This window comes from Chryseobacterium limigenitum (assembly GCF_900114875.1).
GTDB classification, from domain to species: domain Bacteria; phylum Bacteroidota; class Bacteroidia; order Flavobacteriales; family Weeksellaceae; genus Chryseobacterium; species Chryseobacterium limigenitum.
Genome location: NZ_FPKW01000002.1, coordinates 173014 through 288356, shown reverse-complemented (window position 1 = coordinate 288356; position 115343 = coordinate 173014). Strand labels below are relative to the sequence as shown.

General features: G+C 34.7%; 118 protein-coding genes, 3 tRNA genes and 1 riboswitch (2 of these 122 only partly in view). Of the genes, 37 read left to right on the top strand and 84 right to left on the bottom strand.

Translation table 11 applies throughout. The features are described 5' to 3' along the window. The 3 genes from BT156_RS04065 to BT156_RS04055 all read right to left on the bottom strand — a co-directional run. Window positions 1–499, bottom strand: the 5' portion of a protein-coding gene (locus BT156_RS04065) for a M48 family metalloprotease (protein WP_072407429.1). It extends 314 nt beyond the left edge of the window; the window shows 499 of its 813 coding nt (coding positions 1–499); its start codon is at window positions 497–499; its stop codon lies beyond the left edge, outside the window. Window positions 500–606: 107 nt separating this feature from the next. Then, the gene (locus BT156_RS04060) at window positions 607–1416 is read right to left on the bottom strand and encodes a ferritin-like domain-containing protein (protein ID WP_072407427.1); all 810 of its coding nucleotides are present in this window, start codon (window positions 1414–1416) and stop codon (window positions 607–609) included. Between the two features lie 26 nt (window positions 1417–1442). Next, window positions 1443–2159 (bottom strand): ferritin-like domain-containing protein, encoded by a 717-nt coding sequence (locus BT156_RS04055; protein ID WP_072407425.1) that lies wholly within the window; start codon window positions 2157–2159, stop codon window positions 1443–1445. 207 nt (window positions 2160–2366) lie between these two features. On the opposite strand from BT156_RS04055, the gene recJ reads away from it, so the two are divergent. The 6 genes from recJ to BT156_RS04025 all read left to right on the top strand — a co-directional run bounded on the left by recJ (window position 2367) and on the right by BT156_RS04025 (window position 9033). Next, a complete protein-coding gene (gene recJ / locus BT156_RS04050; RefSeq protein ID WP_072407423.1) occupies window positions 2367–4079 on the top strand; it encodes a single-stranded-DNA-specific exonuclease RecJ in 1713 nt (570 codons plus the stop codon). Window positions 4080–4109: 30 nt separating this feature from the next. After that, window positions 4110–4475 carry a four helix bundle protein gene (locus BT156_RS04045; RefSeq protein WP_072407421.1) on the top strand — a complete coding sequence of 122 codons (366 nt, stop codon included), beginning with the start codon at window positions 4110–4112 and terminating at the stop codon, window positions 4473–4475. A gap of 27 nt (window positions 4476–4502) precedes the next feature. Next, on the top strand, window positions 4503–5087 hold the full coding sequence (gene nadD / locus BT156_RS04040) for a nicotinate (nicotinamide) nucleotide adenylyltransferase (RefSeq protein WP_066752785.1): 585 nt from the start codon (window positions 4503–4505) through the stop codon (window positions 5085–5087). Window positions 5088–5170: 83 nt separating this feature from the next. Then, the gene (locus BT156_RS04035; RefSeq protein ID WP_072407419.1) at window positions 5171–5509 is read left to right on the top strand and encodes a DUF3817 domain-containing protein; all 339 of its coding nucleotides are present in this window, start codon (window positions 5171–5173) and stop codon (window positions 5507–5509) included. 242 nt (window positions 5510–5751) lie between these two features. Beyond that, complete coding sequence (locus BT156_RS04030; RefSeq protein ID WP_072407417.1) at window positions 5752–8064, top strand: TonB-dependent receptor domain-containing protein; 2313 nt, start codon at window positions 5752–5754, stop codon at window positions 8062–8064. 78 nt (window positions 8065–8142) lie between these two features. Further along, the gene (locus BT156_RS04025; protein ID WP_072407415.1) at window positions 8143–9033 is read left to right on the top strand and encodes an alpha/beta hydrolase; all 891 of its coding nucleotides are present in this window, start codon (window positions 8143–8145) and stop codon (window positions 9031–9033) included. 14 nt (window positions 9034–9047) lie between these two features. Here BT156_RS04025 and BT156_RS04020 read toward each other — a convergent pair whose 3' ends face one another. The 11 genes from BT156_RS04020 to BT156_RS03970 all read right to left on the bottom strand — a co-directional run bounded on the left by BT156_RS04020 (window position 9048) and on the right by BT156_RS03970 (window position 20039). After that, window positions 9048–10805 carry a discoidin domain-containing protein gene (locus BT156_RS04020; RefSeq protein WP_072407413.1) on the bottom strand — a complete coding sequence of 586 codons (1758 nt, stop codon included), beginning with the start codon at window positions 10803–10805 and terminating at the stop codon, window positions 9048–9050. Window positions 10806–10864: 59 nt separating this feature from the next. Continuing rightward, window positions 10865–11890 carry a hypothetical protein gene (locus BT156_RS04015; RefSeq protein ID WP_072407411.1) on the bottom strand — a complete coding sequence of 342 codons (1026 nt, stop codon included), beginning with the start codon at window positions 11888–11890 and terminating at the stop codon, window positions 10865–10867. Further along, complete coding sequence (locus BT156_RS04010) at window positions 11887–13476, bottom strand: NAD(P)/FAD-dependent oxidoreductase (protein ID WP_083582281.1); 1590 nt, start codon at window positions 13474–13476, stop codon at window positions 11887–11889. The genes BT156_RS04015 and BT156_RS04010 overlap by 4 nt, the downstream gene beginning before the upstream one ends. After that, the gene (locus BT156_RS04005; protein ID WP_072407408.1) at window positions 13451–14965 is read right to left on the bottom strand and encodes a polyamine aminopropyltransferase; all 1515 of its coding nucleotides are present in this window, start codon (window positions 14963–14965) and stop codon (window positions 13451–13453) included. The genes BT156_RS04010 and BT156_RS04005 overlap by 26 nt, the downstream gene beginning before the upstream one ends. Next, window positions 14958–15173 carry a DUF350 domain-containing protein gene (locus tag BT156_RS04000; RefSeq protein WP_072407406.1) on the bottom strand — a complete coding sequence of 72 codons (216 nt, stop codon included), beginning with the start codon at window positions 15171–15173 and terminating at the stop codon, window positions 14958–14960. Before BT156_RS04000 ends, BT156_RS04005 begins: the two co-directional genes overlap by 8 nt. A 12-nt stretch (window positions 15174–15185) precedes the next feature. Further along, the gene (locus BT156_RS03995; protein ID WP_083582280.1) at window positions 15186–15380 is read right to left on the bottom strand and encodes a hypothetical protein; all 195 of its coding nucleotides are present in this window, start codon (window positions 15378–15380) and stop codon (window positions 15186–15188) included. A 3-nt stretch (window positions 15381–15383) separates the two neighbouring features. Continuing rightward, window positions 15384–16844 carry a DUF4178 domain-containing protein gene (locus BT156_RS03990; protein ID WP_072407404.1) on the bottom strand — a complete coding sequence of 487 codons (1461 nt, stop codon included), beginning with the start codon at window positions 16842–16844 and terminating at the stop codon, window positions 15384–15386. A 3-nt stretch (window positions 16845–16847) separates the two neighbouring features. Further along, window positions 16848–17207 carry an S-adenosylmethionine decarboxylase family protein gene (locus tag BT156_RS03985; RefSeq protein ID WP_072407402.1) on the bottom strand — a complete coding sequence of 120 codons (360 nt, stop codon included), beginning with the start codon at window positions 17205–17207 and terminating at the stop codon, window positions 16848–16850. A 24-nt stretch (window positions 17208–17231) separates the two neighbouring features. Next, entirely contained in the window at window positions 17232–18155 is a 924-nt protein-coding gene (ctlX, locus tag BT156_RS03980) for a citrulline utilization hydrolase CtlX (RefSeq protein WP_072407400.1), read from the bottom strand. Window positions 18156–18216: 61 nt separating this feature from the next. After that, on the bottom strand, window positions 18217–19131 hold the full coding sequence (locus BT156_RS03975) for a dimethylarginine dimethylaminohydrolase family protein (protein ID WP_072407398.1): 915 nt from the start codon (window positions 19129–19131) through the stop codon (window positions 18217–18219). Window positions 19132–19661: 530 nt separating this feature from the next. After that, window positions 19662–20039, bottom strand: coding sequence for a winged helix-turn-helix transcriptional regulator (locus tag BT156_RS03970; protein WP_072407397.1), 378 nt, complete (start codon window positions 20037–20039; stop codon window positions 19662–19664). 123 nt (window positions 20040–20162) lie between these two features. On the opposite strand from BT156_RS03970, the gene BT156_RS03965 reads away from it, so the two are divergent. Both BT156_RS03965 and BT156_RS03960 read left to right on the top strand, forming a co-directional pair. After that, window positions 20163–20957: an SDR family oxidoreductase gene (locus BT156_RS03965; RefSeq protein ID WP_072407395.1), complete on the top strand. Its 795-nt coding sequence runs from the start codon at window positions 20163–20165 to the stop codon at window positions 20955–20957. Window positions 20958–21001: 44 nt separating this feature from the next. Then, window positions 21002–21499 (top strand): hypothetical protein, encoded by a 498-nt coding sequence (locus tag BT156_RS03960; protein ID WP_072407393.1) that lies wholly within the window; start codon window positions 21002–21004, stop codon window positions 21497–21499. Window positions 21500–21584: 85 nt separating this feature from the next. Here the strand turns inward: BT156_RS03960 and BT156_RS03955 are convergent, their stop codons facing one another. Together BT156_RS03955 and eno are read right to left on the bottom strand one after the other, a co-directional pair. Then, window positions 21585–22871 (bottom strand): citrate synthase, encoded by a 1287-nt coding sequence (locus BT156_RS03955; RefSeq protein ID WP_072407391.1) that lies wholly within the window; start codon window positions 22869–22871, stop codon window positions 21585–21587. Between the two features lie 83 nt (window positions 22872–22954). After that, complete coding sequence (eno, locus tag BT156_RS03950) at window positions 22955–24247, bottom strand: phosphopyruvate hydratase (protein ID WP_066752833.1); 1293 nt, start codon at window positions 24245–24247, stop codon at window positions 22955–22957. Between the two features lie 368 nt (window positions 24248–24615). Between eno and BT156_RS03945 the strand changes: the two genes are divergently transcribed. Further along, window positions 24616–25050, top strand: coding sequence for a hypothetical protein (locus BT156_RS03945; protein ID WP_072407389.1), 435 nt, complete (start codon window positions 24616–24618; stop codon window positions 25048–25050). Between the two features lie 56 nt (window positions 25051–25106). Here BT156_RS03945 and rplQ read toward each other — a convergent pair whose 3' ends face one another. The 29 genes from rplQ to BT156_RS03800 all read right to left on the bottom strand — a co-directional run bounded on the left by rplQ (window position 25107) and on the right by BT156_RS03800 (window position 39885). After that, window positions 25107–25631, bottom strand: coding sequence for a 50S ribosomal protein L17 (rplQ, locus tag BT156_RS03940; protein WP_072407387.1), 525 nt, complete (start codon window positions 25629–25631; stop codon window positions 25107–25109). A 6-nt stretch (window positions 25632–25637) separates the two neighbouring features. Next, the gene (locus tag BT156_RS03935; protein WP_072407385.1) at window positions 25638–26633 is read right to left on the bottom strand and encodes a DNA-directed RNA polymerase subunit alpha; all 996 of its coding nucleotides are present in this window, start codon (window positions 26631–26633) and stop codon (window positions 25638–25640) included. 33 nt (window positions 26634–26666) lie between these two features. Next, window positions 26667–27275 (bottom strand): 30S ribosomal protein S4, encoded by a 609-nt coding sequence (gene rpsD / locus BT156_RS03930; RefSeq protein WP_072407383.1) that lies wholly within the window; start codon window positions 27273–27275, stop codon window positions 26667–26669. A gap of 19 nt (window positions 27276–27294) precedes the next feature. After that, the gene (rpsK, locus tag BT156_RS03925; RefSeq protein WP_034702879.1) at window positions 27295–27684 is read right to left on the bottom strand and encodes a 30S ribosomal protein S11; all 390 of its coding nucleotides are present in this window, start codon (window positions 27682–27684) and stop codon (window positions 27295–27297) included. A 12-nt stretch (window positions 27685–27696) separates the two neighbouring features. After that, entirely contained in the window at window positions 27697–28074 is a 378-nt protein-coding gene (gene rpsM / locus BT156_RS03920) for a 30S ribosomal protein S13 (RefSeq protein ID WP_072407381.1), read from the bottom strand. A gap of 9 nt (window positions 28075–28083) precedes the next feature. Further along, entirely contained in the window at window positions 28084–28200 is a 117-nt protein-coding gene (gene rpmJ, locus BT156_RS03915; protein ID WP_007839480.1) for a 50S ribosomal protein L36, read from the bottom strand. A 63-nt stretch (window positions 28201–28263) separates the two neighbouring features. After that, on the bottom strand, window positions 28264–28479 hold the full coding sequence (infA, locus tag BT156_RS03910; protein ID WP_047401287.1) for a translation initiation factor IF-1: 216 nt from the start codon (window positions 28477–28479) through the stop codon (window positions 28264–28266). A 3-nt stretch (window positions 28480–28482) separates the two neighbouring features. Next, entirely contained in the window at window positions 28483–29862 is a 1380-nt protein-coding gene (gene secY / locus BT156_RS03905; protein ID WP_034702876.1) for a preprotein translocase subunit SecY, read from the bottom strand. A gap of 9 nt (window positions 29863–29871) precedes the next feature. Continuing rightward, window positions 29872–30321: a 50S ribosomal protein L15 gene (gene rplO / locus BT156_RS03900; protein ID WP_066752854.1), complete on the bottom strand. Its 450-nt coding sequence runs from the start codon at window positions 30319–30321 to the stop codon at window positions 29872–29874. A gap of 18 nt (window positions 30322–30339) precedes the next feature. Beyond that, window positions 30340–30516 carry a 50S ribosomal protein L30 gene (rpmD, locus tag BT156_RS03895; RefSeq protein WP_007839493.1) on the bottom strand — a complete coding sequence of 59 codons (177 nt, stop codon included), beginning with the start codon at window positions 30514–30516 and terminating at the stop codon, window positions 30340–30342. A 10-nt stretch (window positions 30517–30526) separates the two neighbouring features. Then, window positions 30527–31048 carry a 30S ribosomal protein S5 gene (gene rpsE / locus BT156_RS03890; protein WP_048510866.1) on the bottom strand — a complete coding sequence of 174 codons (522 nt, stop codon included), beginning with the start codon at window positions 31046–31048 and terminating at the stop codon, window positions 30527–30529. Window positions 31049–31067: 19 nt separating this feature from the next. Then, entirely contained in the window at window positions 31068–31421 is a 354-nt protein-coding gene (gene rplR / locus BT156_RS03885) for a 50S ribosomal protein L18 (RefSeq protein ID WP_072407379.1), read from the bottom strand. A gap of 15 nt (window positions 31422–31436) precedes the next feature. Next, window positions 31437–31982, bottom strand: a complete 546-nt coding sequence (gene rplF / locus BT156_RS03880) for a 50S ribosomal protein L6 (RefSeq protein ID WP_072407377.1) — start codon at window positions 31980–31982, stop codon at window positions 31437–31439. A gap of 17 nt (window positions 31983–31999) precedes the next feature. Further along, a complete protein-coding gene (gene rpsH / locus BT156_RS03875) occupies window positions 32000–32398 on the bottom strand; it encodes a 30S ribosomal protein S8 (RefSeq protein ID WP_072407375.1) in 399 nt (132 codons plus the stop codon). Between the two features lie 147 nt (window positions 32399–32545). Next, window positions 32546–32815, bottom strand: coding sequence for a 30S ribosomal protein S14 (gene rpsN, locus BT156_RS03870; RefSeq protein ID WP_034712998.1), 270 nt, complete (start codon window positions 32813–32815; stop codon window positions 32546–32548). A 3-nt stretch (window positions 32816–32818) separates the two neighbouring features. Next, window positions 32819–33370 (bottom strand): 50S ribosomal protein L5, encoded by a 552-nt coding sequence (gene rplE, locus BT156_RS03865; RefSeq protein WP_054512039.1) that lies wholly within the window; start codon window positions 33368–33370, stop codon window positions 32819–32821. A 13-nt stretch (window positions 33371–33383) separates the two neighbouring features. After that, window positions 33384–33710, bottom strand: coding sequence for a 50S ribosomal protein L24 (gene rplX / locus BT156_RS03860; RefSeq protein WP_072407373.1), 327 nt, complete (start codon window positions 33708–33710; stop codon window positions 33384–33386). A 22-nt stretch (window positions 33711–33732) separates the two neighbouring features. Then, complete coding sequence (gene rplN, locus BT156_RS03855) at window positions 33733–34101, bottom strand: 50S ribosomal protein L14 (protein ID WP_066752865.1); 369 nt, start codon at window positions 34099–34101, stop codon at window positions 33733–33735. A gap of 2 nt (window positions 34102–34103) precedes the next feature. After that, window positions 34104–34361 (bottom strand): 30S ribosomal protein S17, encoded by a 258-nt coding sequence (gene rpsQ / locus BT156_RS03850; protein WP_052186088.1) that lies wholly within the window; start codon window positions 34359–34361, stop codon window positions 34104–34106. Between the two features lie 11 nt (window positions 34362–34372). Then, window positions 34373–34561: a 50S ribosomal protein L29 gene (gene rpmC / locus BT156_RS03845; RefSeq protein ID WP_066752868.1), complete on the bottom strand. Its 189-nt coding sequence runs from the start codon at window positions 34559–34561 to the stop codon at window positions 34373–34375. Window positions 34562–34573: 12 nt separating this feature from the next. After that, window positions 34574–34999 carry a 50S ribosomal protein L16 gene (gene rplP, locus BT156_RS03840; RefSeq protein WP_066752872.1) on the bottom strand — a complete coding sequence of 142 codons (426 nt, stop codon included), beginning with the start codon at window positions 34997–34999 and terminating at the stop codon, window positions 34574–34576. 78 nt (window positions 35000–35077) lie between these two features. Then, window positions 35078–35815: a 30S ribosomal protein S3 gene (gene rpsC / locus BT156_RS03835; RefSeq protein ID WP_054512045.1), complete on the bottom strand. Its 738-nt coding sequence runs from the start codon at window positions 35813–35815 to the stop codon at window positions 35078–35080. A gap of 7 nt (window positions 35816–35822) precedes the next feature. Continuing rightward, complete coding sequence (gene rplV / locus BT156_RS03830; RefSeq protein ID WP_066752878.1) at window positions 35823–36221, bottom strand: 50S ribosomal protein L22; 399 nt, start codon at window positions 36219–36221, stop codon at window positions 35823–35825. A 2-nt stretch (window positions 36222–36223) separates the two neighbouring features. After that, window positions 36224–36502 (bottom strand): 30S ribosomal protein S19, encoded by a 279-nt coding sequence (gene rpsS, locus BT156_RS03825; protein WP_050378485.1) that lies wholly within the window; start codon window positions 36500–36502, stop codon window positions 36224–36226. A 2-nt stretch (window positions 36503–36504) separates the two neighbouring features. Continuing rightward, entirely contained in the window at window positions 36505–37326 is an 822-nt protein-coding gene (gene rplB / locus BT156_RS03820; protein ID WP_034702846.1) for a 50S ribosomal protein L2, read from the bottom strand. Between the two features lie 22 nt (window positions 37327–37348). Beyond that, window positions 37349–37639, bottom strand: a complete 291-nt coding sequence (gene rplW, locus BT156_RS03815) for a 50S ribosomal protein L23 (RefSeq protein ID WP_047442263.1) — start codon at window positions 37637–37639, stop codon at window positions 37349–37351. 3 nt (window positions 37640–37642) lie between these two features. Continuing rightward, window positions 37643–38272 (bottom strand): 50S ribosomal protein L4, encoded by a 630-nt coding sequence (gene rplD / locus BT156_RS03810; RefSeq protein WP_072407371.1) that lies wholly within the window; start codon window positions 38270–38272, stop codon window positions 37643–37645. Continuing rightward, the gene (gene rplC / locus BT156_RS03805) at window positions 38263–38889 is read right to left on the bottom strand and encodes a 50S ribosomal protein L3 (RefSeq protein ID WP_072407369.1); all 627 of its coding nucleotides are present in this window, start codon (window positions 38887–38889) and stop codon (window positions 38263–38265) included. The genes rplD and rplC overlap by 10 nt, the downstream gene beginning before the upstream one ends. A 231-nt stretch (window positions 38890–39120) precedes the next feature. Next, window positions 39121–39885, bottom strand: coding sequence for a DeoR/GlpR family DNA-binding transcription regulator (locus BT156_RS03800; RefSeq protein WP_072407367.1), 765 nt, complete (start codon window positions 39883–39885; stop codon window positions 39121–39123). Window positions 39886–40001: 116 nt separating this feature from the next. Between BT156_RS03800 and BT156_RS03795 the strand changes: the two genes are divergently transcribed. The 7 genes from BT156_RS03795 to BT156_RS03765 all read left to right on the top strand — a co-directional run bounded on the left by BT156_RS03795 (window position 40002) and on the right by BT156_RS03765 (window position 49179). Next, entirely contained in the window at window positions 40002–41597 is a 1596-nt protein-coding gene (locus BT156_RS03795) for a glycerol-3-phosphate dehydrogenase/oxidase (protein ID WP_072407366.1), read from the top strand. An 11-nt stretch (window positions 41598–41608) separates the two neighbouring features. After that, window positions 41609–43105 (top strand): glycerol kinase GlpK, encoded by a 1497-nt coding sequence (gene glpK, locus BT156_RS03790; protein WP_072407364.1) that lies wholly within the window; start codon window positions 41609–41611, stop codon window positions 43103–43105. 29 nt (window positions 43106–43134) lie between these two features. Further along, window positions 43135–43866: an MIP/aquaporin family protein gene (locus BT156_RS03785; RefSeq protein WP_072407361.1), complete on the top strand. Its 732-nt coding sequence runs from the start codon at window positions 43135–43137 to the stop codon at window positions 43864–43866. Window positions 43867–43883: 17 nt separating this feature from the next. Beyond that, the gene (locus BT156_RS03780) at window positions 43884–44687 is read left to right on the top strand and encodes a hypothetical protein (RefSeq protein ID WP_072407359.1); all 804 of its coding nucleotides are present in this window, start codon (window positions 43884–43886) and stop codon (window positions 44685–44687) included. Between the two features lie 355 nt (window positions 44688–45042). After that, window positions 45043–45456: a hypothetical protein gene (locus BT156_RS03775; protein ID WP_072407357.1), complete on the top strand. Its 414-nt coding sequence runs from the start codon at window positions 45043–45045 to the stop codon at window positions 45454–45456. Beyond that, window positions 45456–46433 carry a hypothetical protein gene (locus BT156_RS03770; protein WP_072407355.1) on the top strand — a complete coding sequence of 326 codons (978 nt, stop codon included), beginning with the start codon at window positions 45456–45458 and terminating at the stop codon, window positions 46431–46433. The genes BT156_RS03775 and BT156_RS03770 overlap by 1 nt, the downstream gene beginning before the upstream one ends. Window positions 46434–46461: 28 nt before the next feature. Beyond that, window positions 46462–49179 carry a hypothetical protein gene (locus tag BT156_RS03765; RefSeq protein WP_072407754.1) on the top strand — a complete coding sequence of 906 codons (2718 nt, stop codon included), beginning with the start codon at window positions 46462–46464 and terminating at the stop codon, window positions 49177–49179. Window positions 49180–49253: 74 nt separating this feature from the next. On the opposite strand, the gene BT156_RS03760 is transcribed toward BT156_RS03765, so the two are convergent. From BT156_RS03760 to BT156_RS03720, 9 genes are all read right to left on the bottom strand, one after another. After that, on the bottom strand, window positions 49254–51470 hold the full coding sequence (locus tag BT156_RS03760) for a zinc-dependent metalloprotease (protein ID WP_072407353.1): 2217 nt from the start codon (window positions 51468–51470) through the stop codon (window positions 49254–49256). A gap of 145 nt (window positions 51471–51615) precedes the next feature. Continuing rightward, on the bottom strand, window positions 51616–52113 hold the full coding sequence (locus BT156_RS03755) for a low affinity iron permease family protein (protein ID WP_072407351.1): 498 nt from the start codon (window positions 52111–52113) through the stop codon (window positions 51616–51618). 142 nt (window positions 52114–52255) lie between these two features. After that, a complete protein-coding gene (locus tag BT156_RS03750; protein ID WP_072407349.1) occupies window positions 52256–53110 on the bottom strand; it encodes a carbonic anhydrase family protein in 855 nt (284 codons plus the stop codon). 326 nt (window positions 53111–53436) lie between these two features. Beyond that, window positions 53437–53742, bottom strand: a complete 306-nt coding sequence (gene rpsJ, locus BT156_RS03745; RefSeq protein WP_002661363.1) for a 30S ribosomal protein S10 — start codon at window positions 53740–53742, stop codon at window positions 53437–53439. Window positions 53743–53759: 17 nt separating this feature from the next. Then, complete coding sequence (fusA, locus tag BT156_RS03740) at window positions 53760–55877, bottom strand: elongation factor G (protein ID WP_072407347.1); 2118 nt, start codon at window positions 55875–55877, stop codon at window positions 53760–53762. A 6-nt stretch (window positions 55878–55883) separates the two neighbouring features. Beyond that, window positions 55884–56360, bottom strand: coding sequence for a 30S ribosomal protein S7 (gene rpsG / locus BT156_RS03735; RefSeq protein WP_066752920.1), 477 nt, complete (start codon window positions 56358–56360; stop codon window positions 55884–55886). 23 nt (window positions 56361–56383) lie between these two features. Beyond that, window positions 56384–56797, bottom strand: a complete 414-nt coding sequence (rpsL, locus tag BT156_RS03730) for a 30S ribosomal protein S12 (RefSeq protein ID WP_072407345.1) — start codon at window positions 56795–56797, stop codon at window positions 56384–56386. A gap of 196 nt (window positions 56798–56993) precedes the next feature. After that, window positions 56994–58577: a hypothetical protein gene (locus BT156_RS03725; protein WP_072407343.1), complete on the bottom strand. Its 1584-nt coding sequence runs from the start codon at window positions 58575–58577 to the stop codon at window positions 56994–56996. Window positions 58578–58607: 30 nt separating this feature from the next. Beyond that, window positions 58608–59972, bottom strand: coding sequence for a hypothetical protein (locus tag BT156_RS03720; RefSeq protein ID WP_072407341.1), 1365 nt, complete (start codon window positions 59970–59972; stop codon window positions 58608–58610). A gap of 142 nt (window positions 59973–60114) precedes the next feature. Between BT156_RS03720 and BT156_RS03715 the strand changes: the two genes are divergently transcribed. From BT156_RS03715 to BT156_RS03705, 3 genes are all read left to right on the top strand, one after another. Then, a complete protein-coding gene (locus tag BT156_RS03715) occupies window positions 60115–60591 on the top strand; it encodes a Dps family protein (protein ID WP_072407339.1) in 477 nt (158 codons plus the stop codon). Between the two features lie 93 nt (window positions 60592–60684). Beyond that, window positions 60685–61863, top strand: a complete 1179-nt coding sequence (pncB, locus tag BT156_RS03710; protein ID WP_072407337.1) for a nicotinate phosphoribosyltransferase — start codon at window positions 60685–60687, stop codon at window positions 61861–61863. A gap of 4 nt (window positions 61864–61867) precedes the next feature. Continuing rightward, entirely contained in the window at window positions 61868–62338 is a 471-nt protein-coding gene (locus BT156_RS03705) for a YciI family protein (protein ID WP_072407335.1), read from the top strand. A 71-nt stretch (window positions 62339–62409) separates the two neighbouring features. On the opposite strand, the gene BT156_RS22635 is transcribed toward BT156_RS03705, so the two are convergent. Beyond that, window positions 62410–62580 carry a bacteriocin-like protein gene (locus tag BT156_RS22635; protein ID WP_435522177.1) on the bottom strand — a complete coding sequence of 57 codons (171 nt, stop codon included), beginning with the start codon at window positions 62578–62580 and terminating at the stop codon, window positions 62410–62412. 160 nt (window positions 62581–62740) lie between these two features. Between BT156_RS22635 and BT156_RS03700 the strand changes: the two genes are divergently transcribed. From BT156_RS03700 to BT156_RS03685, 4 genes are all read left to right on the top strand, one after another. Further along, window positions 62741–63496 carry a DUF5995 family protein gene (locus BT156_RS03700; RefSeq protein ID WP_072407333.1) on the top strand — a complete coding sequence of 252 codons (756 nt, stop codon included), beginning with the start codon at window positions 62741–62743 and terminating at the stop codon, window positions 63494–63496. 26 nt (window positions 63497–63522) lie between these two features. Next, complete coding sequence (locus BT156_RS03695; RefSeq protein WP_072407331.1) at window positions 63523–64152, top strand: hypothetical protein; 630 nt, start codon at window positions 63523–63525, stop codon at window positions 64150–64152. Between the two features lie 91 nt (window positions 64153–64243). Next, window positions 64244–65743: a DNA recombination protein RmuC gene (rmuC, locus tag BT156_RS03690; protein WP_394332852.1), complete on the top strand. Its 1500-nt coding sequence runs from the start codon at window positions 64244–64246 to the stop codon at window positions 65741–65743. 2 nt (window positions 65744–65745) lie between these two features. After that, window positions 65746–66510, top strand: coding sequence for a TrmH family RNA methyltransferase (locus BT156_RS03685; RefSeq protein ID WP_072407329.1), 765 nt, complete (start codon window positions 65746–65748; stop codon window positions 66508–66510). A 142-nt stretch (window positions 66511–66652) separates the two neighbouring features. Here the strand turns inward: BT156_RS03685 and BT156_RS03680 are convergent, their stop codons facing one another. Next, on the bottom strand, window positions 66653–66991 hold the full coding sequence (locus BT156_RS03680; protein ID WP_072407327.1) for a hypothetical protein: 339 nt from the start codon (window positions 66989–66991) through the stop codon (window positions 66653–66655). Between the two features lie 183 nt (window positions 66992–67174). On the opposite strand from BT156_RS03680, the gene BT156_RS03675 reads away from it, so the two are divergent. Next, window positions 67175–68338: a hypothetical protein gene (locus BT156_RS03675; RefSeq protein WP_072407326.1), complete on the top strand. Its 1164-nt coding sequence runs from the start codon at window positions 67175–67177 to the stop codon at window positions 68336–68338. A gap of 19 nt (window positions 68339–68357) precedes the next feature. Then, window positions 68358–68906: a hypothetical protein gene (locus tag BT156_RS03670; RefSeq protein WP_228429977.1), complete on the top strand. Its 549-nt coding sequence runs from the start codon at window positions 68358–68360 to the stop codon at window positions 68904–68906. Here BT156_RS03670 and BT156_RS03665 read toward each other — a convergent pair. Both BT156_RS03665 and trhO read right to left on the bottom strand, forming a co-directional pair. Then, the gene (locus BT156_RS03665; RefSeq protein ID WP_072407323.1) at window positions 68855–69430 is read right to left on the bottom strand and encodes a 5-formyltetrahydrofolate cyclo-ligase; all 576 of its coding nucleotides are present in this window, start codon (window positions 69428–69430) and stop codon (window positions 68855–68857) included. The genes BT156_RS03670 and BT156_RS03665 overlap by 52 nt on opposite strands. Before the next feature lie 5 nt (window positions 69431–69435). Beyond that, window positions 69436–70815 (bottom strand): oxygen-dependent tRNA uridine(34) hydroxylase TrhO, encoded by a 1380-nt coding sequence (gene trhO / locus BT156_RS03660; protein ID WP_072407321.1) that lies wholly within the window; start codon window positions 70813–70815, stop codon window positions 69436–69438. Between the two features lie 364 nt (window positions 70816–71179). Here trhO and BT156_RS03655 point away from each other — a divergent pair, with 364 nt between their 5' ends. Then, window positions 71180–72715, top strand: a complete 1536-nt coding sequence (locus tag BT156_RS03655) for a trypsin-like peptidase domain-containing protein (protein ID WP_072407315.1) — start codon at window positions 71180–71182, stop codon at window positions 72713–72715. A 69-nt stretch (window positions 72716–72784) separates the two neighbouring features. On the opposite strand, the gene BT156_RS03650 is transcribed toward BT156_RS03655, so the two are convergent. From BT156_RS03650 to BT156_RS03640, 3 genes are all read right to left on the bottom strand, one after another. Continuing rightward, window positions 72785–73240 (bottom strand): hypothetical protein, encoded by a 456-nt coding sequence (locus BT156_RS03650; RefSeq protein ID WP_072407313.1) that lies wholly within the window; start codon window positions 73238–73240, stop codon window positions 72785–72787. Beyond that, entirely contained in the window at window positions 73240–73620 is a 381-nt protein-coding gene (locus tag BT156_RS03645) for a RidA family protein (RefSeq protein WP_054512082.1), read from the bottom strand. Before BT156_RS03645 ends, BT156_RS03650 begins: the two co-directional genes overlap by 1 nt. 142 nt (window positions 73621–73762) lie before the next feature. Beyond that, the gene (locus tag BT156_RS03640; protein WP_072407750.1) at window positions 73763–76354 is read right to left on the bottom strand and encodes a putative LPS assembly protein LptD; all 2592 of its coding nucleotides are present in this window, start codon (window positions 76352–76354) and stop codon (window positions 73763–73765) included. A gap of 66 nt (window positions 76355–76420) precedes the next feature. Between BT156_RS03640 and BT156_RS03635 the strand changes: the two genes are divergently transcribed. The 8 genes from BT156_RS03635 to BT156_RS03600 all read left to right on the top strand — a co-directional run bounded on the left by BT156_RS03635 (window position 76421) and on the right by BT156_RS03600 (window position 81029). Continuing rightward, on the top strand, window positions 76421–77713 hold the full coding sequence (locus BT156_RS03635) for an N-acetylmuramoyl-L-alanine amidase family protein (protein WP_072407312.1): 1293 nt from the start codon (window positions 76421–76423) through the stop codon (window positions 77711–77713). Between the two features lie 56 nt (window positions 77714–77769). After that, a tRNA-Glu gene (locus BT156_RS03630) sits at window positions 77770–77841 on the top strand. Between the two features lie 216 nt (window positions 77842–78057). After that, window positions 78058–78378 (top strand): hypothetical protein, encoded by a 321-nt coding sequence (locus tag BT156_RS03625; protein WP_066752973.1) that lies wholly within the window; start codon window positions 78058–78060, stop codon window positions 78376–78378. Window positions 78379–78454: 76 nt separating this feature from the next. After that, window positions 78455–78709 carry a 30S ribosomal protein S20 gene (gene rpsT, locus BT156_RS03620; protein ID WP_066752975.1) on the top strand — a complete coding sequence of 85 codons (255 nt, stop codon included), beginning with the start codon at window positions 78455–78457 and terminating at the stop codon, window positions 78707–78709. Window positions 78710–78720: 11 nt separating this feature from the next. Beyond that, window positions 78721–78792, top strand: a tRNA-Glu gene (locus BT156_RS03615). A gap of 97 nt (window positions 78793–78889) precedes the next feature. Beyond that, a tRNA-Glu gene (locus BT156_RS03610) sits at window positions 78890–78961 on the top strand. Between the two features lie 129 nt (window positions 78962–79090). Further along, entirely contained in the window at window positions 79091–79747 is a 657-nt protein-coding gene (locus BT156_RS03605; RefSeq protein ID WP_072407311.1) for a FadR/GntR family transcriptional regulator, read from the top strand. Between the two features lie 70 nt (window positions 79748–79817). Next, window positions 79818–81029, top strand: a complete 1212-nt coding sequence (locus BT156_RS03600) for an MFS transporter (protein ID WP_072407310.1) — start codon at window positions 79818–79820, stop codon at window positions 81027–81029. Window positions 81030–81453: 424 nt separating this feature from the next. Here the strand turns inward: BT156_RS03600 and BT156_RS03595 are convergent, their stop codons facing one another. From BT156_RS03595 to BT156_RS03535, 13 genes are all read right to left on the bottom strand, one after another. Further along, window positions 81454–82395: a transporter gene (locus tag BT156_RS03595; RefSeq protein ID WP_072407309.1), complete on the bottom strand. Its 942-nt coding sequence runs from the start codon at window positions 82393–82395 to the stop codon at window positions 81454–81456. Window positions 82396–82397: 2 nt separating this feature from the next. After that, window positions 82398–83441 carry a cytochrome-c peroxidase gene (locus tag BT156_RS03590; protein ID WP_072407308.1) on the bottom strand — a complete coding sequence of 348 codons (1044 nt, stop codon included), beginning with the start codon at window positions 83439–83441 and terminating at the stop codon, window positions 82398–82400. After that, a complete protein-coding gene (locus BT156_RS03585) occupies window positions 83434–84261 on the bottom strand; it encodes an MbnP family protein (protein WP_072407748.1) in 828 nt (275 codons plus the stop codon). The genes BT156_RS03590 and BT156_RS03585 overlap by 8 nt, the downstream gene beginning before the upstream one ends. A gap of 252 nt (window positions 84262–84513) precedes the next feature. After that, on the bottom strand, window positions 84514–84882 hold the full coding sequence (locus BT156_RS03580; RefSeq protein ID WP_083582279.1) for a hypothetical protein: 369 nt from the start codon (window positions 84880–84882) through the stop codon (window positions 84514–84516). Window positions 84883–84885: 3 nt separating this feature from the next. Then, window positions 84886–85560 (bottom strand): superoxide dismutase, encoded by a 675-nt coding sequence (locus BT156_RS03575; protein WP_072407306.1) that lies wholly within the window; start codon window positions 85558–85560, stop codon window positions 84886–84888. A 122-nt stretch (window positions 85561–85682) separates the two neighbouring features. Continuing rightward, entirely contained in the window at window positions 85683–86366 is a 684-nt protein-coding gene (locus BT156_RS03570) for an SCO family protein (protein ID WP_072407305.1), read from the bottom strand. Beyond that, window positions 86353–86628, bottom strand: coding sequence for a YHS domain-containing protein (locus BT156_RS03565; RefSeq protein WP_072407304.1), 276 nt, complete (start codon window positions 86626–86628; stop codon window positions 86353–86355). The genes BT156_RS03570 and BT156_RS03565 overlap by 14 nt, the downstream gene beginning before the upstream one ends. Before the next feature lie 207 nt (window positions 86629–86835). Next, the gene (locus BT156_RS03560; protein ID WP_072407303.1) at window positions 86836–87198 is read right to left on the bottom strand and encodes a hypothetical protein; all 363 of its coding nucleotides are present in this window, start codon (window positions 87196–87198) and stop codon (window positions 86836–86838) included. Window positions 87199–87514: 316 nt separating this feature from the next. Beyond that, a complete protein-coding gene (locus BT156_RS03555) occupies window positions 87515–89467 on the bottom strand; it encodes a heavy metal translocating P-type ATPase (RefSeq protein WP_072407302.1) in 1953 nt (650 codons plus the stop codon). Between the two features lie 45 nt (window positions 89468–89512). After that, on the bottom strand, window positions 89513–89932 hold the full coding sequence (locus BT156_RS03550; protein ID WP_072407300.1) for a Fur family transcriptional regulator: 420 nt from the start codon (window positions 89930–89932) through the stop codon (window positions 89513–89515). A gap of 12 nt (window positions 89933–89944) precedes the next feature. Continuing rightward, window positions 89945–91168 (bottom strand): efflux RND transporter periplasmic adaptor subunit, encoded by a 1224-nt coding sequence (locus BT156_RS03545; protein ID WP_072407299.1) that lies wholly within the window; start codon window positions 91166–91168, stop codon window positions 89945–89947. A gap of 1 nt (window position 91169) precedes the next feature. Beyond that, window positions 91170–95534: a CusA/CzcA family heavy metal efflux RND transporter gene (locus tag BT156_RS03540; RefSeq protein ID WP_072407297.1), complete on the bottom strand. Its 4365-nt coding sequence runs from the start codon at window positions 95532–95534 to the stop codon at window positions 91170–91172. Window positions 95535–95778: 244 nt separating this feature from the next. Then, entirely contained in the window at window positions 95779–96102 is a 324-nt protein-coding gene (locus BT156_RS03535) for a DUF6660 family protein (protein WP_072407296.1), read from the bottom strand. 70 nt (window positions 96103–96172) lie between these two features. Between BT156_RS03535 and BT156_RS03530 the strand changes: the two genes are divergently transcribed. Next, complete coding sequence (locus BT156_RS03530) at window positions 96173–97531, top strand: glycosyltransferase family 39 protein (protein ID WP_139255400.1); 1359 nt, start codon at window positions 96173–96175, stop codon at window positions 97529–97531. A 66-nt stretch (window positions 97532–97597) separates the two neighbouring features. Beyond that, entirely contained in the window at window positions 97598–98818 is a 1221-nt protein-coding gene (locus tag BT156_RS03525; RefSeq protein ID WP_072407292.1) for a protein O-mannosyl-transferase family, read from the top strand. Between the two features lie 62 nt (window positions 98819–98880). Here the strand turns inward: BT156_RS03525 and BT156_RS03520 are convergent, their stop codons facing one another. Together BT156_RS03520 and BT156_RS03515 are read right to left on the bottom strand one after the other, a co-directional pair. Further along, window positions 98881–100374 (bottom strand): RagB/SusD family nutrient uptake outer membrane protein, encoded by a 1494-nt coding sequence (locus BT156_RS03520; protein ID WP_072407290.1) that lies wholly within the window; start codon window positions 100372–100374, stop codon window positions 98881–98883. Between the two features lie 18 nt (window positions 100375–100392). Continuing rightward, the gene (locus BT156_RS03515) at window positions 100393–103302 is read right to left on the bottom strand and encodes a SusC/RagA family TonB-linked outer membrane protein (protein WP_072407288.1); all 2910 of its coding nucleotides are present in this window, start codon (window positions 103300–103302) and stop codon (window positions 100393–100395) included. An 83-nt stretch (window positions 103303–103385) separates the two neighbouring features. Continuing rightward, window positions 103386–103482, bottom strand: a riboswitch (SAM riboswitch). Window positions 103483–103724: 242 nt separating this feature from the next. Here BT156_RS03515 and BT156_RS03510 point away from each other — a divergent pair. Then, window positions 103725–104132, top strand: a complete 408-nt coding sequence (locus BT156_RS03510; protein WP_072407286.1) for a type II 3-dehydroquinate dehydratase — start codon at window positions 103725–103727, stop codon at window positions 104130–104132. A 172-nt stretch (window positions 104133–104304) separates the two neighbouring features. Here BT156_RS03510 and pckA read toward each other — a convergent pair whose 3' ends face one another. From pckA to BT156_RS03470, 8 genes are all read right to left on the bottom strand, one after another. Beyond that, window positions 104305–105924 carry a phosphoenolpyruvate carboxykinase (ATP) gene (gene pckA / locus BT156_RS03505; protein ID WP_072407284.1) on the bottom strand — a complete coding sequence of 540 codons (1620 nt, stop codon included), beginning with the start codon at window positions 105922–105924 and terminating at the stop codon, window positions 104305–104307. Between the two features lie 127 nt (window positions 105925–106051). After that, window positions 106052–106957 carry a GYDIA family GHMP kinase gene (locus BT156_RS03500; RefSeq protein WP_072407282.1) on the bottom strand — a complete coding sequence of 302 codons (906 nt, stop codon included), beginning with the start codon at window positions 106955–106957 and terminating at the stop codon, window positions 106052–106054. Between the two features lie 10 nt (window positions 106958–106967). After that, window positions 106968–107843: an ACP S-malonyltransferase gene (gene fabD, locus BT156_RS03495; RefSeq protein ID WP_072407281.1), complete on the bottom strand. Its 876-nt coding sequence runs from the start codon at window positions 107841–107843 to the stop codon at window positions 106968–106970. 70 nt (window positions 107844–107913) lie between these two features. Further along, window positions 107914–109872 (bottom strand): LysM peptidoglycan-binding domain-containing protein, encoded by a 1959-nt coding sequence (locus tag BT156_RS03490; protein WP_072407279.1) that lies wholly within the window; start codon window positions 109870–109872, stop codon window positions 107914–107916. A 38-nt stretch (window positions 109873–109910) separates the two neighbouring features. After that, complete coding sequence (bshC, locus tag BT156_RS03485) at window positions 109911–111497, bottom strand: bacillithiol biosynthesis cysteine-adding enzyme BshC (protein ID WP_072407276.1); 1587 nt, start codon at window positions 111495–111497, stop codon at window positions 109911–109913. A 15-nt stretch (window positions 111498–111512) separates the two neighbouring features. Further along, the gene (locus BT156_RS03480) at window positions 111513–113450 is read right to left on the bottom strand and encodes a putative porin (RefSeq protein ID WP_072407274.1); all 1938 of its coding nucleotides are present in this window, start codon (window positions 113448–113450) and stop codon (window positions 111513–111515) included. A 137-nt stretch (window positions 113451–113587) separates the two neighbouring features. After that, window positions 113588–115018, bottom strand: coding sequence for a RagB/SusD family nutrient uptake outer membrane protein (locus tag BT156_RS03475; RefSeq protein WP_072407272.1), 1431 nt, complete (start codon window positions 115016–115018; stop codon window positions 113588–113590). Window positions 115019–115045: 27 nt separating this feature from the next. Next, window positions 115046–115343, bottom strand: the 3' portion of a protein-coding gene (locus BT156_RS03470) for a SusC/RagA family TonB-linked outer membrane protein (protein WP_072407270.1). Its footprint extends 2558 nt past the window's final position; only the last 298 of its 2856 coding nucleotides appear in the window; its start codon lies off the right edge, out of view — the gene reads right to left on this strand; its stop codon occupies window positions 115046–115048.

The following is a 115343-nucleotide window of genomic DNA, read 5'->3' as shown; positions in this document are numbered from 1 at the left end:
TCAATGTCGCGACAGAAGCTGAAGCCGAAGAAGCTGCATCCAATGCAGCAGCCTTTAAATAAGCAGATTTAATAGCATCCTTCGTATCTTGATTTTTAACATGACCAATTTCATGACCAATTACTGCAAGCAATTCATCATCTGTCATAATATCCATCAAAGAAGAAAAAACACGCACACTTCCGTCTGCACAAGCAAAGGCATTAATATCTTTTACTTTGTAGACTTTATAGTTAAGATTAAGACCATCCTGAGCCTTATGTTTACCGAAAAGTTTGTTCAGCCTTACCGTATAAGGATCTTTTGGTCCGGCAATAGCATTATTCTTATCCATATAATCTACTGATTCTTTGGATAATTTTATAGCATCCTCATTCGTGAAAGTAAGCGCTTTTGAACCTTTAGACACAACATCCACCGCTTTTCCAAGACTAATTTTCTGTGCATTGACAGCACCAATCGTGCCCAATAAAAACACACCGATGATAATTTTTTTCATAGTAATAATTTTTAAGTTTAGTCTGGCGAATATATCATTTTTTAAATGAAAAATCCTTTCCCAGAAAATTCTGAAAAAGGATTTTACACCTAATATTAAGAAATCACTTATACAATAAACAAAGATGCAATTGTAGTTGCGTCACTACCACTTAAAACTTCGTCATAAGCAGCAGAACCTGCAGCTGCGCCAAAAGCGTTTGCCGTATTGAATCCAGCTTGATTTGTATTACCTTCACCTGCATACACAGCATTGGTTGCAGCAGGCATGTTTCCACCATCTGCCAGTTCTATCCAGCCTTTATTAGCTCTCATTCTTCTTACCTGAGAAGCGTGTCTTGCCTCAACGGAATGGATCTGCAAAGCTGCCTGTAAAACGGCTTTGTTCGACATCACATTTCCAGCCTGTCCTTTATAAGCTCTAACTCCGGTATCTTCAAAAGCCTGAGCCAGAATAAGGAATTGATTATAATCACTAAAAGGAGCAAAAGCACCACCTACCGTAAAATCGAAAGTTGGTTTAACTCCAGGCGTTACCCCTAAAGAAGTCAATGTACTTTTCAAAAAGGCAACATGAGCAGATTCATGTTTTGAGATCTGCATAAATACAACTTTGTCCGCACTCGGAATAAGACCTGCGGTACCTAATCCTTTTGCATAATATTCATCTTCAAGATATTCTAAAGTTAAAGCCAGCTGTAAAGCGTCTGTTAACGGAGTTTTAAAATAAGTACCTGAAGTTGTTGTGGTTTCAGCTTTCGCCGAAGTTGCCATTAAAGTTCCCAATCCTAATGGTACAGCAGCAACAGCCGCTTTTTTACCGATTGAAGATATGTTCGTAAGAGTTTCTAATCTTGATGATTCTGTAGTGAAAAATTTATCGTTAGAAAGCTTATCTAGTAATTTAAGAATGTTCATAATTGTTGATTTTGAAGATGAATAATTTAGCTAATACCTCTTTCTTTCCAAGTAAATGGCGTTTTGATGAATCCTCCGGCCACACTTACAATTTCAGTTGGCTCTTTAGCAACATCCAACCCGTTTGCGTTGATCACATCATCCCCTGAAAAATCAGCAGAACCAGGATTGATCAGATTTCTGATAGCAGAAGCATGTCTTGCCTCAACAGAAACGATTTTTCCAGCAATGACTAAATAATCCGGATTTGTAATATATTTTCCCGCTCCGTTATAAGCAGCTACACCTGTATCTTCCAAGGCTTTTGCTGTAGCTAAAACTGAAGCTCTGCTACTGAAATTCACGTTTGGATACTGAAATTCCAAAGTTGGCAATACATTAGTTGTAGCTCCGCTGATGGCAGCTTTAAAGAAATCTCTGTGAATGACTTCATGATGATAAAGATCTGTAAAAAGTGTTTTTTCGGCATCAGAAATTCCTGAGTAGAAGTTGTTTACTACCTTGGTATAAAAATCTGCTTCCAGTTGTTCAAGTGCATACGCATAGTTTAAAACACCAACATCTCCTGTTCCGAGATCAAATTTATTGGCTGGATCCATATATTGATAATCAAACTCATTATCATCACATCCTACAAGGGCAAGGCCTGCCATAGCAATACCAAGACCCCCAAGTTTAAGAAAGTTTCGTCTTCCGGTATCCAAAGTGGCACCTTTGTTTGAAACACTGATCGTTTTTTTCATAATATTAATTTTTTAAGTGTTATAATGTTACTTACGAGGACAAATCTGTTTCGGTTTTCATTATTTCAAATTTTATTGAATTTTATTTTAAAAAGTTTCGACAAAACAACTAAAACACTGATAAACAAAAGATTATTAAATTTTACAGTATTTTTTTTATGATAACAATTCCTCGTTTTTAAAATAAATTTTCACTATTTTTGTGAAATGAGTCAAAAATGGATTTACAGGCCTGAACCCGATGAGGATATAGTGGATGGATTAAGTTCGTCACTTGGTTTTGGAACTTTCGAATCTAGACTCCTCGTTCTTAGAGGGATTGACGATTATCAAAAGGCCAGAGAATTTTTTAAACCAAATCTTACCGATATACACAGCCCGTTCTTAATGGCAGATATGCAAAAGGCTGTTGAACGCATTGCAAACGCTATCGAAAACGGAGAAAAAATAATGGTTTACGGAGATTACGACGTAGATGGAACTACTGCCGTAGCTTTAATGTACCTATACCTCAGCAAAATTGTTGAGAAAAAATATTTAGATTTTTATATTCCGGACAGAAACTCTGAAGGTTACGGAATTTCCACAGAAGGAATTGATTTCGCCAAGCAAAACGGGTTTTCGTTAATTATTGCTTTAGACTGCGGAATCAAAGCTCTCGACATGATCAACTATGCTCAAAGCTTAGATATTGATTTTATCATTTGCGACCACCATTTACCCGGAGACGAAATTCCGAATGCCGTAGCTGTTTTAGACCCAAAAAGAAGCGACTGCAGATACCCGTTCAAAGAACTTTCAGGGTGTGGAGTTGGTTTTAAATTATGCCAAGGTTTAAATACCATTTACAAACTTCCGGAAGCAGAATTATTTGAATTAACAGATCTTCTGGCAATTTCTATTGCTGCTGATATTGTTTCTATGACCGGCGAAAACCGGGTTTTGGCTAAAATGGGACTTAAAATTCTTAGAAAAACGAGAAATCTAGGGTTAAGATTATTAATTCCGGAAGATAAATTATCTCATTTCGAGATCTCTAATATTGTTTTTGAAATTGCTCCGAAAATCAATGCTGCAGGAAGAATTTCCCATGGAAAAGCTGCTGTTCAGTTGATGGTTTCGGATAATTTGAAACACGCTAACCAGATTGTTGGTGATATTATGAACCTCAACGATGAAAGACGTGAACTCGATATGAATTCTACCCTTTCTGCTTTGAACCAGATTATTGAATCTCAACAACAAAGCAAGCTGACAACCATTGTTTACCATCCTGAATGGAACAAAGGTGTTATCGGAATTGTTGCTTCAAGACTTATTGAAACCTATTATAAACCAACTCTTGTTTTCACCGATGGAAACAACGGAGAAATGGTAGCTTCTGCGAGATCTGTTTCGGATTTTGATGTTCATGAAGCGTTGGATATCTGTTCAGAATATTTCCTAAAATTTGGAGGGCATCACGCAGCTGCAGGACTTTCAATGGAAAAAGATAAGTTTGATGCTTTCAAAATAAAATTTGAAAAAGTTGTTGCCGAAAAGATCAAAGAACATCAGAAAGAACCTTCTATCCTGATAGATTCTGAGATTCAGATTGATGATGTGAACAGAGAGTTTATTAATTTCCACAGAAAATTAGCGCCATTTGGGCCTCATAACATGAAACCTATTTTGGCGATCAAAAACCAGAAACTTTCCGGTTATGTAAAAACGATGGGAAAAGATAATAATCACGTTAAGTTTTACATAAAACAGGAATCTACAGGCCGAAATATCGAATGTGTTGGCTTCAAATTGGGTCAGTTTGTGGAAGATTTTAAAAATAAAAATTTCGATATTGTGTTCACTTTAGAAGAGAATCATTGGAAAGGAAATGTTACGCATTATCTTAATATTAAGGACGTTAAGTTTAGGGATTAGGATTTAGGAAACAGGAATTAGGCTTTAGTAATGGGAAATTATAAGGAATTAATTGTTTGGCAGAAATCTGTAACGTTTGTAACAGATATTTATTCAAGTACAAAGAATTTTCCTAAAGAAGAAATTTACTGTCTTACGAATCAAATTCGTCGTTCCTCAATTTCAATCCCGTCAAATATTGCTGAAGGACATTCGAGAAGATCTCAATTAGATTATATTCAATTTTTGAAAATTGCCCGTGGAAGTTCCGCAGAATCGGAGACACAATTACTTATTTCTAAAAATTTAAATTATTTAAATTTTGAACAGTTTCAAATTCTCAATGAAAAGTTAACGGAAATATCAAAGATGTTGAATGCAATAATTTCAAAACTGCAAACTAACCCTAATCCCTAAAAGCTTATTCCTAAACCCTAATGAAATATGAAAAAGATCGGTTTATTTTTCGGTTCGTTTAATCCAATTCATATTGGGCATCTGATTTTGGCTAATTATATTTTAGAAAATTCAGATATGGAAGAATTGTGGTTTGTGGTAAGTCCGCAAAACCCTTTCAAGGATAAAAAATCTTTATTGAAAGACCATAACAGATTAGATATGGTACAACTTTCCATTAAAAATTACCCAAATATGAGAGCTTCTAATGTAGAATTTTCTCTTCCAAAACCGAGTTATACGATTGATACCCTGACTTATCTTCATGAAAAACATCCGGACTATTCTTTTAGTTTAATTATGGGTGAAGATAATCTGAGCAGTTTACACAAATGGAAAAACTATGAAACGTTGATCAAAAATCATCATATTATTGTTTATCCAAGAGTTTTTGATGGAGAGAAAAAAGATTCTGATTATCTGCAAAACGAGAATATCTCTTTAATCAAAGCTCCGGTTATTGAACTTTCTGCAACGGAGATCCGAACGATGATCAAAGACGGTAAAAACGTAAGACCTATGCTCCCTCCCGAAGTTTTTGATTATTTGGACGGTAGTAATTTTTATAAGTAAATTTGCATACAGCAAAAAGGTTTTAGGAATTAGGGCTTAGGCTTTAATTAATACCTTATAATTCATCATTCATAACTCAAGAAATGGACTTCATCGATAAAATTTTCTCAAAATATTCTCAGGAAAAAATCATTAAATGGTTTAAGCAGATCTGTGTGGCAGAAGCAATTTCCTGTGTTTTATTATACGGGATTGCCATGATTTGGATTCGTTATGATGAAAATTTATATTCGATCATATTCATAAGTGTTATAGGAAGTTTGCACGGACTTTTCTTTACGCTTTATCTTTTGCTTTGTCTTCCGGCAAGAAAAATTTATAATTGGGATGATGAAGATTTTGTCTTCGCATTATTGTCTGCTTTTTTCCCTTTCGCGACTATCTGGGTTGATAAAAAATTAGCCCGTTTCGATAGAGAATAAAATTATTTTTCTAAAATTTCGCATTCCGCTGTAACAAAATCCTTGTTACAGTTGTCTTATTATGTAGAAAATCAAAGTACATCAGAATTTTTATTTAAATTTTAACCACTGTAAATCAACACGTTAAAATAAGTATGAAAATATTTTTACTACTTTGTATTGCAAGATACTAAATTAATTATATATCTTTGCAATATCAAATAATAACAGATACAAGCTATTAACTACATAAAATTACTCTCATGAAAACTCAAATACTCATCGCAGCCATATTTTTCAGCGGATTGACCTTCGCACAGCAAAAAAAATCAGACACCTTAAAAACTAAAAGTATAGAAGGTGTAACTTTAACAAAACAGGTTTTCAAAAAACAAAGTGACCGTTTTGTGTATGATGTTGCCGCTTCTCCTGTGACGAAAGGAAATACAACCTTCGATATCTTAAAGCAAACCCCACTACTCTCTTCTACAGACGATAAAACGTTGAAAATTGCAGGAAAGAACAATGCTTTAATCTATATCAACGGTAGAAAAAGTAATATGGATGCAGATTCTTTGGTTCAATTCTTAAAAAATACGCCAGCAGAAAACATCCAGAAAATAGAGGTGATTACTGTTCCGGGAAGTGAATTTCAGGTAGAATCTTCAGACGGAATCATCAACATTGTCTTAAAGAAAAAAATGAGCGATGGTTTAAGCGGAAACATGAGAATGTCTAACTCTCAAAACAAATTCAACGGAAGCAATGCGAGTTTCTCTGCAAATTACAGAAAAGATAAATTAGGAATCAGCGCTAATTTGAGTGGCGGTGAAAATATTCAGGGACAATCTTATGTTTTAAGAAACGGAAATGATTTATCCTCAAACGAATCTGTAGGTGACATTAATGATCCTAACAAAAATCTTGGAGGTTATTTAAATGTTGATTATCAATTAAATGACAACAGCAATCTAGCTTTATCTTGGAATACTTGGGCTAATAAAAGTTATAATTCTACAGTAGATTTATTTAATACAACCAGATCTTACGACAAAAAGAATGACGATTACGTTATGAACTACACAAGATCCAGAAACAAAGAAGATGCAAGATCTTATAATAATTCAGTCAATCTAAACTATGAACTGAAAACCGATTCTTTAGGAAGCAAATTGAACATTAATGCTGCTTACTTAAACTATAAAAGATTTCAGTTTACAGATAACAGAACAATCCTTTCTGATGTTTACGGCAATGATATAAGATTGGGAAAACAGACATTTCAGGATCTTCCACAAGTCATCAATAACTTTTCAGGTACTGTTGATTACATCAAAAAATTCAAAAATGATTTCACGGTATCTGTCGGAGGAAATTATAACAAGACAAAAACAAATAACGATACAAAAAATAATACTCTTGATTATGTTTACGATAAATTCGGAAATTTACAAGGCATAACAAATACACCAACACCCAATCACTTTGTTTATAATGAAAATATCTACGGACTTTATTTAACGCTTGAAAAGAAATTTAACGATAAGTTTTCAGGAAAAGTGGGCGCGAGATATGAAATCACAAACAGTGTAGGAACATCGGACAACGCAGCCACTCCTGATCTTCAAAGAATTGAAAGAAAGTATAATAACTTATTGCCTTATGTAAGTTTTAATTATGCAATCAATGATAAAAATAATATTTCCTATGCTTTTTCCAGCAGAATGAGAAGACCTAGTTTCTGGGAAATAAATCCTGTAAGAAATATCCTGACAGAAGATAATTATACTCAAAACAACCCTTTTGTAAAAGCATCTTCTACCTACAACCAGGAATTAACGTATATGTTTAACAGTTCTTATTTCCTGATATTAAATCATTCATTATATAAAGATGTAATTACCCAAGTGCCATTACAGCGAGATATTTTGAAAAAAAGACTGGATGAAATGGGAAATCCTGTTTTAGACGAAAACAATCAACCCATTATGGATCCTCACAAACAACTTAGATATATCCGCACCAATTTTGGAGATAAGCAGGAAATGTCTGCAATGTTAGGTATTCAGAAAACATTCTTTAAACAATACTTAACAGCTAATTTCAACATTGGTCTTCAACATAATATTAATAACGGAAGCTTAAGTGTTGACCCAACTTCAGGAGATGTTTTCCCTACTTATGAAAATAAAATACGTTCTACGAGTATTGTTATTCAAACCAATAACACGATTCGTTTAGACAAAAAGAAAACTTGGTTCTTAGGCGTAAATTATTTCTATGTAGACAAACAACAAATCGAACTTGGAATGTTGAAAGACCTAATGAGCCTAGATTTAAGTTTAAAGAAAAACTGGAACGACTGGACATTCGCCGTAAACGTAAGCGATGTATTTAGAACAAACGTTGTTGAAATTGAAGATTACCAAGACAACGGAAATTACAATTACGTAAAAAATGACCAGTTCAGAAGAGGCGTAACCGTGAGCATTACTTATAACTTCGGAAACCAGAAAGTGAAAAAAGTAAGGGACATCGAAGGTGCTTCTGACGCCATCAAAAGCAGAACAAGATAGAAAACAATCATTCTTCATATAAATTATTTTGTACAGAAACTCGTTGAGAAATCAGCGAGTTTTTTATCTTTAGTATCTATGAAAAATTTAATTCTAATTTTCGGATGTCTCTTTATGTTGCTTCTCACTACAAGCTGCAGGAAAAAAACGATAAATCTCGGTAAAGAAGTTTCTTTTGAAAGTGAGGAAAACATTTCTTACAGCAAAGATTCAGAACAGAAAATGGATCTTTACATTCCGAAAAACAGTTTAAATTCTAAACCTGATATTTTTATCATCATACATGGCGGCGGATGGCGTGGCGGAGAAAAATCTCATTTATCATTCTTTACTTTATCAATGATGCAGAAATTCCCGAATCATATTTTTGCTAATATTGATTATCGATTGGCTTCAACTTCACGCTTTGCAATCCCAAATCAGACCGATGACATCAACAATGCGATGCTCTATTTAGAAAAAACATTACACTATAAGCCTAAATTTATTCTTTTAGGAAACAGCGCAGGCGGACATTTATCCATGCTTTATGCTTACAAATTTGATCGGGCTAAAAAAGTAAAAGCAGTGATCAATATTGTTGGGCCATCCGATTTGTCTGATCCCAATTTTAAAAAATATACGGATTATTCTTTTGTTGAAAAATATTTAATTGATCCTAAAAGCCTTTCGTCAAACATATCTATGATGAATTTTGCCAGTCCGGCACATTGGATAAACAGCACCTCAGTTCCAACATTTTCTTATTATGGAAATAGCGATCAGATCATCCCGTTATCTCAAAAGAAAATATTAGATTCTCTTTTAAATAAAAACAAGATCGTTAATGAATCTTTCGAATTCAATGGCGGACATCTCGATTGGGACAAGGAAAATAATGCCTCTTTTTTAATGACTAAAATTGATGCGTTTTTGAAAAAAATAGACCAGAAAAAACCCTCAGAAACTAATTCTGAGGGTTGGAAATAAATATACTTTAAATTTTATTCTGATTTTACAACTTCCGTTCTTTCCGAAATACCATTCGCGTTAAAAGCTTCGATCTGGAAATAATAAGAATCTACTCTGTCTGCTCCGGTAAAGAAATATTCATTCTTTCCGTACACCATGATGCTTCCGTATAATTTATCCGGAGATTTTCCCCAGTAGATCACATATCCGTCTGCATCCTGATTTTGCTGCCACTTCATCCAGATGCTTCTTCTTTCACCAAATTTTTTAGCATCAGCTCTCAAAGGAACAAAGTTTTCAACCTTTGCAGGTTTTGCACCATCTCCTTTTCCGAATACTCTGAAACCGCTTAATGCAAATTTTCCTGTCGGCATTTTTAAGTTTTCCATTTTCAGGAATCTTGCTTTGGCAGGTTTTTCCAATTCTACATAATCGTGAGGAACATCTTTGGTATTTTTGCTTTTATCAACAATCACATTCCATTTTTTACCATCGTCTGAGCCATAAATTTTATACTGATGCATTTTGCCTAAAGTTTTACCCATAAACTCAACATCCTGATCCGCATAATTAATCTGAATGGCATTGATCGTAGAAAGTTCTCCTAAATCTGTTTGAAACCACTCTCCTGAGTTTCCTGTTTTTGCGCTCCAATAGGTCTTGATATCTTCATCCACCGCATTGTTTGAATGATAACCACCCAAAGTAGATGAAACCTGAACAGGTTTATCGTAATTCAACAACATCCAGCCTGCAAATAATCCTTTAGAAAAATCTTTCCCCTGAGCATATTGCGGAAGAAAGGTAGGATAATCACCATAAGCCGTATTGGTGTACATTACATCGTCTTTATCAAATCCGGCAGGCCAGATCCCCAGTCTTCTTTCAAAATTATTTTTTGTTGAAATAAAAATCGTTGAAACGTGCCACCAGTTTTTGAAATTATCTTCAAAAGTTGCTCCGTGCCCCGCACCTCTCGCAAAACCTCCCGGTTTATAAGAAAACGGATTGTGTTGCTGATATTCGTAACCTTCCAAAGGATTTTTACTAACATACACCCCGTCAGAATATCCACTGAATTCTGTTGCCGGAGCACCGTACTGCATATAATATTTTCCATTATGTTTTGTCACCCAAGCACCTTCTACAAAGGGTTGCAAGAAAACATTGTCATTATATTCTCCGAAACGTTCCCAACCGTGATCTTCTGGTTTCAATCTTAAAATAGGTTTCACAAAACCTTCAGACTGTAAATTTTTCACTTTAACTTCGGTACCTAACAAAGGCCATTCGTTGCTTGAGCCCCAATATAAATACAGTTTATTTTTATCCTCATCATAATGAAAAGCAGGATCCCAAGCACCAACTTTTAAGGTGTCGACAGCAATATGCCAGTCGTCTTTTGTCGGGTTTGTACTTTTCCAGATCGGGAAATCCTGTTCCCAGGTTGAGCCATAGACATACAAAGTGTCTTTCATCGCCCAAACTGCTGGTGCGTTAAGATCGTGAGTGTATTTGTTGTCTCTAAGGAATTTTCTTTTCACAAATTTCCAATCCAGCATATCGTCACTGTACCAATATCCTTCCTGATTGGTTGAAAAAAGGAATAATTTATTTTTAAAATTAACGATCACCGGATCAGCTGTTGCACGGTGTTTCCCTTGATTCGAAAAATTCTTGAACGGCGTATATCCGTAATCAATATTGATCGGGTTACAGAATGTTTTTTGCTGAGCATTGATAAAAAAGAATGGCAATAGCGCCATCAATAGCATAATTTTCGTTTTCATAAGCACTTTTTAGTTCATCCCGGTTAATAAATATTATTTTAAATTGAATTTTTACAAAGTTAAATGATTTTTTTAGGTTTTCTCCAAATGAACCCGTCTAAAAGATAGTGCGTTAACTGAGGAACAACTAGCAACGGGACTACGAATTGAAACCAATTTAATGAAATATTAATATTCAATGAAAAATGTTCGTTCCAAATTAAAATCTCCCATAAAAATTCCTCAAAAAAAGCAAATCCAACAATCACAGCGATAAATAAAAAAATTCCGGAAGTTGATTTAAAAATTGAAAATCTATTGAGTTGTGAAGTTTCTTTTTGTTTAATTTCTCCTATATAGATAAGAGCAATGTAAGGTATTCCGTGAGAAATTACATTTAAAAAAGTAAAGACCAAATCATTATTAAAATATACGATCCCAAAATACCATGAAAGATAAGTTCCTGTAATCAATGCAACTTTGGGAATGTTGAAAGATTTTGTTTGAAAGATTTCTACGACCGTTTTGATGATCCAAACGAACAAAATAATGAAGTAAATTATGGTGATGAAATTAATATAATCCGGAAAATTATTAAACCAATAAAATTCGTTTTCAACAAACCATGTAAAAGCTCTTGGTGTTTTAAACCAATACAGCATCGGAAAAATCGTCGCTGAATAAACTGCAACCTCATCTATTTTTTTTCTGAAATTATTAGGTTCAAATCTGGCATAAATCCTCATAAAACCATACTGCTGCCTGATAAAATGAAAAACTGCGATCAAAGCCAAAACTGACCAGAATATTAAACTCCCGAATTGATATAAAATCACACCTAAAAGCCAGCTCAAAACAGGAATTCCGTAGTACAATAATTTCCTTTTTCGAACTTCCTCTTTTACAAAATAGGTTTTAAATAATGTAGAATAAACGTGCGCAACATCCACAAAAACAATCAAAAACAGCCAAGTGTAGAAAGAATAATGATTTTCCAATCCCTGAATTTGTTTTTGAAAGAGAAAAATAATCAGCAAAATTAGAAAAGGTAGTGATAAAATAAACCAACCGTCTGTTTTTGCGTTATGTATCCAAGGTTGCTTCATAACATCTTTTTTGCAGTTCTCCAGCCCTGATAAAAGGCTTCTTCAAAAATTGAAATTCCTGATAAGTCTGAATGAGCGAAGAAAATTTTATTATCAATCGGTTGTTTTGCTGCAGAGTTTCCAAAAATCTGATTAGGAACCGGAGCAATCATCGCATGTCCGATTTTGTGAAATTGCATTTCAATAATATATTCATCGATCAAAGGATGTGCTTTTTTAAGATCATTTAAAACTAAATCTTTAAGTTCAGCTTCCTTCATCGAATATAATTTTCTTCTGGCTTTTTTACAATTATCAGTAGAAAAACTTCTGTAATAAGTGATCACTTTTTCGCCAACATTTTGACCAATATTTTGATGCTGATCATAAATATAACCCAAACCATCCGAACCGTAAATCACATTATCCCAAGCCAGTTCATTGTCGCCTCCAAATTCATTTTTAAGCGTGATCGTCGTTAAAAACCACGGAACATAATTGAAGTTTTCAGCTCTTTTATTGTTAAAAATCCTTTCATTGACAAATTGTGGCGTTGCAAAAAGAACTTTTTCAGCGATAATTTTTTTTGTTTTTTTCTGATTGTTATCGAAACTTAAAACCTCAACATGATTTTCATTAAATTTTACATCAAAAACCAAATGATCAACTAAATTTTTATCCTTTGTACATTTTGAAAGGTGCTCGGATAATCTTGCATTTCCCTCCGGCCAGGTGAAAACCTGATCTTTATATGTTTTGCTCCAATTGTTTTTTCTCCCTGCAAAATAATGGATTCCCGCCCAAGCCGAAACATAGTCGATTCCCAAACCGTAATCATCCCGACAGGAATAATCGAGCAGCCAAAGAAGCTCTTCTGATTTAAAATTATGGGTAGCGAGAAAACTTTTAAATCGCATTTTTTCCATTTGCACAAAATCAGGTTCTTCAAAACTGGAATCTTCAACCGGAATGGCAAAGTAATAATTTCCTTTGGAGTCTTTTTTCTCACGAAAATCATCCATCATTTTAAAAAACCGGTCAAATTCCTCTTGAGTTTCTGTGGAAATTCCTTTTTGGGGAACAATATCATTTTGCCAAGAATTTTTATAGAATAATCTTTCCTGCTGTGGAAAAGTCATTTGATATTCATCTAAAATCGGTTCACCATTTTCATCATCTCCCTGATAAATTCCAATTTCTTTCAAAAATTCGATGATCTCTATATTTTCTTTATTAGGTAACGGTAAATAGTGAGCGCCTAAAGGGAATTTTGAAAATTTATTTTCTCCGTTTGATGAATTTCCGCCTAAATGATTTTCCATTTCCAGTAAGAGATAATCATTTTCATTGTTTTTGCTAAAAAATCGACAAGCCGACAGCCCGGAAATTCCGCCACCGACAATTAAAAATTTAATTTTAATTTCTTCCGAAGGTTTAGGGAAATCTTTTGCCCATAAACGGTGCCCTAAAACAGAGTTTGTTCCGGTAATTTTAAGTAAAAATGATTTTGTTTTCTTTTCGCAATACTGTAAAAAGGACAGCGCGATTCCACCCCAAAAAAGGGTTGTCAGAAACTCTTTTCTATTGTACTTTTCCCCACTCTTCATCAAAATATCTTACTAAGATTTGATTATCCAATCTGTTAACCTCCACCTCTTTCGCCATCATATCTTTACTGAAATAGCTCATCTGCGAAAAATTATAATCATAAAACCTTAAACCCGGAAGTTTTCTCATCACATGATTATTAATTGAATCATTTGAGGCCATACAATATCCCCATTCCCCAAAAGACGGAACATACGTATGATAGGCCTGAACAAAAGGAAATATCTGATTCAATGTTTTCTGAATGCACCAGAAAGACTTCGGAGCAAAATAAGGTGATGTTGTCTGTACAACAATTCTTGTATTTTGGGTCGTCAGATTTTTTAATTCTTTATAAAACTGTAACGAGTATAATTTTCCTAAACTGTAATTGGACGGATCCGGAAAGTCGATAATAATGACATCATATTTTTGAGTTGAATTTTTTACCCAAACATAAGCATCCATGTTAATAACTTTCAATTTTGGATTGGAAAGTGAGCTTTGATTCAACTTTTTCATAGTTTCATTGTCCTTGAAAAATTGGGTCATTTCTCCGTCCAGATCAACGAGTGTAATATCTTTTACATCTTTGTATTTTAATACTTCGCGGACTGCAAAACCATCTCCACCACCTAAAATCAAAACATGATCAACCTTCTTTGCCATAGACATTGCAGGATGAACTAACGCTTCATGATAACGGTATTCGTCTGTCGATGAAAACTGCAAGTTATTGTTTAAATATAATCGAAATTCATTACTGTTTCTCGTCAAAACAATCCTTTGGTAGGGCGAATTATTAGCATAAACGATGTTTTCACCGTATAATTTCTCTTCAGAAAAGGCTAAAATTTTATCTGAAAATATAAATAAAACAAGCAATAATAAAAAAGCTCCTATCGATTTTATTTTTAATGAAAAAGGCTTTACCAAATCATTTTTCAAATAAAAACAGAGAAAAATAGCGATAGAAATATTAATTAAGCCAAAAAACAATGGTGTTTTAATGATTCCCAGATTCGGAATTAAAACCAATGGAAAAAGGATTGAAGCCAATAAAGCCCCAACATAATCAAATGCAAAAACATTGGAAACTAAATCTTTAAACTGAACTTTATCTTTCAGAATATTCATCAGCAAAGGAATTTCCAGACCAACTAAACATCCCGTTGAAAAAACAAACAGGTATAAAGCCCACTCAAAATGCCCAACTGTATTGAATAAAAGGAAAAGCACCACAGAACTTATTCCGCCGACAATACCGACAAGGATCTCAATTTCTATGAATTTATCTATTAAGCTTCCTTTGATAAATTTAGCTAAATAAGAACCAACGCCCATCGAAAAAAGATATACCCCGATAATGAAAGAAAACTGTTTTACAGAATCTCCCAAGAGATAACTAGCCAAGGCTCCCGCAACCAACTCGTAAATAAGTCCGCAGGTTGCGATTACAAAAACTGATGATAAGAGAAGAATTTCTAAGGACAGTCGTTTTCTATCCATGAATTGCTGCTCCTATGATGATAGAAATCCCGATAATGAAAGCTCCGAAAACAATTGCCAATGCTGTATTTTTGTTTTGAGAAATCTCATACCATGTTTTTTCGGGTGTTATTTTTTCCAGAATAAAATAGCAGATCAGTAAAATTATAATTCCCAGAAATGAATATAAAACGGAATTGATAATCGGCAGAAAGTTTATATTTTCCATAATAGTTTATTTTTATTTGTGATAGTATCTGTAAAATCCTCTTCCGGAAGAATGGCTTCTTGTAGTTCCGTCGCGGTAGGTTTCTGTTTTTTCGCAATCGCAAAGCTGATTTCCCGCATACGTAAGATAAGTAAACCCGCCAAGAAATATACTTCCTATTAAAAGGATCAGCCAATTTTCTTTTATATAGTTTAAAATATTTGCCATATGCTAAGATTTTGGATAAGGTGAATTTGAACTGTTATTCCATTTTGAAACATTGAAAAGATGTCTTCCCCAGTAGCAAATTATAAAGAAAATGACCATTAGTAAAAGAATAATCCCAAAATTCCAGAAGGAAACAGGGAACCAGGTTGCATTTATATCTATTGAACTTCCGTCCACCACATTTGCCGGCGATGACTGAACGACCGGATTTATGCTTAAAAGAGAATCTAAATTTTTATTGAGGAAAACCTGTTTTACCAATTTTCCCATATCGCTTGAGTCTTTTTCCAATGTTTTTACATCGCCAAATGAAACAGTTTGTTTTGTACTGTTGTCCAATACATTTACAATCCCTGAAGCTTCTTTGGTTATGGTTAAACCTGTATCAGAACCGGAAGTTAATATTGCTCCTGTTGACTGTTGAGATTCAGCAGAAAGTACTAGATGATATTTTCCGGGAGAAACTCCGCAAATATTAAATTCTTCGGTAGTTTTACCTTCTCTCCAAGCTTCTCCATCCTCATACCCGGAGTATTCTTCTATGTCTTTAGATGCAAAAACAGCCTCGTTTGTATCTTCATTTACAAGACTTAGCTGAAGATTTGCCCATGAATTATCCACTTCAGAATGTGCATTGATCTTCAAAGGCGCTGAGCCTCCGGAAAGCGTGAAACTTTTAGAAACCATTTCCTTATTTTTCACATCTCTAAACTTAATTGTATCCTGAAAAACAGAAGTATTTGTTCGTGATGAATAAACATAAAGCTGTAATAAACAAATTAAGAGTGCTGCAATTCCCAGAACATTTATCAATTGCTTTATATTGATATAATAAGGCTGAACAATTCCAATTCCGGAATAATTTGGCATATGAGAAATTGTAAATGTTTTTTTAATGATACGTTTAGAAATATGTTTTCCGGCAAAATACTGAGTATAACCTCCCGACTGTTCCTCAGAAACCATATTCGTCCCATTTACATATTCTTTATAGCTGGCAATATTAAAATTGAGCTTATCTTCAAAAAAACCTGCTGAAGCATGAATGGTACACTGAGTTGTTTCATACCAACGGTAATTTCTCGTTTGTAGCTGTACAACTTTGGAACGTTCCTTTTTCTTCACATCTTCAGCATGAATCGGATGTAAGAAAACCCAATGCCCATCGCTTTCACTTAAAAAAGCATCATTATTTTTATAATCTTTTAAATAATATTCTCGCCAATAAGTGGCAGAACCATATTTACGAACGACAATAGCAACTACGGTGTATTCTATATAATCTATGATTCCTTTTTGCCCTATTTCCAGAACTACATTCTCAATCGGCTTTTTTACAATTTGTCTGGAAAAATTTTTATCAACATCAATAAGATTGGAACATGATATACAAATGTATTCCTCAATAGAAAATGAGGTTTCGAGCTTGTTTTCGGTTTTACAGATAGGACAAATGTAATGCATTTTTTATCTTTCAATTTTGTGTTTTTGTATGATTTTAGCATCAAAATACTGAATGACCTCATCAGCAATCTGTTCTACTTTTTGCGTATTATTCTGTGTATAATTACAAAGAAAAACATCGAAAGTAAGTTCCTTAAATTCCGGCCAGGTATGAATGCACAAATGCGATTCTTTTAGACAAACTGCTGACGTAAAACTGTTATTTTCAAAAACATGCTCCGTTATCCCGACAATTTCCACCTCTTTTGTTTCTAAAATATGCTCTATGTATTTCAGAAAACCTGCGCTGTCTAATAATAAAGCTTCTGACTCTGTTTCCAAAGTCAGAAGAATATGTAAGCCTTTATTGCTTAGTGATTTCAATTATTTATATTTTCCGCAAATATATTATTTTTTTGGCAAGAAAACTTCGGCAAGCATGCAACGTGCGCTTCCACCTCCATTTACCTCGATTGTATTTAAATCCGAATAAATGATCTCACAGTATTTTTCAATAGCTGAAACCTGATTTTCGTTTAAAGATTTAAATGCAGTCTGGCTCATCACTAAAAATTTTTCGCCATCTTTATTTTGAACCTGGAGCATATTTCCTGCAAACTGCTGCATTTGTCCTTCTGAGATTTCAATAATTTCTTTTCCTGAATTTTTGATCGTTTCAATGACTTTGCTTCTTTCCAATTCATTATCGATGCAGTCCAGACAAATTACAACGAATTTATCTGCCACACACATCATAACATTGGTATGATAAATCGGAAGTCTTTCCGAACCTACTGTCTGAAAAGAATGGAAAACAACAGGTGTGAAACCATATTTATCACAAAATTCTCTGAACAATCTTTCATCCAATCTTAAAGAAACTGACCCATAAGCCAGTTTATTGTCGTGGTCGAAAATCATACTTCCCGTACCTTCTAAGAAATGACCCTGAATTTCCGGTAAAGACCAGTCATCAATTTCAGAAACCTCAAAACCCTGTTCTTTGATCGTTTCAATAATATCTTCTCTTCTTTCCACTCTTCTGTTGGAAGCGAACATCGGATATAAAACCACTTTTCCGTCTTTGTGAAAACTTACCCAGTTATTCGGGAAAATTGAATCCGGCGTGTGAGGATCTATTGTGTCTTTTACAGTGATCACATTGATTCCTTTGCTTCTTAATTTCTCAACGAAAATATTAAATTCTGCCAAAGCCTTAGATTGAATATCAGAACCTTTCTGTTCAACCTGAAAATAATTGTTTTCCGCCGTTTCTGCATTGTAACCGAATGCAATCGGCTCTATCATTAATACTGTATCTGTTGTCTGCATTTTTCTTTGATTTAAAAATTAAAAGATTGAAAGATTAAAAAAACTCTCAAACCCTAAAATCCTACTCTCTAACAAGTGGCATCGTTGAACAACGTAAAAGACCTCCCATTTTAGAAATTTCTCTGTAAGGAATTTCTTCAACCGTCATTCCCCACTCGTTTCTCAGGTGATTGTTCATTCTTGTGAATGTTTGGTCTGAAACTACAATTTCAGGAGAGATTGAGAAAATATTCGGGAACATTTCAAACATTTCTTCGTCTGTAACGTGGAAACAGTTTTCTTCACCGAAAATATCAATGATCAGGCGGTAATCGCTTTCATCCACAAAACCGTTTTTGTAAATGATGCATTTATCTTTCCCGATCGGGTTGAATGTACAATCTAAGTGCAGAATTCCTTCATATGGAATTCTGTCGTTTTTCTTTAATTCTAAATCGATAATTCTCTTTTTTGGAAAATATTCTTTTAAAATTTCAATCGCGTATTCATTTGTTCTGGCTGTTTTATAATTTCTGTAATCTTCACTGAAACATGTTCCAATGAAAAGAAAATCGTCCCAAACGATCACGTCACCGCCTTCAATGTGAGCAGTTTCCGGAAGGTTGATGATTTTTCTCCATGCTACTTTTTCGTAAACATTTTTGTAAGCTTCCTGCTCATCGGCTCTGTCTGCGATCACATTTGAAATGATCATTTTATCGTCGATCACAAAAGCTACATCTCTTGCGAAAACCTGATTGTAATCTTTAATGATACTCGGACGCAGAACTTCTACGTCATATTTTTTCAAAACAGCTTCAAAAGCATTCATTTCATTGATGATATCCTCTTCTTTGGGATACATGTTGTTTTCGATCGAGTAATATGACTTGGCGTCATAACTTTCCTCAAGCGTGGGAACAGGTCCCATTGAATTGGGCTGGCCTAAAACTACTGATTTCAGCCTTCCCGTTTCGTTTTTAATGTTTAGTTTCATAAAGATTTATGCAATACTACAAATATAAGTAAAGGTCTGTATTTAGGAAACTTTTGAGCATTTTTATAAGCAAGGTTTAATTTTATCCTGCAAAATCTCAGTTCTACAGTTTTTAGTTATTTTTTTCGGATCAAAGACAGATTTAATTGCTTTCATCAAAGAGTTTGAAAGATAATTTTAGACATAACATATTGCTAATTATCAATTTATATTTAAAATTTTATTTACATTTAAAATAAATTCATATATTAGTGATATAATTTTGTAAAAAAATTAAACTTAATTATTAACATCAAATCACAACATCATGAACAAGAAAAATCCCGTGCTAAAACATGCACAAAAATTAGGAAGAGATCAACAAAAATCAATTGTAGGAGGTATCGCCATTGGTGGAGCAAGACGCTGCTGCGAATGGGATGACTCAGGAAAATGTTATATCTGGACATGCAATAACTGTCAATGCCCTTAATTAAAAACAGAAAACCTGCTCACAAAAGCAGGTTTTGCTTTTATCTGATTGTACTTTCTTAGCTCATCTCTTCTGAATTATTTTCTAGCCGATTGAGAATAACCGTTCGAAGGCGTTCTTCATTTTTATCACCCCATTCACCCAAAACAGAAATTACAGGAATTAAAGTTTTACCAAATTCCGTGAGACTGTACTCAACTTTTGGCGGAACAACAGGATATATTTTCTTCGTAACAAGTTCATGATCTTCCAATTCTTTCAACTGAATATTCAAAACTCTTCGGGAAGCATCCGGAATTTTCCTCTGCAACTCACTTGGTCGCAAAAAACCTTCATTGATAAACCATAATAAACGGATTTTCCATTTACCATAAAGCACTTCACCAATCAGGTCAAGACCGCAATTTAAATTAGGAGGAATTTTTCTTTCATACATATAACAAAATTAGTCAATGTTCTAAAAACAACAATAGGGGAAAAATTTATCCCTATATGAATCGTATTTCCGTACTTGTATAAACTCATCATACTCCTGAAATTTGTACCAAACTTTAAACATATGAACGGACAATTTAATTTCAATAATGAACTAAGCAATAAAATAGCCTTGGTAACAGGTGGAACAAAAGGCGCAGGAAAAGCCATCGCAGAAAGACTGTTATCTGCAGGAGCAACAGTGATCGTAACCGCAAGAAATCAACCGGAAATTACGAATGAAAAACTTCATTTTATCGCTTCTGATTTAAGCAAACCTGTAGGAACTCAAAAAGTTGTTGATGAAGTTTTATCCAAATTCGGAAAGCTTGACATCTTAATCAATACTCTTGGCGGTTCGGAAACAAAAGGCGGTGGATTTTCTGTTTTGGCTGATGAAGATTGGGAAACATCAATTCAGACTAACTTGTTGGCGCCCGTTCGTTTGGATAGAGGATTTTTACCACAAATGATCGAACAAAAAAGTGGAGTAATTATTCACATCGCGTCTATTCAGGGGAGATTGCCACTGTATGATTCTACTTTGCCATACGCGGCGGCAAAAGCAGGTTTAATTAATTACAGTAAAGGTTTGTCAAAGGAAGTTTCATCAAAAGGAGTTCGTGTTTTGACCGTTTCGCCAGGCTGGATAATGACGGACTCTGCAACGAGAATGATGGAACGAATTGCGGAAAGCTCAAATTCAACGATAGAAGAAGCAACCCAAAGCGTGATGAATGCGTTGGGCGGAATTCCCATCGGAAGACCAGCTCAGCCGGAAGATATTGCAGAATTTGTAGGGTTTCTAGTATCTCCGCGAGCAAGCTATTTAACCGGAACTGAATATGTGATTGATGGAGGAACGATTCCAACAATTTAATTTATATTTTAAACTTTTGTATTTTAGCTCTCATTAAAACTACAATGAGAAAATCTGATAAATCCATTCATAGAATTTGTATTGCTAAAATCAAAAGAAGCACCATGAAACCTTATGATTTTAAATGGGCAACGTTTTACGAAAATGATTCTAAGATTTTATTTCAACATTATCCTTTCGAATTACATGATGATGAATTGATTATTTGCTCAACCATTATTGATTCAGCCAATTTTAGCATTTTAACAACCAGAAAACTGATCACAAATGAAAATGGTACTCTTCAATTTGGAAGTTTAATTAATGCTAAAAATAAATTGTATGGCGAATTTAAAAGTAAAGATGAAGATTTTACTTTTGGAAAAGTTGAACTGGAAACTGGTGAGATTTTAAAATATTTCATTGAAACAAGAAGAGCTTCAATGATTATGGTACAAGGTGTAAAAACCGCGTTAGATATTCAAAAAAGTACAGAAGCACAAATTGAGAAAGTGGCGAAGATTTGGAATGATAAGATTAATAGACTTCTTAATAATGATTAAAATTTAACTTAAATAAAATTTCAACTTTAAAACAAAAAATCCCAAAGCATAAAACTTTGGGATTTATATTTATCTGAGACAAATATTATCTGTTCATTAAATCGATATAGTCTCTTTTTTGAGCTCCTTGGTAAACCTGTCTTGGTCTTCCGATCGGGTCTCCTTTCAATCTCATTTCTTTCCATTGAGCGATCCATCCCGGAAGTCTTCCTAATGCAAACATTACTGTAAACATTTCTGTAGGAATTCCTAATGCTCTGTAGATGATTCCTGAGTAGAAATCTACGTTTGGATATAGTTTTCTTTCGATGAAGTACTCATCTTCCAATGCTACTTTTTCTAACTGCATAGCAATATCAAGAGCTTTGTCCTCAATTCCTAATGCAACTAACAGATCATCAGCCGCTTTTTTGATAATTTTCGCTCTTGGGTCGAAGTTTTTGTAAACTCTGTGTCCGAATCCCATCAAACGGAAGCTGTCGTTTTTATCTTTAGCTTTTTCAACCCACTTGTTAACATCTCCACCGTCTTTTTCGATCAATTCAAGCATTTCGATAACTGCTTGGTTTGCACCACCGTGAAGTGGTCCCCAAAGTGCAGAAATACCCGCAGAAACTGAAGCAAAAAGACCTGTATGAGCAGAACCTACCATTCTTACAGTAGATGTAGAACAGTTTTGCTCGTGGTCAGCATGAAGGATTAATAATTTATCTAAAGCAGCAGTTACCACAGGGTTGATTTCAAACTCTTCATTTGGTAATCTGAATGCCATTTTGTAGAAGTTCTCTACATAGTTTAGGCTATTATCTCCGTGGTTTAATGGTAAACCTAGAGTTTTTCTGTACGTCCAAGCAGCAAGGTGAGCAAATTTAGCAATAAGCAATTCTGCAGCAAGATCCATTTCTTCTTTAGAGTTTACGTTAACAGCTTTCGGGTTGAAGGCAGTTAAAGCAGAAGTTAAAGAAGATAAAACTCCCATTGGGTGAGCAGAACGAGGGAAAGCATCGATGATTTTTTTCATCTCCTCTGCTACGAAATTATATTTTTTGATGTTACCGTTGAAGGTATTGAATTGATCTGAAGTTGGTAATTCACCGTGTAACAAAAGGTACATTACTTCTGTAAAGTTAGACTTTTCAGCAATCTGCTCAATAGGGTATCCTCTGTAGAATAATTCTCCTTTATCCCCGTCTAAGTAAGTAATGTCGCTAAGTGTAGCTCCTGTATTTTTGTAACCTAAATCTAGAGTGATTAAACCTGTTTGGTCTCTTAGTTTTGAAATATCGATCCCTCTGTCTCCGATAGTACTATCCACGATTGGATATTCATATGAATTACCGTCGTAATTCAATATTACTTTGTTGTCTGACATTTATTTATTTTTTTTCTAAATTTACTAAATTCCATAAAATACGGCAAACAAAAATTATCGCTTGCCGTTATTTATAATTTCAATTATCTTTTAATCTTAAATGCTCCTAATCCCGGGAAAATTGCTGTTTCACCAAGAGCTTCTTCAATTCTCAATAATTGGTTGTATTTCGCCATTCTGTCTGATCTTGAAGCTGAACCTGTTTTGATCTGTCCGCAATTCATTGCAACTGCTAAATCAGCGATTGTAGAATCTTCAGTTTCACCTGATCTGTGAGACATTACTGAAGTGAATTTGTTGTGCTGAGCCATTTGTACAGCCGCCATTGTTTCAGAAAGAGAACCGATTTGGTTTACTTTTACAAGGATTGAATTGGCAATTCCTTCTTCAACACCTCTTGCTAATCTTTCAACATTAGTTACGAATAAATCGTCACCTACTAATTGTACTCTGTCACCGATCTTGTCTGTTAACATTTTCCAACCTTCCCAGTCATTTTCCTGCATACCGTCTTCGATAGAAATGATCGGATATTTGTTTGCAAGATCAGCTAAATAAGAAACCTGCTCACTGCTTGTAAATTGTGCAGCATCCGGAGTCTGGAATTTTCTGTAATCGTAAATTCCGTCTTTGTAGAATTCTGAAGCAGCACAGTCTAATGCGATCATTACATCATCACCAGGCTTGTAACCCGCTTTTTCGATTGCCTGAAGCAAAGTATCCAAAGCATCTTCAGTTCCTTTGAAAGTTGGTGCAAAACCACCTTCGTCACCTACCGCAGTAGAAAGACCTCTAGAATGAAGAATTGCTTTTAGACTGTGGAAAATTTCAGTTCCTTTTCTCAAAGCATGAGAGAAAGAGTCTGCTTTTACCGGCATTACCATAAATTCCTGGAACGCGATAGGCGCATCAGAGTGAGAACCACCGTTGATAACGTTCATCATCGGAACAGGAAGTGTATTAGCATTAACACCACCTACATATTTATATAAAGGCATTTTCAATTCAGCTGCTGCTGCTTTTGCTGCTGCCAATGAAACTCCAAGGATTGCGTTTGCTCCAAGACTTCCTTTATTAGGCGTTCCGTCAAGTTCAATCATGATCTGATCTAAAAGATTCTGATCAAAAACCGGAAGGCCAACTAACTCAGGCGCTATTACTTCTCTTACGTTTTCAACAGCTTTAAGAACTCCTTTCCCCATATATTCTGAACCACCATCACGTAATTCAACCGCTTCATGCTCTCCTGTAGATGCTCCCGAAGGTACTGCAGCACGACCCATTGCGCCACTTTCTGTAAATACATCTACTTCTACTGTAGGATTTCCTCTTGAATCCAAAATTTGTCTCGCTTCTATGTAAGAAATGTAACTCATTTTTCCGTTTTTTTTATAGTTTATACAAATTTAATCAATTTTTAACTTTTTTTATCATAAACGGACTGCCTTTTCGACCAATTCCAAGTTAAATTTTAGTTAATATTGAAAAGAAAAAAAAGACAGTATTTCATCTTATCAACAAAATTATGTCTTGCTATTTTAATTTTTAAATTTTCAGCAATAATTAATGAACTAATTGATTAAAATATTATGATTTAACCACTTTTGGAAATTTAATTGCACATTTATATAACGTTTTATATTTAAGCGATAAATATTGGTTTGTTTTTTGTTTTATTAAATTTATTCCAATTTCTTTACGACAGAAAATTAACTTTCAAATACATTAAAAAAGAATAAATAACATGAAAAAAGGACTTTTAATCACAGCTTCGCTTGTTGCTTTGTCATTAGTAAGCTGCAACAAAACGGAAAGCGGAAACAAAAGCGTTATCAAATCTGATAGTTCAGAAACAACTATTGTTGATAATAATGGGAAAATAGATTCTTCCACGGTAAGTTCATCAACGATAGAAGTAAATGGACAGAAAACGGAAAAGACAGATTTTGTCTACAAAGCAACAGACGGAGCTTTAGTAAAAGTGGTTTTCAAAAACGATCCAAAAGAAAGTACAGTAGCAATCACAAGCAACAAAAAAACTTTCACGTTGGAAAAGAAAGAGACGAAAGATGGCGAAACAATTTATAAAAAAGATGATATGACCGCGAGAGTGAAAGGAGACAGTCTTCATCTTGAACAAGGAAATAACGTTATTGAACTGAAAAGAACTAAAATCTAAAACATAAAAAAACCGTTCAGAAATCTGAACGGTTTTTATTTATATCTGAGAATATATTATTCTGCAGTTTTTTCCTCTGTAGAATCAGTTGCTTCAGCCGTAGGCTCTTCAACTTTTTCCTCTACTTTAGGAGCATCAGCAACTACAGCTTCTTTTTTAGCAGTTGTAGCTCTTCTACTTCTTCTTGTAGTCTTTTTCTCTTCAGCATTAGGATTGTAAAGTTCGTTGAAATCAACTAGCTCGATAAGAGCCATGTCAGCAGCATCACCTTGTCTGAAACCAGTCTTGATGATTCTTGTGTAACCTCCGTTTCTTTCTGCGATTTTAGGAGCTACTGATCTGAAAAGTTCAGTAACTGCCTCTTTACTTTGAAGATATGAAAAAACAATTCTTCTATTGTGTGTAGTATCTTCTTTTGCCTTTGTTAATAGAGGCTCAACATATACTCTTAAAGCTTTCGCTTTAGCTACAGTAGTGTTGATTCTCTTATGCTCAATTAGAGAACAAGCCATATTAGAAAGTAAAGCACTTCTATGAGAAGCTGTTCTTCCTAAGTGATTGAATTTTTTACCGTGTCTCATTATTAATTATTTATCAGCGTCTAACTTATATTTTGCAACGTCGAAACCGAAGTTAAGACCTTTTGAATGCACTAATTCTTCTAGTTCTGTCAAAGATTTTTTACCAAAATTTCTGAATTTCATCAAATCAGACTTACTGTAAGAAACCAGTTCTCCAAGAGTTTCTACTTCAGCCGCTTTTAGACAGTTAAGGGCTCTTACTGAAAGATCCATATCTGCTAATTTAGACTTAAGAAGTTGTCTTGTATGAAGAGTTTCTTCATCGTATTGGATAGATGCTTTTACAGCTTCCGTTTCAAGTGTGATTCTCTCATCAGAGAACAACATGAAGTGATAAATTAATATCTTAGAAGCTTCGGTTAAAGCATTCTGAGGGCTTATTGAGCCATCAGTTTCTATATCTAATACAAGTTTTTCGTAGTCTGTTTTTTGCTCTACACGATAATTTTCAATACTGTATTGTACTTTCTTAATAGGGGTGAAAATAGAATCAATAGCAATAGTTCCTACAGGAGCATTGTTTGTTTTATTTTGTTCCGAAGGAACATACCCTCTACCTTTCTCTACATTGAAAGTGATTTCGAAAGTTACATCACTGTTTAGGTTACAGATTAATAAATCCGGATTTAAAATCTCGAATCCATTGATTGATTTACCTAAATCTCCAGCAGTAATAATCGTCTGTCCCGTAACTTTAGCAACAACCTGCTCATTCGTCTGGTTTTCTGCCGTAGCTTTTAGTCTTACCTGCTTAAGGTTAAGAATAATTTCGGTAACGTCTTCGATTACTCCTGGAATAGTTGAAAATTCGTGCTCTACACCTTCTATTTTGATAGATGAAATAGCGTATCCTTCCAGAGAAGAAAGCAACACTCTTCTCAAAGCATTACCGATTGTAAGCCCGAAACCTGGTTCTAGAGGTCTGAATTCGAATTGACCTTTAAATTCATCAGAGTTAAGTAAAATTACTTTATCGGGTTTTATGAATTGTAAAATTGCCATATTATTGGGTTGAGCAAAAATTTGATTAAAAAATTATTTAGAGTAAAGTTCGACGATAAGCTGTTCCTTGATGTCTTCCGGGATTTGGATTCTCTCAGGAGCAGAGATGAAAGTACCTTCTTTCTTCTCATCGTTGAATTGTAACCACTCATAATTTGCTTTAGCAGCCAATGAGTCGGTAACAACTTCAAGAGACTTAGATTTTTCTCTTACAGCGATTACGTCACCAGCTTTTACTAAATAAGAAGGGATGTTAAGGATCTCACCATTCACAGTGATGTGTCTGTGAGAAGTTAACTGTCTAGCACCAGCTCTGGTTTTAGCAAAACCTAATCTGTATACTACGTTATCCAATCTTGATTCACAAAGCTGTAATAGAACTTCACCTGTTACACCTTTACTTCTGTGTGCTTTATCGAATAAATTTGCAAACTGTCTTTCTAAAATACCGTAAGTGTATTTAGCTTTTTGTTTTTCAGCTAACTGAACTGCATATTCTGATTTTTTAGCACCTCTTCTTTTGTTAGGACCGTGTTGTCCTGGCGGTTGGTTTTTTCTCTTTTCGAAGTTTTTATCATCTCCGTAGATTGCAGCACCAAACTTTCTAGCAATCTTAGTTTTAGGTCCAATATATCTTGCCATAATGGGTAAATTCTAAAAATTAAACTCTTCTTCTTTTTGGTGGTCTACATCCATTGTGTGGCATAGGAGTAACGTCAATAATTTCGCTAACTTCAATACCTGAATTGTGAATTGTTCTGATAGCAGATTCTCTACCTGCACCTGGACCTTTCACATACACCTTTACTCTTCTTAATCCAGCTTCATGAGCTACGTTAGAGCAATTTTCAGCTGCCATTTGAGCAGCAAAAGGAGTGTTCTTTTTAGAACCTCTGAATCCCATTTTACCGGCAGAAGCCCAAGAGATAACTTCTCCGCTTTTATTTGTTAAAGAAATGATGATGTTATTGAAAGAAGCCTGAATATGCGCTTCACCAATAGCTTCAACTTTTACTTTTCTTTTTTTAACTACTTTACTTTGTTTTGCCATAATTCCTAACGATTATTTACTTGCTTTTTTCTTGTTAGCAACTGTTTTTCTCTTTCCTTTACGGGTTCTAGAGTTGTTTTTCGTTCTCTGGCCTCTTAAAGGTAGTCCTAGTCTGTGACGTATTCCTCGTTGGCATCCTATGTCCATCAATCTCTTGATGTTCAATTGCACTTCAGATCTTAACTCACCTTCAACTTTTACGTTTTCAGTAATATAATTTCTGATTGCAGCCAATTCATCGTCATTCCATTCGTTGACTTTCTTATCTTCGCTAATACCGGCTACTTTAAGGATTTCAGAAGAAGTACTTCTTCCAACTCCGTAAATATAAGTTAAACCGATAACGCCTCTTTTGTTTTTTGGTAAATCAATACCTGCAATTCTCGCCATAATTTAATATTAGCCTTGTCTTTGTTTAAATTTTGGGTTCTTCTTGTTGATCACAAATAGTACACCTTTTCTGCGTACGATCTTGCAATCAGCACTTCTTTTTTTGATTGATGCTCTAACTTTCATTTGATAGTATTTATTTTTTAACAATAGCCAAATGGAAACCCGAAGACTCCATTTGGCGGTTGTTTAATATCTAAAAGTAATTCTCCCTTTTGTCAAATCATAGGGAGACATTTCTAGTTTTACCTTATCACCAGGTAAAAGTTTAATATAATGCATTCTCATTTTACCAGAAATATGAGCGATAAGCATATGCCCATTTTCTAGCTCTACACGGAACTGGGCGTTCGAAAGTGCTTCCGTAATAACGCCGTCTTGTTCAATATGTTTTTGTTTTGCCATAAATTAATATCCAGTCGTTCTTGACAGTTTAGACTGCATTAAGCCATCATAGTGATGGTTCAGCAGATATGTATTAATCTGTTGAACTGTATCCAAAATAACTCCCACCATAATCAATAGTGATGTTCCCCCGAAAAATAGGGCGAACGCATCTGTCTGAACAAAGCTTCCATGCACAATTGCTGGAAGGACTGCAAAGATAGATAAAAATATTGCACCTGGCAAGGTAATTTTTGATAAAATATCATCTAAATAATCAGCTGTCTCTTTACCGGGTCTTACTTTCGGTACTAAACCTCCATTTCTCTTCAAATCATCAGCCATTTGGTTTACCGGAATAGTAATTGCAGTATAGAAAAATGAGAAGATAATAATTAATAGCGCAAACAATACGTTGTACTGCCAGCTAAAAACATTCTTGAAACCTGCAAGAAAAGTATTAGACTCATCGAATTTGGTTAATAAACCGGGTACGAACATCAATGCCTGAGCAAAGATAATTGGCATAACACCGGCAGCATTAACTTTCAATGGAATCCATTGTCTTGCTCCTTGCATAAGATTTCTATTTACACCTCCTCTTGCTTGAGCTCTGCTTACATATTGAATTGGAATTTTTCTAACAGCGACCGATAGGACGACTGCTAAAAGAACCACCAACATCCAGAATATCACTTCAATAAGGATCATGATAGATCCCATTCCTCCTTTTCCGTTCTGCACGGCCATTTCCTGTACAAATGCTTCTGGAAGTCTAGATAAGATACCAACCATAATAAGGATAGAAATACCATTTCCGATTCCTTTGTCAGTAATTTTCTCACCTAGCCACATTGCAAATACTGAACCGGCAACAAGTATAACAATACTTGGTAACCAGAACATGATAGAATTTGGCTCTACATAGTATGCAGACTGGAACTGAGCATATGGTAAGAATAATTGAGTAATAGAAGTTAAATAAGAAGGTGCCTGTACAAGACAAACCCCAATTGTTAACCATCTAGTAATTTGATTCAATGTATTTCTACCGGACTCTCCATCTTTCTGAAGTTTCTGAAGATAAGGAATAGCCATCCCCATCAACTGAACAATAATAGAAGCTGAAATATAAGGCATGATACCTAACGCCATTACAGAAGCGTGACTGAAAGCCCCACCTGTAAACGACGAAAGCAAGCCAAGGAGACCTGCTCCTTGCTTGTTACCGCCTTGATTTTTATAATGCTCTAAGAGATCCCCTACTTCTGCAAGGTTAATTGCAGGCAATGAGATATAAGATGCGAATCTATACACAAGGATAATACCTAACGTAAAGAGAATTTTATCTCTTAATTCCTTTAGGCTCCAAATATTCTTAAGGGTTTGTATAAATTCTTTCATTAGTTACTATTATAATGTAATTGCTTGTCCACCTGCTTTAGAGATAAGCTCTAATGCAGATTTAGTGAATTTATCAGCAGAGATTGAAACCGCAGATTTCAATTCTCCTCTACCCATAATTTTCACTGATTCGTTTTTAGTAGCTAAACCGTTTTGTACCAAAACTTCTTTTGTAATATCTCCTGTTACAGATTTAGTATCAATTAAAGTTTGAATATCGTCTAGGTTAATAGCTCTAAATTCTTTTCTGTTTACATTTTTGAAACCGAATTTCGGTAATCTTCTTTGTAAAGGCATCTGACCTCCTTCAAAACCGATCTTCTGAGAATAACCAGCTCTTGCTTTCTGTCCTTTGTGACCTTTCGTAGAAGTACCTCCTTTTCCACTACCTTGACCTCTACCAATTCTTTTTGAACTAAAAGTAGAACCTGCAGCAGGTTTTATGTTGTTTAAATTCATTTTAATTTCTTTTTAAAATTATTTTTGAACTTCAAGTAAATGACTAACTGCAGCTATCATACCTAAAATAGAAGGCGTAGCTTCGTGTTCTACAACTTGGTGAAGTTTCTTAAATCCTAATGCTTCAAGCGTTCTCTTTTGGGTTTTTGTTCTACCAATAGCGCTTCTTACTTGTTTTACTTTAATTGTTGCCATTGTTTATTTATTAACCGTTAAACACTTTACTTAGAGAAACTCCTCTCATTCTTGCAATTTCTTCAGGTCTTCTGATATCTAATAACGCTTTGAAAGTAGCTTTCACTACGTTGTGAGGGTTAGAAGATCCTTTAGATTTTGAAAGGATATCGTGAATACCAGCAGACTCCAATACCGCTCTTACTGCACCACCTGCAATAAGTCCTGTACCGTGAGAAGCAGGTCTCAAGAAGATATCTGCACCACCGTATCTAGCAGCAGTTTGGTGAGGGATTGTATGGTTCATTACAGGTACCTTAACAAGGTTTTTCTTAGCGTCTTCAACAGCTTTCGCAATTGCAGAAGCAACCTCTTTAGATTTACCTAAACCGTAACCAATAACTCCTTCTTCATTTCCAACAACAACGATAGCAGAAAACCCGAAAGCTCTACCACCTTTTGTTACTTTAGTTACTCTGTTTACAGCTACGAGACGATCTTTTAATTCTAATCCTCCCGGTTTTACTCTTTCTATATTATCTAGTCCTAACATATTTTCCGAAATTTAATGATTAGAATTTAAGTCCTCCTTCTCTCGCACCGTCAGCTAGAGCCTTAACTCTACCGTGATATACGAAACCGTTTCTGTCAAATACAATAGCTTGAATTCCTGCAGCAATTGCTTTAGTAGCAATAGCTTTACCAACAGCGGCAGAAACTTCACTTTTTGTACCTTTAGCGTCAACTCCTTTATCTCTAGAAGAAGCAGATACTAAAGTTTTACCGTCTTTGTCGTCGATTAACTGAGCGTAAATTTCCTTATTACTTTTATATACAGATAATCTTGGCAATTCAGAAGATCCAGAGATTTTTCCTCTTACTCTTCTTTTTATTCTTATTCTTTTTTCTACTTTACTTAATGCCATAATACTTATAATTTATTAAGCAGATTTACCAGCTTTACGTCTAACAATTTCTCCTACGAATCTTACACCTTTTCCTTTGTATGGCTCAGGCTTTCTGAATGAACGGATCTTTGCAGAAACCATTCCTAGAAGTTGCTTGTCATGAGACGTTAAAGTAATAATTGGGTTTTTACCTTTTTCAGTCAATGTGTCGATTATTACTTCTTTTGGAAGCTCTAAAACGATACCGTGAGAGAATCCTAAAGCCAACTCAAGTTTTTGACCTGTGTGTGAAGCTCTGTATCCTACCCCTACTAGTTCTAACTTTTTTGTGAAACCTTCAGCAGTTCCCAAAATCATGTTATTGATCAACGCTCGGTATAAACCGTGTAGCGCTCTGTGTTGCTTAGAATCAGACGGTCTGCTGAATGTAAGCACACCATCGTTTTGTTCTAAAGTAATTCCTTCTGTAAGCTCCTGAGAAAGTTCTCCTTTAGGACCTTTTACAGTTACCACACCGTCTTTTTCAGTGACAGTAATTCCAGCGGGAATTGTTATAATTGCTTTACCAATTCTTGACATTTTCCTTTGATTAAAAATTAATAAACATAGCAGATTACTTCACCGCCTACTTTTTCTTCTCTAGCTTTTTTATCAGTCATTACCCCTCTAGAAGTAGAGATAATAGCGATACCCAAACCGTTCAATACTCTTGGAAGTTCAGTAGAACCTTTGTATTGTCTTAGACCTGGTCTTGAAGCTCTTTGGATAGACTTGATTGCAGGCTTGCTAGTTTGCTTGTCATACTTCAAAGCTATTTTGATCGTTCCTTGAACAGCGCTCTCTTCAAACTTGTAGTTTAAGATATACCCTTGGTCAAATAAGATTTTTGTAAGCTCCTTTTTGATTTTCGATGCAGGAATTTCCACCACCTTGTGGCCTGCGCTTTGTGCGTTCCTTACTCTTGTTAGGAAATCTGAAATTGGATCTGTTACCATTTTTCTTTTTTAAATTATTGGTTAAAGACAATCAGTTTTGAAAGGACTTGAAGATTAAAATATCAGACTTCAGAAAAACTTCGGTCTGATATTTATTTCTTTAGTATCCAGACAACTTAATTGTCCCGATTTTTTAATTAGTATTAACTACCAACTAGCTTTTTTCACTCCCGGAATAAGACCGTTGTTGGCCATTTCACGGAAAGTTACTCTAGAAAGACCGAAAGTTCTCATGTAACCTCTTGGTCTACCTGTTAGTTTACATCTGTTGTGTAATCTTACAGGAGAAGCGTTTTTTGGTAATTTTTGAAGTCCTTCATAATCACCAGCTTCTTTTAAAGCTTTTCTTTTTTCAGCGTATTTAGCTACAGTAGCTTCTCTTTTGCGCTCACGCGCTTTCATTGATTCTTTAGCCATTTCTTAGTTCTTTTTGAAAGGTAAACCGAAGTGAGTTAACAATGCTTTAGCTTCTTTATCTGTTTTCGCAGTTGTAACGAAAGTGATGTCCATCCCTTGGATTTTTTTCACTTTGTCGATTGCGATCTCAGGGAAGATAATTTGCTCAGTAATACCTAAGTTATAATTACCTCTACCATCGAAACCATCAGCTTTAATACCAGAGAAATCTCTAATACGTGGCAAAGCAGAAGCAGTAAGTCTGTCTAAGAATTCGTACATTTTGCTAGCTCTAAGAGTTACCTTAGCACCTACAGGCATACCTTTTCTTAATTTGAAAGCAGCTTCGTCTTTCTTAGAAATAGTACCTACAGCCTTTTGGCCAGTAATATTTGTAAGTTCTTCTACAGCATAATCAATAATTTTCTTGTCTGCAGTAGCATCACCTAAACCTTGAGATAAGATGATTTTTTCTAATCTAGGTACCTGCATTACAGATTTGTACCCAAATTCTTCCATCATTGCAGGAACAATCGTTTCTTTATATGCTTTTTTGGGTCTTGCTATATATTCCATGTGTTATTTAAAATTATAAAGTTTCACCCGTTTTTTTGTTAATTCTTACTTTCTTATCTCCTTCGATTTTGTAACCGATTTTGATAGCTTTTCCGTCTTTATCAACTAAAGCTATGTTTGAGATATGAATAGAAGCTTCTTTTTCTGTGATTCCTCCTTGAGGATTTGAAGCTGAAGGCTTAACGTGTTTTTTAACGATGTTAAGTCCTGCAACGATAACTCTAGGGTCTCTTCCTTCTTTTTTGATCACTTCAATAACTTCACCAGTTTTACCTTTGATATCTTTCTTACCAGTAGTAATGATTACGTTATCTCCTCTTTTTATTTTTAACTTTGACATTTTCTTTTAAAAATTTTTAAAATTAAAGTACTTCAGGAGCCAATGAAATGATCTTCATATATTCTTTGTCTCTCAACTCACGAGCAACAGGTCCGAAAACACGTGTTCCTCTCATTTCTCCACCAGCGTTTAGTAAAACACAAGCATTGTCTTCGAATTTGATGTATGAACCATCTTTTCTTCTAACTGCTTTTTTAGTTCTTACTACTACCGCTTTAGATACTTGACCTTTCTTTGCGTTTCCTGATGGTGTAGAAGCCTTGATAGTAACTACAATCTTATCACCAACTGAAGCATATCTTCTTCTGGTACCACCCAGAACTCTGATTACTAGTACCTCTTTAGCACCAGTGTTATCAGCAACTTTTAATCTTGATTCTGTTTGTAACATTATTACTTAGCTTTTTCAATGATTCTTACTAATCTCCATCTCTTACTCTTGCTCATAGGTCTAGTTTCTTGGATAAGAACTGTATCTCCTTCTGTGCATTCGTTGTTTTCGTCGTGTGCAGTATATTTTTTCGTTTTTAATACGAATTTACCGTACATCGGGTGTTTCACTCTAGTCGTCTCACTTACAACAATGGTCTTTTCCATTTTATTGCTGGAAACTATTCCGATTCTTTCTTTTCTTAAGTTTCTTTCCATAATGTATGAAAATCTTATTGTTGTTTGTTAGTTAACTCAGTATTTAGTCTTGCGATCGTTCTTCTCAAATCTCTGATTTGAATTGGATTTTCAAGTGGGCTGATTTTGTGAGCTAATTTCATTTTAGTGAATTCAGCTTTAGCTTCAGCCAATTTTGCTTGAATATCTTCAGCGCTTAGATTTTTAATTTCAGCTTGTTTCATTGTATTCAAAGATTATAGAGGTTTAACAAAATCGTTAGCAACTACAAATTTAGTAACTATCGGTAATTTTTGTGCAGCAAGTCTTAATGCTTCTTTAGCGATTTCGTAAGATACTCCTCCGACCTCGAACATAATTTTACCTGGCTTCACTACAGCTACCCAATATTCAACAGCACCTTTACCTTTACCCATACGTACTTCGGCTGGTTTTTTAGTAATTGGCTTATCCGGGAATATTTTGATCCATAGTTGACCTTCTCTCTTCATATATCTTGTAGCAGCGATACGAGCAGCTTCAATTTGTCTTGCAGTGATCCAAGCTCCTTCTGTAGCTTTGATTCCGAAAGTTCCGTAAGCAAGTTGATTACCTCTTTGAGCAATCCCCTTCATCTTCATCTTATGAACTCTACGGAATTTGGTTCTTTTTGGTTGTAACATAATTTCTTAAATTTTAGATTTTAGAATTTAGATTTTAAAAAAGTAACGGTCGTTTAAAAACTATCCTCTAAAATTTTATTAATTATTTTTTTTATCTCTTGAAGGTCTTCTGTTGTCTCTATCTCCTCTGTTTCCGCCTCCTGAAGGACCACCTTTCTTCTGTTGTCCTACTAATGGCATAAGATCTCTCTTACCGTAAACTTCTCCTTTCATGATCCAAACTTTAACTCCTAACTTACCGTATTGAGTAAGTGCTTCACCGATATGATAATCGATATCTGCTCTGAAAGTTGATAATGGAATTCTTCCGTCTTTGAAGTTTTCAGAACGAGCCATTTCAGCACCGTTCAATCTACCAGAGATTTGAACTTTGATACCTTCAGCACCCATTCTCATTGTAGAAGCGATAGCCATTTTAACAGCTCTTCTGTAAGAAATTCTGTTTTCAATTTGCTTAGCAATACTGTCAGCAACTAAAACTGCGTCAAGTTCAGGTCTTTTGATTTCGAAAATATTGATTTGAATATCCTTTTTAGTAAGTTTCTTCAATTCTTCTTTTAACTTGTCAACTTCCTGACCTCCTTTACCGATGATAAGTCCCGGTCTAGCAGTAGTGATCGTTACTGTTACTAATTTTAATGTTCTTTCAATATAAATTTTTGAAATCCCACCTTTAGATAATCTAGCTTCAAGGTATCTTCTGATTTTGTAGTCTTCAGCGATTCTGTCTCCATAATCTTTACCACCAAACCAGTTTGAATCCCATCCTCTGATGATACCTAATCTGTTACCAATTGGATTTGTCTTCTGTCCCATACCTTGATTAATTTTCTTTATTACCTAAGATTAGTGTAATGTGGTTAGATCTTTTTCTGATTCTGTGTCCTCTACCTTGCGGTGCAGGTCTTAGTCTCTTCAATTGTCTAGCACTGTCTACAAAAATTTCTTTAATGATAAGATTAGCTTCTTCGATATCAGCACCTTCGTTCTTTGACTGCCAGTTGGCCATCGCAGAAAGTAATACTTTCTCTAATTTGTTAGAAGCGTCTTTTTTAGAATATTTTAGAATGTATAAAGCTTTGTCAACTTCTACTCCTCTGATGATATCAGCAACTAATCTCATCTTTCTTGGAGAAGAAGGGCAATCATTATGTAATGCTTTTACTACATCTTGATTCGTTAATTTACGTGCTAATGCACTTTCTCTTTTTCTTGATCCCATGATTATCTACTTCCTTTGTTTTTGTTACCACCATGACCTCTGAAAGATCTTGTTGGAGAAAATTCGCCTAGCTTGTGACCAACCATGTTTTCTGTAACATAAACAGGGATAAAAGATTTCCCGTTGTGTACTGCAATAGTTTGTCCTACGAAGTCCGGAGAGATCATTGATGCTCTAGACCAAGTTTTAATAACTGTTTTCTTTCCAGCCTCTATATTTGCCTGAACCTTCTTATCTAAAGTATATGCGATGAATGGTCCTTTTTTAAGTGATCTTGCCATAATTATTTACGTTTAGATATGATATGACGGTTAGACGCTTTGTTTTTCTTTCTAGTTTTGTAACCTTTAGCAGGCATACCATTTCTAGATCTTGGGTGACCTCCAGATGAACGTCCTTCACCACCTCCCATTGGGTGATCTACAGGGTTCATTACTACCGGTCTAGTTCTAGGTCTTCTACCTAACCATCTGCTTCTACCAGCCTTACCTGAAACAGTTAACTGATGATCAGAGTTAGAAACAGATCCAATCATTGCATAACATTCAGTAAGGATCATTCTAGATTCTCCTGAAGGCAATTTGATGATTGCATATTTTCCGTCTCTTGAAGTAAGTTGAGCTGAAGAACCAGCACTTCTTGCTAAAATAGCACCTTGTCCAGGCTTCATTTCAACACAAGAAATAACAGTACCCAATGGAATGTTTTTCAATTTCATTGCGTTACCGATGTTCGGCTCTACGCTTTCTCCTGAAACTACCTTTTGATCTACTTTGATACCGTTTGGAGCGATGATATATCTCTTCTCTCCGTCAGCATACTCTAATAAAGCGATAAATGCAGTTCTGTTTGGATCATATTCTACAGTTTTTACCGTTGCTTCAACATCATGCTTGTTTCTTTTGAAGTCGATAATTCTGTATTTCTTTTTGTGTCCACCTCCGGTGTAACGCATGGTCATTTTACCAGTTTGGTTACGTCCACCTGACTTACTAATACCAACAGTTAGAGATTTCTCTGGTTTGTTAGTAGTAATTTCCTCAAAATTGTTTACAATTCTGAATCTCTGTCCTGGGGTGATAGGTTTTAATTTTCTAACAGACATTACTATTATTTATAATTAATAATTAATTTACAGCAAAAATATCGATTACTTCCCCTTCTGCAAGAGTGATAACCGCTTTTTTCAATTTGTTTGTCTTTCCTACTTGAAGACCTTTTTTCGTGTATTTCGAAGAAACTTTAGGCGCATAAATCATCGTTCTAACGTCTGCTACTTTTACACCATAAGCTTGCTCTATTGCATTTTTAATCTGGATTTTATTCGCCTTAGGTTGTACTAAGAAAGAATAAGCACCTCTTAAATCTGTAAGATAGTTTGCTTTTTCTGAAATAACTGGTTTAATAATTAGTGACATGATTTATTTCTTTAAATTTTCCTGGAATTTTTCAACTGCACCTTCTAAGAAAACGATCTCACCTGCATTGATTAAGTCATAAGAAGAAATTTCGTTGAATTTCATAACCTTAGTCTTAGGTAAGTTTCTTGAAGATAAATATACATTCTTGTTTGTATCAGGAAGAATGAATAAAGATTTAGTATCGTTTAATGCTAATGCATTCAAGATAGTGATGAAATCTTTAGTTTTAGGAGCAGCAATGCTCAATCCTTCTACAATTCTGATGCTGTTGTCTCTCATTTTCTGAGAAAGAACAGATTTTTTAGCTAATCTCTTAAGAGCTTTGTTCAATTTGAATCTGTAGTCTCTTGGCTTAGGTCCGAATACTCTACCTCCACCTCTGAAAGTTGGAGATTTAATATCACCGTATCTAGCAGATCCAGATCCTTTTTGTTTCTTAAGTTTCTTAGTAGAAGCAGTAATTTCGCTTCTTTCTTTTGATTTATGAGTCCCTTGTCTTTGTGCAGCAAGGTACTGTTTAACTTCTAAGTAAACCGCGTGCTTGTTTGGCTCAATACCGAATACAGATTCGTCTAGAGTTACTTTTTTTCCGGTTTCTTTTCCTGATGTATTTAATACTACTAGTTCCATTTTCTGATAATTACATAAGAATTTTTAGCTCCCGGAACAGCACCTTTTACTACTAAAAGATTTTGTTCTTGATCCACTTTTAATACTTGAAGGTTTTGTACAGTTACCTGCTTACCTCCCATTCTACCTGCCATTCTCATTCCTTTGAATACTCTCGAAGGATCCGATCCAGCACCGATAGAACCTGGAGCTCTAAGTCTGTTGTGCTGACCATGAGTAGCTTGCATTACACCTCCAAATCCGTGTCTTTTAACAACACCTTGGAAACCTTTACCTTTAGAAGTTCCTGTTACGTCAACAAATTCACCTTCAGCGAATAGTTTCACAGTTACATCTTCTCCTACTGTTACTTGGTCTACGAATTCTCTGTAGAATTCTACCAACTTAGCTTTAGGAGCTGAACCAGCCTTTTTAAAATGACCAGCTAACGCTTTACCAACGTTCTTCTCACTCTTGTCATCGAAACCTAATTGAACTGCTTTATAGCCGTCCTTTTCAATGGTTCTGACCTGTAAAACCGAGCATGGACCAGCTTGGATAACTGTACAAGGAATGTTTTTTCCTTCTTCGTTAAACAAAGATGTCATACCGATTTTTTTACCAATAATACCTGACATTATTTATATAATATGTTATAAAATTTCCTTGGATACACATTCATTTCGGGAAGGTTTGAGTAATTTCTACTTTTGATATAGGCATACTCTACCCCTAAAATGAGTGTGCAAATTTATGAATAATTTTCAAATTGACAAATTTTATTGCAAAATATTTTGATTTTTAGCAGTTTACAAAAAATCGGCAAACGCAGGGTGATTTATACAACAATTATTTATCAATTATTAAATTTATTTCGTAATAACAGAAACCCCTCTTTCTTCAAGTCCCCTTCTGTCTTCTTCTAAGATTCCGTCATCGGTTATCAGATAATCTATTTTATCCAGAGGAGCGATCTTTCCGAATCCTTTTTTATTAAGCTTTGAAGAATCTGCCAATATCACCACTTTCTCAGAACATTCAATCATAAGCTGATTAAGATGTGCTTCAGCAGCATTGGAAGTACTTATTCCGAAATCCAGATCAATACCATCAACACCCAGAAATAATTTATTGCATGAAAACTGCTTAAGAATAGTTTCCGAAATAGAACCAACAATGGAAGTAGAACTTTTTCTAACTTCTCCTCCCAACTGTATAATATTAATGTTAGGATTATTGCAAAGCTCAAGCGCCACCCTTAAAGAAGAAGTAAGCACGGTAAGCTGTCCAAAATTCACCAGCATTCTGGCAAGATAATGCATTGTTGTTCCGGAAGCCAATATAATACAGTCATTTTCCTGTATCAATTGCAAGGCAGCTTTAGCAATACTCTGTTTTGCTTCTACATTAATACTTTCCTTTTCACCAACATTCTTTTCATAAGCATACCTTACATATTTACTTGCTCCACCATGATTACGAAATAGCAATCCCAGACTTTCTAAATAGTTTAAATCCTTTCGAATGGTAACAGAAGACACATTAAATTTTTCACACAGATCCTGTACAAGCACATAATCTTTTTCATCTAAAACCTTTAAAATATCACTATGTCTTGCTATTAACTTTTCCATTGCATTAATTTCATCAAATTTATCACTTTTTTCCGACTTTTTAAAAATTTCATTTATTTTCTTTTTAGTTTCATTTTTAATTATTACTTTTGAAAACGAAACATAAACGAAGCATTATGAAACGAAATGAAGAACTCAATAAGTTAGCCAATACCCAGGAGTGGGATTTTATTGTTATTGGTGGTGGAGCTAGTGGCTTAGGTTCTGCATTGGACGCAACAAGCAGAGGATTTAAAACTTTACTGATAGAATCTCATGATTTTGCAAAGGCCACTTCCAGCAGAAGTACAAAACTTGTACACGGAGGGGTAAGATATCTTGCTCAGGGCGATATCGGATTGGTAAAAGAAGCTTTAAAAGAAAGAGGCTTGCTTGCACAAAACGCAGCACATGTTGTAAAAAATCAATCTTTCATTATCCCCAACTACACTTGGTGGGGCGGAATTTATTATAAAATAGGATTGTCTATCTATGATTTTCTTGCCGGAAAATTAAGCCTTGGAAGAACACAATATATAAGTAAGTCTAAAACAGTAAGCAAACTTCCGACTATTGAGCAGAAAAGCCTCATGAGCGGTGTTGTTTATCAGGATGGACAGTTCGATGACGCCCGTTTAGCAATTAATCTCGCTCAAACCATTATTGAGAAAGGAGGAAGTGCCGTCAATTATTTAAAAGTAATCAATCTTATTAAAAATGATGCTAATAAAATAATCGGAGTTGTTGCAGAAGATCAGTTTTCACAGAAGCAGTATAAAATTTATGCAAAGGTTGTCATCAATGCCACAGGAGTTTTTACTAATGACATTCTTAATATGAATAATCCTAAACACGGAAAATTTGTTGTTCCAAGTCAGGGGATTCATTTGGTTTTAGATAAATCTTTCTTAAAAAGTGATGATGCCATCATGATTCCAAAAACTTCAGACGGAAGAGTACTGTTTGTAGTTCCGTGGCACGACAGAGCTTTAGTAGGAACAACCGATACTTTATTGGAGAACGAAAGTTTTGAACCAAGAGCTTTGGAAGAAGAAATTAATTTCGTTTTAAATACAGCAAGACAATATCTTTCTAAAAAACCAACCCGAGAAGATGTAAAATCTGTTTTCGCAGGATTAAGACCTCTTGCAGCTCCAAAAGACGGAAGCAAAAGCACAAAAGAAGTTTCCAGAAGCCATAAAGTGGTTACATCTGATACCGGATTAGTTTCAATCATCGGCGGAAAATGGACAACCTACCGTAAAATGGCAGAAGACACCATCAACAAAGCCATGGAAATTCACAACCTGGGAATGACAACTTCTAAAACAGAAAAATTATCTATTCATGGTAATGTAAAAGCTGATCAGGTAGACAGAAGCAGTCATTTATATGTTTACGGTTCAGATATTCCTTCAATAAAAATGTTGCAAAACAGCAATCCTATATATTCAGAAAAGATTCATCCGGATCAGCCTTTCACAGTCGCAGAAATAGTATGGGCAGTAAGAAATGAAATGGCAGAAACAATAGAAGATGTTTTGGCAAGAAGAGTGCGCATGCTATTTTTAGATGCAAGAGCAGCGATCGACAGTGCACATAAAGTATCGTTGATCATTGCAGAAGAAAGAGAACTTTCAGCAGAATGGGCAAGCCAGCAGGAAAAAGAATTCATTGAATTAGCAAAAGGTTATTTATTAATACCCTACTCTCCTAAAAACAATCAACCATAAATATACACAGTATGAGTGAAAAATTGATCCTCGCTCTAGACCAGGGAACAACATCTTCTAGGGCTATTTTATTCAATCACAGCGGAGAAATTAAACATATCTCCCAGAGAAATTTTGAACAGATATTCCCGACTCCGGGTTGGGTAGAGCATGACGCGAATGAAATCTGGTCTTCTCAAATTTCCGTTGCAGCTGAAACCATTGCCAAAGCAGGTATTTCAGGATTAGAAATTGCAGCTATCGGAATTACCAATCAAAGGGAAACCACCATTGTTTGGGACAGAGAAACCGGAGAGCCCATTTACAATGCTATTGTCTGGCAGGACAGAAGAACATCCAAGTATTGCGATTCTCTGAAAGAAGAAGGCCATACGGAGATGATCAAAAAGAAAACCGGACTTGTATTAGATGCTTATTTCTCGGCAACAAAATTAAAATGGATATTAGATAATGTAGAAGGAGCAAGAGAAAAAGCCGAAGAAGGAAAATTATGTTTCGGAACCGTTGACACTTGGCTTGTATGGAAGCTTACCCGCGGAAAAATGTTCATCACCGATGTTTCCAACGCCAGTAGAACCATGCTTTTGAACATTCATACCTTAGAATGGGATGATGATCTGTTGAAATTATTCAATATTCCGAAAGCTATATTGCCACAAGTGAAACAAAGCAGTGAAGTGTATGGGGAAACTTCAACAACCTTATTTTCAACTAAAATTCCTATTGCAGGAATTGCAGGAGATCAGCAAGCTGCCTTGTTCGGACAAATGTGTACAACTCCGGGAATGGTTAAAAACACTTATGGAACAGGATGCTTCCTATTAATGAATACAGGAAAAGAAGCCGTAGAATCTAAAAACAATCTTCTGACAACTGTTGCCTGGAAAATTAATGGAGAAGTTAATTACGCACTGGAAGGAAGTGTATTTGTAGGCGGTGCAGCAATACAATGGTTAAGAGACGGACTTAAATTGATTAATTCAGCTGAAGAAATCAACACGCTTGCCCAAACCGTAGAAGATAATGGCGGAGTATATTTTGTACCGGCACTTACAGGTTTAGGAGCACCCTATTGGGATCAGTATGCGAGAGGAACCCTTGTCGGAGTTACCAGAGGAACAACCAACGGTCACATTGCCAGAGCTACTTTGGAAGGAATTGCATTTCAGGTATATGATATTGTAAAAGCCATGGAAGCAGATTCCGGAACACCCAGTCTGGAGCTTAGAGTTGATGGAGGGGCTTCTGCGAGTGATTTATTAATGCAGATTCAATCCGACCTTTTTGGGTTTAAAATTACACGACCAAAAACATTAGAAACAACAGCACTAGGTGCAGCTTATCTTGCAGGTCTTGCCGTTGGATATTGGAAAAGTGTAGATGAGATCCAGTCTCAATGGATCGTTGGCAAAGATTTTCATCCAAAATTGGACAAAGAGAAAGCCGATAATATGATTCATTTCTGGAATAAAGCGGTAAAGCGCTCTCAAAACTGGATCGAAGATTAAATTCCAAACTCACTTAAAAAAATACACATATGACTCCATTTATTGCAGAAGTAATTGGCACAATGCTTCTTATATTATTAGGCAACGGCGTTGTGGCCAACGTTGTTTTGAAAGATACTAAAGGAAACAATTCCGGATGGATTGTTATTTCTACCGCTTGGGCACTGGCCGTTTTTGTAGGCGTTCAGGTTGCCGGCCCAATTAGTGGCGCGCATTTGAATCCGGCTGTTACGATTGGTTTGGCTGTAGCAGGAAAATTTTCGTGGGATCTTGTTCCAACATACATTGCAGCCCAAATGATCGGAGCAGCATTAGGAGCATTTCTTGTTTGGCTATTTTATAAAGATCATTTTGCGATCACCGAAGATGAAGGAGGTAAGCTCGCTTGTTTCAGTACAGGACCGGCAATCAGGAAAGTTTCTTCAAATTTTATTAGTGAAACGATCGGAACTTTTGTACTTGTTTTTGTAATCTTCTATTTTGCAGATCCTAGCCTTTCTTTACACACCGATACTACAGCAAAAATAGGATTAGGCTCTATCGGAGCAGTACCTGTTGCTTTCTTAGTTTGGGCTATCGGTCTTTCATTAGGTGGAACTACAGGTTACGCCATCAATCCGGCGAGAGATCTGGGGCCAAGAATTATGCACTCCATTCTTCCTATTAAAGGAAGCAGTGATTGGGGATATGCATGGATTCCTGTTGCCGGACCTATTTTTGGAGCCATTTTAGCAGCTCTTCTCTATGGAGCATTAAACTAAACTAAAAAATTTAAACAATGAAAAAACTTTTAGCAAGTTTATGCCTGATAACATTGGGCATAGGAAAGCTTTTTGCCCAAGAGGTAGCAGAAAAGCAGGAAGATAGCAGACTGGATTTTACAGCAAATATTCAAAATAACCATCTCTGGAGAGGTTTAATTATAACGGATAAACCTGTTGTGATGGGAAATCTTTCTTACGCTCTGGATTCAGAAAAAAAATGGAAAGTCGGAATCTGGGGAGCCTCTGCTCTCGCTGACGATAAAGACGGAACCCATTATAAAGAGATCAATTATTATGTTCAATATTCAAACGGACGGTTTTATATTGGGCTATGGGATTTATTTAATTCCAGAAACATCAATACGGCAGTTGCATCAGAAGATATTTTCCATTATTCTAACAGAAGAACGGCACATATTATTGATTTAAGGACTAATTACACTTTCGGGCCTTCATTTCCAATTAATATTGAAGCAGACATCATGCTTTACGGAGGAGCCAATGCAGGAGAAGTTGTATTAGAACCGGACGGAAGCTATAAAAAGAATAAATATTCTACCTATGTACAGGTGAGCTATCCGGTGATATCTGGTAAGAAAGTAAATCTGGATGCTTTTGTTGGTGCCGGGTTCGCCCTTAATGACCAAACTTTTCTTTATGGAAACGGAAAGAATAGTTTCGACATAGTGAATGCAGGAATTAAAGCCACTAAAACTGTTAAAATTACAGATCATTACAGTCTTCCTGTTTCTATGATGGCTATGTGGAATCCTTCGAACAAGTACGCAAGGATCCAGCTAGCTGCGACTGTATTTTAAAATAAAAATTGTTAGTAATTTACAAACCATTCCAATTTTGGGATGGTTTTTTGTTTTGAACTTTTTATATCAACCACAAAAGAGACAAAAGTTTTTATTGACCGTTTTAAAGTTTAACTATTTTGAGAATAAAAGCTTGCAAAATAATAAAAATCGAAGATTTTTTAAACTTATGTGTACTTTTTAACAGAATGAATTTTAGCTTAAGAAACTAAAGTATTCAAACTTTTGTGCCTTTTGTGGTTAAAATTTTAATTCCAAAAGATTTTCACCGATAATTGTGCTTGCTGCATGCAATCACCGTGTTTTTACGGTTTAATTTTTGCTCTAATATGTTTAATTTTGAGAAAAAAATATGAAAAAGGTTTTCAGCTTATTTATTTTATGCATCAGCATTTTATCTTTTGCTCAGTCTAAAGCTCCTTTTACAGGAAAAAGAGATTTCAATATCCTTGAAGGCTACAGTGGGACAGGAACTCCTGCTTATTACGTGGATGTAAAGAAAAGCGGTGATGTTTATTTTGGTTTTGTACAGGTTAATCAGGCCAGTGGAGAGGAAACCAAAGAAGAAATAAATGCAGGAAAGTATAGCCCAAAAGTTATGAAAGTTCATTTTAAAACTTATAATGAAACTTTTTTCGTAAAATTCGATAAAGAGAAGATCTACATGACAGATGAAAAAGGAAACATTTCAAAATCTGAAGACTGTTGTTCGGTTTCGGAAACAGAAAATGGAAGTTGTATTTGTGACAGCCCATTTTATCAATAATGAAAATTTTAAAAATAATATTCATTCTTTTTCTTGTTGCTTCCTGCAATAAGAAAGATGACCATTCGTATACGTTCTATTACTGGAAAACGAAACTTTCATTAGATCAGAAAGAGAGAAAAGCTTTAGATAAAGCTACCGTTCCTTATTTATACACCCGATTTTTTGATGTTGATAAAGTTGAAGGGAAATTTCAGCCAATTGCTGTTATTACAAAAGACAAAAGCTTCCAGACCTACAAAAAAATTGTTCCGACCGTTTTTATAACGAATCGGACTTTGATAAATATTTCTCAGGATGAAATTAAATTTTTAGCTCAAAAAATCAATCAATTAGTTCAAAAGAAAACGACAGAATATCATTTAAATGTTAATAATGAAATTCAGATCGACTGCGACTGGACTGCCGGAACACGCGATGATTATTTCACATTTTTAAAAGAATTAAAAAAGATCTCAGGAAAACAAATTACCTGCACGCTCCGCCTTCATCAGGTGAAAGATAAAAGCCAGACCGGAATTCCACCAGTTGAAAAAGTTTATCTGATGTGCTACTCTACTTCTTCGCCGTTGGAAAATGCCGACATCAATTCAATTTTGGATGTAAATATTTTGAAAAGCTATCTTTCGAATATTGAAGATTATCCGATAAAGAAAATTGCGGTTGCTCTTCCGATCTATTCTTGGGGGATTGTCACCAATCATTTGGGAAAACACAAACTTATCAATGCCTTATCTAAAGAAGATTTAAACAATCCTAATTTTCAGAAAATATCAGAAAACAAAATTGAGATCGAAAAAGACGGATTCTACTTCGGAAATTATCTTAATAAAGGTTTCAAAATAAAAATTGAAGAGATCTCTGATGAACAGCTACAAACCGTTGTTAATTTCTTAGAGAAAAAAATACCGCAGTTCAATATTATTTATTATCAATTAGATAGTAAATTTGTTATTAATCAGAATTTTAATTTCTAACACAAGCTCAAAAACACCTTACATAAAAATGAAAAAGTATATTCTTTCACTTGCCGTTTTATCACTTTTCTACACGAAATCTGATGCCTGCGCCTGGTCTGATCCGGATTATGAGTATTTTAATCTGTTCACGCAGAGCATCATCAAGGATAAATCGTATTTGCCTTTTCTTCACAGCTATTCAACACGGTTTTATACTGATTTTAAACAATCTCAAATTCCTGATGAAAATATTGAGTCTTGGAGAAAGTTCTTTAATAATCAATTAAGTTATGCTGAAACAGATTTCATGGTCAATAAAATGAGTATGAATGATCTTAATGAACTGAAAAAAGGAACACCCAATAATGCTTTGCTTACAAAATTGGGCACTGGGTTTTATCAAAAATATCATGAAGGAATTGATTATCTGATCGAGGCCAAATATCTGGAACCTTACATGAAAATCAATTATGTGGAAAGTGCAGATTCTTTCTATTACAGAGAAAACAGCACAGATAAAAATGCCACTAATCTTGATTATCCTAAAACAATTTCTGCATTAACCTCTTTATATAATGCTGCAAAAAATCCTGAAATCAAGCAGCGTTACGGTTATCAGCTAGTCCGTTTTAATCATTATACAAGAAATTATGATGCTGCTCTTCAGGCATTCAAAACCTATGTAGAACCCGTAAAATTGAAAGGCGCGCCTTATTTTATGTCTCTAGATCAATTGGCAGGTGCGCAAAGAGGTTTACAGATGAACAGTGATGCCAATTGGAACTTTTTCCAGGTTTTCATGAACAGTAAAAGCCGTAAGGAATCTGCATTTGTTTCGATGAAACTTTCTGATACTGCTTCTTTTAATAATATTCTGAAAAGAGCAGGAACGAATGAGGAAAAGAATATGGGATATTTCCTTTTGGGTTATGAAGATTTTACGAATCCGATTCCTATTATGGAGAAAATGTTCGACATCAATCCTGATTCCGAGATCCTGAAAGTAATGGCTGTAAGAAGCATTAATGAATTGGAAAGAAGCTATCTTCCGACGTATTACTATGCTTCCACAGATAATGGTAATAATTCTACCGCTGAAAAAAGCACAACAAATACTCATGTTGATCCAGCCAAAGCTGAAACTCCTGAGGTAAAAGAAAAAGAATTGTCTTTCTGGCAAAAAATCGTAAGATTTTTTAAAAAGCTTTTCGGAATAAAATCAGATCCGACAACTGAAAACAATAAAGCTGACCAAAGCGATGACGAATTGCTTGATAATCCTAACCGAATTCCTTTTTACACTAAAAATCAAAGTTATTACTATGATGACAAGCAGAAAGATTTCCTGGATGATCTTGAAAAATTCACAGAAAAAACAAAGACGAAATCCAAAGATGAGTATTGGCAGATCGCAGACGCTTATTTGAAATTTTTGAAAAAAGATTACAAAGCAAGCACTGAAATTTTAGAAGATATTAAAACAAATAACCCCGAATATCTTGAAGAAATAAAAAGAATGAAAGTTCTGAATGATATCGTATCCCAGCCAAAAATCACTGCGGAATATGAAGATCATTTAATGAAAGATTATGCGGAATATTTTGTTGAAAAAGAAGTAAAAAAAGACAGTACCCAATCAGACTACGACTCTTATTATGGCCCGGTTCCGTCAACGGCTTCTTTCCTTAAAGATGTTTTGGCCAACCGTTATTTCTTACAGGGAGAAGATGGAAAATCGTTCCTGATGAGTAATAAACTTTCTGACCTTCAATACAACCCGAATTCAAGTTTGGTAAAAAGCGTTGAAGACTTTTACAGAAAGCCTAACAAGTCACAATTTGAGCAACAGATTATTGCTAAAAACATTAATGATGTAGGAAATATAGATGCGTTTTTCAGTGTAATTTATGGCGACAGAGCAATGCGAATGGCGGACTTTGAAAAGGCTAAGTCTTATTATCAGAAAGCCCAAAGTTTTACCGGAATTCCAAGGTTAAATTATGAATGGACTGAAAATAATCAAAAAGTAACGCCTCGTCAATATGCCGGTACCGAATATAATGGTTTTAAGAATATTTCCAATCTTATCTTCGGACACAATGTTTGGGAAAGTTTTGAAAGCGCAGACAATATCAGTATGGAAACTGAAGATTATTCTGCATTTCCTTTCATTAAAAATTCGATGAATAAACTTGAGCTTTCCGATGCTTTAATTCAATTGAAAAAAATAGGAAGCGGGAAAGATGAAAAAGCTGCACAGGCCAATCAGCTGATCGGGAATTTACTTTACAACACTTCAATTTTAGGATACTACCGAGAAGTATTCGTAATGGATATCGATAACAGCAATGGCGGAAAATATGATTTCTGGAATACTGATAAAAAAACGCCGTACCAATATTACTATAAAAACTTCCTGGATTCTTCTTACATTGAACCTGATAATTTTGATGTGGCAATTAATTATTATAAAAAAGCTCTAGACCTTTCGAACAATAAAGATCAAAAAGCAAGAGTCCTTTTCCAGATGGCAAGTGCCGAGCAAGGAAAGTATTATCAATATGAAGCAAAAAATCCTTCAAAAATTGATTACTCCGATCCTAAATATTCTGAGAAAAGTGATGCTTATCAAATTCAGCTTAATGATATTAAAAACCAAAAATACAGAACCTATTTTGCCATCCTGAAATCTCAATATGCAGATGCAGAGGTTACGAAAAACCTTATGGGAAGCTGTTCTTATTTCAGTTATTTTATGAAGTAGCTTAGTTTTCAATTATAAAAAAAATCTCTGAATTGCTTCAGAGATTTTTTTTATGATCTTTAATTTATTTAAGATTATTTTTTAACAAACTTAGTTTTAAGATCTGTACCATTATCATTTATATTGATAAAGTAAACTCCTTTTACCAAATCTCTCACAACGATTTTACCATCTCCGATTGTTCCTTTAGAGATCAATTGTCCTGGTGCATTGTAAATTTCATATGTTGATTTTGAAGAAATATTTTTAACGTTTAAAATATCATCAACAGGGTTCGGGTAGATCTGAACAGTCTTTACATTTCCAACTTCAGAAGTTCCTAAAGTTGCAACGTTATTCTGTTTTACAGCATAAAATACGTTACCAATTGCAGAAACTCTTACATGTCCACTTTTACCGGCTAAAGATGCAGGAATTAAAACACTTGCAGTACCTGAGTTAGGAACAGAAGCAGCTAATACTGTCCAAGTTGCACCACCATCAAAAGTATAATCTATTTTCACGTTGGCAACGTTGTATGGAGAAGCTGTTGTCCCAGAAACTACCCACGTAATTGTAGAGTTTGTATTTGGAGTTAATGTTGAAGCATTTACCGTAAATGCACTTGCAGAACCTACAACAATTGTCTGTGTTGCGTAAGCAGTTTGTGCCTGACCTGCAGGTTTGTTGTCTCTTACCGTAACACGGAAATTGGTAGTTCTTGCAACATTCGATGCTGATTCAAAATCTACAACATTGGCTACGTTTCCACCAAGAACTGTTGCTAATTTCGGGAAATATCTAGTAGGAGTAGTTACCGCTGGCCATGATCTGAAGATAGCGCCTGAAGTTTCGTTTCCGATATTGGTATTATCAATACCATTATCCAAAATACATGGATCTACTTGTTCCCAGCTATATGTTAATGCATCTCCATCAGGATCAGTAGCTACAGCATTTAATACAAACGCTGTTGATCTCGGGATCGTATAAGTTGTAGGCATCGCTGTAACAACCGGTGTATTATTAGTAATCGGTGTTTCTACATCAACTGTTGAAGTTGTAAGAACCGCCTGAACCTGATCTATACTCACACTGTGGAAATAAGGATCTGAGTGATCCTGAAGATCTGTAGATGCTCCTGTAATTCCCGCATATCCCATAATTGTAGAGCCAGAACCCGGTTCAACTTCCTGATTTAAGAAATCTTCGTAAAAACTATATGTATGAGAATCACCCAACTGATGTCCTAATTCATGTGCCACATAATCAATATCAAAAGTGTCGCTCATTGGAACTCCATTTGCCGGAGAAGTTATACCACTTCCTTTATAATTATTCGGAGAGATGTAGGCATAACCACAACCTCCATTGGCTGCACTATAGCTTGTTGTAGAAACATCATTGCTTCCGATACAACCGATACATCCAGCGTTACCGCCTCCACCTGTTTTTCCAAACAAATGTCCTATATCAAAGCTTGCATCTGTAACGCCATAAGCTCCACCGTGTAAAGTATTCATTAATTCATAATTCCATTTACACATTTGACTAGCATTACTGTAAGGATCAGAAGCAGCAGTTGTAAAAATAAGGTTCGGTGCGCTCACCATATTAAGATGAAGGTTAAATTCCTGCTCGAAAACTCCGTTTACTCTTGTTAAAGTTGCATTGATCTGAGCCAAAGCATTAGCTGTTCCTCCAAAATAGGTTGTATATTCTCCTGTAACAGACATTGCCAATCTAAGTGTATGATATTTTTTATCATTAGATTTCGAAGCTAAACCAGAAGTCTGCATTTGTTGAAGTTTAGCTACAGACTCTTTACTTTCTTTTGTACTACATGTGAAAGCATGCCCATTTTTACTGCTTTTTCCGTGGATTGAATAAGCTGATTTGTCTTGTGTTGCAGGCTCAATGAATTCATATTTTCCATTGCTGATCATCATAGACTGAAAATCATTAGGAGCTACACTGAATCTGATATATTTACTCGGATCATCCATTCCGATACCAACATAAGATCCTAACTGATACTGACTTGCCATTGCCTCGTCAATTACAGGTAAGCTATTCACTGTAAATCGTTCTGTTTTTCCGTTTAAGGTTGGAATACTTACTGTAATGCCACTTCCTTCACCGTATTTTGGAGCTCTTAATAATTGCGTTCTTATTTTATCGATATCAAGTTGATAATAAATCGAATTATCACTCTTTTTGATCACATCCTTTGCTGGTGTCGTTTTATTCCACTGTGCACTTACCATTGAAGAAGCAACTGCAAACAATACAAGGGGTAATTTTGTCTTCATTTATAAAATTTAGGAAGACAAATGTAGTTTTTATTATTAATTTTACAATAAAAAAGAATTATTTTTTATTACTTTAACTATTACATATAATTAATCTATTAAAAAATGATTTTCTAATCTATTTATTGAATTTAGCATAAAAAAATCAAGTTAATTCATTACTGCGTCTTTTCTGAAGCCATTCATCATGCCTTTTTTTAAACTGATCGTGCTTATAATCCTGATTTCTTTTGGCGGCATCTATTGAGTGTGAACTGTGAATATCAGTATCTTCTTCAGCAAAATCTGCTAACTTTTCATAATAACAATGAAGTTGATCCAATTCTTTTTCAGTAAGATCTTCAATGTCTACGATACGGTTACTTGCTTTTTCGTTAGCCGCAAGCAACTCATTCAATTTTATCTGAATAGCTTTTGAGTCTTTATTCTGTGCTTTCTGAATTAAAAAAACCATTAAAAAAGTGATAATTGTAGTTCCGGTATTAATAACCAGCTGCCAAGTTTCAGAATAATCAAAAACAGGTCCTGTAACGGCCCATACAATAACAATAAGAGTAGCTCCTATAAAAGCATAAGAACTTCCTGTAAATTTTGTAGCCCAATCTGAAAATTTTTCAAAAATGCTATTATTTGATTTTGCCATTTTAGTTTATATTAGTTTTTATGCTTTTTGTATTATAAGAAATTTTTAAACTCTTCCAATGTAAATTCATCAAAAACTTCGCCGAAATCGACGAAGTTTCTAAGTTAGTTAATATGTTGCGTATTCTTGTTTCCCCTTTTTATTAATTTTCAAGATGGGAATATACTTTTCTTCCATTTAATGGGCGTATTGTTCGGAAATTAGGCTCTGTATAAATTGATGTATAAGAATTAAACTGGTTACTAGAAAGCTGCTGCTTATTTTTAAAGACAAACCAAGTCACCGGCCCGCCATCTGTAAGAGCTGAATTTGCATTAAAGTTTGGTGTTGTTAATGAGCCACTATATGTATAATACTGTCGTCTATTACTTGGGAATAAATCTAAAAGATTGAAAGTAGTATTAGGAGAATTGATACCATTACTGTCAGTAGGAGATTGAGCAAATAGATTTTGGAGTGCATTATTACCTTGTCCTAAATCAACTAATACACTAAGAACAGCGTATGAATTATCGGCTGCTACATTTACAAAATGAATTTCCATTTTACTGTAACTACCATCAATCGTATGCTCACTACTATAATGAAAATGAAAATTAACAAGATTATATTTCTTTCCTCTAACTATAAAATAATTGTTATAGCTATCTGTTGGATTAATATTCACTCTTAAATTTTCACCGTTATTATTCGCTACCGAACTTAGGCTCACGGCTCCGTAATGTAATATTGGATCTTCACTATGAAAAACGATTGTTTTTGATGGTTCAATATTAATCGGAGTCTGGGAATCTGCTACTGCAGGAGAAAAAGCTGTAGTCATAATCGGTGTACTTATAAGACTCGCCGGATATTCCATAAGCTCATGATTTACATCTTCGTCTTTACTACATGAGGTAAATAAAAATAATTGAAAAAGGCCAATTATTACAAATACTCTACTCATTTTAGATACCATAAAGGGTGATCCTGATTTTGTTTTTTCTTCTGTTTTCATTTGTGCAATTAAAGATATTGTGCCTTGTGATAATTTACTAAGGCATGTTATATATTAGGTTTTTAAATCGTTGACAAATTTAGTAACAGACTTTATATACAACAATACAGGGCAATATATTTAATCACATTTTAAACAATCATAAATTAATATAATTTACTTAATAAATTTAATTTCAAACATTTAGCAAATTATTATTTTTAATATAAATTAATATTTTTATTAAAACTTCATTTTCGATATTCTTTTCATAGAAAAGCAATAAAAAATCCGCCCCCTTGAAAGGGACGGATTTTTATATAATTACGTGCAAAATATGCAAGTTATCACACTTTAATTTCAACGTCTACACCTGAAGGAAGTTCTAATTTCATTAGAGCATCAACAGTTTTAGAAGAAGAAGAGTAGATATCCATCAATCTCTTGTGAGCTGATAATTGGAACTGCTCTCTAGCCTTCTTGTTTACGTGCGGAGATCTCAACACAGTGAAGATTCTCTTATTCGTTGGCAATGGAATTGGTCCGTTTACAACAGCACCAGTAGCCTTTACCGTTTTTACGATTTTCTCAGCAGACTTGTCTACCAAGTTGTAATCGTAAGATTTTAGTTTTATTCTGATTCTTTGTGACATTTCTTTACTTTAAAAAATTAACCTTTTGCTTTAGCAATGATATCTTCAGCAACGTTTTGAGGAGTAGCCTGGTACTTCTCTAATTCCATAGAAGAAGTAGCTCTTCCTGATGAAAGTGTTCTTAGAGTTGTTACATATCCAAACATTTCAGAAAGTGGAACTGAACCTTTGATTACAACGGCACCGTTCTTTTCTTCTTGTCCACTGATTGTACCTCTTCTCTTGTTAAGGTCACCAATGATGTTACCCATATATTCTTCCGGAGTTACAACCTCCAATTTCATAATAGGTTCCATAATTACTGGCTTAGCAGCACGTCCCGCTTCTTTAAATCCTAATTTAGCAGCTAATTCAAAAGAAAGTGCATCAGAATCCACTGCGTGGAAAGATCCGTCTTTAAGAGTAACTTTAATACCTTCAACTTCGAAACCAGCCAAAGGACCGTTTTTCATTGCAGCTTTAAAGCCTTTTTCAATTGCAGGAACAAATTCTCTAGGAACGTTACCACCTTTGATCTCATTGATGAATTCTAAACCAACTTTACCTTCGTCAGCAGGTCCTAGTTCAAATACAATATCAGCAAATTTACCCTTACCACCAGATTGTTTTTTGTAAACTTCTCTGTGTTGAGCAACTCTTGTAAGATTTTCTTTGTACTCAACCTGAGGTTGACCTTGGTTAACTTCTACTTTGAATTCTCTTCTCATACGATCTACAAGAATATCAAGGTGAAGCTCACCCATTCCTGAGATAATCGTTTGTCCAGAAGCTTCGTCAGTTTTAACCTGGAAAGTAGGATCTTCTTCAGCCAATTTAGCTAAAGCGTTACCCATTTTATCCTGGTCAGCCTTAGTTTTAGGCTCAACAGCGATACCAATTACCGGATCAGGGAAAACCATCGATTCTAGAACGATTGGGTTTTTCTCGTCACACATTGTATCACCAGTTTTGATAGATTTAAAACCTACAGCTGCACCGATATCTCCTGCTTCAATATATTCTACAGGATTTTGCTTGTTAGCGTGCATCTGATAGATTCTAGAGATTCTTTCTTTATCTCCTGAACGAGTGTTCAAGATATAAGAACCTGCATCCAGTCTTCCAGAGTATGCTCTGAAGAATGCTAATCTTCCCACAAATGGGTCAGTAGCAATCTTAAATGCTAAAGCAGCGAAAGGCTCGTCTACAGATGGTTTTCTTGTAATATCAAGATCAGTTCTAGGGTCAGTACCTTTGATATCATCTTTATCCAATGGAGAAGGCAAGTATTTACATACTGCATCCAACATAAACTGTACTCCTTTATTCTTGAATGAAGAACCACAAGTCATTGGGATAATAGAAAGATCAATAGTAGCTTTTCTTAGCGCTTCGTTGATTTCGTCTTCAGAGATTGAATCCGGATCTTCGAAGAATTTCTCCATCAAAGTCTCATCGTAGTCAGCCACAGCTTCTACTAATTTTTCTCTGTATTCGTGAACTTCAGCCTTCATGTCTTCAGGAATTGGCACTACTTCGAAAGTAGCTCCTTGTCCTGCTTCATCCCAGATGATCGCTCTGTTTTTAATTAAGTCAACAACACCTTTGAAATCTTCTTCAGCACCGATTGGTAAAACGATTGGAACAGCGTTTGATCCTAACATCGTCTTAACCTGGTTTACCACGTTAAGGAAGTCAGCACCTTGTCTGTCCATTTTGTTTACGAATCCCATTCTTGCAACTTTATAGTTGTCAGCAAGTCTCCAGTTTGTTTCAGACTGAGGCTCTACTCCATCTACTGCAGAGAATAAGAATACCAAACCATCTAATACTCTTAAAGATCTGTTTACTTCTACTGTGAAGTCAACGTGTCCCGGTGTATCGATGATGTTGAAGTGGTAAGGCTTACTTTCAGGTAAGATTTTCCCTTGATCTGTTGGGAAATTCCAAGAACAAGTTGTAGCAGCAGAAGTAATTGTAATACCTCTTTCTGCTTCCTGCTCCATCCAGTCCATTGTAGAAGCTCCATCGTGAACTTCTCCAATTTTGTGGTTTACACCTGTATAGAATAAGATTCTTTCTGTAGTGGTAGTTTTTCCCGCATCAATGTGGGCAGCAATACCAATATTTCTTGTAAATTTAAGATCTCTACTCATTTCTAATTAGAATTTAAAGTGTGAGAAAGCTTTGTTAGCTTCCGCCATTTTGTGAGTATCAGATTTTTTCTTGTAAGCAGCACCTTCTTCTCTAGAAGCAGCTACAACTTCGTTAGCTAATTTCAAAGCCATAGACTTATCATTTCTAGCTGTAGAATATTTGATTAACCATTTCATTGCCATAGAAATTTTTCTGTCAGCTCTGATTGGCATAGGAATCTGGAAGTTAGCTCCACCTACTCTTCTAGAACGTACTTCTACGTGAGGCATAACGTTAGTTAATGCATCTTTCCAGATTTCAAGGGCAGTCTTTTCAGTTTCTCCTTTTTTAGCTTCTACAAGGTCTAATGCATCGTAGAATATTTTGAATGCGATAGACTTTTTACCGTCTAGCATTAAATTGTTTACAAATCTTGTTACCAATTGATCATTAAATTTCGGATCTGGTAACAACGGTCTTTTTTTCGCTTTTGTCTTTCTCATTGCTTCTGTACCTTATTTAATGATTATTTTTTCTTTCCTTTAGCTGGTGCAGCTACTGCCTGACCTGGTTTTGGTCTCTTAGCTCCATACTTAGATCTTCTCTGTGTTCTACCGCTTACACCTGCAGTATCTAATGCTCCTCTTACGATATGATAACGTACTCCCGGTAGGTCTTTCACCCTTCCGCCGCGTACCAATACTATCGAGTGCTCTTGAAGATTATGTCCTTCGCCCGGGATGTAGGCGTTGACTTCCTTCCCGTTAGAAAGTCTTACCCTTGCAACTTTTCTAAGTGCAGAGTTAGGTTTCTTAGGAGTGGTAGTATATACTCTCGTACATACACCTCGTCTTTGTGGACAAGAATCAAGGGCAGCCGATTTACTCTTCTTGGTGAGTGCGACTCTTCCTTTTCTTACTAATTGTTGAATAGTAGGCATTTAATTGCTTTTTATTTTAGGGTGCAAAAATATAAATAATTTTCCAATCTACAAAAACTTATATGAAAATTAAAATCAATCACTTACATCAAAAAGCTTCAATGTATGATTAAAGAAATATGCATATCATTATATATAGGAAGAAAAGTGAAGAAAGAAGAAGATAAATAAAGCTGTATTAAATAATTATAATTTTTTATTCTATGATCCTAACATCAACATTTTTATTCCATTTAAAATCTTTCACATTCTGTTTAAGTGATTCATGGATTCTAGGATCGATCGAATAAATAAAAACATGATCCTGGCCTACAACTACATTATTTTTTATGGTAAGAACGGCAACTTTTTTCCAGTTTTCGGGTGTTTGCCCCTTCAGCCATTCTTCATAAGCTATTGCGATCTGGTAATTATTTTCTTTACAGTATTTTGTAAGATAATTTTTAAATCGATTATCCATCACGGCTCCTTTTTTGCTGAATGGAATCATTTCTGTTGAGCCCAGCCCCACAAAATCAAGCAAATGAATATCCGAGAAATAACAAATTGCGCCGATATCATTAGCAACAACATTAGAATTATTATAATATTTTTTTAAGAATCTTGCAGACTGAATCTGCTGTTCGTAAATATTTTCACTGCCCTGCGTTATTAATAGATGTGCAAAACAAAACTTATAGATTAATAATATAAAATTAACGATAAGAATTGCACCCGTAAATTTTTCTTTTTTAAGTTCAGATAAAGGATTTATAAAAAAAGACTTCAATCTTGGAATCACGATCATCGAAAAAGCTGTTAAAAGATAAGCTTCATATCTGAAAGGCCCTTTGAATTCACCAAAAACACACTGTAACACTAACGTAAAGCTCCAAGCTAGAATAAGGAAGTTATTAATAATGATCTTTTGAAAATTCAGTTTACGTTTATAATCATTATAGATCAATACAAAACCAATCAATAAAGGAAGTAGCGCAACTTGATAAAATTTTACATTCAAAATAATTTTCCTCAGTACTATTTCTTTGATTTGCTCAATATAATTTCCCGAAAAGCTAAACAAAGTCCCTTTTACCACAACCGAATTTGGAAAGAAATAACCGTCTTGATGATAATTAAAGTATCCGAAAACCAAAATTGGGACAAACCCTAAAATTAATACCAGAAAAGCTTCTTTAAATCTTTTAATCAAGAAAAAAACAAAAGCCAGTGAAGCGAAATAGAACATACTTTCAAACCTCACTAATCCTAATAATAAAATGGTAAAATAGAACCAATACGATGAAAGTTGATCTTTAAACTCACTTTTAATCCATTTTTGAAAGTAAAAAATATTCACTACAATGATAAAAACCTGTAAACTATGTTCCATTCCTGTGAAAATCTGCAAATGTAAAACCGCAAATAGAAGTGTAAACAAAATTGCAATGATGATATGTTTAGTTTTATCAAAAAAAATGGTGTAATATTTATTAAGAAAAAAAATAATTAAAGAAGAAATTACGATATTGAAAATTAAAGGGATTAGTTCATTATTCCCAAAAATATTGATCAAAACACTTAAAATAAAAGTGAAAATTGGTGACGAAGATGAAGATGAAAAAGAATATTTCGTCATTCCCCAAACTCCGTGAAGCGCAAAATTCTTAGCCATCGCCAAATGAATATAGGCATCGTCCAATATGTAGGTAAAATTACCTTCCGTTTTGGAAATCATTAATAAAAAATAGACAGCGCAAATTCCGAAGAAAACAGAAGCAGAAATAATAAAGTTCTTCATTACAATTCAACTTTCACTTTAAAGTTATTATTAATCTAAAATAAGTTGAGAAGTGTATAAAACCTGACTTTTATTTTTCACTGTATCAAATTTCACCCATTTTATCTGTGGATCTATACTTCCCACGAGACATTGTTTCAATTCTCCTTTTTGCTTATTGGTATGCTGATAGCTGAATGATTTATTAATGACAGGAATATGATATATGGTAATATTTTTCACAGCTCTTTCATCGTTATAGATGTACTTTTTGCCTTTGAATTTAGACACCTGCGAAAGTATTTGATTTTTATTCTTCAAATAATTGTCAGGGCTTTTTATGTTGTATAACGAAAGAAATGCTAAAAAGAAACATCCAACTCTCCAAATCAGCTTATCCGAACTTTCCTTTTGGAAATATAGAATAAGGAATGAAAAGAATAGGCAGAAATTTGCGGCGGCCAGCATTCTCGTGTTCATTTCTTCAATATTTTGGAGCCATCCCGAAATCAATAAAAATATAGCATAAGTACCTGCCATTATCCAAATCAAAATATGGAAATAATATAATGATGCCTCTTTCGCTTTTCTATAATAGGTAAGAAAATAACGAAACATTACGATATCTATCCCCAAAACCAAGAACTGAAAACCAATACTTGCCATGCTATACGAAGCCGGTTTTATTCCAATATAAGGGTCTACTACATTAGAAACACCCAAAAGATCACGTAAAATATCCATGGGGAGCAATTCTCCTGCAGCTCCCCTCAAATCTTCACCCGTAAAACTTCCAAAATATAAGTAATTAAATAACAAATACCCTCCAATTCCCAGTCCCGAAACAAACGCAAACAATAATAAAGGGGTGAAAAATCTTTCCTTTTGTAACTTTAAAAATGTAAAAAAGAGGAATATTAAAACTGACAGATAAATATAAATTCCTGAATACCTTACGGTGAACATGCAGATCATCATCAGAGAAGCCCAAACCGCATTGATGTAAAGCTTTTTTCCGGAAAACATCTGATGCAAAAAATAAAAAAGAAAGTACAGGAAAAATATAAAAGGACCTTCGGAAATTATTCCGCAAAACACAAAAAAAGCCGTCTTTCCCGCAAGCAGCAAAACCGTCTCTCTAAAATAGAACCTTTTATAATATGAAAATGATAAAATAGTTACAGTAAAAATTAAAATTAAAATTTTTGAAGCCCAAAAATAATCCTTTACAAAAAAGTGACAGATCTCCAGCAAAACCGGATAACCTAAAGGAAAGAGATTTGTTTTTAAATTAGGCAGATCAGAAGCAATCCCAAAATAGGACAGACTATCCGCTCCTATTCCACCTGCAGGAAGAAAAAAAGGTTGAAAAAAGTAGATAATTATTATTAATACAGCTAAAATTTTATACTTCATTACAGTCTTTAGTCTTTTACCGCAATATTAAGGAAACTTATTCAAATTATTTTTAAAAATCCTCTTATAGTTATCTTCTATTGACTGTAAAAGTAGTTCGGCACAATATTTCCTAACTTTGTTGATATAAAAAAATAAACATATGAAAAATGCAAGTATTATTGGGCTTCCTGAAGCCGACTGCAAAAACATTTCGGAAAAATTAAATATACTTTTAGCAAACTATTCCGTATTTTATCAAAACACAAGAGGTTCTCATTGGAACATCAAAGGTGATCAGTTTTTCACCCTTCATCCAAAATTTGAAGAGTTATACAACAACTTAGTTTTGAAAATTGATGCAATTGCAGAAAGAATTTTGACTTTAGGCGCTACTCCGGCTCATAATTATTCTGATTATTTAAAAGTTGCAACTATTAAAGAAACAAAAGAAGTCAGTGACGGAAACAAAAGTGTAGAGAACATTCTGAATTCATTCAAAGTGGTTATCGATCTTCAAAGAGAACTTTTAGACATCACCGACAAAGCGGGAGACGAGGGTACCAACTCTCAAATGAGCGACTATATCACAGAACAGGAAAAAGAAGTTTGGATGTACAACTCCTATTTAGGTAAGTAAACAGACAAAATCATCGAAATATTTAAAAAAATCGTCTTACATTTAGGCGATTTTTATTTTTAATTATTAAATTTGCGTTAAAATTACACATATATGCACGACGTCCGATTAAACTCCATTCTAGATAATGATTTCTATAAAGTAACCATGCAAAATGCGGTGGTGAAATTATTTCCAAGCTCTATTGTAAAGTATGAATTTATCAACAGAGGAAAGCATTTATTTCCGGAAGGTTTTGATGTTGCTTTAAGAGAAGCAGTGACAAAAATGGCAGAATTAAAATTAACCAAAGACGAAAAAAAGTTTTTGGCAAGAACATGCCCTTATTTAGACCTTCCTTATTTAGATTTTCTTGAAGGCTATCATTATGACCCTTCCGAAGTTAAAATCAATCAGGATGGAAATGATCTTACTGTTACTGTTGAAGGACTCTGGTACAGAACAATTCTTTGGGAAGTACCTCTGTTAGCCCTAATCAGCGAACTTCATTACGACATGAATCACATGGAAAGAGATTCTAACGAAGTGGTAATGAGCAAAACTGTTGAAAAAGCAGAATCCCTTACAAAACTCGGCGTTAATTTCGCGGAATTCGGTACCAGAAGAAGACATTCTTACAAAGTGCAGAATCTCGTAATGGAAGCGTTAAACCAAAAGAAAGATTCTACATTTATAGGAAGTTCAAATGTTCATTTTGCGATGAAATACAATGTAAAACCTATCGGAACTCATGCCCACGAATGGTTTATGTTCCACGGAGCAGAATACGGTTTCAAGATGGCCAACGAATTAGCGCTGGAACATTGGGTTGATGTTTACAGAGGAGATTTGGGAGTTGCGCTTTCCGACACATACACAACGGATGTTTTCTTCCGTCAGTTCGACAAAAAATTCGCAAAATTGTTCGATGGTGTACGTCATGATAGCGGTGATGCATTAGAATTTGCAGACAAAACAATTGCTCATTATGAGAAAAACGGAATCAATCCTTTATTTAAATATATCATTTTTTCCGATGCCCTAAATCTTGAAAAAGTAGAAGAAATAACGAAATACTGCAAAGGCAAAATCGGAGTTTCTTTCGGAATCGGAACCAATCTTACCAATGATGTAGGATTAAAACCAATGAATATTGTTATGAAATTAATTGGCGTTCAGGCGCCTAATAAAGAATGGATTCCAACGGTAAAACTGTCCGACGAACACGGAAAATACACAGGAGATCCAAAAATGATAGAATTAGCCAAAGAGTTTTTAAGAATTAAAGATTAGACCTATGAGACTAAAAATTTATTTATCCCTCTCTCTTTTCATGGCAGCCTTATCTTTCGCTCAGGAAAAGAAAACAGAAAAGCCAAAATTCAATCAGGAATTAGCAACCTCTCTTGGCGCAGACAAATACGGAATGAAAGCTTACACCATCGTGATGTTGACAACCGGTTCTGCAAAAATTGAAGACAAAGCTAAAATGGGAGAATTAATGAAAGGACATATGACCAACATCGGAAAACTGGCAGACGAAGGAAAAATTATCGTTGCCGGACCTTTTCTCGAAAAAAATAAAGAAAATTTCCGCGGAATGTTCATTTTCAATACAAAATCTAAAGAAGAAGCCGAACAATGGGTAAAAACAGATCCCGCAGTACAGGCAGGAGTTTTCAGTTATGAAATTTTCCCTTGGTATGGGTCGGCGGCGTTGCCTTTGTATTTAAAACATCATGAAGAGATTTCTCAGGAAAACCCATAAAATTTATCATTAAAGTTTATACGATTAAAAAAGCAAAGGCTGCCTTAAAAGACAGCCTATTTTATTTCTGATCAGTCGAAACAGATAAATGGTTTCCTTGGTGGATAGCAGCAATATGGATTGCTACAGAATATATAACCTGCACCACTGCAACCTCCATCTACTGGTGTTTCACAAGCTAATGCGGCTCCCCCTAAAACATTTTTTAGTTGTTTTCTGTTTAAGTTTTTTAAATTCTTCATAATTATTTTTGATTAGTTTTAATTTCCTACTCTATAAGATTTTCGGACAACTCTATTTTATTCCCTTATTCGAGATTTAAATATACAAATTATTTTTCATAAACCAAATCAATTCAACTAATTACATTTTTTCTTATATTTAATTAAAACAAAAACCACCATGAAAACCATCGAAGAAGTATTAAAAAAACTAGATGAAATTATCATCTGGAGCAAGGAAAACCAAAGCCCTGTTGGATATTTCGCCTGCACTTACAGAATAATGACCGCGCAGGTTTTAAAAGGAATCCAACAGAAAAAATTTGAAGACAATCCTAGAATGACTCTTCTGGATCTGGCTTTTGCACAAAGATATCTTGAAGCATGGGACAATTACAGTAAAGGAAAAAAGTGTACGCAATCATGGTATATTGCTTTTGAAGCTGCGAAAAACAAAAACCTTCTGATTTTACAGCATATTTTTCTGGGAATGAATGCTCACATCAATTTGGATTTAGGAATTTCCGCTTCTTCGATAATGCCCTACAGAAAAATAAATCCACTGAAAAAAGATTTTGAGAATATTAATAATGTCATCGCATCCATTAATCAAAAGGTTCAGGATTCATTAAATAAAATCTGTTATCCTGTTGATTTAATTGATAAAATTTCAAACGGAAAAGATAATGTTGTTTTAGATTTTGCGATCTCTAAAGCAAGAGAAACTTCTTGGGCAACCGCTGTTATTGCTTCAAATACACCTCAATTCTTAAGAGAATCTGTTATCAACATTGTAGATTACGCCGCTGCAAAAGTGGCTTCACAGATTATAAATCCGAAACTTCTTACTCCCGCATTAACTAAAGAACTGAAAAAATGTGAGAGCAGTGATATTGTAAAAAATATTGAGATTTTATCTTCAACAAAAAATATTTAATTTAAAATTTTAAATAAATTCAATCAATGAGTGTACCAGGTAAAAAAATTTGGGATCAATTTATCATCATTAAAAACTTTAAAAATTATCCTTTTCTTTCATCTTTATTACAAGGCTTTGAAGGTGAAAATCTCATCGGATACGTGTATATTGATCATGAAGAAGGAATTACATTAGATATTTTAAAACTATTTTCAGAAAACAATGGAGAATTAATTACCGGAAAAGATCTTTTCAGGGATAAAACAAGAGCTATTGTAAGATTTGAACATTTTTCAAGGACAAATTTTGAAATTGCAAATCCAGAGATCAAACAATCATTGAATGTTGAAATACCTAGTTACATTAAAGAATATAGCCGGGATGATCTTGCAGAATTCAGAAATCATGAAATCTATCAAAAATTCAGCGCCGAAGGATTTCCGGATGACATTACAGTTTTTCTTATTGACCAAACCCGTAAACACAAAACAGAAAATATTTGGGTAAGAATAAAATATTTTGATGCCGAAAAAGAAGCCGGAATTGCCAAATTGCTTGTTCAGCCGTTTCAAGAGCTTGAAGTAAATAAAGGTGATGAAATTATTTTCAAATTAGTAGAAGCAAAAGGTATGGGATTTCAGCCTTTCGGGTTTATCCATAAAACAACAACATAAGAAGCAATTTGAAAAAAGATGGTGGAAATTTTAGTAAAAAACTAAGGTTTCCCGTAAAGAAAATCCGTTTTTCTTTTTGTAATTTTGTAACATGGAGATGACCTATTTAATTATTGGATTTATTGCCGGGGGAATTCTTGGTGCTGTGATTTTGTATTTTGTGCTGAAATCATCAATGGTTTCACGAAGTTCTTATGATGAACTTAATAATTTACATATTAAAAACAATTCAGATCTGGAAAATTCTAATCTTAAAATTCAGGAATTAAGTCAGAATATTAACAAAGAAAAAGAACAGAATCAACAGCAGACAGACCTATTAAATGATCTGAAAAATGAGTTTGCAAAAATCTCAGCAGAACATTCATCTTTGAATTCTCAGTTTCTTGAGCAAAAACAATTTAACACAAAACAAACTTCTCAAATTGAAAATCTTCAGACTGAAAAGCAGACTCTATTTGCTAAAAATTCTGAGCTTTCCGCCATCAATGAAAGCTTGCAAAAGTCTCTTGAAACCCAAAAAGGAGAGATCACAAAAATTCAGGAGGAATCTAAATTGCAGTTTGAAGTTTTAGCCAATAAAATTTTAGAAGAAAAAACCGAAAAGTTCACAACTCTTAATCAGAATAATCTTAAATTGATCTTAGACCCTTTCCAGGAAAAGATCGCAGATCTCAAAAACAGAGTAAATGAAGCGTATGAACAGGAAAATAAGGAACGCTTCTCTCTTGCTGAAAAAGTAAAAGAATTGGCCGAGCTGAATCAACAAATCTCTGAAGATGCCAAGAAATTAACAAGAGCATTAAAAGGCGAAAGCAAAACCCAAGGAAACTGGGGCGAAATGATTCTCGAAAGTATTCTTGAAAAATCAGGTTTAGTAAAAGGAAGAGAATATTTTCTTGAACATGAACTTCGCGATGAAGATAATAAAGCTTTATTTTCAGAATTTTCAGGGAAGAAAATGCGTCCTGATGCCGTTATAAAATATCCTGACGAAAGAAATGTGATCATTGATTCTAAAGTTTCATTAACCGCTTTTACCGAATTGGTTGACGAAACTGATCAGGATGTTTATTTAATTAAGCTTAATCAGCATTTATCTTCAATAAAAACTCACATCACTCAATTAAGCCAAAAAGCTTACGATGATTACGGGAAATCTCTGGATTTTGTGATGATGTTTATTCCAAGTGAACCAGCGTATATTGCGGCAATGCAGGCAGACCAAAACCTTTGGAATTACGCTTATGAAAGAAGAGTTTTATTGTTAAATCCAAGCAATTTAATTACTTCATTAAAGTTGATCGCTGACCTTTGGAAACGTGAATATCAAAACAGAAACTCCATGGAAATTGCGGAAAGAGGAGCAAAATTGTATGATAAATTTGTTGGTTTCGTAGATAATTTAGAGAAAGTCGGAAAGAATTTAGACCAAGCTAAAAACGTTTACAACGAAGCTTACAAACAACTTTCTACTGGAAATGACAACTTGGTTATTCAGACTCAGAAATTAAAATCTTTAGGAATAAAGAATAAAAAAGACCTTCCACAAAGTATGATCGATAACTCTAATAACCTTTTAGAATCATAAAAATGATTGAAAGTTTTCAAAACGAAAAGATAAAAAATATCACAAAACTTCTTGCAGACAACCGATTTAGAAAAAAATCAGGTGTTTTCGTAGTGGAAGGACAACAGGAAAACGAAAGAGCTCAGAAATATGATTTTGAAGCAGTGGAGTTTTTCATTTGTGAAACCATTTTTAAAGGACAAACTCCGGAAGGAAAAATTCACTTTGTTAATGATAAAGTGTATGAAAAAATAGCATACAGAGGTAGTTCTGAAGGAATTATTGGGGTTTATAAAGCTAAAGAGAATCATTTAAATACATTTAAGCCTAAAGAAAACTCTACGGTCATTATCGTTGAAGGTGTTGAAAAACCGGGAAATTTGGGCGCAATTTTGAGGAGCTGTGAAGCTTTTGGCGTAGATGCCTTAATTGTAGCAGATGGTAAAACAGATTTTTATAATCCGAATGTGATTCGTTCTAGTGTTGGGTGTCTTTTTGGAATGGAAGTATTTCAGGCTGAAAATGAGGAAACATTGGAATTTCTTCAAGAGAATCAATTCAATATCTATACAACGATTATGGATGAGAGTTCTGAAGATCTATACAAAAGAGATTTTAAGAAAAAATCTGCTGTTTTATTCGGCACAGAACATTCGGGGTTAAGTGATTTCTGGACAGGAAAAGGAAAGAATACCTTAATTCCTATGACAGGAAGCATTGACTCTTTAAATTTAAGCAACGCCGTTGCCATTACATGCTATGAAGCATTGAAACAAAAGAAAGGGTAATAATTTGTTGTTGGTTATTGGTTGATTGTTGCGGGTTACAATTATTACTTATCACCAATTACTTATTACTCATAGATATAAAGCATAAAAAAACCGATTCACTAGGTGAACCGGTTCTTTTATTTTTAGGTTGAGGCTAAAATTATTTTTTAGCAGCGTCAACAGCTTGTTTAGCGTCTTTAGCAGCACCTTTAGCAGCATCAGCAGCACCTTTAGCAGCGTCAGCAGCACCTTCAGCTGTTTTCTTAGCAGCATCAGCAGCAGCAGCAGTAGTTGCAGCAGCAGCATCTTTAGCAGCACCTACAGTAGCAGAAGCAGCAGAATCAACAACAGTAGCAGCAGAATCAGCTACAACAGCAGCAGAATCAGTAGTAGCTACAGCAGCAGAATCAGCAGTACCTTCAGTAGAAGTAGCTTCAGTTTTTTTACAAGCAACTAGAGAGATTGCAGCGATAGCAGCTACGAATAATGACTTTTTCATAATAAATTAAATTTAATTTTGTTAATATTGTTTTATTAAAATTTTCTTTCGTTCTGTTATTTGAACAAGACAAAGGTATAGCAGATACAAAAGTTGTTTATGAAAAATAATTGTAATACCTTTGTAAAATAGTTTTACAAATAAACTTAACTGATAATCAGTAATTTAATTATATTTAAAAAATTGACAGATTTAGATCTATTACATTTTGAGCAGCTAAAAAAGGATGTCCAGGCTCAATATTTGAAAGAATACACTCCTTCCTATGATGATATTTCAAAATGGAAGGGTATAGATATTATATATTTCCAGGAAGATCTTCGTAAAAAGGCAAAAGGAAACATTAGCGAAAAATCTTTTTACACTTATTTCAAAAACTCTCCGGTTACCAAATTACCCCGCATCGATATGCTCAACTTATTGAGTATCTATACGGGTTACGACTCATGGTATGAATTCAAAAAGCAGCACCTTTTTGCAGGAGAATTGTTACAGGAAACAGAAGATTTAAGTGAAGAAGATATACAGGAATTAGAAAAAACAGTTGAAAATTCACAAATTTTTCCAAATAGCGAGATTCAGCCTAATAAAACAACTCAAACCGAGCAAGAAAACATTGATTTACAAAAATCAAACACTGAAAATCAAATAGTTAATCAAAATCAAGAATCAAAAAAAATATCTGATTCTGAGCCTGTAAAACCCAAGAAAAATTTCTTAAAAAAGAACGCCTGGGCATTTATAACCTCAATTTTGGTGATTGCAACCGGACTTTTAGGTTTTAAGGATGAAATTTTTCTGAAAGAATATAAATATTGTTTCACAGATGCAGACAGAGGAACTTCAGTAATCAATACTTTAGAAATAAAAGTAATCAAGGAAAATGAATCTCCAATTCTTTACAGAATAAAACCGGGTGAATGTTTTAAATATTCAACCAAGGATAAGATCCTGAAAATGGAGATCAGAGCACCTTTTTACGAATATTTAACTGTAAACAGAAGCTTAGAAAATGCTCCCGAAGAAGAAATGATAGAACTGAAGCCGGATGATTACAAAATGGCCGTCAATTATTTCTCAGTAAAAGATGCTAATGGCAATCCTGAGCTTCTTAAACAAAAACGCAAGCAATTAGAAAACCTAATCAGCAATAACGCGACTATTTATCAGGTATATGATAATGCTACGTATGGCATTGAAACCTTAGATAAACAGAAATACATTACCTTAGTAACAACCCCTACAACTTCCCTTAAAAACCTAAGTGTAATCGAAATGAAAAAAGATAAGGGAAAAATAGTATCCATCAAATTTAAAATTGCAAGTACAGATGAAAAGAATAAATAATTTTTTAATTTTTGCAATAATGCTTCTTGCTCTCGCTGCCTGTAACAATAAAAAAACAGAGGTAAGTGATCTTGAAACACTTAGAAACAGTAATAATAAAAAAAGCTATCCCGCAGTACAGATGGATAGTGCTCAGGCAATAAATTTCATTACCAAGCAAAAAGTTCAGGAACTTTTGGATTTGTCTACTTTGTATCTGTCTGGAAATAAAAATACGGAGATTGATACTGTAATTTATTCTCAAATGGGAAGCTATTTTCATAAACCGGATAGCACGACATTCAAAAAACTATTCCGTGAGCTGGATAGTTTAAAGGTAAAAAGCGTAAAAGTGAATAATTTATCTGTTTATAAGGATTATTATAAAAATGACACCCTTGATTACGCGAAGTTTAATGTAGAATATTTTGACGACAAAAACAGATCATTGGGAACATTTGAGAAAAATGCACAGTATATTTTAATGTCGGCGCCTATTAAATTTAAAAAAGAATTTAAGTTTTACTTTCTCAATTTCTACTCTTCTCCTTTGAAGAAAGACAGCACATCGGTCGGAGTAACCAAATAGTCTAAAGGAATATCATTTTCCCAGACATCATCAATAAATTCATCGGGGTTAAAGTAATTAACTCCGATTTTTATTGATTCCGGGGAAATCGATTGAAAAAATTCATCATAAAAACCTTTTCCATAACCTACCCTATTTCCTTTTTTATCGCAATAAAGTAAAGGAGTTATGACGTAATTAAAGTCTAAAACTTTAGAATCTACACTAGAAAAGGGCTCTGAAATATCCCAATGATTAATTTCAAACTGAGTGTCATTGAAAATTTCTACCGAAATTAATTTTGCCTCCACAATTTTAGGAACAAAGACTCTGATATTTCGACTTAAAAAATAATCAATGAATATTTGAGTATCAATTTCTTTAAACTTTTCAATTGGAATAAAAACATGTACTTTCTGACCAGAAACTGGTTTAAAATATTCAATTAAATTTTCAAAAACCTTTTTAGATAACAAGAAAGCCTCATCAGATGACAAGGCTTTTCTTTTTTGCATATATTCTTTTCTTAGCTCAGCTTTTAACATTCTAATTAAGCTTTTTCAGAAGGCTCTATAATTTTATATAATTTGTCTGATAAACGAACTTTAAACGGAAGCTCAAAAGTGATTTGATCTCCAACTTTCGCCGTTTCACAAGGACCTCCATTGGCAAAAATTTCAGTAATTGTAACTTCTTGCTCACCGGTTGTCGGCCCTGAAATTAATACTTTATCACCAATTGAAAGCTCCTTGTTTTCAATTAAGAACTGAGCAATTTTTGATTTTGAGTAATAATGTTCGCCCTTTCCAATCAGTACTTTTTTAATTTTTATTTTCTGGCGAATATCTTTGGTTTCAGCTGTTGTAGCCTTTGCTAAAGTTTGAGTGGACAGATCTCCGGAATTTTTAAACTTTAAAGCCTCAGATTTTCCTTTTCTGAAGACTTTATTGCCAACCTGCAATCCTTTTCTTAACGCAACCTGTTCTGTCCTAGGCAAATGTATAATCTCCAGACATTCTGTAGAACATGTATTTTCCATCGCTGCCTTACATTCATCACATTGAATAAACAATAAATGACAGGCATCATTTGCACAATTGGTATGGTTGTCGCAAGGTTTACCACATTGGTGACATTGCGCAATAATATCGTCTGTGATTCTCTCTCCAAGTCGGTGATCAAATACAAAGTTCTTACCTATAAATTTACTTTCAATATTTTCTTCCTTGATCTGGCGCGTATATTCAATAATTCCACCTTCTAATTGGAAAACATTTTTAAACCCTTGATGTTTGAAGTAAGCACTGGCTTTTTCACAACGGATTCCGCCTGTACAATACATTAACAGGTTCTTATCTTCTTTAAAATCCTGTAATTGTTCATTAATAATCGGCAAACTTTCTCTGAAATTTTCCACATCCGGAGTAATAGCACCCTCAAAATGTCCTACTTCACTTTCGTAATGATTTCTAAAATCTACAACAATTGTATTCGGGTCTTCAAGCAAGTTATTAAATTCCTGTGCTTTTAGGTGAATTCCTTTATTGGTAACATCAAAAGTTTCATCATTCAAACCGTCAGCGACAATTTTATGTCTGACTTTTATCGTCAATTTTAAAAAAGAATGATCGTCTTGCTCAACCGCAACATTTAAACGAATTCCCTTCATGAAGTCATACACTTCCAATGTATCGCGAAATGCTTCAAACTGATCCGCAGGCACACTCATCTGAGCATTAATACCTTCATGGGCAACATAAATACGGCCCAATGCATCAAGTGCGTTCCAGGCTATAAATAATTCGTCGCGAAATTTTTTGGGATCTTCAATTTTGGCATACGCATAGAAAGACAATGTAAGACGTTCCTTACCAGCTTCATCAATAAGTTGAGCTCTTTCTTCTGCGCTTAAGGTGTTATACAGTTGCATGCTATAAACGTTTTAAGTGAGAAAAATATTTTTGCAAAGATAGGAATTTTTTGATTTGGTTGCTAGTTGATGGTTTTTGGTGATTAGTTTTATTTATAAAACCTTGACAAGGAAGCCAGCTTTCGGATAAAATCTTAATTCAAAATTTAACCTTTATGACCAAAATGACATCTATACCATGTCAAATTGTCCTTTAATATAATTTTAAGTTTTGTTAATTGACCTTTATAATTATGACATAACACATAAATTATTGCTATTCCTGTTAAATTTTAGTTAAAATTGAAACATATCATACTAATCGCATACCTATCTAGCATTAAATTTGTTTACTGTAAAACATAAAATTAAAAGAAGATATACAATGAAGAGTACTTTAAAAAAACTATTACCATTTGCCGTAGTAGGGGTTATCTCAGGAGCTACTACCGTTGGCACAATACAATATTTCGGTCACAATTCTAATAATGAAGACCAGGGTTATTTTAAATCTGCCTCAAATGTTTCGTTCGCCGGCATGAATACTGGTGCTGTGGGTGACGACTTCGTAAAAGCTGCAAAAACTACGGTTCCGGCTGTGGTTACGATTAAAAATTATCAAAGCAGAACTTCGTCAAACAGAGCATCTGAACAGGATCTATTTGATTTCTTTTTCGGTGATCCGTTTGGAGGTAAAGGAGGGCAGCCAAGACAAAAGCAGCAACAACAGGTTCCTGACAATATGCCTTCAGGAATGGGTTCAGGGGTAATTATTTCGCCGGACGGATATATTATTTCCAACAACCACGTTGTAGCAGGCGCCAATAAATTAGAAGTTGTGTTAAGCAACAAAAAATCTTATATCGCAACATTAGTAGGAACAGACCCTAATACAGATATTTCATTATTAAAAATTGAAGAAAAGGGATTACCTTATTTGAATTTTGCTAATTCTGACAATATTGAAGTAGGACAATGGGCTCTTGCTGTAGGTAACCCGCTTGGATTAAATTCAACGGTTACTGCAGGTATTATTTCTGCTAAAGGAAGAGGAATCGGAATTTTAGGAGGTCAGGGAAAAGCAGCCAACCCAATTGAAAGTTTTATTCAAACCGATGCTGCCATTAACCCTGGAAATTCAGGAGGAGCGTTAGTGAATACAAATGGTGAGCTTATTGGGATCAACTCTGCAATCCAGTCTACGACAGGATATTATCAGGGATACGGATTTGCTGTTCCGGCTAATTTGGCCAGAAAAATTGTTGAAGACATCAAGAAATTCGGAATCGTACAAAGAGGATTCCTTGGGGTACAGTCTCTAGATCTTTCTGATGATATGCAGGTTCAGGCTTACAACAAACAGAAAAAGACTAACATCAAGTCTGGTTCAGGAGTTTATGTTACAGGCTTCGGAGATAGCAGCGGTGCAGAAGATGCAGGTTTGAAAATTGGTGACGTTATTACTAAGATCGATAATTCCGATGTTACAGATTTCGCTGATTTATCTATTGCTATCGGAAGCAAACGACCAGGTGATAAAGTACAGGTTGCTTACCTAAGAAACGGTAAAGAAAATATGACAACCGTAACCCTGAAAGACCAAAAAGGCGGAACTTCTACAAGAACAAAGGCTGATTTAAGTATCGGAGAAAAAATCGGAGCAGATTTTGAACCACTAAGCGAAAGATTCAAAACAGATTATGGATTGACGAGCGGTGTTGTTGCTAAAAATGTATCAGAAGGCAGCGAAATGGCCAAGATCGGAATCGTAGATAATTACATCGTAGTAGAGATCAACGGCAAGCCTGTAAATTCGCAAAAAGACGTTGAGAAAATACTTGATAAATACCAAGGAAACGTACAGGTAAAATTTGTAGATGAATACGGAAGAATTTACACGAAAGGTTTCAAAATGCCTTAATAAAAATTTAGACTAAACATTCTCATATCACAAAAAAGCCGCTACAAAATTTGTAGCGGCTTTTTTTATTTATGATTTATTGTTCATTTTCTCGGCAATCCTTTTTTTCTTCTTCCTCTCATAAATAACTTCTACAATCTTACCTCCGATCCAGGCGAAAGGGAAAAACGTAAGGAAAATAGATATTTTATAAAACGTAGGATGATAAGGAAAAATAATAACATCCAACATGGCTATAAACAACATGATAAAGCCAATAAGGATAGCATAAGCCACTTTAGCATACTTCACGATGATTGCCGTCGCCACACCTCCAAAAGTACTCCCTAATCCGGAAATAAACAAAAGGAAGCCAAAGAAAGCCCCGTCATCTTTCATACTGTAAAGAAACCTCTGCCAATGCTCAAAAGGAGCAAACGCTTCAAAAGTAACCCACTGCGGAAAAGCCCTTATACCAAGAGTGATAATAAGCCCCGCAATAGCAAGCCCCATCAAAACCGCAAATGTATTTCTTAAAAAGCTCATTAATCCTGGTGTGCGATCATAGAAATTTCAATATCAACATTTTTAGGCAAGCAAGAAACCTGCACAGTCTCACGAGCCGGAAAGCTCTCAGCATCTAAATAAGACGCATAAATATCATTCATTACAGCAAAATCATCCATACTTTTAAGAAAAATACTCGCTTTTACAACGTTTTTGAATGTCATTCCAGCTTCAGTAAGAATTGCTTCAAGGTTTTTCATTACTTGGTGCGTTTCTTTTTCAATTCCTTCTACCAATTTACCAGTTGCAGGATCTACAGGGATCTGACCGGAAATATATAGTACTCCGTTTGCAAGATTTGCCTGAGAGTAAGGTCCGATAGCCGCAGGTGCATTCACTGTGTTAATCACTTTTTTCATATGTAGTTACTTATTTTTACTAAGGTCATATGCGATCACTATCTTCTTTATTGGTCTGTTAGATAATTTAGTCAACAGTGATTTCATTAGAATTTATTTTGGGTGCAAATATAAAATTTATATTCAAATATCAATATGATATTTAGAAAGGAGCATTTGGCTGTGTGAAACTTCTGTCTTTATACTTCAAGGCATCACTTAAAATATTAGCTTTTATACCAATAAAAAAGTCGTACACTTTATACTGTCCGAAAGGAACCCAGTTAAAGTTAATGGTAAAACTTCGCTGGTCTCTTGAGAAGCCAATCCTCGTATACGCCAATTCCTTCGTTACCATGTCGTAGTGGGTACTTCCGTTGATGTTCCAGAAAGGAGTCAGTTTAATGCTACCATCCAGCCCTACAGATGCCATTCTTGTAGGAATTCTATTTCCTGAAGTTTTTGTATAGGCATAATTAGCATTCACATTCAACGTCCAGGCCTGATCGAAACGAGCATAATTATCATCATCAAAATAATAATTCTCATTTCTTATTTCTCCTTTTGATTTATATTTTTTAGCGTAATCGGTTTTTGCTCCGAAAATTTCACTGCTTAAAGGATAAGATAGCTGAACATTAAATCCCTGTACACTAAAATGACCAAACTCCTCCGTTCTGATCCCGCCAGTATCCTGTCCCGGAAGATAGATAATTTTATACGGATCTAAAGACAAACTTGTATTTACATTCAATTTATTATTAAAGAAAGATGACTGTCCGTTGATTGTAAAAATTGACCAAGGATGATCGTTAGCCGCAAAATTATAACTTCCCGAAAAGTTTAAAGATTCAAATATTTTAATCTTTTTCACTCCGGTAGAATCACTTTTAGACTTCACTTTCATTTCAATATTGTTCCCTATATTGAATCCTAAAGCTCCAACCAGTCCGCTTGAAGGGCTTCCAACAATACCTCCTTCAAAAATTGAATAAGGCGTTAAAGCTCCTGTTGCGTTATAATAGTTTTTATAATATCCAAAGCCCGAACCTCCAAAGTCAGGAGAGTAAGTAAATCCGATACTTGGCGTCATCATATGTCTTAAAGCTTCCACGACAGCCCCTTTTTTAAATTTCATCATTCCATACAACGTTGTCTGAATACTTGCTGTTGTAGAGAATGTAGAGTATCCGGTAATTCCTTTATTGGTTTCAGTAATGTCCTTATTCGCAATAGGATCGTAAAATTTATTGATTGTTTTTGTTGTTAAAGCGTTATCAACATTTGCGCCTAATGTGAAGGTGAAATATTTTGCAAGCGTGGTGTTGGTAGACAAAGCAATATTATTTTTAAGCCCTGTTTCCATTTTCTCCCACATTTCTTTTTTGAAAAGCTCGCCTTCTTCGGTTCTTACAAAATTCGTTAAATTAATTCCGGTATTTACCGTGATATTTTCCAACAAACCGGATCTTACCCCTGTTTTAGATTTAAACAAATAAAACTGATTGATCGCAACATTCATTTGTGGCAAACGTAAATCCGCCTGCCCTGTTGCAAAATTCTGAGAATAAGAAGTTGTTCCCGTGATCGTAATCGGTAACTTCAAGAATCTTTTCGTGATCGTTACGGTTGAGTTTTGCTGAGTATTTAATACATTCTGATTTAAAATATAATTGTTATTCAGCGTGTTGTTATAAAATTTAGTACTTACGATATCTACGGAAGCCGAGAACGTTAAAAAGGGATTTGCTTTTGTATCCTGTGTATGTCTCCAGGCAATTCTGTAGGTACTGTTTTTATTATAGTCATCAAGACCTTTGATCCCTCTCACCATCGTTCCGACATCTGCGGAGAAGTTTCCGGAGTAGCGGTATTTTTTCAGATAGTTCATTTCAGGTCTTAAATTCCAGCTTCCTTTTGTATAAATATCGGCAAGGACTTTAAGGTCAAAATGCTCTCCTATCGGCTGATAATAACCCAATCCGTTTAAAAAGAAACCTACATCCTGCCTTTCCCCAAAACTAGGAATCAAGATACCCGCTGATCTCTTTGAAGAAAATGGTAAGATCGCAAATGGCATAATTAAAGGTGTCGGAACTCTTTCAATATATAATTGAATCGGTCCTGTAATGATCTGAGACTTTTCTTTAGTTTTAATTAATTTAATATTGGAAGCAAGCATGTGATAATCCGCTGCAGTATCTTTTTTCTTGATAAAATACTCATCGGTTGTATACAGCGCATTTTTCATCGCAAAGACAGAATCGTTATATTTTTTTGTCTTTTTGGCGATAATTACCCCTTCACTTTCTTCAGTACGGGCGTTGTAAGCGATCGCCTGTTTCGTTTTGGTGTTATATTGAAACTCGTCGGTCTCATATTTTTTTCCTGCCTGCGTTGTAATTACAGGCTCTATGATTTTCCCTAAAGAATCCTGTTTACCTCTCGCATACATTAGACTTTTTTGTTCATCTATGGAGATATAATCTGCATCAATCTGCATATCCTGATACTTCACCTGAGCTTTTTTGTTCAGGTAAATCATCTTTTTAGGGAAGTCTCTACGGATATTATCTGCTTTGGTCTGAAGAATATCTTCTAAAGACTCTTTTTTTACAACAATGGTATCCTTTTTGGAAATAGTATCATTAACCGCATTTTTAGGCAATTTTTCAGACGTTTGCTGTGCTAAAAAACTGTTAAAAATTAGGATAATTGAAATTTGTAATATATTTTTGAAGACGGTTTTGACCAATTTTTGTATATATTTATAATGTATATAATTCAGGCTCAAAATTAATATAATTTTTAAAACTGTAAGATGCACAAACAAAATTTTAAAATAATTTTATCATTTCTCCTAATACTGGTCTGTAATTTTATTTTTTCACAAAAGAAATTCACCATCGTTTTAGATGCCGGACATGGGGGAAGTGACCATGGAGCCAATAGAAATTACGCAGACATCGGAAGAGTCGCAGAAAAGGATGTTACCCTTGCCGTTGTGTTAAAAATTGGTAATATGCTGGAGAGAAATAAGGACTTTAAGGTAATTTACACCCGTAAATATGATGAATATCCTTCTTTATCGGACAGAACCAACCTTGCAAACAGGAGCAAAGCAGATCTTTTTGTGTCGGTACACTGTAATTCCGCACAAAGATCCGGAGCTTACGGAACTGAAACCTATGTTCAGGGGCCAGATCAAAATGATACCAACCTAGAAGTTGCAAAAAGAGAGAATGATGTGATCTTTCTTGATGAAAAAGATAAACAGACATTTGGTTCTTACGACGCAAGTTCTCCCGAATCATTAATTGCCCTAAAACTTCAGCAAAGCAAATATCTGGAATCCAGTCTTCTTTTGGGCGGATTGGTAGAAGGAAATTTTGTTGAAAAAGATAAAAGATTCTCAAGAGGGGTTTTCCAAAAGAACTTACACGTTCTTCGTATGAATGCGATGCCTTCTGTACTTATTGAAACAGGATTTATCAATCATCCGGAAGAAAGTCATTATCTGGCATCAGAAAAAGGCCAGGATGAAATTGCACAAAGTATCTATAATGCCATCATCGATTACAAAAAAGCGGTTGACAGAAAATCAGGAGGAGCCTACAGTTCAACATCCAAAAAACCTGAACCTGAAAAACCTGTTGAAGTTGCCTTGAAAAATGATTTCAGAATACTATTAATGAGTTCTCCTACGAAGTATAGCGACAACGATCCTGCTTTAAAAGGATTAAACTACATTCTTCCGATCAAAGAGAACGGACAATACAAATACTATTACGGAGTAACCAACATGGCCTCAGTGAAAGATATTAACCTTAAAACAGCCAAAGATGCAGGATTTAGAAATGCATTTGCAGTTGGATTTATGCCTAATCAAAAATTAAGCACCGGATATTACACTATTGAAGTCTATGCAGGTGAAAAATTAAATGGTAATTCATTTATCATACAAACCCTGAAAGATGTTGAAAGAAACAAAGAAGACGGTACTTTCTACTATACTTACGGAAAAGTATACAGTTTAGAAGACGCAGTGAAACTTCAGAAAGAGATTGAAGCTAAAGGAGTTAAAAATACGGTCATTCAAAAAGTTTATAAATAGTAAAAAATAATTTTGAAGTTTGAAAGTTAATTTCTACTTTTGCAACCTCAAAATTTGGTCTATTCGTCTAGTGGTTAGGACTCAAGGTTTTCATCCTTGCAACAGGAGTTCGATTCTCCTATAGACTACAGAAAAAAGTATTCTGATACGCAAAAATGAGAGAAAATTGAAAAATTTTATTTAATTTTGCAACCGCATTTATTCTTAAATTAGAGAAAATAGGTGAAAAACATTAAATCCCTGATGTTCTATGATCCTGAATTAAGAAAAAGCAAAATGATGAATACTAATTTATTAAATCCAAAGGATGTATTTCCGGAAAGATTTACAAATAATTTTATATCATGCCGGATTTAAAAATACAAGAAGCCAAGTTGCTTTTTAACAAAATCCACTCTAACCCCAAAAGTTACGATTTAAAGATCAATGAAGATGGGATAACAGGCAAGGATGATAAAATAAGTTTCAGACTTTACAAGAGTGGAGAAAGAGGAGCGATGGAAGTTACAATTGACGGACTAACCTTCACCAACACCACCGGAGAATGGAACAATGCAATGATAATGTTGGAAAATATTATCAAAAGAATAGATAAAGAACAAGAAAATTTTAAAATAGAACAAGCAATAGATAAGCTTAAAAAGTACCTTTCAGAAGAAAATTAAAAATTTTCAAAAAAAGTCAAAAATAATTTGGCAGGTATCAAAAAAGTTTTTATTTTTGCACTCACATTTAAACGATATGGCAAATCATAAATCAGCATTAAAAAGAATAAGACAAAACGAAGTTAGAAAAGTTCGTAACAGATACTATCACAAGACTGCTAGAACAGCTTTGAAGGTTTTAAGAAATGAAGAAGACAAAGCTGCTGCTGTAGAGCAATTGCCAAAAGTTATCTCTTTATTGGATAAATTAGCTAAGAAAAATATTATCCACAAAAACAAAGCTGCTAACTTAAAAAGCAAACTAACTAAGCACGTTAATAAACTAGCTTAATAAGAATAGTTGGCCCGTTCGTCTATCGGTTAGGACCTCAGATTTTCATTCTGGTAAGAGGGGTTCGACTCCCCTACGGGCTACAAAACTTAATTACTACTAACCGGGTAATTAAAATAAGAGTTGAAACTTATAAAAACAAAAATACTAACCCTGTAATTTGATTACAGCTTGGTAGATGGCCCGTTCGTCTATCGGTTAGGACCTCAGATTTTCATTCTGGTAAGAGGGGTTCGACTCCCCTACGGGCTACAAAAGAGACTTTATTTTTAAAGTCTCTTTTTTTATTTTGCATCACAAACTATTCTTCACATAATTTATTCTGTAATAATTATAAAAAAGCTTATCTTTGCATTCATCAGATGATAAGATGTATACAGTATGCAAATTCAAAGAAAAACATTAGCTCAGGAAGTAGCGGAACGATTAATCGAAGGTATTCTTAATAATGAATATCCTGTAGGTGAAAAATTACCTATCGAACCAGAGCTGATGAAAATCTACGGTGTAGGAAGATCAAGCATACGAGAGGCTATAAAAATCTTATCAATTAAAGGGGTATTGAGTGTGCAACAGGGTGTGGGAACTTTTGTCGTTTCTAAAAACATTCAGGAATCATTGGATACTCAAATGAGCAAAGCAGAAATTGAAGAAGTTCTTGAAGTACGTTCTCTCCTAGATTCAAAAATTGCGGCAAAGGCAGCCATCAATCATACTGAGAAAGAATTAGAAACCATTAAATCTTATTTGGATCTCAGAGGTCAGCTCGCAGAAGAAAATAAAGCGCAGGAATGTTATCTGGCAGATATTAATTTTCATGTCTCAATCGCTGAAGCTTGTGGAAATGCCCTTTTAAAGGAAATATATAAAATTGCCAGCAAAAATATTCTCAGAACCTTCGAAATTAATCATAACAACAACACTGCCTCATTTAAAATCTCACAGAAGATACATACGGAACTTTATAATAGCATAGAAAACAAAGATCCAGAAAAAGCCGCACAAATCGCGCAAAGGATCGTTGAAAGAATGTATTAAAGAAATTAAAAACAATTAAAATCACAACAAAATTCATCAGATGACAAGATGAATATAAAACTACTACTCTATGGATAACCTACAGACCAAAACAATTGATACCAATAAAATTGTTTATCCAATCTTATTTATGATCAGTTTTTCTCATTTTTTGAATGACCTGATCCAATCTACGATTCCATCATTATATCCAATTCTGAAAGGCGAGTTTAGCTTATCCTTTTCGCAGATTGGGATTATTACTTTGGTATTTCAGCTAACAGCTTCAATATTACAGCCGTTTGTAGGAATTTATACCGATAAAAAGCCAAATCCGAGATCTCTAGCCATCGGAATGGGATTATCAATGGCAGGACTTTTACTTTTGGCATCGGCTCATCAATATTATGTCATCTTAATTTCAGTTGCGTTGATCGGAATGGGTTCATCCATATTCCATCCGGAAGCTTCAAGGGTTGCCCAACTCGCTTCGGGTGGACAAAAAGGACTTGCTCAATCTATTTTTCAGGTAGGAGGTAATTCAGGAAGCGCAATCGGGCCACTACTGGTTGCGCTTATCGTGCTTCCTTTGGGTCAGGGATATGTTGGGCTGTTTGCCATCGCCGCTTTCATCGGAATTATCCTTTTATGGAGAATCGGAAACTGGTATGCTGAAAGATTAGCGTTCAAAAAAACAGCGAAACACAAAGATGTGGTTGCCAATATCCAGCTATCAAGAAAAAAAGTAATCTTTTCTGTGAGTATTTTACTGGCCTTGGTATTTTCAAAATACATCTACCTGGCGTCAATGACGAATTATTTTACCTTCTTCCTTATCGATAAATTTCATATTTCAGTAAAAGATTCTCAGTTATATTTATTTATGTTTCTTGCAGCAGTTGCAATCGGAACAATTTTAGGCGGAAAATTGGGCGATAAATATGGTAGAAAGAAAATTATCTGGGCTTCGATTTTAGGAGCTGCTCCGTTTACACTTTGCCTTCCCTATCTTTCTTTAGTTTGGACGATCGTATTTGCCATTATCATCGGGTTGATCATTGCTTCAGCATTTTCTGCTATTTTGGTCTATGCCACAGACCTTATGCCAGACAAAATAGGTTTAGTTGCCGGATTATTCTTCGGGTTCATGTTCGGGATGGGCGGAATTGGTTCTGCCGTTTTAGGTGCAGTAGCCGATGATACAAGTATTGAATATGTATTTAAGATCTGTGCATTTTTACCTTTAATGGGTATTATCACTGCTTTTTTACCTAATATTCAGGGTACGAAGAAAAGTAAATAAGTTTTAATAATTAATTTTACTATTCATATAGTTTGTCATCTTATGTTTGTAAAATATTAATTTAGGAAACATAGGATGACAAAATGGATGTTTATTCTTGAGCTTCAAAAGTAAGATTTAACAAAAAACCTCTTTACTATATGATTTGATAGATCTAACGATAGCCGCAGCTAAGTTATCCCCATCAGAAATTACAGTTTTCAGATCGATTGTAGTCGCACTGTTTATATTTTATTTGCAGTTGAGAATATTTTTAAGGAGCAAAAAGTAAATCAATTAAAATTGATTTGATGAAGCTTATGGATTTTTGACAGCATAATTTTTTAATGAAACCCCCCGGTGACTTCGAGAACCTCAGTCACCGGGGTTTTATAAATTAAGTACACAGTTGGTGGCTGAGGCTCTCGAAGCCACCATTAATTATTTAAATTCCAAAGTTGATAAAAACACTCAATCGGGATTTTGCTTCAATATCTCCTCCCGCCAAATTAGAATACACAGGAAGCATCACTTCACTTCCCAGACTAAACTTTTTATAAGAAGCTTCAAAACCCAATTTTCCATACAAAGCACTTCCTGCGGTATTGGGCAGATCTTCACGAAATTGTTTATTCCGATCATACACTTCTCCCTGCATTCCGGCTTTTCCTGAAAAAATTACTTTTTCATTGGTGATAAGTTGATAGAATCCTGTGGCAGAATAATTCCATTGGTTTCCAAAATCATAATGCTTCTTGTTCTCTGTTTTAATGGTATAATCTGTGTTTAAAAGAGCAGCAACTTTATTTTTCTGAAATTTGTAATTCAAAACCATCTGATAATCCCAGCTTCCTGTTCCCAGCTGAAAACTCGGATTCACGCCTGTAATTCCTTTTTCATCAAACTTTCCCAACGGGACTTTTACTCCGACCCCTCCATTTAATTGATGAATATTATCTTTTGAATTGATCAGCTGAAAAATTCCCATCACATTTAAATCTCCAATTCCATTGATTTTAATATCCCCCTGCATCGTTTTCTTTTCATGAAAGTGAAATGGCAAACTCGCGTACACACTTAGCTTTTTAGTTAAAGGAATTTTCCCCCAAAGTTGAATAGTATTGAAATATTGATCCTGCGATAAATTTTTTACAAATAGATTCTCTTTCGCCTTATAATGTTGTGCAAAATATTTAATCCCTATAAATTGTGGATTTAACAAAGACTCAAAACCAGAAGAACCGTTTCCTGCAGCGCATCCGCAGGCATCGCAATCATCAAAAACCATTTCATTAAAATCAGTAGGAATATAAAGACTGTCACTGATTGTTTTAGCCTGAAATAAATTACATAAAATCAAGCTTATTATTAAAAATATTCTTTTCATGTTTACTCAGCAAATTTTGGGTTTGAAATGAAATTTTTATCCGACAATGTTTTTAGAAAAGCAATAATAAAAATCTTCTCCTGATCATTCATCGCAATTCCGATGTGTCCGTTTTGTTTTAATTGAGGATCAAGATTGGGTTGATCTTCCACATTATCTGAATAGAAATTGAGTACTGCGTTTAAAGTATAAAATCTTCCGTCATGCATGTACGGAGCGGTATATTCAATATTTCGCAAACTTGGAACACGAAATTTCATCCAGTCATTTTGATCCAGAGTCACTCGATATCGTCCTGCATCTTTGAATTGCGTATTATAATACATTCCTGTATTTCTGAAACTTTCATCCGTAAATAATTCTCCGCTATGGCAGGATGAGCATTTCTGCTGAAATAAATTCATCCCTTGAGTTTCTTCTGAAGTGAAATTTTCTTTTCCCTGTTTAAATCTGTCATATTTCGAATCTGCGGAAATCATTGTCGCCATAAATTGTGATAAGGCTTTCAACACTCTTTCCCCTGTGATACTTTCATCGCCATAAGCAGACTTAAATAATTTCTTATACTTAGAATCTGAGCTTAATTTTGAAATAACTTCAGGCATTGAACTATCCATTTCATTCGCATCTGTGATGGGTATAATGGGTTGTTCATTGAGATTATGAATCACTCCGTCCCACATATATCGTTTCAAAAATGCCATGTTTTGAATTGGCGGAGCATTTCTGATTCCAATTCGATCATCAACACCGTGACTTACCGTGTGACCGTGATGGGTAAATGCATTTTCCTGAATATGACAGAAACCACATGAGATTGTATTATTTCTTGAAAGTCTGCCTTCATAGAATAATTTTCGTCCCAGCTCTACTCCATTTTTCGTAATTGGATTTCCGGATTGATCAAAAGTCATCTCAGAAAAATAGGAAGGAAACTCCAAATTGTAGGCATCATCTTTTTCCAACGGCTCAATTACCTCATCAGAACACGACACAATATTTAGAAAAGAGAAAAGAATAATCCCCGTTTTAATTATTTTAATCATTGTGAACGTGATCTACTTTAAACATCTTCGCTAAATTATTGGTTACACTCACCAAATGCTGACTAGAGCCCATCATCATATCATTGGCAGAAGTCAAAGTAAGCGGAGTTTCTCCACTCAGATATTGATTAAGATCCGCCAGAATATGAATAGAAGGCGTAATTGTACTCGTAACTCTTGCTGTAGTCGGAAGATTCAACGTAACTTCCCGGTAAAGATCAGGGGTATTATTTGCTGTGGTATTTCCCATGTTTCCGGTGTGGTTCATGAATTCTGTAACAGGAGAACTTGTTCCGTATTTCCCCTCCAGTTTTACGAAAACATAACCGGCTGCCCAAGACCATGACATCCCTTTTTGTTTGGCTTTATTCCAGAATTCTGCCTGTCCGTCCTGTCCCAACAGATAAGCTTTTTGGCTGATTCCCAATCCGAATTTTATTTTTTTATAATTGTTTTTCGGAACTCCGTTTAAGTTGAGATAAATAATGCCGGCTACTGCGTCGGCTTGGTCTACGATGAAAGCACCTTTATCAGGATTATTTTCATTGTATTTGAACTCGTTTCCGTTTTCATCGAATAAACTGATGTTGCTCACCACATATTTCAGAGCAGAGAACTGATGTTTTTGTCCTTGCGAAGAAGTTTGCGTAGTCTGATTTAAAACAATATCTCCCAGATTATTAAACCCGTTTTCAAATTTTATCTGAAGATTTCCCGGAGTTTCATTGGTTGAATCGTCGTCGTCATTATTTCGACAAGAAGTTAAGGTGAATACAGTAATGGCAATACAGAATAATGATAAAAATTTATAAATTTTCATTGTTGATTTTTTAAGTTGAATTTTTAAAATAGAAATATGAGTTGAATGAAATAACATTCAATTTTTTCTAACCACAAAAGACACAAAAGCTTTAACACTTTAGAATTTTAAAGTAAATAATTAACGCTTTAATAGAACACTTAAGTTTTGAGAAAATCTTTGATTTTCATCTTATGTGCACTTATTTTACGTAAGATTTAAACAGAAGCTTTTGTAACTTTTGTGGTTAAAATAAGATTTGAAAAAATTAACTTAAAAAACCGGTGGTCTGAAAATAGAGGGTAAAAACAGAAAAGAATAGTCTGTTTTGTACGAAAATTTGAAATCAAAGAGAGAAATTTTCTCTGTGTTTTGAATTTTTGCAATTTCAGGAAGTATATAAATATCCAATAATTTCTGTCCTGAATTTTTTGTTTTGCTTAAAGGCAAAGAATCGGTATCATTTGTTTTTGCAAGTTCTTTGCCCAGGTAACATTTTCCTTTACAGTGAAGCTCGGGTTTGCTTTTGTTGATACATAAAACATTCGCGATATAATCATAATTTACAGCATACTCCACCAATGGCACCAGAGGTCTGAATACCACAAATAAAGTGAGGAATATGCTGCAAATTAAGTTCATGAATTATTTTTTGCTTACTGCGTCTTCATATCTTTGGCTCACTGATTTCCAGTTGAGCACATTCCAGATCGCGGCAAGATAATCTGCTCTTTTGTTTTGATATTTCAAATAATAAGCATGTTCCCAAACATCAATTCCTAAGATCGGAGTTCCTTTTTCTTCCACAACATCCATTAACGGATTATCCTGATTTGGCGTTGAAGAAACAAATAATTTTCCGTTTTTATCCACAGAAAGCCAAGCCCATCCAGAGCCGAAACGATCTGCTCCCGCTTTACCCATTTTTTCTTTGAAAGCATCCATACTTCCGAAGCTTTCCGTAATTGCTTTCGCTAATTTTGCTGAAGGTTGCGTATTTTTTTCAGGCGTAAGCATCGTCCAGAAAAGCTCGTGGTTATAGTGTCCACCCGCATTATTTCTTACTGCAGGAGTCGATTTAGAAACCTGAGAAAGAATCTGAAATAAAGTTTGTTTTTCCTGTGGAGTTCCCGCAATTGCTTTATTCAAATTAGCTACATAGGCTGCCGCATGTTTTGAATAATGGATCTCCATTGTTTGTGCATCAATAGAGCCTTCCAGCGCATTGTATGCATACGGTAAAGGCGTCTGCTTAAACTGTGCGAACGCAAACTGCGCTGCAAAAACAGCACTTAGAGCAGCTATTTTCATAATCTTCATAATGTTTTGTTTTTGTGGTTAAACAATATTATCCTTTAGGTTGGAAGCTTGATGATGGAAGAGAGAAGTTATAACAGTTAGTATATGACTTCCAGCCTCCCGCTTCCAACTTCCAAACCTATTTACTTCAATAGTTTCTTAATATCCTCGATCAAAATTTCTCTGTCAGGGTGATATTTACCCGTCAATTTTGGGACCTTTCCTTCTGCATCTTCATAATTTAAACCAGAATAATATAAAATCGGCATATTATCCTTATTGTATCTGCATCGAATATTCCCTTCTTTATCTACGAGAGCAATCATTCCACTGTGATTAAGATTTTCTCCCTCATCTTCTTTGTCACCAACATAAATATTGAACTGATCTGCAACCTTCCCGATATAATATCTATTTCCTGTTAAGAAATGCCAGTTGGGAGATTTTACTCCAATTCTTTTGGCATGTTGCTTCAATAATTCGGGAGTATCATTCTCCGGATCTATACTTATGGAAATAATTCCAAAATCAGGATTATTTATATCATCTTCGATTGCTCTCATATTACTATTCATCACAGGACAAATGGTAGGACATCTGCTGAAGAAAAATTCTACCAGATAGACTTTTCCAAGCATATCTTTATTGGTAATTTTCTTGTTGTTTTGATCGGTTAGTTCAAAATCCGGAACCTTCATTACGGTATATAAATTCCTTTTAAAATAACTCACCCCGACCCCGATACCCAAGAAAAGTAAAGCAATAACAGCAAGCGGAATAATTACTTTGCGCTTTGCACTTTTATTGGTTTTATTATTTTTGGACATACTTCTCCGGATTTTTTTTGAACTCGTCCTTACAGTAAGCACTGCAAAAACCGTACGTTTTATTTTTATAGACCGCTGTATCTTTCATTTCTGCTTCCGTTGGCATGTGACAAATCGGGTCCTCAACGTTGGCAAATTTTACACTTTTAGTGTTTGATTTTGACGATGGAGGTGTCTTTTTATGCTTTACTTTGGGCGTTTCCTGGGCACAAGCCATTAATGAAACAGACAATAGTGCCGTTAAAATAATTTTTGATTTCATTTTAATTTAAAATTGAAATTAATGTTAGTATTGAATGAAATTGGTTGATTTTTTAAACTAAATTTAATGCTGAATTATTTTAAACGCAAGGTTCGCAAGTTTTTTACAAACCTCACACTTACACGTTCGCAAGGGCGTTACACTCAGCAATTGACAGCTAAGTTTATTTCAATATTAAATTCAACTAAAAATTCAGTTTTAAAAAAATTAAACTAAAGGAGGACGAAATATTCGGGAAGAATATTCTGAAATATGAAAATTATGTTCGTCAGAATCAGGATTTTTCGTTGAAATATCTGACAGGTTTTTATTTGAAAATAAAAATATTTCGTTAGATAAGAAAACATCCAATCCCGCAATTTTAATATTTTGAGAATTGTTGGATTGTTTTTCTGTTTTTGCTAATTCTTTTTCGACGTAGCATTTTCCTTTACAGGTAGATTGAGGAACGTTTCTGTTTTCGCAAAGATTTTTTACAATGTAGTCATAGTTTACCGCATAATTTACCAATGGCAAAACAGGTCGTAATGCAATGGTGAAAATAACGAATATGGAAATGAAAAACTTCAATTGTAATTTTGTAGTACAAATATACTGTTCAAAATTCTTTTATGATTGATTTATGATGAAAGTCATTGATATTTTTTTTATTTCCCACGGATTACACAGATATTTATGTTTTAATTTTTATAAAAGAAAATATGCGCAATCATCTGTGTAAATCTGTGTAATCTGTAGGAGGTAAATTAGATTTTGGCTAAAGCCAATAGAATAGTTTAATAAAAAAACGGGCTAAAGCCCATTCCTATTGATAATTTAACCCTTTTTTATATGATACTTAAACCTCGATAATCTTCCAGCATCTATCTTTCTTTTTCCAACCTCATCAAAACTTCATTTTCTGAATTCTGACAGCATTTAAAATAGCCAGTAAAGCAACTCCAACATCCGCAAAAACAGCTTCCCACATGGTTGCTAAACCACCAGCTCCCAATACTAAAACAACCGCTTTTACTGCAAATGCAAGAATAATATTCTGCCAGACTATTTTTTTCGTTTGCTTTCCTATATTGATTGCCATTGGAATTTTGCTCGGCATGTCATCCTGAATTACGACGTCTGCGGTTTCAATGGTTGCATCACTTCCTAATCCGCCCATGGCGATTCCTACGTCGCTTAACGCAACAACCGGTGCATCATTTACTCCATCTCCTACAAAAGCTACGGTTTGATTTTTGGATTTAATCTCTTTAACTTTATTCACCTTATCTTCGGGAAGTAAATCTCCAAAAGCATTTTGAATACCCAATTGATCGGCCACAAATTCCACCACTGAAGTTTTGTCTCCACTCAACATGGTGGTTTGTACATTCAAAGCTTTTAATTTATTGATGGTTAATTGAGCATCAGCTTTAATAGAATCCGCAATCGTAAGATAACCTACAAACTGTTTATCATAAGCAATGGCAATCAACGTGTAGACAATATTTTCAGGCTGGATGTCGTATTTGATATTGAACTTATCCATTAATTTGAAATTCCCAACCAATAATTCTTTTCCATTGATGGTTGCTTTTAAGCCATGACCTGCAATTTCCTCTACATTTTCTAATTGAACAGAATGATCAATCTCTCCTACAAAATCATGAATCGCTGTTGCAACAGGATGAGAACTTTTACTTTCTAAGGCATTGACAAATTTTAAAATTTCATCTTTATTGAATTCATTTTTAAAATCAACCTCCTGAACTTTAAAAACACCTTCCGTCATGGTTCCGGTTTTGTCCATCACTACATTTTGAACATTCGCCAGAACATCTAAGAAATTACTCCCTTTAAACAAAATTCCGTTTCGGCTGCCCGCTCCGATTCCACCAAAATATCCTAATGGAATTGAAATTACTAAAGCACATGGACAAGAGATTACCAAGAATACCAATGCTCTGTACAACCAATCTCTGAACTGATAATCGTCCACAAAAAAGTAAGGTAACAAAGTAATTCCAATTGCCAAAAACACGACAATTGGCGTATACACTTTGGCAAATTTTCTGATAAATAATTCGGTCGGAGCTTTTTGGGCAGTTGCATTTTGAACCATCTCTAAAATCTTGCTCAGTTTGCTATCTTTATACGCTGTTGTTACTTTTACCTCACTTACTGTATTTAGATTGATCATTCCAGCCAGCACCGTTTCACCCTTTGTTTTTGTATCCGGCTTACTTTCTCCCGTAAGCGCAGAAGTATTGAAGGAAGCTTTTTCGGATAGCAATTCACCGTCTAATCCTAGTTTTTCACCAGATTTTAACTGAATGATTTCTCCAATATTTACCGTTTCTGCTTTTACCGTTTCAGGTTTTCCATCTTTCAAAATCGTAACCTCATCGGGACGCTGATCGAGTAAAGATTTGATATTACTTTTTGCTCTGGTCACCGCCATCGCCTGAAAAACTTCACCCACAGAATAGAAAAGCATTACAGCAACTCCTTCCGGATATTCTCCTATTGAAAAAGCGCCTACGGTTGCGATTCCCATTAAGAAAAACTCTGAAAAAACATCGCCTTTAGTAATGCTTTCGTAGGCTTCTTTTAACACAGGAAGTCCCACCGGAATATAGGCAATTAAATACCAGACCAAGCGAACCCAGCCTGTAAACCAACTGGTTTTAATATAATTATCTAAAGCGATTCCTATTAAAAATAAAGAAAAAGAGATGATCGCAGGAAGAAACATCTGAAAAGCAGATTGATCTCCCGTATCATGAGAATGGTCATGATCGTGACCTTCATGACTATGATTGTGCTCTTTTTTAGGTTTTGTACTGCAACATTCTTCCATAACTGAATAATTTTAATCAAAATTAGGTCTAAACTCAATGCAATACTATTGCAAACTTTCCAGACAGTTTTCACAGATTCCTTTGGCGAAAAGTCTTATTTCATCGATCCTGAAACTGGTCTGAATATTTTCAGGGATTGAAATATCTTCTTTGCAAGTCGTCTGCTTGCAAATTTTACAGTAAAAATGAAGATGCCAGTCTTTATGTGTTGTCTCGTCGCAACCATCATGACAAAGCTTATATTTTGTCGTTGTATTTTCCTGAATACTGTGAACAATTCCTTTTTCCTCAAAGGTTTTTAATGTTCGATAAATTGTGGTTCGGTCGGCATTGTCGAAATAATTTTCAATTTCTGATAACGACAAAGCAGCTTCCTGAGAACTCAAAAAATCATAGACCAAAATCCTCATGCTTGTAGGCTTGGTATTTTTATCGATTAATTTATTTTCAATGTCTTTTTTCATAATATTTGAAAATTAATGTTCGTGTTCTCCCGAATTTGTCAGTTTAGCATTAATGAAAAATGCACCTTTTGTTGCGATTCTTGTTCCTTCCGGAATAGATTTTACAGGCGTAATTGCTGTATAACCCATTTCTGAGGTTCCTTTCACTACTTCTATTCTCTCAAAGTTAATCGTTTTTTCATTGTGCTTCTCGTGAGATTTTTCATCTTTATGATTTTCTGTTTTTTTATCATTTACAAGAAAAATATAATCTTTCCCGTCAGCACTTGTAATGGCTGTGTTAGGAACAGCAGACATTAATTTATTATCTAAACTTACCACTGCGGTAGCATTCATTCCATCAATCAAACCGTTTTTATTTCCTTTTACTTTGCAATGAATCGGAATGGTTTTACTTTGATTTTCAAAAGCCGTTCCAATGCTGTAGACCTCAGCATCATATTCTTCCACCGGATTATTGGTTAAAGTAAAATGAATTTTCTGTCCCACTTTTATCGATGGCAAATCTTTTTCAAAAACCTGTAAATCGAGATGTAACGAACTGTTATCAACAATTTCTGCAACAGGCGATGAAACATCAATATAACTTCCGATCTGGAGTAAAATATTACTGATTGTTCCGCTGATTGGCGCAGTAACGGCAAGTCCGGATCTTAAATTCTTATTAGAAACATTTCCAGGGCTGATTCCCATCATCTGAATCTGTCTTTGCAAAGAAGCTCTTCTTGTTCTTAAAGTTTTTAACTCTGCATCCGCATTTTGTAGATTTTTTTTCGCTCCGGCATCGTTATCGAAAAGTTCTCTCTGCCTTCTGTATTCCTGTTCTGCAAAAGTGATCCTACTTCCTGTAGTTAAATAATCTTCCTGTAGCTGAATAAACTCAGGGTTAGCAATCGTGGCAATTACCTGCCCTTTTTTTACATAATCTCCGACCTGAACATTCAATGTCTTAATTACGCCTCCATATAAAGAAGTTGCGCTGGCTTTATTATTATTGGGAACACTCAATCCTCCGTTGGCTTTAACGACAGAGGTGAGTTCCTTCATTTCAATTTGTCCCAACGAAATTCCAACTGCATTCATTTGCTCTTGCGTCAGTTCTGCAAACTCCGAACTTTCATTTTCTGAGTGTTCTTCGATTTTCTCTTTTGGTTCTTCTGCTTTTTCAGATTTTCCACAACTCGTTAGAAATAATGCCAGAAGAATAAGTATGATGATATTAAATTTTAATTTCATTTTATTTGTTGATTAAAGAATTAATGTTGACAACAGTTTGATTCACCTGTTGAATGGATTGCAAATATTTCAGCTCGATATTGGTTGCTGTTTGAAGTGCAAACAAATATTCTATATAAGAGATCTCTCCTGTTTTATAGCCTAACTGAGCGGCTTTTACAATACTTTTCGCATTAGGAATTGCCTGATTTAAATAGTATTGATATTGCTGAACATCCTGCTGATACTGGCTGAACGAATTTTTTAGTTGAACATCCAATTGTTGCAGCTGAAACTTCGCGTTCTTTTCCTCCATCTGCTTTTGGTATTCCAGCGATTTTATTCTTGCTTTTGTAGCACCGAAAGTCAATGGAATAGCCACTCCGATACTTACAGAATTAAATCTATTTTCAGCGCCATAGTATTTTTCCTGTCCATTTAAAGTATGGAAACCTATCAAAGACTGATTAGTATATCCGATACTAAAATCCGGTAATCCCTGCACCTTTTCAACATTTTTATTTTTTTCCAATACTTCCATATTTTGTTTAAAAATCTGGATCGACGGATGATTGGAAACCGTTGCGCTGTCTAGAAGATATTCAACTTTTAAAGGCTCATATTTTTGAGAATCAGGAATGGAAATCTCTTCATCTGTATTCAATAAAACCTTTAAATTTTTATAAGCATTATTTAAGTAGACTTTATTCTGCTGAAACAAAAGATTAATCTCTCCTTTCTGCGTTTCCGCGGTGTTGATTTCTATTTTTTTAATATCTCCTGCTTTAAATCTCACTGTTGCAATTCTGATAAAATCGCCATACAAACTATCGAGGTATTGCAGTTTTGATTGATTATACTGCAAATATTCAATCTGATAAAAATAAGATCTAACCTGTTTGATCAACTCATTTTCGGTAACCAGTTTTTCAATCTTTTTGGCTTTAATTTCTTCCTGAATTAATTCCTTTCTGGCTTTAAACAAAGTGGGAAACGGAATGGTTTGCGAAACAGCAAAAGACTGATCAAATTTCGGACTGTTATATTGTCCGAGCTGTGTGCTGAAATCCAATTTAGGAATTTCTTTTGCGGTTGGCTTCAATGCCTCAGAAGACTGAATATTGAGATCCTTTGCTTTTATAGAAGGATTATTTTCCTGTAACAATTCTATTGCCTGATTCAATGAAATTTCTCTTGAACTTTGCGCTTTAAAATTTTGACCTAAAAATAAACTTCCTATTAAAATGATTACTGTTAAAGGCTTTTTCAGCAATTTATCTTTAATATTAATTTTAGAATTAAAAATAATATACAACATTGGCAATACAAACAAAGTAAGAAAAGTTGCGGAGAGTAATCCTCCGATAACCACGGTTGCCAAAGGTTTCTGAACTTCTGCTCCGGCGCTTGTACTTATCGCCATCGGTAAAAACCCGAAAGAAGCTACCGTTGCAGTCATTAAAACGGGTCTTAATCTGGTTTTCGTTCCTTCAATGACTCTTTTAAACACGTCGGTAACTCCATCTTTTTCTAATTGATTGAATGTTCCTATCAACACAATTCCGTTAAGAACCGCCACTCCAAATAAGGCGATAAAACCAATTCCTGCGCTGATACTGAAAGGCATTCCTCTCAACAAAAGAGCAAAAATACCACCGATCGCGCTCATCGGAATCGCCGTAAATATCAAAGTTGCCTGTTTGAAAGAATGAAATGTAAAATACAGCAACATAAAGATTAGCAGAAGTGATACCGGAACGGCAATCATCAGTCGTTGGCTTGCTTCTTTTAAATTCTCAAACTGACCACCGTACGTAAAATAATATCCTGATGGAAGTTTTACCTCTTTTGTGAGTTTTCCCTGAATATCATTCACTACACTTTCCACATCTCTTCCTTTGACATTAAAACCGATGACAATTCTGCGTTTTCCTGCTTCACGGCTAATTTGTGCTGGCCCCAATTTATATTCAATATTCGCCACTTGAGATAATGGAACCTGAATTCCGGTATTGGTTGGAACCATCAAATTACTTACATCCTCAATATCCGTTCGGTATAAACTGTCCAGTCTTACCACAAGATCGAAACGCCTTTCATTTTCAAAGATTTGGCCGGCTGTTTTTCCTGCAAACGCGGTACTCAAAACATTGTTGACATCTTCAACATTCAATCCGTAATTGGCAATCCTCGTTCTGTCGTACGTCACATTGATCTGCGGAAGTCCGCCCACTCTTTCAACCTGCGGAGAAGTTGCTCCATCAACATTTTGAATAACTTTGCTCACTTTATCGGCATAAATAGAGAGCGTATCCATATTTTCACCGAAGATCTTTACCGCAACATCTTGTCGGATTCCTGTCATTAATTCATTAAAACGCATTTGAATCGGCTGATTCGCTTCAAAGAAAACTCCTGGAATTACTTCCAGCTTTTCTGTAATTTCATCTGATAATTCAGTGTAAGATTTCTTTGATTTCCATTCTTTTTGAGGTTTTAACACAATGATTAAATCGGTGGCCTCCGGCGGCATGGGATCTGTAGGAACTTCGGCAGAACCTGTTTTTCCGACTACCATTTTCACCTCATCAAATTGTTTAATCAATCTGGAAGCCTGCATGGAAGTTTCGATGCTCTGACTTAATGAACTTCCCTGCGGCAGAATACAATGGAACGCAAAATCTCCTTCCTGCAACTGTGGAATAAACTCCCCACCCATTCTGCTAAAAATCAATGCTGAGATTGAGAATAAAACAACGGTAAGTCCAACAATTACATATTTAATTTTAATGGCTTTCTGTAATAAAGGTTGATAAATCTTTTGCAGCCAATTCATCATTTTATCTGAAAAATTTTCTTTGTAAGACGCTTTCTTTGAAAGGAAAAGCGCGCACATCATCGGAATATAAGTCAGTGAAAGAATCAATGCTCCCAAAATTGCAAAACCTACTGTTTTAGCCATTGGTGAAAACATTTTACCTTCAATTCCAACTAAAGTAAGAATCGGAATGTAAACAATTAAGATGATAATTTCTCCGAAAGCAGCACTTCCACGAATTTTTGAAGCAGACAGAAAAACTTCCTCGTCCATTTCACTTTGTGTTAATTTTTGAACGGATTTTCTTAATCCTAAGTGATGTAAAGTAGCTTCAACGATAATTACGGCTCCGTCTACAATTAAACCGAAATCAATCGCTCCAAGGCTCATTAAATTGGCACTTACTCCGAACACATTCATCATTCCTAAAGCAAACAATAACGATAAAGGAATTGCTGAGGCTACAATTAATCCTGCTCTGAAATTGCCGAGAAATACAACTAAAACGAAGATCACAATCAATGCTCCTTCAATCAAATTCTTTTCAACTGTACTTATGGCTCGATCTACTAAATCGGTTCGGTCTAAAAATGGTTCGATCACAATATCTGCCGGCAACGATTTCTGAATGGTTGGAATTTTCTCTTTAATTCTATTCACAACATCATTGCTATTCGCTCCTTTCAACATCATAACCACTCCCCCCACGGCATCGGTTTGTCCGTTATACGTCATCGCCCCATAACGCGTTGCATATCCGAAACGGACATCTGCCACATCCTTAATAAAAACAGGAATATTTCCCGTATTTTTTACAGCAATATTTTTAACATCCTCTATCGAAGTTGCCAAGCCAATTCCACGAATGAAATAAGCGTTCGGTTTTTTATCAATATACGCTCCGCCTGTATTTTGATTGTTTTTTTCTAAGGAAGTAAAAATATCCGCAACGCTTACTCCCATTGCTTTTAGCCGATTGGGATTTACGGCCACTTCATATTGTTTCAGCTCGCCTCCGAAACTATTGACCTCAGCAACGCCTTCTGTCCCGTATAATTGTCGGGAAACAATCCAGTCCTGCATGGTGCGGAGATCTTTCGCATTGTATTTTTTCTCACTTCCTTTTTTTGGATGCAAAATATATTGATAGACTTCGCCCAATCCTGTACTGACAGGCGCTAACTCAGGCGTTCCAATTCCTTTAGGAATATTTTCTTCAGCCTGCTTTAGTCTTTCATTGATTAATTGTCGGGCAAAATAGACATCTACTTTATCTTTAAATACAACCGTAATCACCGACAATCCGAATCTTGAAATACTTCGGGTTTCTTCTATATCCGGAACCGTTGCAATACTCTGTTCAATTGGAAAAGTGACCAACTGTTCTACTTCCTGCCCCGCTAACGTAGGACAAACAGTAATAATCTGCACCTGATTATTGGTAATATCCGGTACGGCATCAATGGGCAATCTTGTGGCGCTCCAACTTCCCCAAATGGTCAAAAGCAAGGTCATTATTCCAATAATGATCTTGTTTTGGATACTAAATTTTATGATTTTATCTAACACAAATTGAGATTTAATTTGTGATTGTCTGTTTTATTTTTTTAACGCAAAGGACGCTAAGTTTTTTTTAACTACTAAACGTTTTTAAGATCGCAAAGGCGTTTCACTCAGCAAAGATCCAAAGACAGACAATCGATTAATTTTATTGAGAATATTTTACATTTCATTTAAAAATGAGACGCAAAAATATCATGAATACCTCTGCAACGGTATTGCAAAGTTTCATGGAATATTTAAAATCAATAAATTAAATCTTAGGAGGCTGCCAAATATGGTCGTATACCTGATAGGCAAAATTATTTTTCTGAAATAGAATTTTCTTGGAAAAATAAGCTTGAATCTTTTGAGGAATGTTCATTGAAACATCCATTTTAAAAGCTGTCACCGTAATCTGACAGCAATTGCAAATACACAGCGGAGAACAGATATCTCCTTTGTCTTTTGAATGTGATTCGTCGATATTTAATGATAATTCTGTCTTGCCGGAACCCAATTCTTTATGTATGTCTTCGCATGGCATTACGGATAACACCACGAAATACATCGCCAAAATCAATCTGAATAGGTTCATTATGACAAAGGTAGAGTTTTTTTGTAAAATCAAATTGTATTTTTATACTTTTGAGGATCTCCAATTAGAAATGACCGATATCACTGATAACAAATTAATGATCACCAAACCCCAAATAAATAATAAAGAAATTATTATTGCTCTGATAATTCTATTATCGAGAATCCCTTTCATCTTCAATAGTTTGGGACAGGATCTTGATGGATGGAGAGAAGTTTATTCGGGTAAAATTTTAAGTGAATATCATATCTATAATGTTTCGCGTTTTCCTGGCTATCCGTTTCCCGAATTTGTTTTTTCTCTATTTTATAAACAGCCTTATTGGTACTTGAATTCCTTATCGATCCTATTTACAATGGGTGCCTGTATATTTTTCTACAGGATTTTAGAATATTTTAAAGTTTCTCTTTCTTTTTTATTAGCTGTTAGTTTATCTTTTATTCCGATTATTTATCTGAACAGTACGGTTGTAATGGACTATAATTGGTCTTTATTTTTCATGTTGGGAAGCCTTTATTTTATATTGATCAAAAAGAAATGGGCAGCAGTTATTTTCTTCGGTTTAATGATAAGCTGTAGATTAAATAATGCTATTTTCCTGCCAGCCTTTACTTTCATAGCTTATTTTCAATTGGGTAAAAATCTGAAAGAAACTATTATATTTTCAGTACTTTTAGTTTTATCTGCTATTTTCTTTTTCCTGCCAGTTATTGTAAGGTATGAAGGTGATTTTCTGCATAGTTACGGTACAGAAAGTGTTTCTCTATTCAGTCTTTTCAGTTTGAGTACTTTGTATGTTTATGGAGCAATTGGTACTTTGGGAATTTTGGCCTCATTAGTTATGCAATTTTTTACAGATAGATTTAAAAACATTCAGCTTTTATTGAAAGATTATTTTATTGTTTTCTGTTTTTTAATGATCTTTATCAACTTTATTTTCTTTGTGAAATTTCCTTTGGAATCAGGATATTTAATCCCGTCTATTCCTTTCATATTAATTATTTTACAAAGAATTCTTTCTGATAAACTGATGAAATTTGCCTTATTTTCATTACTTATTTCACCTTTTCTTATTCACATCAATACAAAAAAGGTTCATATAAAAGGTTCAATTTTTATGAATGAAAATTATGAAGATCAAGAACTACAATATTGTAAAATTTTAATTCAGAAAATAAAATCCACTCCTGAAAACTCGGTTATTCACGTGGGAAATTTCTATGAACAATTGGTTTTAATGGGAAATTTTGATTTTAAAAAGGTTAAACTTATTAATAATCTTTCACAGGAAAATATCAAATCCATTAAAAAAGGAGAAAAAAAACTCTATTATCTCGAAACACCTAACAGTGATGAAGAAAATGAAAAAACTCATCTCTTTGATGAATTTGGTATTCTGCTATATCCAAAGTTTGAATTAGCACGCTAGAATAATTTATACGAGTAACTAATTTATTACTTTTGTAAAAAACACAATTAGCATCTTATATAGTACATGCATAACAAATATTATAATTACACTATTATTTTCCTCTTCATTTTAGGAATTATATATTTTTTTTCAGTTGGAAAAGACCCGTCACTAGGCGACAGCATTGGTTTCACCATACAAGGTTATCATGGATTTTCATTTGAATCTAATGCTACCAACCATTTTTTATTTTCTAATGTTTTAGGTTTAGCTCATAAAATACTGCCATTCATAAATGTGCATTTTCTTTTTGTGGGAGTCTGTATAATTTCCGGTCTACTGGCCTTATTCTATTTAAGAAAATTATTGATTTTACTTGATATTTCCGAGAAATCATCCCTGATGTGCATCATGATCTTTGGTTTATCTTTTACATTTTGGAGGCAGGCTATTATTACAGAAGTATATACATTTTATATATTATTTGTTATCTTGTTTTTAATTAATGTATTTAAATTCCTGAAACAAAAGGATATAAAATATTTCTATTATTTGTCTATATTTCTAGGAATTCTTTTTTTAATACACATACAAACGATACTTTTTGGCCCTTTTTATTGTTATTTAATTTTTAAAAACTTTAAACTTTTAAAGAAAAATATTATTTACGGTGGGCTCATTACGCTTAGTTTATTTTCAATTCTATTACTTCCCGTTGCATTTGGCCGCCATCCACTGATATCTATATTTACAGATAATGCTTATGAGAATTCCCTTTTTGATTATGATCCTGCAACAATTTTTAAAAGCATAATGAAAAATACCGTGATCCTGGGGTATAATTTCTTATTTTTTATTTTGTTTTCTTTCTGGGGATTGAAAAGTAAGAAATATATTAATTACCTACTTATCGGCGCCCTCCCTTTTTTATTTTTTTGTATAAAACATAATGTATCCGATGTGTATGTTTTCCAGCTAGTTCCGTATGTATTTATCATTATTTTAATAGGGCGGGGATTAGACAGATTCCCTAAAATACCTTTAGCACTCCCTATTCTAATTCCTGTATTCTATTTTGCTTCTTTTAACTTTGTTAAAAAGACATCCGTGGGTGAAGATTTTGAGAAAGAAAAAGGCTTTAAAGGAGGAACCAGGTATATGTTATTCCCTCCATTAAATCAAAACCCAGATTTAAATTCTCTTTTAAAGAATTACAAAAAAGATTCCTTATATGAAAAATACGGTGTAAAAGAAATGTATCCCCTTATTATTCAATGGGAGGAAATTAAAAATAAAAATTATTAGAGATACAATAAAAAAGCCATCACATCATGCAATGGCTCTTAAAAAAAAATCAAATCAAACTATTAAAGATTCGGATTATTTTCAATCTCCTTCTGCGGAATTGAAAACAAATAATATCTGCTATTCGCAACAAACGGCGACTGATCAGGAAAAGCAAAAATCGTATGCCCTCTCCCGTTAACCGTTTTCACTACTCCGGCGGGAGTTGTAATCTGCACCTGAATGGCCTGCCCGTTTGAGTTGGTGTAAGCTTTTCTCGCGACAGTTCCCTGCGTTCTGATGATGTCTGACAATGAAAAGCCTTCTCCGAATAATTCTTTCCTTCTTTCAATTAAAACTTCTTTAATCACATCATTTTGTGCTAAAGATCCGCTATAAACATTCGCATTTCTTGCTGATTTTAATTGATTTAAAACTGTCACAGCATTGTTTACATTTCCGTTTCTGGCTTCGGCCTCAGCTTCAATTAAATACATTTCGGCAGCTCTCATGAAAACAATATCTGCAATTAAATTAGCTTTAAATTTAAACTTAGCATATCTCAAAAGCCCTTCTCTGCCGGGATTTCCGTCCCATGAGAACAGAGAATAGCGGATGTCATTCGTATCAAACAAATCTTTGAAGTAAGGATCTGCCATGAAGCTGTAATAATAACTTCCCGAAGACGAAACATCCAAAAAATGGAAAGCATAGCTCTCACCGGATTGCTCCTGCGTTTGCCCGTGTCCCCAGATCCATTCTCCGTTGCTGATGTCGTTGAAACCTTCTTTGTATTTTTCGGCAGTCATTAAAGCATATCCGTTTCTGGCAATTCTTGCAGAAGTTACAGCTTTCGTCCATTCGCCTGTATTTAGATAAACTCTTGCCAACAAACCGTTTACTACAGATCTGTCAATTTTATCTTTATTATTTCTTGTATAATTTTGAAGTAAGTTGTCCGCGTCCGTCAAATCACTTTTAATTAACGTATAAATTTCTTCCAGACTTGCTTTTTTCTTTCCGACTGAGCTTGTCGTTGTTGGTTCTGTATAAATTGGAGCCGTCAATGCATTTTTATCTTTAAAATAACTGAACTGATAAAAACTCGCCAGGTTAAAATAACAAAATGCTCTCAACGCTTTTGCCTGACCTTTCACCTGATTCTTTTTCTCTTGAGTTCCTTCTGCAGCATCAATTCTGGCGATCACATTATTCATATTATTGATCACAGAATACAACGAATTCCAGATGTAAAGAGGTCGGCTTCCTGTATTATTCACCAAATCTGTGAAAGCATAAGCTCCGGGAAAACCGTATTTATTGGTCAAAACCGCAACGTCGCTTCCCATTGCATCACTTGTTCTCAACACTGTTGAGTATCCGATGTTTGCATAGGTTGTCCCATCATCATTGAATTTTGCCCAAGTTCCGTTGATTACTGTTTCTGCACTTTCTGCCGTTTTGAAAACCTCCGCTTCATCAGCCTGATTGGTCGGAGCAGTTTCAAGATCACTTTCACAACTTATGAATGAAAATGCCGCGATTAAAGCAAAAGATAGATATTTTAATTTTTTCATTGTCTTAATTTTAAATGTTTAAAGAGTTGCCTGTAAACCGAAAGTTATCGTTCTCATCGCAGGATACCTGTAATAGGTTGTTCCGTCTAACGTTTGCTCCGGATCCATTCCTTTATGCTTGTAGAATGTTAAAAGGTTTTCTGCCTGAACATAAATTCTGAATTTTTTCAACCCTAATCTTCCAAAATAATCTGATGGAAGCGTGTAACCTAAACTCACATTTTTAATTCTAGCATACGTTCCTGAATACAAAAATCTCGATGAAGTTGAAGTCCAGTTATTGGTTGTTGTACTTAAAATCGGAACGTCTGTATTTGTATTTTCGGGCGTCCATCTGTTCAGCATTTCTGCACTCCAAGCTCGTCCTGCCGAACTTCCGTTATGCATTAACATCGTGTAATCTGTATCTAAAATCTTCCCTCCGATACTGAAAGTCACCAATGTTGAGAAATCGAAGTTTTTATACGCTAAACTTGTCGTCAAACCTCCCATAACTTTCGGAAGTGATGATCCCTGCAACGTTTTTGTAGCTTTTGCATATTCAGAAGTTGTTCCTTCTACCGCATTCCCGTTGGCATCGGTTGTAATTGTTTTCCAAAGCGGATTTCCGTTGTTAGGATCTACCCCAACCCATTCAGGAATGAAGAAATCATAGATTGAACCTCCAACCTGTAACAGTTTTGTTCCGCTTACAATTGAACCTTTCGGAAGTTTTGTGATTTCATTTTTTAAAGTACTTAAATTAAGATCAACATTCCATTCAAAATCTTTTGTTTTGATCGGAGTTGTGAATAATGAAAACTCAAAACCTGTATTTTTTAATTCGCCGATATTTGCCTGATACTCGGTGAAACCCAATGACGGCGCCAAAGGCATTCCAAATAAAAGATCTTTACTCTGGCGTTGGAAATATTCAACATTACCTTTAATCCTGTTTTTTAAAATCGCAAATTCCAGACCTACATTTAAGTTAAGGTTGGTTTCCCATTTCAAATCGGGAGTTGGTAATTTGCTGGCAACCGTTCCGCCTTCACCTAAATTATTGTAAAAAGTATACAAACTTTGGTAAGCATAATACGTGCTCAATTTGTCGTTTCCTTGCCCTCCATAACTTGCACGAAGCGTTAGTTGATTGAAGAAATTTAAATTTTTAATAAAGTCTTCATTCGAAGCTTTCCAAGAACCACCGACTGACCAAAAAGTCCCCCATCTGTTTTCAGGAGAAAATCTTGAAGATCCATCCGATCTTACCGATCCGGAAAGGAAATATTTATTCTGATAATCGTATTCTGCTTTTCCTAAGAAACTTAATAATCCCAACTTATCACTGTTTCCGCTGAAACTGCCTAACAAAGCTGCGGCATCAGGTTCGTAATAATAAGGAAGTGAAAACTGACTTCTGCTTCCTGAAATCGTTTGATATTCGTAATGATAAAACTCCTGACCACCTAAAATATTAATATGGTGCTGTCCGAATTTTTTATCGTAAGTCAAAATATTACTCGTCGTGTAAGAAAGCGTTCTTGAGTTGGTTTTCGTCACCGAACCTCCAATTTCCGCACCTTCTCCCAATAATGGATTGGTGTAATAATGGCCGTTATAATTCACCAAATCAACAGAGAAACTTGTTCTGAATTTCAGCTCCGGCAAGAAAGTAAATTCTGCAAAACCTTTTCCTGAAAAGTTATCTTCTCTGTTTTCGTTTTTATCTAAAGGCAACGTTGCGGCTGCATTTTCATTCTGCAAAGCACTTGTTGGTCTGTATTTTCCGAAATCGTAAATGTAATTTCCGTTTGAATCCAGCTTATAACTTCCGTCTGCATTTCTTTCATAATAAGGATAAAAAGACGGAATCACTCTCGCCGCATTGATCACATTATCCGTTCTTGAATCGGATGAAGGCGGTGCTTCCTGAAGACTGTTCGTGTAGGCTAAATTCGCTCCGACATTCAACCATTTTTTGACTTCAGAATTGATTTTTAATCTTGTACTGTATTTTTTAAAACCAGATTCGATCGCAATTCCTTTATCATCCAAATATCCTAACGAGAAAAAATAATTACTTTTTTCATTTCCACCGCTGAAATCTAAGTCAACCTGATTTCTTGAAGCCGTTCTTTGCAAAATATCTTTCCAGTTGTCATTCCATAAAGCGGTTGCACCTGTTAAAAGCTTCCCGTCTGTTCCGACTGGGTTGGGATAACCTTCACCATAAGGATTAATTCCCAAAGCATTCACCAAATTATCGGTTGCCATCTGCGCAGCCTGCTGAGAAGATACCTGACTTGATTTATAGCCATTTCTCAATGCTTCCCAATATAATTCGTAATATTGATCAGTACTTACCTGTTCATAATCTTTCACCGCTCTGCTTGAAAAACCCTGACTGATATTAAAATTCACTCGAGCCTCTCCTTTTTTACCGGATTTTGTCGTGATGATGATAATTCCGTTGGCTCCTCTTGAACCGTATAATGAACTTGCCGTTGCATCTTTCAAAACACTGATCGATTCAATATCGTTTGGACTGATAGAATTGATATTTCCATCAAAAGGAATTCCGTCAACTACAAATAGCGGATTGCTAGAAGCACTTACCGAACCTATTCCACGAATTCTGATCGAAGCTGTTGAGCCCGGTTGCCCTGAAGAACTTACCGCCTGAAGTCCCGGAACTTGCCCTTCCAATGCTTTTGTAATGTTCGTAACAGGTCTGTTATTGATCTTTTCACTTGAAATCGTTGCTACCGAACCTGTATAACTTGTTTTTTTAGCTTTTCCGTAAGCCACCACCACTACTTCATCTATCTCTTTTTCGCGAAGTGTATCTTTTTTTGTTTCCTGACCGTGTACGCTGATAATTCCCAAGAAAAACACAGCAACTGGCGGAATCCAAATTTTAGAATTAATTAAATTTTTGCTAATCATAATCAATTTTGTTTATCTAATATTAAAAATTTACCCTTTGCAGAAAAGTCAGCAAAGGGCATCGATAAATACGATTAACCAAATGCTTATTGTTCCTTTAAAGGCTGAATGTAACACCTTGCTTTCTGCAGGTTGTTAAGATTTCATAGGGTCAGTTCCCTCCATCTTTCTTTATAAGCCGATCGAAATATGTTTGCAAATCTAAAAACAATTAGTCTACAAAACAAGTAGACTTTAATTTTTTTAATTATAATTTTATGAAAATTAAGTTAATTTAAACTTAAAAATCATTAAAATAGACAGTTATATAAAATGTTAAATTTTTAAATATGAGAAATATCATTAAAAATAATGTAAAAGTGCATTTTCATTAAAAATGAAAAATTTGAGTCTTAATTGAAAAAAGTTTTTAATTTTATAGAATGAAAATTTTAATTGTCAATGGCCCTAATTTGAATCTTTTAGGCACAAGAGAACCCGAAATTTACGGAACAGTTTCTATGGAAGATTATTTGGAAAATTTAAGATCTGAATTTCCTGCTCATGAAATACAATATTACCAATCAAATATTGAAGGTGAGCTGATTAACAGACTTCAGGAAGATGATTTTAATGCTTTGGTGATCAATCCGGGAGCTTTTACGCATTATTCTTATGCGATTGCGGATTGTTTAAAGAATATTCAGAAGCAAAAAGTGGAGGTTCACATTAGTAATATTTACAAAAGAGAAGAATTTCGTCAGAAGTCTGTGACGGCTGCCAATACTGATGCTGTTTTGTCTGGTTTTGGAATGGATGGATATAAATTGGCGATTTTGAGTTTGAAATAATTTATTAGAATTCAAAATAAGAGATGCTTCGACTCCGCTCAGCATGACATCGCTACAAATGTACTGTTGAAAATAAACAGTTAATATTAGAAATGTCATGCTGAGCAGAGTCGAAGCATCTTAAAAATATATAAAAGAAAAATCCTCATCGCTTTGATGAGGATTTTTATTTTTAGTTTGTTGTCTGTTGCTGTAATTGAGGTCCGGAAGCAATAAGCTTTTTCCCTTCTTCGGTATTACAGTACTGATCAAAGTTTTTGATATATTTTGCAGCAAGATCTTTTGCTTTTTCTTCCCACTCAGAAACTTCATTGTATGTATTTCTAGGATCTAAAATTCCTTCAGAAACGTTTGGTAATTCAGAAGGAATTTCCAAATTCATAATAGGAATTCTAGTTTTAGGAGCATTTTCAATAGAACCGTCAATGATCGCATCAATGATTGCTCTTGTATCTTTCAGAGAAATTCTCTTTCCTGTACCGTTCCAACCTGTATTAACCAAATATGCTTTAGCTCCGTGTTCTTTCATTTTTCCAATCAATGTTTTTGAATACATTGTTGGGTGTAATGTTAAAAACGCTTCACCAAATGCAGGTGAGAAAGATGGTTCAGGTTCAGTAATTCCTCTTTCAGTTCCTGCCAATTTTGAAGTATACCCGCAAAGGAAGTGATATTGAGCCTGGTTTTCATCCAAAACAGAAACCGGAGGCAATACTCCGAACGCATCTGCAGAAAGGTAAACAATCTTGCTCGCGTGACCTGCTTTTGAAGGTAAAACGATTTTATTAATATGATAAATCGGATAAGAAACTCTTGTATTCTCAGTGATTGATCCGTCTGTATAATCAGAAACTCCATTGTTTACAACAACGTTTTCAAGAAGCGCATCTCTTTTAATTGCTCTGAAAATATCCGGTTCTTTTTCTTCAGAAAGGTCGATTACTTTTGCATAACAACCACCTTCGTAGTTGAATACTCCATTATTATCCCAGCCATGTTCGTCGTCACCGATCAAATATCTTTTAGGATCAGCTGATAAAGTAGTTTTTCCGGTTCCTGAAAGACCGAAGAAAAGAGCAACATCTCCCTCTTCACCTACGTTTGCAGAACAGTGCATTGATGCCATACCTTTCAATGGAAGGTAATAGTTCATCATTGCAAACATTCCCTTTTTCATTTCTCCACCGTACCAAGTTCCTCCGATAATCTGAAGTTTTTCAGTAAGATTAAACATCACAAAGTTTTCAGAATTTAATCCTTGAGCTTCCCAGTTCGGGTTTGTAGTTTTAGATCCGTTGATTACAGTGAAATCAGGCTCTCCGAAGTTTTCTAACTCGTAATGAGATGGACGGATAAACATATTTGTAACAAAATGCGCCTGCCAGGCAACCTCTACAATGAATCTTACTTTAAGTCTTGTATCTGCATTCGTTCCACAGAAAGCATCTACAACATAAATTTTATTAGAAGTTGAAAGCTGGTTCAACACTAATTCCTTACAAGACTGGAAAATTTCCGGAGAAGTTGGTAGATTAACTTTACCATCCCAGAAAATCGTGTCTTTTGTAACATCATCCTGTACAATGTATCTATCTTTAGGAGAACGACCTGTGAAAATTCCTGTTTTTACTGATACCGCACCAGATTCTGTAAGCTCTGCTTTCTCAAAGCCTTGGTTTTCAGGAGAAATTTCAGCCTGATATAACTCTTCATAAGAAGGATTATATTGAATTTCATAGTCTCCTTTAATCCCTAATTTTTCTAAATCTTGGATGATTTTAGCGTGTTTCATTTTACTTATATTTTCTATTTCTTTTTTGGGTTCAACAAAATTAATATTAATTAATTGTTAAAGGCACTTTAAATATAATGATATAAGTCAGATTGACAAATAAAAATAGGACTTTGTAAAATGTTGATTATAAATTAATTATATCAGACCATTCAAAAACAGTAGTAAAACCTTTTCCCCAAAAATAGTCCTTAAAGCCATCAAATTTGGCACTCATGACAAAATCTCCACCCCAGGCACCCAAACTTTTAACAAATGAAGGGCAGTCGGTAAAAAACCTTTCCTTAACTGTAGGGATTTCAAGAAAATCTGATATTTTTTGCTCATGCACTAACATTAGTTCTGAAAAATTTTCCAATTCGTTACATAGTAAAATATTTCTTGTAAGATTCGAAAATTCATCGACCAGTTTTTGAGACTTGGTTTTTGACTTGTAAAAATTGATTCCTTCACGACTATCCTGCTTCTGATTCAGGTGAATAAAAATAAGCTCATTTTTAAAAGAAGGATCGAAATTTACCCTTTCATATTTGATCTCAGGTTTACTTTGAAAAAGGATGGCAGATTTCTCTTTTGCCACGGCAATATCGTAACCGCTTCCTCCCAAACTGATGGAATTTAAATGAAAAGGATCAATTTCAGCCCATTCTCCGAGATTATTCATCAACGTAGAGCTACTTCCAAGACCATAATCGGCAGGAAACTGAAGGTTTGTCTTTAAATGATAAGAATGTGTGCTTTTGAATTTGGTTTCAGAAAGACTCTGAACGTTTTTTAAGGTTTTAAGGATAAATTCAGCACTGGAAATAATGTTGGTTTCTAAGATCTGCCAGTTTTCGTAATTAATGACAGCTTTTAACCATAATTTATTTTGATGATAGGCTTCCCAGAGAATCAGAGATTTCCCGTCTTCCTTTTCATCAAAGAAAAACTCTTGTCCTAGCTTGGTGGGTACCGCTAAGACAAGAGCTCCGTCTATCGCGAAATATTCTGAAGTAAGCATTAGCTTTCCCGGTGAAAATATCTCGCCCATATTTTTTTTATTAGATTGCAGAAGCAACGTCTACAGAACTGTCAATTTTCTTGATCAGTCCCTGAAGCGTTTTTCCTGGTCCAACTTCAACAAAGTTATTGGCTCCGTCTTTAATCATGTTTTGAACAGATTGTGTCCATTTTACGGGGCCTGTCAATTGTGCAATCAAATTTTGTTTAATCTCGTCAGGGTTTGTCACCGCTGTCGTTGTGATGTTCTGATAAACAGGAATTGTCGCTTTTCTAAATTTTGTTTTTTCAATTGCTGCCGCCAATCTTTCTTGTGCAGGCTGCATCAATGGAGAATGAAATGCACCATTCACTGGTAACAATAAAGCTCTTTTTGCGCCTGCTTCTTTTAGCTTAATGCAAGCTTCTTCAACAGCTGCTGTTTCCCCAGAAATCACCAATTGTCCGGGACAGTTGTAATTTGCGGGAACTACAATTCCGCTGATTTGTGCGCAGATTTCTTCAACTTTAGCATCTTCCAATCCTAAAATTGCTGCCATTGAGCTTGGATTTGCGTTACAGGCGTCCTGCATTGCTTTTGCTCTTTCGGAAACCAATTTCAGACCGTCGTCAAAAGATAAAACTCCGTTGGCAACTAATGCTGAAAATTCTCCTAAAGAATGTCCTGCAACCATTTCGGCTCCAAGACCGTTCACTGCTTTCAAAGCAGCTACTGAATGAATAAAAATTGAAGGCTGGGTAACCTCCGTTTTCTTAAGATCTTCATCTGCTCCATTAAACATAATGGAAAGGATATCAAACCCTAAAATTTCGTTGGCAGATTCCATCAGATCTTTTATGTCTTTTCTAGAATCGTACAATTCTTTTCCCATTCCTACGAACTGAGAACCCTGCCCAGGAAATACAAGTGCTTTCATGTATTGATTTAAAATATTATGCAAATATAAATATAAGGTTAATGTTTTTAATTAAATTGATTCAAATCATTTACGGAACCAACCTAATCACTCGATAACCTGTATTTACATAAGCTCCGTTTGCTTTAGATTTTACAAACTCAAATTTGGTCGCCAACTGAGTCTGAACTTTATTCATTTGCTTGAAAATCTCTCCTTTTTTGTTTTCTCTGGTCAACATATCATTTACGACATCAAAACCTACGATCGCATATTTAGGAGGAGTTTTGCAATATTTACTTTTATATGCTGCAAGGATTTCTTTTTCAAAACCACCATCGGCATTGATTTTTCTATCCATTAAATATACCAGATTAGCCTGACTCAGATCATCCACTTTCTTTTCGAAAACCGGAGAATAATACATACTGAAAGCTTTCACTCCCTGAACTTCTTTAGACAAAGCAATTACTTTATTGGCAAAAGCATCACCCAAAGCATCATTATCATTCGCCAAAATGGCAATAACCGGAGCAGATTGTCCCGTCATCATATTTTGATCAAGCTGAATATCTGCAGGAGAATTTACAATAATTACATTAGGATTTTTAACTGCTTTTTCCAAACCAGCTTTAATGTAGTTCGCATTATCTTTTTTAGCATCTGCAACTACATAAATTTTTTGGTCAGAATAAACACCTTTTACTTCCTCAATAATTTTATCAGCGTACGTCTGATCATTTGTTTCAACAATAATTAAATTGCTGTAATTATATAACTCCGGAGAGTTGGCAAATGGTGCAACAACCGGGATTTTTTGATTTTTAGTAAAGTCTAAAACATCTACAACGTTAGATTTAAAGAATGGGCCGATAATTAAATCCGTATTGTTAGGATTGATCTGAGTCAGTGAATTTTTAAATGACGCCTCATTTCCTGAATCCACGATTTTAACATCTAATTTCTGGCCGTTTCTCGCATTTCTTTCAATCGCCAATTTAGCGCCTGTAAGGAAATCCAAAGCCATTGTTCTGTATTGAGTTTCGTTTGTACTGTATCCGAAAGGAAGCATCAAAACTACGCTCAACGCATCACCGTTTTTCTTGATATATGCAGGATCCAGTTTTTTGATCTTTAAAACCATTCCTGTTTTTAATCCGTGAGATAAATCTGGATTCAGAGCAATAAGCTCATCAATCGACACTCCGAATTTATTTACGATAGAGAAAACGGTATCTCCCTGCACAACTGTATACGTTGCATATTCATCCTCAGAAGCGGTGCTTGTATTTGATGAATTTGAAGAAGATTTTTCACTTCCTGAATCGATAGTCGCTTTTGTGTTCGCTACCGGTTCCGCAACTGATGTATTTGATTTCTTAATTTTAATAGACTCGCCCGGCTTTAAACCTTTTTCCTCCAATCCTGGATTTAAGGCAAAAAGTTCTTCTTTAGTGACATTAAACTGTTTTGAAATTCTATAATAATTGTCTTTTGCCTGAACAACATACAAAATATTATTATCAGCAGGAACATTAGACGTATCAGCAACCGTAATTTTCTCTGCAGGTTTTACCTCTGTATGAGTTGTAACGGCAGCCTGTGCCTGCTCACCACCATATTTTTTGATGCTGTCAAGAGGCAATGTGATCTCATCTCCGATCTTCATGTGAGAATCCAATTCTGGATTTAATTTTCTCAAATCAGTTTCTGAGATGCGGTATTGTTTTGTGATGCCGTAAACAGTTTGTTTAGGCTGCAAAATAATTCTGCCAGTCTTAGAATTCGGTTTAGCTTTTTCAACAACAGTCACAGTTGTTTTAGGAACTGAAGGTGTAGCCGTTTTATCAGATTTAACCGTAACAACGTCTCCAATCGCCAACTTTCCGTCTTTAAACTTTGGATTTAGTTTTAGCAATTCATCTACAGTTATTCCGTATTTTTTGGCAATATTATAAGGATTGTCCCCTTTTACAACGGTGTGAGATTTCTGAGCAGACATGCCCAAAAACATACATAAACTGGATAGAATAAAAAACCTCTTTATCATAGTCGATAATTATAATTTACAAAAATACTTCTTTAAAATTAAATGGCAACAATTATTAATTTTGAATCTTGAACCACCATCTCTTCCAAACAAGTTTCAAGCCACGAATATCCATAATCTGCGAAAAATACACTAAAATTATAAACTCTTTCCTGCCAGGTCTTAGAAGGGTGTACATCTAAAAATAGTTTTTCCAGTCTTTCCAACAATTCGCTCTGTTTGATTTTCTCAGCGTGAAGAAGACGTTTTTTCATTCTTTTGAATGATTTCAATTGTCTTATTTCTTCAGCTTTTACCATATTGCCAAAAGACTTTTCAGTGGTTTCAGCGATTGATTTTAATTCAGAAAAACTATTTGTAAGAATATTTTCCTCTTTTTCCAATAACTCTAAGATAGCATTATTGCTTAAAACCTTATTATTTGTAATTGTAGTAAAGTTTTGGAAAAAATCTTCAATTTTTAAATCCAATTTTTCAACTTTCCCGATTGTTTTCTCGTTTAAAAATAACATTGAATTTCTCGGAATTAAAACAGGAAACGGAATATTGATCTTTGTGAAATAATCTTTCAGTTCCAGCCAATACATGATCTCTGCATTTCCTCCGATGTACGCCAAATTCGGCAAAACTTTTTCCTGATACACCGGACGCATCAACGCATTGGGACTGAATCTTTCTGGATGATTTTCCAATTCATTCAAAATTTCTTCTTTAGTGAATTGAATATTTTTATCAACAACGATATAATTTTGTCCATCAAAATCAATTCTGTCTCTCGTTTCTGAAAAGTAAAACAAATTGATCTCACGAGGATTTACCTGAACTTTACCATACTTTTCAGTCAGAAAATCAACTTTATCTTTTGATGTTTCATGCAGACTGAAATTAAGAAGTTCATCTTTAAAAATATCTTTTATCTGCGTTTTAAGCTCTTTAGAATCTCCATCAATAATCAGCAAACCAAGATCTGAAAAAAGCCTGTTAACCAGAGTTTGAATAGCTTGAGTAAGCGTATTTCCAACTTTGTAAGCTTCTTTCAACATTAAAATCAATTCAGTTCCAAAAACAGAATCTTTAAATTCTTTTTCAAATTCTGAAATGAAAAATGTGTCGCTGATCTTTATTCTTCCAACCGGACCACCAGACTTTTCATTAATTTCATAATAATTATTGTCCGTTTTAAAATGGTTGATCTCGGCAAAATCATGATCTTCCGAAGCCATCCAATACACAGGAACAAAATTAAAATCAGGGAAACTTTGTTTTAAATAAGAACAGGTTTTAATCGTCTGCAATATTTTGTACACAAAGAAAACAGGCCCGGAGAATAGGTTCAGCTGATGACCCGTTGTGATTGTAAAAGTATTAGGCTGTTTTAAATTATCTAAATTTTCCTTTTGCTTTGATGAAAGTTTTAAATCTTTTAATTGGTCTTCAAGCGTATCAAATAAAACGTTTCTTTGGTCTTGCGAAAAAGAATCCTGTTTAAGATGAATCTGCTTTTTAAAATTATCAAAAGAAAATGTTTTTTCTTCGAAACCTTCAATTTTGTGATTCAAAAAATCTTTGATCAATTGAGGAATGCTTTCTATATCGTTAAATGATATTTTATTAATTGTTTTCAACTTTGATGTATAATATTAGTTGAACAAATACCAAACAATCCCAAGATTCAGTCTGAAATCATAGACCGGATAATGTGGAAATGCATAGGCTTGATTGTGTGCAATAAGTGTCCCGATCTGCTGACCTTCAACAAAGAAAAACATTTTTTTAACCTTCATGTTAAAATAAACATCCGCGATCGGCTGTCCGCCAATTGAAAATGAACTTGAGTTGGGTAAAAGATATTCGTTCAGTATCGGGGAATAATCTCTTGATGCAAATTTTGAGAAATAGTATACTTTAATTCCCGCCTGAATTTCTGCAGCATTTTTGAAAGCTTTAGACTGATAAAAAATATTCGCTCTACCAATAAAACTTGGCATTGGCAACAAGTCTTTATTCGTTAAGGCATTTTGGAACTGTACCCTTGTATTCAGGTGAAAACGGCCGTAAGTAAAGGTTGCATCTCCTCCTATTTGTGAAATATTCAGCGAACTGTCACTTTGTTTTGGTGCTGCAAACTGATCGAAATACGTATAGTTATCAATTCTGAAATAGTTTACAAATAGCTCTGTTTTGAACCATTTTAGGTTTACATTTCCTCCGATTTCTGTGATCGCCTGATTTTTTGCATTTTGAAGATAATAATTAAAATTATTATAGTTCGATGTATTTAAAAGATAGTTGAATGACGGATAGACACTTTGAAAATTAACCTTAGCATTTACAAAATAATCTTTTATCGGTTCAAATTTAAGGTTATTCGTAGTTTTTAAATAAGTTCCGAACTGGCTTCCGTTTGAAAATTCAAGGAATGAATTCAACTGTATTTTATCTAAAAGTTTTACCTGAAGATTTCCTACCGCTCCAATTCTGTTTTCTTTGATTTCGTTTGGAATTTCTAAGATTGGTAACGTAATCGGAGTTGCACCAAATTTCAGCATTTGATAACGCACCCCTGCATCAAGTTTGAATTTTTCATTATCCCAAACTAAACTAACCGTGTTACTTAAATTATCCGAATATTTTTTTGTTGAAAGAGGGAAACCGGTAACAATTTCCTGTGGTGCATCATACCAGTAAGGTTCCAACTGCCCCTGGGCATAATAATATTTATTCCCTTGATGAAAGATCGTATGCCTAATCCTAAAAGGGTATTTCTCTGAATTGAAAGGCGAAAACTGATGGCTTAAATAGTATCTTCTATATGAATACTGCGAACTGCTGGAAGCCAAATTAACCTGAGCATTTTGTCTGTTTCTGTAATCACTGTCTCCACTTTGGAAAAGGTTATCTTCAACAATTCCTCCATTTTCCTGATTGTTTACGTTTTGGTGTAAATAATGCGCGAACAATTCATAGTTACCGCTTTTGGAAACATAGTGTCCGGAAAATAATGTGTTGTTATTGGCAGCCAAGAAGTTTCGGTACATTCCCTGAGAACGCAATCCCATATATTCCAGAGCAAAATTGAATCTTTTACCTATGTTTTGAGTATAAGTTGATTTTAAAGCAGCTCCATTTTTCATTGCATTATGATAAACAAACGTAGCCGTTGGCGTTTTTACATCGTAATACTGAACATCATTGATGCCTATAATTCCGTACGATTTGTTCTCCGGTAATAAGGATAGGTTCTGTTCAGCGTTTACTTCATAAGACAACGGATTAAAGCCAGCCCCAATATTGGCAACCTGTACTTTCCCAAAATTATCTTTATTGTTATACTGTGAAAAAATATAAGTCTTTTCAAAAGTCATCACTGTATCAAACACCTTTTTTTCTGAAAACTGTGTCTGATATTGATAATCGTTAATGGTAGGCTTAAATATTTTTAAGGAATCTTTTTTTCCAGAGTCAACCACCAAAGTATCCGCCGGATTTTCTTTAAGTTTATTAGAGTCTGTTTTATTAACCACCTGAGCTTTAGAAATAAGGCTGAAGAAGGTTATTATAAAAAGTATGTACTTCATATGTTCGTTTATATTGTTCAAAAAGTCACATGCAACATGAAGTTCTCATATAAAATTTTGTACAGCAAAAATAAGAAATAAAAGGAAATAAAAAACCCTGCTTAGAGCAGGGTTTAAATTATATGATTATTGTTGGATTAATAACCGGGATATTGAGCAATATTTGGATTACTTAACATCTCACTTTGAGGAACAGGGAACGCCTTAAATTGATACTTTGTAGGATCTAACGCAACTCCTGTTTGTGGGTTTGTGAATCCTAAATTATTTCTCTTCAAGTCACGATATCTAAATCCTTCTAAGAATAGTTCAACATCTTTTTGAAATAAAATCTCTTGTAATAAAGCCTGCCCAGTACCTGCAAAAACGTATCCTGGTGCTCTATATGTTGAGACATATGTATTTAACTTAGCTAATGCAGAGGTTGGATTAGTATAATAAAGAGCTTCTAACTGGTTAAATACCGCTTCAGATTTTCTCATTAATATAACATCTGTACCAATTGCAGTATATTTAGCAACATCTACAGGTTTCGGAGTATCTGGAAAAGCAGCCAGAGATGGTGAGCCAACACCAGTTAATCTAAACCAAGTATTTCTCCTAACATCCGCAGTTGAAAGTTTATCGTAAAATGCTCTTGTGGCAAAATTTTGTCTATATGTTCCTCCAGAATACCAAGTTGCTATAATAGCATCATTAGAACTTGGCAAATCTTTATCATTAAATTCTAGTCGGAAGATAGTTTCAGGATTACTTCCTTCATTAGCAGTAGTAAACATAGTTGGAGCTGATGTAGTAGTAGCAATTGTCGAAAAAGTATTATTGCTTAAAACTTTTTGAGCATAAGTATCTGCCATTCCATAATTTTTGACTGCAAGATAATATCTTGAGAATAAAATATCTACAGCAACATTATTTATTAATCTCTTATCTTGATTCAATATTTTCCCTTCTGCCGCTTGTAGATCGGCAAGAACTTGATTATAAACCTGAGTTACAGTAGCTCTTGGTAATTTTGCATTTACATCTACTTTCAATGGAAGAGGAACTCCTAAATCTTGATTCCCATTTCCTGAAACTTCTGAAAAGTGAGTAACCAAATCATAAAAAGCCATAGCTCTTACAGCGTGAGCTTGAGCGAATAAGCTTTCAGGTGTATTAGTTGTATTAATATCATCCTGAATTTGTCCTTCATAGCTTAATACAAAATTAGCATTTGCAATAATAGAGTACAAACTTCCCCAAAGATTTGCAAAATCAGCTTGCTGTCTTACATAATATGATAAATCAACTTGTCTTGTTCCCGCAAATCTATTAGAGTTTCTAAGGCTGACAAAACTATTATCAGCTAAAAGCTCATTTAATGTAGGAATTAATGCTCCATAAGAATTTGTACTTTGCATTGAATTATGTAATCCCGCAATTGCAATTTCAAGAGTCTTTTCATTTGTAATACCTTGATTAAGCTCGACAGTCACCTGAGGTTTCTCATCCAAGAAATCTTCGCTACAAGACACAAAAAAAGTAGCAAAAACTATAGGAGCAATTATATATTTAAATTTTTTCATATGATTAATTATTTATTATTTTTTTAATTAGAAATCTATACTAAACCCTAACATATACTGTCTTAGATTCGGTTGCGTCTGATCATACACACCTAGGTTTGAAGCCGTATAAGTAAATGCATTTGAATTTGATTCTGGATCAAAATAAAGATTCTTATCAAAAGCATAAGTATATAAGTTAATACCTCTTGCATATACATATATTCCATTAATCCCCTTAATGTTAAGGGCATCTTTAGTAAATCTATATCCTAATTCAATATTTCTTAATCTTATGTGATCACCATCAAATAAATATCTGGTAGATGCAGCATTAGCATTTTTA

Coding starts and splice junctions, on each gene's coding strand:
- BT156_RS04060 (WP_072407427.1), bottom strand. CDS start 1,416: ATGAACATTCTTAAATTACTAGATAAGCTTTCTAACGATAAATTTTTC.
- BT156_RS04055 (WP_072407425.1), bottom strand. CDS start 2,159: ATGAAAAAAACGATCAGTGTTTCAAACAAAGGTGCCACTTTGGATACC.
- recJ (WP_072407423.1), top strand. CDS start 2,367: ATGAGTCAAAAATGGATTTACAGGCCTGAACCCGATGAGGATATAGTG.
- BT156_RS04045 (WP_072407421.1), top strand. CDS start 4,110: ATGGGAAATTATAAGGAATTAATTGTTTGGCAGAAATCTGTAACGTTT.
- nadD (WP_066752785.1), top strand. CDS start 4,503: ATGAAAAAGATCGGTTTATTTTTCGGTTCGTTTAATCCAATTCATATT.
- BT156_RS04035 (WP_072407419.1), top strand. CDS start 5,171: ATGGACTTCATCGATAAAATTTTCTCAAAATATTCTCAGGAAAAAATC.
- BT156_RS04030 (WP_072407417.1), top strand. CDS start 5,752: ATGAAAACTCAAATACTCATCGCAGCCATATTTTTCAGCGGATTGACC.
- BT156_RS04025 (WP_072407415.1), top strand. CDS start 8,143: ATGAAAAATTTAATTCTAATTTTCGGATGTCTCTTTATGTTGCTTCTC.
- BT156_RS04020 (WP_072407413.1), bottom strand. CDS start 10,805: ATGAAAACGAAAATTATGCTATTGATGGCGCTATTGCCATTCTTTTTT.
- BT156_RS04015 (WP_072407411.1), bottom strand. CDS start 11,890: ATGAAGCAACCTTGGATACATAACGCAAAAACAGACGGTTGGTTTATT.
- BT156_RS04010 (WP_083582281.1), bottom strand. CDS start 13,476: ATGAAGAGTGGGGAAAAGTACAATAGAAAAGAGTTTCTGACAACCCTT.
- BT156_RS04005 (WP_072407408.1), bottom strand. CDS start 14,965: ATGGATAGAAAACGACTGTCCTTAGAAATTCTTCTCTTATCATCAGTT.
- BT156_RS04000 (WP_072407406.1), bottom strand. CDS start 15,173: ATGGAAAATATAAACTTTCTGCCGATTATCAATTCCGTTTTATATTCA.
- BT156_RS03995 (WP_083582280.1), bottom strand. CDS start 15,380: ATGGCAAATATTTTAAACTATATAAAAGAAAATTGGCTGATCCTTTTA.
- BT156_RS03990 (WP_072407404.1), bottom strand. CDS start 16,844: ATGCATTACATTTGTCCTATCTGTAAAACCGAAAACAAGCTCGAAACC.
- ctlX (WP_072407400.1), bottom strand. CDS start 18,155: ATGCAGACAACAGATACAGTATTAATGATAGAGCCGATTGCATTCGGT.
- BT156_RS03975 (WP_072407398.1), bottom strand. CDS start 19,131: ATGAAACTAAACATTAAAAACGAAACGGGAAGGCTGAAATCAGTAGTT.
- BT156_RS03970 (WP_072407397.1), bottom strand. CDS start 20,039: ATGTATGAAAGAAAAATTCCTCCTAATTTAAATTGCGGTCTTGACCTG.
- BT156_RS03965 (WP_072407395.1), top strand. CDS start 20,163: ATGAACGGACAATTTAATTTCAATAATGAACTAAGCAATAAAATAGCC.
- BT156_RS03960 (WP_072407393.1), top strand. CDS start 21,002: ATGAGAAAATCTGATAAATCCATTCATAGAATTTGTATTGCTAAAATC.
- BT156_RS03955 (WP_072407391.1), bottom strand. CDS start 22,871: ATGTCAGACAACAAAGTAATATTGAATTACGACGGTAATTCATATGAA.
- eno (WP_066752833.1), bottom strand. CDS start 24,247: ATGAGTTACATTTCTTACATAGAAGCGAGACAAATTTTGGATTCAAGA.
- BT156_RS03945 (WP_072407389.1), top strand. CDS start 24,616: ATGAAAAAAGGACTTTTAATCACAGCTTCGCTTGTTGCTTTGTCATTA.
- rplQ (WP_072407387.1), bottom strand. CDS start 25,631: ATGAGACACGGTAAAAAATTCAATCACTTAGGAAGAACAGCTTCTCAT.
- BT156_RS03935 (WP_072407385.1), bottom strand. CDS start 26,633: ATGGCAATTTTACAATTCATAAAACCCGATAAAGTAATTTTACTTAAC.
- rpsD (WP_072407383.1), bottom strand. CDS start 27,275: ATGGCAAGATATATTGGACCTAAAACTAAGATTGCTAGAAAGTTTGGT.
- rpsK (WP_034702879.1), bottom strand. CDS start 27,684: ATGGCAAAACAAAGTAAAGTAGTTAAAAAAAGAAAAGTAAAAGTTGAA.
- rpsM (WP_072407381.1), bottom strand. CDS start 28,074: ATGGCGAGAATTGCAGGTATTGATTTACCAAAAAACAAAAGAGGCGTT.
- rpmJ (WP_007839480.1), bottom strand. CDS start 28,200: ATGAAAGTTAGAGCATCAATCAAAAAAAGAAGTGCTGATTGCAAGATC.
- infA (WP_047401287.1), bottom strand. CDS start 28,479: ATGGCAAAACAAAAACATATTGAACAAGACGGCGTTATTACGGAAGCA.
- secY (WP_034702876.1), bottom strand. CDS start 29,862: ATGAAAGAATTTATACAAACCCTTAAGAATATTTGGAGCCTAAAGGAA.
- rplO (WP_066752854.1), bottom strand. CDS start 30,321: ATGAATTTAAACAACATAAAACCTGCTGCAGGTTCTACTTTTAGTTCA.
- rpmD (WP_007839493.1), bottom strand. CDS start 30,516: ATGGCAACAATTAAAGTAAAACAAGTAAGAAGCGCTATTGGTAGAACA.
- rpsE (WP_048510866.1), bottom strand. CDS start 31,048: ATGTTAGGACTAGATAATATAGAAAGAGTAAAACCGGGAGGATTAGAA.
- rplR (WP_072407379.1), bottom strand. CDS start 31,421: ATGGCATTAAGTAAAGTAGAAAAAAGAATAAGAATAAAAAGAAGAGTA.
- rplF (WP_072407377.1), bottom strand. CDS start 31,982: ATGTCAAGAATTGGTAAAGCAATTATAACAATTCCCGCTGGAATTACT.
- rpsH (WP_072407375.1), bottom strand. CDS start 32,398: ATGGTAACAGATCCAATTTCAGATTTCCTAACAAGAGTAAGGAACGCA.
- rpsN (WP_034712998.1), bottom strand. CDS start 32,815: ATGGCTAAAGAATCAATGAAAGCGCGTGAGCGCAAAAGAGAAGCTACT.
- rplE (WP_054512039.1), bottom strand. CDS start 33,370: ATGGAATATATAGCAAGACCCAAAAAAGCATATAAAGAAACGATTGTT.
- rplX (WP_072407373.1), bottom strand. CDS start 33,710: ATGTCAAAGTTAAAAATAAAAAGAGGAGATAACGTAATCATTACTACT.
- rplN (WP_066752865.1), bottom strand. CDS start 34,101: ATGTTACAAACAGAATCAAGATTAAAAGTTGCTGATAACACTGGTGCT.
- rpmC (WP_066752868.1), bottom strand. CDS start 34,561: ATGAAACAAGCTGAAATTAAAAATCTAAGCGCTGAAGATATTCAAGCA.
- rplP (WP_066752872.1), bottom strand. CDS start 34,999: ATGTTACAACCAAAAAGAACCAAATTCCGTAGAGTTCATAAGATGAAG.
- rpsC (WP_054512045.1), bottom strand. CDS start 35,815: ATGGGACAGAAGACAAATCCAATTGGTAACAGATTAGGTATCATCAGA.
- rplV (WP_066752878.1), bottom strand. CDS start 36,221: ATGGGATCAAGAAAAAGAGAAAGTGCATTAGCACGTAAATTAACGAAT.
- rpsS (WP_050378485.1), bottom strand. CDS start 36,502: ATGGCAAGATCACTTAAAAAAGGACCATTCATCGCATATACTTTAGAT.
- rplB (WP_034702846.1), bottom strand. CDS start 37,326: ATGTCTGTTAGAAAATTAAAACCTATCACCCCAGGACAGAGATTCAGA.
- rplW (WP_047442263.1), bottom strand. CDS start 37,639: ATGTCACTAATTATTAAACCAGTTATTTCAGAAAAAGCAAACTATCTT.
- rplD (WP_072407371.1), bottom strand. CDS start 38,272: ATGGAACTAGTAGTATTAAATACATCAGGAAAAGAAACCGGAAAAAAA.
- rplC (WP_072407369.1), bottom strand. CDS start 38,889: ATGTCAGGTATTATTGGTAAAAAAATCGGTATGACATCTTTGTTTAAC.
- BT156_RS03800 (WP_072407367.1), bottom strand. CDS start 39,885: ATGGAAAAGTTAATAGCAAGACATAGTGATATTTTAAAGGTTTTAGAT.
- BT156_RS03795 (WP_072407366.1), top strand. CDS start 40,002: ATGAAACGAAATGAAGAACTCAATAAGTTAGCCAATACCCAGGAGTGG.
- glpK (WP_072407364.1), top strand. CDS start 41,609: ATGAGTGAAAAATTGATCCTCGCTCTAGACCAGGGAACAACATCTTCT.
- BT156_RS03785 (WP_072407361.1), top strand. CDS start 43,135: ATGACTCCATTTATTGCAGAAGTAATTGGCACAATGCTTCTTATATTA.
- BT156_RS03780 (WP_072407359.1), top strand. CDS start 43,884: ATGAAAAAACTTTTAGCAAGTTTATGCCTGATAACATTGGGCATAGGA.
- BT156_RS03775 (WP_072407357.1), top strand. CDS start 45,043: ATGAAAAAGGTTTTCAGCTTATTTATTTTATGCATCAGCATTTTATCT.
- BT156_RS03770 (WP_072407355.1), top strand. CDS start 45,456: ATGAAAATTTTAAAAATAATATTCATTCTTTTTCTTGTTGCTTCCTGC.
- BT156_RS03765 (WP_072407754.1), top strand. CDS start 46,462: ATGAAAAAGTATATTCTTTCACTTGCCGTTTTATCACTTTTCTACACG.
- BT156_RS03760 (WP_072407353.1), bottom strand. CDS start 51,470: ATGAAGACAAAATTACCCCTTGTATTGTTTGCAGTTGCTTCTTCAATG.
- BT156_RS03755 (WP_072407351.1), bottom strand. CDS start 52,113: ATGGCAAAATCAAATAATAGCATTTTTGAAAAATTTTCAGATTGGGCT.
- BT156_RS03750 (WP_072407349.1), bottom strand. CDS start 53,110: ATGAAAACAGAAGAAAAAACAAAATCAGGATCACCCTTTATGGTATCT.
- rpsJ (WP_002661363.1), bottom strand. CDS start 53,742: ATGTCACAAAGAATCAGAATAAAACTAAAATCTTACGATTACAACTTG.
- fusA (WP_072407347.1), bottom strand. CDS start 55,877: ATGAGTAGAGATCTTAAATTTACAAGAAATATTGGTATTGCTGCCCAC.
- rpsG (WP_066752920.1), bottom strand. CDS start 56,360: ATGAGAAAGACAAAAGCGAAAAAAAGACCGTTGTTACCAGATCCGAAA.
- rpsL (WP_072407345.1), bottom strand. CDS start 56,797: ATGCCTACTATTCAACAATTAGTAAGAAAAGGAAGAGTCGCACTCACC.
- BT156_RS03725 (WP_072407343.1), bottom strand. CDS start 58,577: ATGAAGAACTTTATTATTTCTGCTTCTGTTTTCTTCGGAATTTGCGCT.
- BT156_RS03720 (WP_072407341.1), bottom strand. CDS start 59,972: ATGAAGTATAAAATTTTAGCTGTATTAATAATAATTATCTACTTTTTT.
- BT156_RS03715 (WP_072407339.1), top strand. CDS start 60,115: ATGAAAAATGCAAGTATTATTGGGCTTCCTGAAGCCGACTGCAAAAAC.
- pncB (WP_072407337.1), top strand. CDS start 60,685: ATGCACGACGTCCGATTAAACTCCATTCTAGATAATGATTTCTATAAA.
- BT156_RS03705 (WP_072407335.1), top strand. CDS start 61,868: ATGAGACTAAAAATTTATTTATCCCTCTCTCTTTTCATGGCAGCCTTA.
- BT156_RS22635 (WP_435522177.1), bottom strand. CDS start 62,580: ATGAAGAATTTAAAAAACTTAAACAGAAAACAACTAAAAAATGTTTTA.
- BT156_RS03700 (WP_072407333.1), top strand. CDS start 62,741: ATGAAAACCATCGAAGAAGTATTAAAAAAACTAGATGAAATTATCATC.
- BT156_RS03695 (WP_072407331.1), top strand. CDS start 63,523: ATGAGTGTACCAGGTAAAAAAATTTGGGATCAATTTATCATCATTAAA.
- rmuC (WP_394332852.1), top strand. CDS start 64,244: ATGGAGATGACCTATTTAATTATTGGATTTATTGCCGGGGGAATTCTT.
- BT156_RS03685 (WP_072407329.1), top strand. CDS start 65,746: ATGATTGAAAGTTTTCAAAACGAAAAGATAAAAAATATCACAAAACTT.
- BT156_RS03680 (WP_072407327.1), bottom strand. CDS start 66,991: ATGAAAAAGTCATTATTCGTAGCTGCTATCGCTGCAATCTCTCTAGTT.
- BT156_RS03670 (WP_228429977.1), top strand. CDS start 68,358: ATGCTTCTTGCTCTCGCTGCCTGTAACAATAAAAAAACAGAGGTAAGT.
- BT156_RS03665 (WP_072407323.1), bottom strand. CDS start 69,430: ATGTTAAAAGCTGAGCTAAGAAAAGAATATATGCAAAAAAGAAAAGCC.
- trhO (WP_072407321.1), bottom strand. CDS start 70,815: ATGCAACTGTATAACACCTTAAGCGCAGAAGAAAGAGCTCAACTTATT.
- BT156_RS03655 (WP_072407315.1), top strand. CDS start 71,180: ATGAAGAGTACTTTAAAAAAACTATTACCATTTGCCGTAGTAGGGGTT.
- BT156_RS03650 (WP_072407313.1), bottom strand. CDS start 73,240: ATGAGCTTTTTAAGAAATACATTTGCGGTTTTGATGGGGCTTGCTATT.
- BT156_RS03645 (WP_054512082.1), bottom strand. CDS start 73,620: ATGAAAAAAGTGATTAACACAGTGAATGCACCTGCGGCTATCGGACCT.
- BT156_RS03635 (WP_072407312.1), top strand. CDS start 76,421: ATGCACAAACAAAATTTTAAAATAATTTTATCATTTCTCCTAATACTG.
- BT156_RS03625 (WP_066752973.1), top strand. CDS start 78,058: ATGCCGGATTTAAAAATACAAGAAGCCAAGTTGCTTTTTAACAAAATC.
- rpsT (WP_066752975.1), top strand. CDS start 78,455: ATGGCAAATCATAAATCAGCATTAAAAAGAATAAGACAAAACGAAGTT.
- BT156_RS03605 (WP_072407311.1), top strand. CDS start 79,091: ATGCAAATTCAAAGAAAAACATTAGCTCAGGAAGTAGCGGAACGATTA.
- BT156_RS03600 (WP_072407310.1), top strand. CDS start 79,818: ATGGATAACCTACAGACCAAAACAATTGATACCAATAAAATTGTTTAT.
- BT156_RS03595 (WP_072407309.1), bottom strand. CDS start 82,395: ATGAAAAGAATATTTTTAATAATAAGCTTGATTTTATGTAATTTATTT.
- BT156_RS03590 (WP_072407308.1), bottom strand. CDS start 83,441: ATGATTAAAATAATTAAAACGGGGATTATTCTTTTCTCTTTTCTAAAT.
- BT156_RS03585 (WP_072407748.1), bottom strand. CDS start 84,261: ATGAAAATTTATAAATTTTTATCATTATTCTGTATTGCCATTACTGTA.
- BT156_RS03580 (WP_083582279.1), bottom strand. CDS start 84,882: ATGAACTTAATTTGCAGCATATTCCTCACTTTATTTGTGGTATTCAGA.
- BT156_RS03575 (WP_072407306.1), bottom strand. CDS start 85,560: ATGAAGATTATGAAAATAGCTGCTCTAAGTGCTGTTTTTGCAGCGCAG.
- BT156_RS03570 (WP_072407305.1), bottom strand. CDS start 86,366: ATGTCCAAAAATAATAAAACCAATAAAAGTGCAAAGCGCAAAGTAATT.
- BT156_RS03565 (WP_072407304.1), bottom strand. CDS start 86,628: ATGAAATCAAAAATTATTTTAACGGCACTATTGTCTGTTTCATTAATG.
- BT156_RS03555 (WP_072407302.1), bottom strand. CDS start 89,467: ATGGAAGAATGTTGCAGTACAAAACCTAAAAAAGAGCACAATCATAGT.
- BT156_RS03550 (WP_072407300.1), bottom strand. CDS start 89,932: ATGAAAAAAGACATTGAAAATAAATTAATCGATAAAAATACCAAGCCT.
- BT156_RS03545 (WP_072407299.1), bottom strand. CDS start 91,168: ATGAAATTAAAATTTAATATCATCATACTTATTCTTCTGGCATTATTT.
- BT156_RS03535 (WP_072407296.1), bottom strand. CDS start 96,102: ATGAACCTATTCAGATTGATTTTGGCGATGTATTTCGTGGTGTTATCC.
- BT156_RS03530 (WP_139255400.1), top strand. CDS start 96,173: ATGACCGATATCACTGATAACAAATTAATGATCACCAAACCCCAAATA.
- BT156_RS03525 (WP_072407292.1), top strand. CDS start 97,598: ATGCATAACAAATATTATAATTACACTATTATTTTCCTCTTCATTTTA.
- BT156_RS03520 (WP_072407290.1), bottom strand. CDS start 100,374: ATGAAAAAATTAAAATATCTATCTTTTGCTTTAATCGCGGCATTTTCA.
- BT156_RS03515 (WP_072407288.1), bottom strand. CDS start 103,302: ATGATTAGCAAAAATTTAATTAATTCTAAAATTTGGATTCCGCCAGTT.
- BT156_RS03510 (WP_072407286.1), top strand. CDS start 103,725: ATGAAAATTTTAATTGTCAATGGCCCTAATTTGAATCTTTTAGGCACA.
- pckA (WP_072407284.1), bottom strand. CDS start 105,924: ATGAAACACGCTAAAATCATCCAAGATTTAGAAAAATTAGGGATTAAA.
- BT156_RS03500 (WP_072407282.1), bottom strand. CDS start 106,957: ATGGGCGAGATATTTTCACCGGGAAAGCTAATGCTTACTTCAGAATAT.
- fabD (WP_072407281.1), bottom strand. CDS start 107,843: ATGAAAGCACTTGTATTTCCTGGGCAGGGTTCTCAGTTCGTAGGAATG.
- BT156_RS03490 (WP_072407279.1), bottom strand. CDS start 109,872: ATGATAAAGAGGTTTTTTATTCTATCCAGTTTATGTATGTTTTTGGGC.
- BT156_RS03480 (WP_072407274.1), bottom strand. CDS start 113,450: ATGAAGTACATACTTTTTATAATAACCTTCTTCAGCCTTATTTCTAAA.
- BT156_RS03475 (WP_072407272.1), bottom strand. CDS start 115,018: ATGAAAAAATTTAAATATATAATTGCTCCTATAGTTTTTGCTACTTTT.